The sequence below is a fragment of the Massilia sp. Leaf139 genome, from assembly GCF_001424165.1.
In the GTDB taxonomy this organism is placed as follows: Bacteria; Pseudomonadota; Gammaproteobacteria; order Burkholderiales; family Burkholderiaceae_D; genus Telluria.
In genome coordinates this window covers 340,366-454,226 of sequence record NZ_LMOJ01000022.1, presented here as the reverse complement: position 1 = coordinate 454,226, position 113,861 = coordinate 340,366, and the positions used below count along the sequence as shown (strand labels likewise).

The 113,861-nt window shown below is 63.5% G+C and carries 102 protein-coding genes, 3 tRNA genes and 1 pseudogene (2 of these 106 only partly in view); 45 read left to right on the top strand and 61 right to left on the bottom strand.

Annotated features, from left to right (window positions below; translation table 11 throughout):
- Window positions 1-11, top strand: the end of a protein-coding gene (locus ASF77_RS13425; RefSeq protein WP_082493759.1) for an ATP-dependent DNA helicase. 2,242 nt of this gene lie to the left of the window's left edge; the window shows 11 of its 2,253 coding nt (coding positions 2,243-2,253); its start codon lies beyond the left edge, outside the window; it ends in the stop codon at window positions 9-11.
- On the opposite strand, the gene ASF77_RS13420 is transcribed toward ASF77_RS13425, so the two are convergent.
- The 7 genes from ASF77_RS13420 to ASF77_RS13400 form a co-directional block, all read right to left on the bottom strand.
- A complete protein-coding gene (locus ASF77_RS13420; protein ID WP_056340451.1) occupies window positions 12-746 on the bottom strand; it encodes a LytTR family DNA-binding domain-containing protein in 735 nt (244 codons plus the stop codon).
- Between the two features lie 10 nt (window positions 747-756).
- Entirely contained in the window at window positions 757-1,836 is a 1,080-nt protein-coding gene (locus ASF77_RS13415; protein WP_056339995.1) for a sensor histidine kinase, read from the bottom strand.
- A 43-nt stretch (window positions 1,837-1,879) separates the two neighbouring features.
- Window positions 1,880-2,662: a LiaI-LiaF-like domain-containing protein gene (locus ASF77_RS13410; protein WP_229445436.1), complete on the bottom strand. Its 783-nt coding sequence runs from the start codon at window positions 2,660-2,662 to the stop codon at window positions 1,880-1,882.
- The gene (locus ASF77_RS13405) at window positions 2,655-3,038 is read right to left on the bottom strand and encodes a LiaI-LiaF-like domain-containing protein (RefSeq protein WP_056339992.1); all 384 of its coding nucleotides are present in this window, start codon (window positions 3,036-3,038) and stop codon (window positions 2,655-2,657) included. The genes ASF77_RS13410 and ASF77_RS13405 overlap by 8 nt, the downstream gene beginning before the upstream one ends.
- Before the next feature lie 226 nt (window positions 3,039-3,264).
- Complete coding sequence (locus tag ASF77_RS24680; protein WP_200934178.1) at window positions 3,265-3,441, bottom strand: hypothetical protein; 177 nt, start codon at window positions 3,439-3,441, stop codon at window positions 3,265-3,267.
- Window positions 3,442-3,477: 36 nt separating this feature from the next.
- Window positions 3,478-3,642 carry a hypothetical protein gene (locus ASF77_RS24675; protein ID WP_200934177.1) on the bottom strand — a complete coding sequence of 55 codons (165 nt, stop codon included), beginning with the start codon at window positions 3,640-3,642 and terminating at the stop codon, window positions 3,478-3,480.
- A gap of 307 nt (window positions 3,643-3,949) precedes the next feature.
- Window positions 3,950-6,910 (bottom strand): TonB-dependent receptor, encoded by a 2,961-nt coding sequence (locus tag ASF77_RS13400; protein WP_056339989.1) that lies wholly within the window; start codon window positions 6,908-6,910, stop codon window positions 3,950-3,952.
- 231 nt (window positions 6,911-7,141) lie between these two features.
- Between ASF77_RS13400 and ASF77_RS13395 the strand changes: the two genes are divergently transcribed.
- From ASF77_RS13395 to ASF77_RS13320, 16 genes are all read left to right on the top strand, one after another.
- Complete coding sequence (locus ASF77_RS13395) at window positions 7,142-8,077, top strand: N-acetylmuramoyl-L-alanine amidase-like domain-containing protein (protein WP_056339986.1); 936 nt, start codon at window positions 7,142-7,144, stop codon at window positions 8,075-8,077.
- Window positions 8,078-8,686: 609 nt separating this feature from the next.
- Window positions 8,687-10,537 (top strand): nucleoside-diphosphate sugar epimerase/dehydratase, encoded by a 1,851-nt coding sequence (locus ASF77_RS13390; protein ID WP_229445434.1) that lies wholly within the window; start codon window positions 8,687-8,689, stop codon window positions 10,535-10,537.
- 50 nt (window positions 10,538-10,587) lie between these two features.
- Window positions 10,588-11,916 (top strand): nucleotide sugar dehydrogenase, encoded by a 1,329-nt coding sequence (locus ASF77_RS13385; RefSeq protein WP_056339979.1) that lies wholly within the window; start codon window positions 10,588-10,590, stop codon window positions 11,914-11,916.
- A 20-nt stretch (window positions 11,917-11,936) separates the two neighbouring features.
- Complete coding sequence (locus tag ASF77_RS13380) at window positions 11,937-12,998, top strand: Gfo/Idh/MocA family protein (protein WP_056339976.1); 1,062 nt, start codon at window positions 11,937-11,939, stop codon at window positions 12,996-12,998.
- A gap of 1 nt (window position 12,999) precedes the next feature.
- Complete coding sequence (locus tag ASF77_RS13375) at window positions 13,000-13,608, top strand: acyltransferase (protein ID WP_056339973.1); 609 nt, start codon at window positions 13,000-13,002, stop codon at window positions 13,606-13,608.
- Window positions 13,609-13,616: 8 nt separating this feature from the next.
- Window positions 13,617-14,744 (top strand): DegT/DnrJ/EryC1/StrS aminotransferase family protein, encoded by a 1,128-nt coding sequence (locus tag ASF77_RS13370; protein WP_056339971.1) that lies wholly within the window; start codon window positions 13,617-13,619, stop codon window positions 14,742-14,744.
- Window positions 14,741-15,991 (top strand): lipopolysaccharide biosynthesis protein, encoded by a 1,251-nt coding sequence (locus ASF77_RS13365; protein ID WP_056339968.1) that lies wholly within the window; start codon window positions 14,741-14,743, stop codon window positions 15,989-15,991. Before ASF77_RS13370 ends, ASF77_RS13365 begins: the two co-directional genes overlap by 4 nt.
- Window positions 15,988-17,238, top strand: a complete 1,251-nt coding sequence (locus ASF77_RS13360) for a hypothetical protein (protein WP_056339967.1) — start codon at window positions 15,988-15,990, stop codon at window positions 17,236-17,238. The genes ASF77_RS13365 and ASF77_RS13360 overlap by 4 nt, the downstream gene beginning before the upstream one ends.
- A complete protein-coding gene (locus ASF77_RS13355; RefSeq protein WP_056339964.1) occupies window positions 17,165-18,265 on the top strand; it encodes a glycosyltransferase family 4 protein in 1,101 nt (366 codons plus the stop codon). Before ASF77_RS13360 ends, ASF77_RS13355 begins: the two co-directional genes overlap by 74 nt.
- 246 nt (window positions 18,266-18,511) lie before the next feature.
- Window positions 18,512-19,204: a hypothetical protein gene (locus ASF77_RS13350; protein ID WP_056339962.1), complete on the top strand. Its 693-nt coding sequence runs from the start codon at window positions 18,512-18,514 to the stop codon at window positions 19,202-19,204.
- On the top strand, window positions 19,201-19,986 hold the full coding sequence (locus ASF77_RS13345) for a hypothetical protein (protein WP_056339960.1): 786 nt from the start codon (window positions 19,201-19,203) through the stop codon (window positions 19,984-19,986). The genes ASF77_RS13350 and ASF77_RS13345 overlap by 4 nt, the downstream gene beginning before the upstream one ends.
- Complete coding sequence (locus ASF77_RS13340) at window positions 19,974-21,218, top strand: glycosyltransferase family 4 protein (protein WP_307181089.1); 1,245 nt, start codon at window positions 19,974-19,976, stop codon at window positions 21,216-21,218. Before ASF77_RS13345 ends, ASF77_RS13340 begins: the two co-directional genes overlap by 13 nt.
- A gap of 2 nt (window positions 21,219-21,220) precedes the next feature.
- The gene (locus tag ASF77_RS13335) at window positions 21,221-22,459 is read left to right on the top strand and encodes a DegT/DnrJ/EryC1/StrS aminotransferase family protein (RefSeq protein ID WP_082493758.1); all 1,239 of its coding nucleotides are present in this window, start codon (window positions 21,221-21,223) and stop codon (window positions 22,457-22,459) included.
- Window positions 22,453-23,043, top strand: coding sequence for a sugar transferase (locus ASF77_RS13330; RefSeq protein WP_056339958.1), 591 nt, complete (start codon window positions 22,453-22,455; stop codon window positions 23,041-23,043). Before ASF77_RS13335 ends, ASF77_RS13330 begins: the two co-directional genes overlap by 7 nt.
- 12 nt (window positions 23,044-23,055) lie before the next feature.
- The gene (locus ASF77_RS13325) at window positions 23,056-23,658 is read left to right on the top strand and encodes a hypothetical protein (RefSeq protein WP_056339955.1); all 603 of its coding nucleotides are present in this window, start codon (window positions 23,056-23,058) and stop codon (window positions 23,656-23,658) included.
- Window positions 23,659-23,695: 37 nt separating this feature from the next.
- Window positions 23,696-24,883, top strand: coding sequence for an acyltransferase (locus ASF77_RS13320; RefSeq protein ID WP_056339952.1), 1,188 nt, complete (start codon window positions 23,696-23,698; stop codon window positions 24,881-24,883).
- Between the two features lie 763 nt (window positions 24,884-25,646).
- Here ASF77_RS13320 and ASF77_RS13315 read toward each other — a convergent pair.
- The 3 genes from ASF77_RS13315 to ASF77_RS13305 form a co-directional block, all read right to left on the bottom strand.
- Window positions 25,647-27,929 carry a polysaccharide biosynthesis tyrosine autokinase gene (locus ASF77_RS13315; protein ID WP_056339949.1) on the bottom strand — a complete coding sequence of 761 codons (2,283 nt, stop codon included), beginning with the start codon at window positions 27,927-27,929 and terminating at the stop codon, window positions 25,647-25,649.
- Window positions 27,930-27,975: 46 nt separating this feature from the next.
- Window positions 27,976-29,064, bottom strand: coding sequence for a polysaccharide biosynthesis/export family protein (locus ASF77_RS13310; protein WP_229445432.1), 1,089 nt, complete (start codon window positions 29,062-29,064; stop codon window positions 27,976-27,978).
- Between the two features lie 212 nt (window positions 29,065-29,276).
- A complete protein-coding gene (locus ASF77_RS13305; protein WP_056339944.1) occupies window positions 29,277-30,974 on the bottom strand; it encodes a TonB family protein in 1,698 nt (565 codons plus the stop codon).
- Window positions 30,975-31,103: 129 nt separating this feature from the next.
- Between ASF77_RS13305 and ASF77_RS13300 the strand changes: the two genes are divergently transcribed.
- Window positions 31,104-32,384: a family 1 glycosylhydrolase gene (locus ASF77_RS13300; RefSeq protein ID WP_056339940.1), complete on the top strand. Its 1,281-nt coding sequence runs from the start codon at window positions 31,104-31,106 to the stop codon at window positions 32,382-32,384.
- 9 nt (window positions 32,385-32,393) lie between these two features.
- Here the strand turns inward: ASF77_RS13300 and ASF77_RS13295 are convergent, their stop codons facing one another.
- Window positions 32,394-33,389, bottom strand: a complete 996-nt coding sequence (locus tag ASF77_RS13295) for an MBL fold metallo-hydrolase (RefSeq protein WP_082493757.1) — start codon at window positions 33,387-33,389, stop codon at window positions 32,394-32,396.
- Window positions 33,390-33,619: 230 nt separating this feature from the next.
- On the opposite strand from ASF77_RS13295, the gene ASF77_RS13290 reads away from it, so the two are divergent.
- Window positions 33,620-34,711, top strand: coding sequence for a M28 family peptidase (locus tag ASF77_RS13290; RefSeq protein ID WP_082493779.1), 1,092 nt, complete (start codon window positions 33,620-33,622; stop codon window positions 34,709-34,711).
- A gap of 154 nt (window positions 34,712-34,865) precedes the next feature.
- A complete protein-coding gene (locus ASF77_RS13285; protein WP_056339933.1) occupies window positions 34,866-35,351 on the top strand; it encodes a hypothetical protein in 486 nt (161 codons plus the stop codon).
- Between the two features lie 80 nt (window positions 35,352-35,431).
- Here the strand turns inward: ASF77_RS13285 and ASF77_RS24330 are convergent.
- Window positions 35,432-35,522 (bottom strand) — tRNA-Ser (locus ASF77_RS24330).
- A 126-nt stretch (window positions 35,523-35,648) separates the two neighbouring features.
- Here ASF77_RS24330 and ASF77_RS13280 point away from each other — a divergent pair.
- Complete coding sequence (locus ASF77_RS13280) at window positions 35,649-36,962, top strand: integrase family protein (protein WP_056340435.1); 1,314 nt, start codon at window positions 35,649-35,651, stop codon at window positions 36,960-36,962.
- Window positions 36,963-37,468: 506 nt separating this feature from the next.
- Here the strand turns inward: ASF77_RS13280 and ASF77_RS13275 are convergent.
- A pseudogene (locus tag ASF77_RS13275) lies at window positions 37,469-37,738 on the bottom strand (type I restriction enzyme endonuclease domain-containing protein); the annotation flags it as partial.
- Between the two features lie 123 nt (window positions 37,739-37,861).
- On the opposite strand from ASF77_RS13275, the gene ASF77_RS13270 reads away from it, so the two are divergent.
- From ASF77_RS13270 to ASF77_RS13260, 3 genes are all read left to right on the top strand, one after another.
- A complete protein-coding gene (locus ASF77_RS13270) occupies window positions 37,862-39,949 on the top strand; it encodes an N-6 DNA methylase (protein WP_082493756.1) in 2,088 nt (695 codons plus the stop codon).
- On the top strand, window positions 39,946-42,318 hold the full coding sequence (gene hsdR, locus ASF77_RS13265; protein ID WP_056339927.1) for an EcoAI/FtnUII family type I restriction enzme subunit R: 2,373 nt from the start codon (window positions 39,946-39,948) through the stop codon (window positions 42,316-42,318). Before ASF77_RS13270 ends, hsdR begins: the two co-directional genes overlap by 4 nt.
- A gap of 121 nt (window positions 42,319-42,439) precedes the next feature.
- Entirely contained in the window at window positions 42,440-43,321 is an 882-nt protein-coding gene (locus ASF77_RS13260) for a hypothetical protein (protein WP_156648882.1), read from the top strand.
- Window positions 43,322-43,737: 416 nt separating this feature from the next.
- Here the strand turns inward: ASF77_RS13260 and ASF77_RS23685 are convergent, their stop codons facing one another.
- Window positions 43,738-43,980, bottom strand: a complete 243-nt coding sequence (locus tag ASF77_RS23685; protein ID WP_082493755.1) for a helix-turn-helix domain-containing protein — start codon at window positions 43,978-43,980, stop codon at window positions 43,738-43,740.
- 136 nt (window positions 43,981-44,116) lie between these two features.
- Between ASF77_RS23685 and ASF77_RS24670 the strand changes: the two genes are divergently transcribed.
- On the top strand, window positions 44,117-45,229 hold the full coding sequence (locus tag ASF77_RS24670; RefSeq protein ID WP_200934175.1) for a hypothetical protein: 1,113 nt from the start codon (window positions 44,117-44,119) through the stop codon (window positions 45,227-45,229).
- Between the two features lie 242 nt (window positions 45,230-45,471).
- Window positions 45,472-45,675 (top strand): hypothetical protein, encoded by a 204-nt coding sequence (locus ASF77_RS24325; RefSeq protein ID WP_156648881.1) that lies wholly within the window; start codon window positions 45,472-45,474, stop codon window positions 45,673-45,675.
- A gap of 382 nt (window positions 45,676-46,057) precedes the next feature.
- On the opposite strand, the gene ASF77_RS24320 is transcribed toward ASF77_RS24325, so the two are convergent.
- From ASF77_RS24320 to ASF77_RS13250, 3 genes are all read right to left on the bottom strand, one after another.
- On the bottom strand, window positions 46,058-46,600 hold the full coding sequence (locus ASF77_RS24320; RefSeq protein WP_156648880.1) for a hypothetical protein: 543 nt from the start codon (window positions 46,598-46,600) through the stop codon (window positions 46,058-46,060).
- A 220-nt stretch (window positions 46,601-46,820) separates the two neighbouring features.
- Window positions 46,821-47,072: a recombinase family protein gene (locus ASF77_RS13255; protein ID WP_056339921.1), complete on the bottom strand. Its 252-nt coding sequence runs from the start codon at window positions 47,070-47,072 to the stop codon at window positions 46,821-46,823.
- 132 nt (window positions 47,073-47,204) lie between these two features.
- On the bottom strand, window positions 47,205-47,801 hold the full coding sequence (locus ASF77_RS13250) for a recombinase family protein (RefSeq protein ID WP_056339918.1): 597 nt from the start codon (window positions 47,799-47,801) through the stop codon (window positions 47,205-47,207).
- Between the two features lie 237 nt (window positions 47,802-48,038).
- On the opposite strand from ASF77_RS13250, the gene ASF77_RS23675 reads away from it, so the two are divergent.
- Both ASF77_RS23675 and ASF77_RS24315 read left to right on the top strand, forming a co-directional pair.
- On the top strand, window positions 48,039-49,337 hold the full coding sequence (locus tag ASF77_RS23675; protein WP_162244853.1) for an AAA family ATPase: 1,299 nt from the start codon (window positions 48,039-48,041) through the stop codon (window positions 49,335-49,337).
- The gene (locus ASF77_RS24315) at window positions 49,327-49,845 is read left to right on the top strand and encodes a hypothetical protein (RefSeq protein WP_156648879.1); all 519 of its coding nucleotides are present in this window, start codon (window positions 49,327-49,329) and stop codon (window positions 49,843-49,845) included. Before ASF77_RS23675 ends, ASF77_RS24315 begins: the two co-directional genes overlap by 11 nt.
- Before the next feature lie 784 nt (window positions 49,846-50,629).
- Here ASF77_RS24315 and ASF77_RS13245 read toward each other — a convergent pair.
- The 11 genes from ASF77_RS13245 to ASF77_RS13195 form a co-directional block, all read right to left on the bottom strand.
- Window positions 50,630-51,166 carry a hypothetical protein gene (locus ASF77_RS13245; RefSeq protein WP_156648878.1) on the bottom strand — a complete coding sequence of 179 codons (537 nt, stop codon included), beginning with the start codon at window positions 51,164-51,166 and terminating at the stop codon, window positions 50,630-50,632.
- Window positions 51,167-51,234: 68 nt separating this feature from the next.
- Window positions 51,235-53,946: a hypothetical protein gene (locus ASF77_RS13240; RefSeq protein ID WP_056339911.1), complete on the bottom strand. Its 2,712-nt coding sequence runs from the start codon at window positions 53,944-53,946 to the stop codon at window positions 51,235-51,237.
- A gap of 6 nt (window positions 53,947-53,952) precedes the next feature.
- A complete protein-coding gene (locus ASF77_RS13235; RefSeq protein WP_056339908.1) occupies window positions 53,953-54,420 on the bottom strand; it encodes a hypothetical protein in 468 nt (155 codons plus the stop codon).
- A complete protein-coding gene (locus ASF77_RS13230) occupies window positions 54,417-54,629 on the bottom strand; it encodes a hypothetical protein (protein WP_056339906.1) in 213 nt (70 codons plus the stop codon). The genes ASF77_RS13235 and ASF77_RS13230 overlap by 4 nt, the downstream gene beginning before the upstream one ends.
- A gap of 135 nt (window positions 54,630-54,764) precedes the next feature.
- On the bottom strand, window positions 54,765-55,676 hold the full coding sequence (locus ASF77_RS13225; protein WP_056339903.1) for a hypothetical protein: 912 nt from the start codon (window positions 55,674-55,676) through the stop codon (window positions 54,765-54,767).
- 431 nt (window positions 55,677-56,107) lie between these two features.
- A tRNA-Arg gene (locus ASF77_RS13220) sits at window positions 56,108-56,184 on the bottom strand.
- Window positions 56,185-56,253: 69 nt separating this feature from the next.
- Window positions 56,254-56,330, bottom strand: a tRNA-Pro gene (locus ASF77_RS13215).
- 67 nt (window positions 56,331-56,397) lie between these two features.
- On the bottom strand, window positions 56,398-57,735 hold the full coding sequence (gene glmM / locus ASF77_RS13210; protein WP_056339900.1) for a phosphoglucosamine mutase: 1,338 nt from the start codon (window positions 57,733-57,735) through the stop codon (window positions 56,398-56,400).
- Between the two features lie 29 nt (window positions 57,736-57,764).
- A complete protein-coding gene (folP, locus tag ASF77_RS13205; protein WP_056339897.1) occupies window positions 57,765-58,598 on the bottom strand; it encodes a dihydropteroate synthase in 834 nt (277 codons plus the stop codon).
- Window positions 58,599-58,769: 171 nt separating this feature from the next.
- The gene (gene ftsH / locus ASF77_RS13200; RefSeq protein WP_056339894.1) at window positions 58,770-60,656 is read right to left on the bottom strand and encodes an ATP-dependent zinc metalloprotease FtsH; all 1,887 of its coding nucleotides are present in this window, start codon (window positions 60,654-60,656) and stop codon (window positions 58,770-58,772) included.
- A gap of 203 nt (window positions 60,657-60,859) precedes the next feature.
- Window positions 60,860-61,546, bottom strand: a complete 687-nt coding sequence (locus tag ASF77_RS13195) for an RlmE family RNA methyltransferase (protein WP_056339890.1) — start codon at window positions 61,544-61,546, stop codon at window positions 60,860-60,862.
- 42 nt (window positions 61,547-61,588) lie between these two features.
- Between ASF77_RS13195 and yhbY the strand changes: the two genes are divergently transcribed.
- Window positions 61,589-62,059: a ribosome assembly RNA-binding protein YhbY gene (yhbY, locus tag ASF77_RS13190; RefSeq protein WP_056339887.1), complete on the top strand. Its 471-nt coding sequence runs from the start codon at window positions 61,589-61,591 to the stop codon at window positions 62,057-62,059.
- A 62-nt stretch (window positions 62,060-62,121) separates the two neighbouring features.
- Here yhbY and ASF77_RS13185 read toward each other — a convergent pair whose 3' ends face one another.
- The 16 genes from ASF77_RS13185 to alr form a co-directional block, all read right to left on the bottom strand.
- On the bottom strand, window positions 62,122-62,580 hold the full coding sequence (locus ASF77_RS13185) for a DUF4149 domain-containing protein (RefSeq protein WP_056339884.1): 459 nt from the start codon (window positions 62,578-62,580) through the stop codon (window positions 62,122-62,124).
- Window positions 62,580-63,059: a transcription elongation factor GreA gene (greA, locus tag ASF77_RS13180; RefSeq protein WP_056339881.1), complete on the bottom strand. Its 480-nt coding sequence runs from the start codon at window positions 63,057-63,059 to the stop codon at window positions 62,580-62,582. Before greA ends, ASF77_RS13185 begins: the two co-directional genes overlap by 1 nt.
- Before the next feature lie 115 nt (window positions 63,060-63,174).
- Window positions 63,175-66,405: a carbamoyl-phosphate synthase large subunit gene (carB, locus tag ASF77_RS13175; protein WP_056339877.1), complete on the bottom strand. Its 3,231-nt coding sequence runs from the start codon at window positions 66,403-66,405 to the stop codon at window positions 63,175-63,177.
- Window positions 66,406-67,569: a glutamine-hydrolyzing carbamoyl-phosphate synthase small subunit gene (carA, locus tag ASF77_RS13170; RefSeq protein ID WP_082493753.1), complete on the bottom strand. Its 1,164-nt coding sequence runs from the start codon at window positions 67,567-67,569 to the stop codon at window positions 66,406-66,408.
- 340 nt (window positions 67,570-67,909) lie between these two features.
- Window positions 67,910-68,317: a heme-binding protein gene (locus ASF77_RS13165; RefSeq protein WP_056339874.1), complete on the bottom strand. Its 408-nt coding sequence runs from the start codon at window positions 68,315-68,317 to the stop codon at window positions 67,910-67,912.
- A 17-nt stretch (window positions 68,318-68,334) separates the two neighbouring features.
- A complete protein-coding gene (locus ASF77_RS13160; protein ID WP_056339871.1) occupies window positions 68,335-69,246 on the bottom strand; it encodes a patatin-like phospholipase family protein in 912 nt (303 codons plus the stop codon).
- A gap of 177 nt (window positions 69,247-69,423) precedes the next feature.
- Window positions 69,424-70,713: a phosphate regulon sensor histidine kinase PhoR gene (gene phoR / locus ASF77_RS13155; protein ID WP_056339867.1), complete on the bottom strand. Its 1,290-nt coding sequence runs from the start codon at window positions 70,711-70,713 to the stop codon at window positions 69,424-69,426.
- Between the two features lie 19 nt (window positions 70,714-70,732).
- Window positions 70,733-71,416 (bottom strand): response regulator, encoded by a 684-nt coding sequence (locus tag ASF77_RS13150; RefSeq protein ID WP_056339864.1) that lies wholly within the window; start codon window positions 71,414-71,416, stop codon window positions 70,733-70,735.
- A 5-nt stretch (window positions 71,417-71,421) separates the two neighbouring features.
- Window positions 71,422-72,117, bottom strand: coding sequence for a phosphate signaling complex protein PhoU (phoU, locus tag ASF77_RS13145; RefSeq protein WP_056339862.1), 696 nt, complete (start codon window positions 72,115-72,117; stop codon window positions 71,422-71,424).
- A gap of 45 nt (window positions 72,118-72,162) precedes the next feature.
- Window positions 72,163-72,951, bottom strand: coding sequence for a phosphate ABC transporter ATP-binding protein PstB (pstB, locus tag ASF77_RS13140; protein WP_229445431.1), 789 nt, complete (start codon window positions 72,949-72,951; stop codon window positions 72,163-72,165).
- Window positions 72,952-72,980: 29 nt separating this feature from the next.
- Window positions 72,981-73,835, bottom strand: coding sequence for a phosphate ABC transporter permease PstA (gene pstA / locus ASF77_RS13135; RefSeq protein ID WP_056339856.1), 855 nt, complete (start codon window positions 73,833-73,835; stop codon window positions 72,981-72,983).
- Window positions 73,835-74,767, bottom strand: coding sequence for a phosphate ABC transporter permease subunit PstC (pstC, locus tag ASF77_RS13130; RefSeq protein ID WP_373961874.1), 933 nt, complete (start codon window positions 74,765-74,767; stop codon window positions 73,835-73,837). The genes pstA and pstC overlap by 1 nt, the downstream gene beginning before the upstream one ends.
- Window positions 74,768-74,924: 157 nt before the next feature.
- Window positions 74,925-75,965 carry a phosphate ABC transporter substrate-binding protein PstS gene (pstS, locus tag ASF77_RS13125; protein ID WP_056339850.1) on the bottom strand — a complete coding sequence of 347 codons (1,041 nt, stop codon included), beginning with the start codon at window positions 75,963-75,965 and terminating at the stop codon, window positions 74,925-74,927.
- Window positions 75,966-76,741: 776 nt separating this feature from the next.
- Window positions 76,742-77,062: a PilZ domain-containing protein gene (locus ASF77_RS13120; RefSeq protein ID WP_156648877.1), complete on the bottom strand. Its 321-nt coding sequence runs from the start codon at window positions 77,060-77,062 to the stop codon at window positions 76,742-76,744.
- Between the two features lie 64 nt (window positions 77,063-77,126).
- Window positions 77,127-78,506, bottom strand: a complete 1,380-nt coding sequence (radA, locus tag ASF77_RS13115) for a DNA repair protein RadA (protein WP_056339848.1) — start codon at window positions 78,504-78,506, stop codon at window positions 77,127-77,129.
- On the bottom strand, window positions 78,499-79,608 hold the full coding sequence (gene alr, locus ASF77_RS13110) for an alanine racemase (protein ID WP_056339845.1): 1,110 nt from the start codon (window positions 79,606-79,608) through the stop codon (window positions 78,499-78,501). The genes radA and alr overlap by 8 nt, the downstream gene beginning before the upstream one ends.
- Before the next feature lie 139 nt (window positions 79,609-79,747).
- On the opposite strand from alr, the gene lplT reads away from it, so the two are divergent.
- Entirely contained in the window at window positions 79,748-81,010 is a 1,263-nt protein-coding gene (gene lplT, locus ASF77_RS13105; protein WP_056339842.1) for a lysophospholipid transporter LplT, read from the top strand.
- Between the two features lie 78 nt (window positions 81,011-81,088).
- On the opposite strand, the gene ASF77_RS13100 is transcribed toward lplT, so the two are convergent.
- The 4 genes from ASF77_RS13100 to tsaB are packed head-to-tail and all read right to left on the bottom strand — an operon-like array spanning window position 81,089 to window position 84,123.
- Window positions 81,089-82,057: a DUF1853 family protein gene (locus tag ASF77_RS13100; RefSeq protein ID WP_056339839.1), complete on the bottom strand. Its 969-nt coding sequence runs from the start codon at window positions 82,055-82,057 to the stop codon at window positions 81,089-81,091.
- Window positions 82,038-82,925 carry a uracil-DNA glycosylase gene (locus ASF77_RS13095; RefSeq protein ID WP_056340424.1) on the bottom strand — a complete coding sequence of 296 codons (888 nt, stop codon included), beginning with the start codon at window positions 82,923-82,925 and terminating at the stop codon, window positions 82,038-82,040. Before ASF77_RS13095 ends, ASF77_RS13100 begins: the two co-directional genes overlap by 20 nt.
- A 2-nt stretch (window positions 82,926-82,927) precedes the next feature.
- Window positions 82,928-83,407 (bottom strand): ribosomal protein S18-alanine N-acetyltransferase, encoded by a 480-nt coding sequence (gene rimI, locus ASF77_RS13090; protein WP_156648876.1) that lies wholly within the window; start codon window positions 83,405-83,407, stop codon window positions 82,928-82,930.
- On the bottom strand, window positions 83,407-84,123 hold the full coding sequence (gene tsaB / locus ASF77_RS13085) for a tRNA (adenosine(37)-N6)-threonylcarbamoyltransferase complex dimerization subunit type 1 TsaB (RefSeq protein ID WP_056339833.1): 717 nt from the start codon (window positions 84,121-84,123) through the stop codon (window positions 83,407-83,409). The genes rimI and tsaB overlap by 1 nt, the downstream gene beginning before the upstream one ends.
- A gap of 79 nt (window positions 84,124-84,202) precedes the next feature.
- Here tsaB and ASF77_RS13080 point away from each other — a divergent pair, with 79 nt between their 5' ends.
- Window positions 84,203-84,628 carry a thioredoxin family protein gene (locus ASF77_RS13080; RefSeq protein ID WP_056339830.1) on the top strand — a complete coding sequence of 142 codons (426 nt, stop codon included), beginning with the start codon at window positions 84,203-84,205 and terminating at the stop codon, window positions 84,626-84,628.
- A 269-nt stretch (window positions 84,629-84,897) separates the two neighbouring features.
- On the opposite strand, the gene ASF77_RS13075 is transcribed toward ASF77_RS13080, so the two are convergent.
- Window positions 84,898-85,722 carry a substrate-binding domain-containing protein gene (locus ASF77_RS13075; RefSeq protein ID WP_082493752.1) on the bottom strand — a complete coding sequence of 275 codons (825 nt, stop codon included), beginning with the start codon at window positions 85,720-85,722 and terminating at the stop codon, window positions 84,898-84,900.
- 111 nt (window positions 85,723-85,833) lie between these two features.
- Here ASF77_RS13075 and ASF77_RS13070 point away from each other — a divergent pair, with 111 nt between their 5' ends.
- Window positions 85,834-86,928, top strand: a complete 1,095-nt coding sequence (locus ASF77_RS13070) for a substrate-binding domain-containing protein (protein ID WP_056339827.1) — start codon at window positions 85,834-85,836, stop codon at window positions 86,926-86,928.
- Window positions 86,929-86,934: 6 nt separating this feature from the next.
- Here the strand turns inward: ASF77_RS13070 and ASF77_RS13065 are convergent, their stop codons facing one another.
- The 4 genes from ASF77_RS13065 to ASF77_RS13050 form a co-directional block, all read right to left on the bottom strand.
- Window positions 86,935-89,268, bottom strand: a complete 2,334-nt coding sequence (locus tag ASF77_RS13065; RefSeq protein ID WP_082493751.1) for a molybdopterin cofactor-binding domain-containing protein — start codon at window positions 89,266-89,268, stop codon at window positions 86,935-86,937.
- The gene (locus tag ASF77_RS13060; protein ID WP_082493750.1) at window positions 89,210-92,389 is read right to left on the bottom strand and encodes an EAL domain-containing protein; all 3,180 of its coding nucleotides are present in this window, start codon (window positions 92,387-92,389) and stop codon (window positions 89,210-89,212) included. The genes ASF77_RS13065 and ASF77_RS13060 overlap by 59 nt, the downstream gene beginning before the upstream one ends.
- A 210-nt stretch (window positions 92,390-92,599) precedes the next feature.
- Window positions 92,600-92,848, bottom strand: coding sequence for a DUF1289 domain-containing protein (locus ASF77_RS13055; protein ID WP_229445430.1), 249 nt, complete (start codon window positions 92,846-92,848; stop codon window positions 92,600-92,602).
- Entirely contained in the window at window positions 92,829-93,398 is a 570-nt protein-coding gene (locus ASF77_RS13050) for a DUF1415 domain-containing protein (protein WP_056339824.1), read from the bottom strand. The genes ASF77_RS13055 and ASF77_RS13050 overlap by 20 nt, the downstream gene beginning before the upstream one ends.
- Window positions 93,399-93,852: 454 nt before the next feature.
- Here ASF77_RS13050 and ASF77_RS13045 point away from each other — a divergent pair, with 454 nt between their 5' ends.
- From ASF77_RS13045 to ASF77_RS13025, 5 genes are all read left to right on the top strand, one after another.
- Window positions 93,853-95,175: a transglycosylase SLT domain-containing protein gene (locus ASF77_RS13045; RefSeq protein ID WP_373961866.1), complete on the top strand. Its 1,323-nt coding sequence runs from the start codon at window positions 93,853-93,855 to the stop codon at window positions 95,173-95,175.
- A gap of 423 nt (window positions 95,176-95,598) precedes the next feature.
- A complete protein-coding gene (locus ASF77_RS13040) occupies window positions 95,599-97,062 on the top strand; it encodes a DEAD/DEAH box helicase (RefSeq protein ID WP_056339816.1) in 1,464 nt (487 codons plus the stop codon).
- 158 nt (window positions 97,063-97,220) lie between these two features.
- Window positions 97,221-98,201, top strand: coding sequence for a selenoneine biosynthesis selenosugar synthase SenB (gene senB, locus ASF77_RS13035; RefSeq protein WP_056339813.1), 981 nt, complete (start codon window positions 97,221-97,223; stop codon window positions 98,199-98,201).
- 28 nt (window positions 98,202-98,229) lie between these two features.
- Complete coding sequence (selD, locus tag ASF77_RS13030; RefSeq protein WP_082493777.1) at window positions 98,230-99,285, top strand: selenide, water dikinase SelD; 1,056 nt, start codon at window positions 98,230-98,232, stop codon at window positions 99,283-99,285.
- 164 nt (window positions 99,286-99,449) lie between these two features.
- A complete protein-coding gene (locus ASF77_RS13025; RefSeq protein WP_082493749.1) occupies window positions 99,450-100,601 on the top strand; it encodes a GGDEF domain-containing protein in 1,152 nt (383 codons plus the stop codon).
- A 15-nt stretch (window positions 100,602-100,616) separates the two neighbouring features.
- Here ASF77_RS13025 and ASF77_RS24310 read toward each other — a convergent pair whose 3' ends face one another.
- The 4 genes from ASF77_RS24310 to egtD form a co-directional block, all read right to left on the bottom strand.
- On the bottom strand, window positions 100,617-100,811 hold the full coding sequence (locus ASF77_RS24310; RefSeq protein WP_156648875.1) for a hypothetical protein: 195 nt from the start codon (window positions 100,809-100,811) through the stop codon (window positions 100,617-100,619).
- Window positions 100,812-100,918: 107 nt separating this feature from the next.
- The gene (locus ASF77_RS13020; protein ID WP_056340414.1) at window positions 100,919-101,827 is read right to left on the bottom strand and encodes a YihY/virulence factor BrkB family protein; all 909 of its coding nucleotides are present in this window, start codon (window positions 101,825-101,827) and stop codon (window positions 100,919-100,921) included.
- A gap of 44 nt (window positions 101,828-101,871) precedes the next feature.
- Window positions 101,872-103,089 (bottom strand): ergothioneine biosynthesis protein EgtB, encoded by a 1,218-nt coding sequence (gene egtB / locus ASF77_RS13015; protein WP_056339807.1) that lies wholly within the window; start codon window positions 103,087-103,089, stop codon window positions 101,872-101,874.
- 13 nt (window positions 103,090-103,102) lie between these two features.
- Window positions 103,103-104,071 (bottom strand): L-histidine N(alpha)-methyltransferase, encoded by a 969-nt coding sequence (gene egtD / locus ASF77_RS13010; protein ID WP_229445428.1) that lies wholly within the window; start codon window positions 104,069-104,071, stop codon window positions 103,103-103,105.
- 158 nt (window positions 104,072-104,229) lie between these two features.
- Here egtD and ASF77_RS13005 point away from each other — a divergent pair, with 158 nt between their 5' ends.
- The 6 genes from ASF77_RS13005 (at window position 104,230) to ASF77_RS12980 (ending at window position 108,717) form a co-directional block, all read left to right on the top strand.
- Entirely contained in the window at window positions 104,230-105,108 is an 879-nt protein-coding gene (locus tag ASF77_RS13005) for a putative selenate ABC transporter substrate-binding protein (protein WP_056339804.1), read from the top strand.
- 16 nt (window positions 105,109-105,124) lie between these two features.
- Entirely contained in the window at window positions 105,125-105,937 is an 813-nt protein-coding gene (locus tag ASF77_RS13000) for a phosphonate ABC transporter ATP-binding protein (RefSeq protein ID WP_056339801.1), read from the top strand.
- Window positions 105,938-105,939: 2 nt separating this feature from the next.
- The gene (locus tag ASF77_RS12995) at window positions 105,940-106,779 is read left to right on the top strand and encodes an ABC transporter permease (protein ID WP_056339798.1); all 840 of its coding nucleotides are present in this window, start codon (window positions 105,940-105,942) and stop codon (window positions 106,777-106,779) included.
- On the top strand, window positions 106,776-107,579 hold the full coding sequence (gene phnE / locus ASF77_RS12990) for a phosphonate ABC transporter, permease protein PhnE (protein ID WP_056339795.1): 804 nt from the start codon (window positions 106,776-106,778) through the stop codon (window positions 107,577-107,579). Before ASF77_RS12995 ends, phnE begins: the two co-directional genes overlap by 4 nt.
- A gap of 15 nt (window positions 107,580-107,594) precedes the next feature.
- Window positions 107,595-108,239, top strand: coding sequence for an ABC transporter ATP-binding protein (locus ASF77_RS12985; RefSeq protein ID WP_056339792.1), 645 nt, complete (start codon window positions 107,595-107,597; stop codon window positions 108,237-108,239).
- A 190-nt stretch (window positions 108,240-108,429) separates the two neighbouring features.
- A complete protein-coding gene (locus ASF77_RS12980) occupies window positions 108,430-108,717 on the top strand; it encodes a hypothetical protein (protein WP_056339789.1) in 288 nt (95 codons plus the stop codon).
- A 54-nt stretch (window positions 108,718-108,771) separates the two neighbouring features.
- Here the strand turns inward: ASF77_RS12980 and ASF77_RS12975 are convergent, their stop codons facing one another.
- From ASF77_RS12975 to ASF77_RS12955, 4 genes are all read right to left on the bottom strand, one after another.
- Window positions 108,772-109,467: a hypothetical protein gene (locus ASF77_RS12975; RefSeq protein WP_229445426.1), complete on the bottom strand. Its 696-nt coding sequence runs from the start codon at window positions 109,465-109,467 to the stop codon at window positions 108,772-108,774.
- 40 nt (window positions 109,468-109,507) lie between these two features.
- The gene (locus ASF77_RS12965) at window positions 109,508-110,473 is read right to left on the bottom strand and encodes a hypothetical protein (RefSeq protein ID WP_082493747.1); all 966 of its coding nucleotides are present in this window, start codon (window positions 110,471-110,473) and stop codon (window positions 109,508-109,510) included.
- A gap of 81 nt (window positions 110,474-110,554) precedes the next feature.
- Complete coding sequence (locus tag ASF77_RS12960) at window positions 110,555-111,745, bottom strand: sensor domain-containing diguanylate cyclase (protein ID WP_229445424.1); 1,191 nt, start codon at window positions 111,743-111,745, stop codon at window positions 110,555-110,557.
- Complete coding sequence (locus ASF77_RS12955; RefSeq protein WP_056339779.1) at window positions 111,739-112,014, bottom strand: hypothetical protein; 276 nt, start codon at window positions 112,012-112,014, stop codon at window positions 111,739-111,741. Before ASF77_RS12955 ends, ASF77_RS12960 begins: the two co-directional genes overlap by 7 nt.
- A gap of 42 nt (window positions 112,015-112,056) precedes the next feature.
- On the opposite strand from ASF77_RS12955, the gene ASF77_RS12950 reads away from it, so the two are divergent.
- Window positions 112,057-112,902, top strand: a complete 846-nt coding sequence (locus ASF77_RS12950) for a fused MFS/spermidine synthase (RefSeq protein ID WP_229445422.1) — start codon at window positions 112,057-112,059, stop codon at window positions 112,900-112,902.
- Between the two features lie 119 nt (window positions 112,903-113,021).
- A protein-coding gene (locus ASF77_RS12945; RefSeq protein ID WP_056339776.1) for an EAL domain-containing protein crosses the window boundary here: on the top strand, window positions 113,022-113,861 show its beginning. The gene runs 2,010 nt beyond the window's last position; the window shows 840 of its 2,850 coding nt (coding positions 1-840); its start codon is at window positions 113,022-113,024; its stop codon lies off the right edge, out of view.

The window sequence follows — 113,861 nt, the reverse complement described above, 5'->3', positions numbered from 1 at the left end:
TCAGCGCCTGATCAGCCAAGCAGCTCGCGCACCTTCTGGTAGCCGCCGCGGCTGACCGGCACCCGCTTGCCGTCCTTGAGCACCGCGCACCAGCTGTCCTTGGTCGGCGCCTCGATGCGGTCGATGGCGCCGAGCTTGACGATGTAGGAGCGGTGCACGCGCACGAACAGCGCGGGGTCGAGCCCCTGCTCCAGCTCCGCCATCCGGCCGTTCTTCAGGTAGCTGCGCCCGCCGGCGCTGATCGCGACGTAATCGTCCTGGGCCTCGATCCAGTCGATGCTGCTGGTTGCCACCACATGCACGCGGGCGCCGTCGCGGATCAGGATCCGTTCCAGCGGCCCGTGGCGGCGCGCCGCTTCCAGCGCCACCGCTTCGACCTGCTCCGGCGGCGTCGTACGCGCGCGGGCGCTGTCCAGGGCCTGGGCCAGGCGCTCGCGGCTGAAGGGCTTGAGGAGGTAGTCGATCGCACGCACCTCGAAGGCCTTCAGCGCGAACTGGTCGTAGGCCGTCACGAACACGTACTGCGTGCGCGCGCCGGCCAGTTCCACCACTTCGAAACCGTCCAGCTTGGGCATCTGGATGTCGAGGAAGACCAGGTCGGGCTGCAGCTCGCCGATCGCCTTGACGGCCTCGAAACCGTTCGCGCATTCGGCGACGATTTCGATGTCGGCGAAGCTCGCCAGGTATTCGCGCAGCAGGACGCGCGCCAGGAATTCGTCGTCGACGATGATGACACGCCGCTTCATGGACATCGTTTCAGCTCTCCGTCAGGGGTTCTTGTTCGGCGGGCAGCGCGATGTCGACCCGGAAGCGCGCATCGAGCCGCGCCCAGTGCACGCTGGCCTCGTGGGCATAGGTGGCCAGCAGACGCTGGCGCACGTTGGCCAGGCCGATGCCGCAGCCGGCGGCGGGGCCGCGCCCGTCCTCGTCTTCGTCGGCGTCGTTCTCGACCCGGATGCGCAGCAGCGGGCCGGCCCGTTCGGCAAGGATGCGCACCGTGCCGCCATCGAGCCGGTTGCCGATGCCGTGCTTGACCGCGTTCTCGACTAGCGGCTGCAGCAGCAGCGGCGGCAGCAGGCAGCGCCCCGCTCCCTCACCGACGGCGTGCTCGAAGCGCAGGCGTGGCCCGAAGCGCACCTGTTCGATCGCCAGGAAGGCCTGGGCCAGCGCGATCTCCTCGTCGAGCGCGACCTTGCGCTGCGCGTCCATGCCCAGGCTGCGGCGCAGGAAGTCCGACAGCTGCAGGGTCATGCCGCGCGCGGCCACCGGGTCGATCGAGGTCAGCGCGCTGATGGAATTGAGGCTGTTGAACAGGAAGTGCGGGTCGATCTGGGTGCGCAGCATGCGCAGCTCGGCTTCCTGGGCGGCCAGCTTCATTTCCAGTTCGCGCCGCTCCAGGGTGCGCGCCCGCTCGAACTCGAGCGCCAGGTAATGCGCCACGGCCGTCAGGCCGTACAGGATCACGCCCAGGCCGAACATCAGGGCCGCGAACGCCCGCGACATCGAAGGCAAGCCCGTCGCCAGGCCACGCAGGACTTCGGCATACCCGCCACCGGCGGCCGTCCACAGCGCGCTGGCGCACACCGCCGTGCAGGTGAACACGCCCAGGACGGCAGGCAGCGCCCGGCTGGCCAATGGATAGGCGCGGCACAGGTAGTAGGAAGAGAAGCCGCTGGCGCAGCCGTAGACCAGGGACAGCGGCACGGTGAACAGCAGGCTGGTTCCCCAGGGCGCGTCGCCCGCCGCCACCGTCAGGCCGGCCAGCAGCACGCCGAGCAGCGCCCAGGCAGCCAGGTAGAGCGCGGTACCGCGCCGCGTGCCGAACGCGCCCATCATCAGGCGGACACCATTGGCCGCGCGGCCCTGGATGGCGTCCGCATCAGTTGCGTACCTCGACGCCGCCCATGATCGCGTAGCCGCGCACGACCAGGCGCTTGGTGCTGTCCGGCGGGGCCACCGTCTTCTCCTCGAAACCGCCCATGATCGGCGTCCCTTGCAGTACGACCGTCCAGTCGGGCGGCACCTTGAGCGTCACGCCGCCCCAGAAGGCGAACACGTGGAGCACCGCCTCGCCCGTCATCGAGGCGCCGCGCATGTCGAGCGAACAGCCGCCCATCACCGCAGTCACTTCGCCGCCGCGAAAGTCCTGGGTGTGCACGCGGCGCTCGAAGCCACCCAGCACCGCCGTCACGTCCACCGTCTGCACTTCCTTGGCGAGCGGATCCTGCGGCGCGTCCTTGTCGTCGACGGCCACCACGCCGAAGCGCGCCGTGCGCTGCCCCGTCATGGCGCGGTACACCACCATGGCGCCGACCGCGATCAGGATCAGCGGCCAGGCCGCGCGCCACGAAAAATAGATGATGCCGAGGCGGTGCAGGATCATGGTCACACCTATGCCGATGCCGGCCAGGCCCACCAGGTAGCCGTTTGGCGTGGTGGTGTCGAGCAGCTTGGCGACGCCGGCGAAGATGAAGATCAGCGGCCAGAAGACCAGTGCGTCATGGACGTCGATGAAATCGAGGTTATCGAGCAGGAACAGCAGGCCGACGGCGATGACCAGCACGCCCATCAGCACCTGGCTGGTGGCGCCGCGGTCGGCGCGGCGGGCTTCGCGGCGCGCATGGCGGGCGGCGCGGCGTTCGTCGATGGTGTCCTTATGCATGATCCTTCTCCTTCGAGATCCGGGCCGAATCCGGGAAGCGGCGCGCGATCACCGGCGCCAGCACGAGCTGGAGTCCGGCCATCAGCAGGAACAGCGGCCAGCTATTGCGGAAGGTCAGGCCGAACAGGTTCTCGAACACCGCGAACAGCCACAGGCCGATGAAGATCGTCCACAGTCCGCTCCTGAATTCGCGCGCGCTCGGATAGCCGATGGTCTGGTTGATGCCGACCACGACCAGCAGCAGCGGCCAATAATGCCATATCGACGAAGCGTCGGCGATGTCCATGCGGTCGAGCAGGAAGATGGTACCGACCGCAATCAGAACCAGGCCCCAAAGCATTTGTTTGCGTGTCGTGTAGCCGTTGTCAGAACTCATGTCGCCCTCCGTGTTGTGATGGAATGAGCTTAGCGGCGGTCGACGAGGAGGAAAAGCGGCTTTCGGCGAACGACGGAGCGGGATCGGCGAACGACGAAAGATTAGGTGAACGGCGCGGAACGAGGTACGGCGGGCGGGCTGCGACAATGTTGCGCAGGAAGGTAAAGGCGTGAAACGAAAAAAAGCCCGCCTTAATATCGGGCGGGCTCTTATGACCTGAAAAAGATCAGGCGGCCGGTGCGGACAGATCCATCTGGGACTGGCCCTTGACCTGGTTGCGGTATTTGGCGCGGGCGGTGGCCTGCTTGACGGCCTCGCGGGCGATGTTGGTGCGGCGGATGTCGAGACGCTCTTCGCGGCCGCGGTGCTGGGCTTCGTGTTTGTTACCGATACGCTTGGTCATGTGCTTCTCCTCTAATAAAACGGTATGCCGGAAAGCCTAGGAGCGGCCCTGCGCCAGTTTCAGATCCGCCGGCATCAGCATCTCCCACCCAAGCTGGCGCCGGATTTCCTCGGGCGTCGGTGGCGGTTGCGGATCGCGCTTCCGGCGGGCGAGATACTCGCGCACCAGGTGCTTCGGTGGATTCTTGGTCGTGGCAGACATGGGGCCTCCGCTTCCGGTTTTGTAGCGTCCGCCGCCACATGGCGCCGGCCTATGAATTCTGGTGCCGATCCTCGAGGCGACCGGCTAACCTGTTGAGGTATTTGGCAGGCCTGCAGAACGAATTCGCTGGCGCCTCACTCACACGGCTTCATCATAGTCCGGGGGCCGCGGATCGACCGTTAGGTGGCGCACATTCGGCATAAGGCTGAGCTGCCGAAGCGGCGCGTTGTGGTGTAGGACTACACATACACGGATAAAAAAAGGGGAGCCGCGGCTCCCCTTCCCACACTACCTCAGACTTGTTCGGTCAGAACTTGTACTTCAGGTTCAGGTAGAACTGGCGGCCGCTGACGTCCAGCTTCTGCTGCTCTTCTTCGCTGTAGCGATAGTAGGCGCGCTTGACGTTGGTCAGGTTGGTCGCGTCGAACGAGACGATCAGATTCGGCGAGATGTTGTAGCTGGCGTTGAAGGCCAGGGTCGTCACCGGCGCGGCCATCGTCGGCGCCGCGAACATCAGGATGCCGGCAACCGGCGCCTTGTTGTTCGTCGAGTTCGGCGTCGGCGCGGTCGTGGTGTTCACGTACTCGCTGCGGTAGTTCGCCACCAGGCGCGCCGACAGACGGTCGTTTTCGAAGTAGGCGCCAAGGTTGGCCGCGTACTCGGAAGCGCCGGTCATCGGACGGCCGTCGTCGACCTTGGTCTTGGCGCGGCTCACGTTCGACGTGAAGCCGAAGGGCGTGCTGCCGAAAGGCTGTTCGTACGACAGCTCGATGCCGGCGATGCGCGCGCCCTGCTGGGTCGAGCTGTTGACGGCAAAGGTGCGCAGGCTGCTGTCGAGCGGGTACACCAGTTCGACGGTGTCGGCGCCGGCCGAACCGGTCTTCGGATAGCCGTCGATCTTCGAATAGAACACGTTCACGGCCACCATCGAGCGGCGTGCGAAGTACCAGGCCCACGAGGCGTCGATGTTCTTCGCCGTCATCGGGCCCAGGTTCGGGTTCGGGCCATTGACGGTGCAGCCGCTCACCAGGCAGTTGGCGCCGGTGTAGCCCGCGCCCAGCAGGTTGTAGTTCTGGCGGCCCAGGGTCTTGCTCGCGCCGAAGCGGGCGATCATGTCCTTGGTCAGTTCATAGCGCAGGTTCAGGCTCGGCAGGAAGTCGTCGAAGGTCTGGTCGGTTGGACGCTTGTAGTACACGACGCCGGCCAGCGGATTGAAGACGGTGTCGTCGTAGAACTGCACGCCCTCGCCCACCGTGGTGAGCGCGGTCGGGTAAGCCGGGCACGGAATGGCCGGCTGGCCCGGGGCCGAGCGCGCGCAGGCGCCGGTCGGCAGCGGGATCGGCACCTGGGCGTTGACGCGGGTGCGCACGAAACGCAGGCCGACGTTGCCCGACCAGCGCTCGGCTTCCATGTTCGCCATCACATAGGCGGCGCTCTGGCGCTCGCGCATGTCGAGTTCGGTGGCGGCGCGGCGTTCCCAGTCGGGCGAAGTCGCCTTCGAGTTGGCGGCGAAATAGGCCTTCAGGGCTTCCGGGGTCAGCGTCCAGCTGGTGTTGTCCCAGCCGGCCGGGCCGTCCAGGCCGGCGCCGAAGTCCGACGGATAGGCGATGAAGCTGCCGGCACCGGTCGGCGCATTCACGGACAGGTTCGAGCTGCGCAGCTGCGGGAAGCGGCGCGCGCTCTCGCGGCGGTGGTCGGCGTAGCGCACGCCGGCTTCGAGCGACTGGAACACGCCCTTCTCGAGGCGGTATTCGGCGTCGAACTGCACGCTGTTTTCCTTGTCGGTCGTCTTCACGCCCGAAGCCGCGCGGCCGGTCAGGCGGTAGCCGCTGCCGTCGGCATTCATGCCGGGCACGTTCGGGCCGGTGCCGAAGTACTGGACGAAGGGCGCATCGCGCAGGCTGCCCAGCGCATACGAGACGCCGGTGCCGTAGCGGGTGTAGGTCAGGCCCTGGTCGAGGCCGGTCTTGCCGACGCCCTTGGTGGTCGAGAACAGGGTCTTGACGGTCAGATCCTGGTTGACGCGGTACTTGGCGTCGAAGTCGAGGAAGGCGCTGCTCGATTCGGCGCCGTCGCGGTAGGCGCCTTCGGTCTCGCCGATGTACTGCGGGGTGGTGCCCGGCGCATACATGATGTCGGCGCTCTTCAGCACGCGCAGCTGGTCGCCGTAAAGCGTGGTTTCGTTGACGATCACCGGATTCTTGATCTGCGCGTAGACGCGCTGGCCGTTCGACGAGGTCGGGGCGGTGCCGCCGGTCGGGCCGTTTTCGCCGCGCAGCATGCTGAACATGGCGCCGGCGTTCAGGCGGCCGAAATTGTTCGCCTTCATGCCCGAGTGGAAGCCCGTCATGGTCATGTCGAGGTCGTTGTTCGGCTTGAACTGGAGCGAGAACATGCCGCCCTTGCGGTCGCGCACGCTTTCGACGAATTCGGTACTCATCGAGCCTGGAATGCGCACGCCGTTCAGGTCAGCGGCCTTGTAGCCGGTGCCCGCCAGTGAGGCGTCGGTGATGCCCAGCATGCGCGAGGTGTCGATCACGTCCCAGCCGCTGCCGCCGGCATAGGCGAAGCGCGAGACGGAATCGCGGCGCACGTAGCGCTTCTCCGCGAAGCCCTGGACGATGAAGCCGAGGGTGCCCGCTTCGTTCTTCCAGTTCATGGTGGCGTTGAAGTCGGGCCCGGTCTTGCCCGGCAACTGGGCATAGCTCGCACCGGCGCTGACGAGGCCGGAGAAGCGCTCTTTCTGCGACAGCGGTTTGCGGGTCGTGACGTTGATGGTGCCGGCCAGGCCGCCGTCGACGATGTTCGCCTGCGAGGTTTTATAGACGAGCGCCTGGTTCAGCACATGCGAAGGCATCAGCGACAGGCTGGTCGAGCGGCTGCTGGAGAGCTGGTCGGCGACATACCAATCGCCGCCGGAGACGGTGTGGCCGTTGAAGATGATCAGGGTCATGTCGGCATTCGTACCGCGCATCGACACCTTTTCCGCTTCGTCGTAGTCGGTACGCACCGCCACCCCCGAGAGGCGCTGGAGCGAGTCGGCCAGGTTCTTGTCCGGCATCTTGCCCACGTCTTCGGCTGTGATGACCTCGACGTTGGCGGTCGCGTTCTTCTTGACGCTGAGCGACTTGGCCATCGAGGCGCGGATACCCGTCACTTCGACCGTCTGCATTCCGGTGTCTCCTCCGGTTTGTGCCAACGCCGGCAATGCGCTCAGGCCCAGTACGGCCAGCGACACGGCAGCGGCCAGCGGCTTCTGTTTGAACATGCTCTCTCTCCTGGATATAAGTATGGTGTGATGCAGCGGCAGGCGAACCCTGCCATATTGATAGTATTAGCTATAAGTTAATGACTGGAAAATTACTTGTGATCCCTCAGCCATAACTTGAAGGAATGTTTGAGTTACACAACACGCAGGTTATGGACGGGCGACAAATTTTCATTGTCAAAGTGCGCGCCGCCGCGTTAGCGTCTTGCAAACACAACACGGAGACCTTCCATGCGCCTCGTTCCCCTGCTGTTCGCAGCCGCCCTGGGCGGCTGCGCCAGCCAGTCCGCCCTGCCGCCGGCCGTCCCCGCCGCACCCGTTCCCCTGGAGGCAGTCCTGCAAAAGCAGATCTTCCAGATGAAGCCGGCCGAAGCCGGACGCTACATCGCCTGGGTGCACGCCCAGGAACCCGACCTGCGCAAGCGTATCGCCGCGATCGGACGCAAGAACCTGGGCCAGCCTTATCTGCTGAACCTGCTGGGCGAATTTCCCTTCGAAGTGCATGACGACTTGCCGCTGTTTAGCCTGGAGCGCAGCGATTGCGTCGTCTTTGCGGAACACACCTATGCGATGGCATTGTCGCGCTCCTGGGAAGAGTTCTTCTGGATGCTGCAGCGCATCCGCTACCGCGATGGCGTGATCGGCGTCGCCACACGCAACCACTACACCGAGACGGATTGGAACGTGGCCAACAACTGGCTGGTCACCGACGTCAGTGCGGCGCTGGCCGGCGCGAACGGCCCGAGCTACGAGCTGCGGATCGACCGCGCGCGCTTCCTCAAGACCCGCCACAACACGGAGCGCGATATCCCGGTCGAAACCAGCCGCCAGCATTACGTGCCGAGGGACCAGGTGGCGGCGCTCGCGGCCCAACTGCAGGAGGGGGACTTCGTCAACGTGATCTCCACCCGCGACGGCGCCCATTGGGCCTCGCATGTCGGCCTGGTGGTGCTCGGCCCGAACGGCGAGCGCCATTTCCTGCACTCGCAGGAACCGAAGGTGCGCGAGGAGACTTTTGAGTCCTTCATCGCCCGCGCCGCCGAGCGCGAGGCACGCAACGCGCGTGAAGGGAAGAACGGCCAGCACCTGGCCGGCTTCAAGTTCTTGCGTCTGAACGACAACATCGTGGTGCCGCCAATGGCACCGCAGCCGCGTCCCGGCACCTGACGGCTTCGGGCGCGACCACCCGGCCGCGCCCGCCACGATTCTGCTTTTCTAGGGTCGCTGCCAGGCAGCTTCCCGTCCCTCCGCCATCCGGCACGCCCTCCACCGTTCTGCTCTCCACACCACGGCGCGTATTCCGCCATTCGCATTTGCTTATTAGCCCAGTTTCCGCTGCTTATATTCCCAACGGAAATCTATTGTCACCAATCCCGCGATTTATTTCCTAATTACATTTCCTGGATTAAATAAACAGGTTATTTCGTTTTAATTCGGAATTGTCGGTTGAGCGGGGTCAAACTCAGCAATCTGAGTGAGGCAGATAATAAACTTACTCAGCAACAGTAAGTCTAAACATCGCCCAAAGCCTGCTTGCGCTTTATTTATTTCCGACAGCATCTTTCTTAATAAATTACCGCTCCTATTTCGCTGCGCATTCGCCCTTACCGCTGCCACCGCAACCCATCCCACCGAGTAACGCGCACCATGCCAACTTTTTCCGCCCGAGTATTAAACCAGTTTTGCGCTGGAATGGTATCGCTGCATCGGACTACCAAAATAGCCTTAATGGTTTGCATCGATCTGGTTGCATTGCCGCTTTGTTTTCTGATCGCGATGTTATTACGCGGCGGCGACCTGAAACTCGCTTCCCATTACGGGCCGGCCTCGTATTTGATCGTGGCGCTGGTGACCATCGCCGCATTCTCGATGTCCGATTTGTACCGCGCCGTCATTCGGTTTATCGATGGCCGTTTATTGAGCGCCACCGGCTTTGCGCTCGGTATTGCGGTGCTATGCGCTTATGTCGTGCTGTTTGCAATCAATGACGCCATGTTCCCGCGCAGTGCGCTGGCCATTTACTGGTTCATCGTGTTTTCTTATGTCGTCACATCGCGTATCGGCATGCGCAACTTCCTGCGTAATCACAGCACGCGCCGTCCTGCTTCCGATGCGGTCGCCATCTACGGCGCCGGCGAGGCCGGTGCGCGCCTGGCACAAACCATGCGCAACAGCGACGAATACCGCCCGGTGTGCTTTTTCGACGACAAACGCGCACTGAACGACCGCACCATCGCCGGGCTGCGCGTGTTCCACACCGACCGCCTGGCCGACCTGGTCGCCGCCCACTGCATCCGCACCGTCGTCATCGCCGTTCCCAACATGCCGGCCGAGCGCCTGCGCGACATCATGCAACGCCTGGCCGGCGCCGGCGTCACCACCAAGATCCTGAGCCGGCTGGTCGACCTGGCCGACGACCGGGCGCGCCCGCGCGACTCGATTCGCGAGCTGAAATTCGAAGACCTGCTCGGCCGGCCGCCGGTGCCGCCGCGGCTCGACCTGTTCGCCCGCTGCGTGCGCGGCAAGACCGTGCTCGTCACCGGCGCCGGCGGTTCCATCGGCAGCGAACTGTGCCGCCAGATCGTGACCCTGGCGCCCAGCCGGCTGCACCTGCTCGATCACTCCGAGTTCGCGCTGTATACCATTCGCCAGGAGCTGAGCACGCGCTTCCCCGACCTGCGCATCGATGCCCACCTCGGCTCGGTCTGCAATGCCGACCTGGTCGAGCGCATCCTCGCCGACAGTCACGTCGACACGGTCTACCATGCCGCCGCCTACAAGCACGTGCCGCTGGTCGAATCGAACATCGTCGAGGGCCTGCGTAACAACGTGCTCGGCGCCCAGGTCATCGCGGCGGCCTGCGCCAGCCACAAGGTCGAGACCTGCGTGCTCATTTCCAGCGACAAGGCGGTGCGCCCGACCAACATCATGGGCGCCAGCAAGCGTATCGCCGAGCTGATCTTCCAGGCGGCGGCCACCAAGCACGGCGGGCAGACCACCTTCTGCATGGTTCGCTTCGGTAACGTGCTCGGCTCGTCCGGCTCGGTGATCCCCCTGTTCCAGCGCCAGATCGCCCGCGGCGGGCCGCTGACCATTACCCACCCCGAGGTGTCGCGCTACTTCATGCTGATTCCGGAAGCGGCGCAGCTGGTCATCCAGGCCGGCGCCATGGCCAAGGGCGGCGACGTGTTCGTGCTCGATATGGGCGAACCAGTGCGCATCGTCGAGCTGGCCCGCACCCTGCTCGCCATGTCCGGCCTGACGGAAAAGACCCCGCAAAACCCGGACGGCGACATCGAGGTGAAGTTCGTCGGGCTGTTCCAGGGCGAAAAGCTGCACGAGGAGCTGCTGACCGACGGCACCGTCTTCCCGAGCGAGCACCCACGCATCATGCGCATGAAGGAAAACGCCCTGCGCCCAAGCGTGCTGGAAACCTGCATCACCTGCCTGATGATGGCTTGCGAAACCCACGAGCGCGGCATGATCGAATCGATGGTCAAGGCCATCGTCAGCGAATACACCCCCCAAATGCCGGTCACCGCGCCGGCGCCGATACCCGAACCGGAGCTGGAAGCCGGCAAGGCACGGCTAAGCCTCATCCATAAATTCGTGCCCTTCCGCATCTAGTACCGGCACCCCTCTTCACCCACCCACCATTAATAGTTGGCGAGGAACACATGCGCGACGAACAACAATCGGCCCACCTGCAGCAACTCACAGCGAAACTGCGCGACCGCACGGCAGTCATCGGCATCATCGGACTCGGCTATGTCGGTCTGCCCCTGACCCTGCGCTACGCGGCCTGCGGTTTTCGGGTGCTGGGGATCGACATCGACACGGCCAAGGTCGAGAAACTCAATCGCGGCGAAAGCTATATCGAGCACATTCCGGCCGCCGCGATCGAGTCCGCCCGTACCGTGGGTTTCGAGGCCACGACCGATTTCACCCGCGCCAACGAGCCCGACGCCCTGATCATCTGCGTGCCGACGCCGCTCAACGCCTATCGCGAACCGGATCTCTCGTTCGTGCTCGACACGACCGACGCGCTGCTGCCCTTCATCCGTCCGGGCCAGCTGATTTCGCTGGAAAGCACCACCTACCCCGGCACCACCGAGGAAGAACTGCGTCCGCGCCTGGAGTCGCGCGGCCTCGCCGTGGGCCGCGAAGTCTTCCTCGTGTTCTCGCCGGAACGCGAAGACCCGGGCAATCCGCATTTCGAAACGCGCACCATTCCCAAGGTGTGCGGCGGCAGCACCTCGGCCTGCCTGGAAGCGGGCGTGGCCCTGTACAGCGCCGCGATCGACCGCGTCGTGCCGGTCAGCTCGACCCGTGCCGCGGAGCTGACCAAGCTTCTGGAAAACATCCACCGCGCGGTCAACATCGGCCTGGTCAACGAGATGAAGATCATCGCCGACAAGATGGAAATCGACATCCACGAAGTGATCCGCGCGGCGGCCACCAAGCCCTTCGGTTTCACTCCTTATTATCCTGGCCCCGGCCTGGGCGGGCATTGCATCCCGATCGACCCCTTCTACCTCACCTGGAAGGCGCGCCAGTACGGCGTCCACACCCGCTTCATCGAACTGGCCGGCGAGATCAACAGCGACATGCCGCACTGGGTGATCGGCAAGGTGACCGACGCGCTGAACCAGCGCGGACGTTCGGTGATGGGCAGCCGGGTACTGGTGCTGGGCATCGCCTACAAGAAGGATGTCGAAGACATGCGCGAGTCGCCGTCGGTCGAACTGATGGAGATCCTGCGCGACAAGGGCGCCCATGTCGATTATTCCGACCCGCACGTCCCGGTCTTCCCGCGCATGCGCGAGCATCGCTTCGAGCTCTCGAGCGTGACGCTGACGCCCGATTCGCTCGCTTCCTACGACCTGGTGCTGCTGGCGACCAGCCACAGCGCGTTCGACTACGACATGATCCGCCGCTACGCCAACCTGATCGTCGACACCCGCGGCGTGTACCTCGAACGCCTGCCCCACGTCGTCAAGGCCTGAGTCGTCCACCGGAGAAGATCATGCGTAACTATCCCCCCGCCATCGTCGACCGCAAGATCCGCTTCGCCCTCGTGGGCTGCGGCCGTATCGCCAACAACCACTTCAACGCCATCCGCCAGCACCGCGACCGCTGCGAACTGGTCGGCGTGTGCGACATCGACCCGCGCGCGCTGGCGGAAGCCGCCGACAAGACCGGCGCCGAAGCCTATGCCAGCCTCGACCAGATGCTGGCCAGGTGCGAGGCCGATGCTTTCATCGTCACCACGCCGTCGGGGCTGCATCCCGAGCAGACCGTCCAGATCGCACGCGCCGGGCGCCACATCATCACTGAGAAGCCGATGGCCACGCGCTGGGAAGACGGCAAGCGCATGGTCGCCGCGGCCGATGCGGCCGGCGTGCGCCTGTTCGTCGTCAAGCAGAACCGCCGCAACGCCACGTTGCAGCTGCTCAAGAGCGCGGTCGAGAAAAAGCGCTTCGGCCGCATCTACATGGTCAACCTGAACGTGTTCTGGACGCGTCCCGACGAGTACTACAACAGCGCGAAATGGCGCGGCACCTGGGAATTCGACGGCGGCGCCTTCATGAACCAGGCCAGCCATTATGTCGACCTGATCGACTGGATCGTCGGCCCGGTCGAAAGCCTGCAAGCCTACACAGCCACGCTGGCGCGCAACATCGAGGTCGAGGATACCGGCGTCATCAGCTTGCGCTGGCGCAATGGCGCGCTTGGATCGATGAACGTCACCATGCTGACCTACCCGCGCAACATGGAAGGCTCGATCACGATCCTGGGCGAGCACGGCACCGTGCGCATCGGCGGCGTGGCCGTCAACGAAGTTCAGCAATGGGAATTCGCCCAGCCCGACCCGGACGACGCTCGGGTGCGCGACGCCAGCTACGAGACCACTTCGGTCTACGGCTTCGGCCACCCGCTCTATTACGACAACGTGATCAAGGTGCTGCGCGGCGAGGCCGAGCCCGAGACCGACGGACGCGAAGGCCTGAAATCCCTCGAGGTGCTGGTCGCGGCCTACATGTCCGCGCGCGACGGCAAGCGCGTCGCCCTGCCGCTGGAGTATTGAGATGGATCGGCCTGTCATCGAGCCGACCGTGCACGCAAGCGCGATCGTCGACCCCGGCGCGGCGCTGGGGCCTGGCACGCGGGTCTGGCATTTCGCTCATGTGTGTGGCGGGGCACGGATCGGCGCCGGCTGCTCCCTGGGGCAAAACGTCTTCGTCGGCAACGACGTGCTGATCGGCGACCACGTCAAGATCCAGAACAACGTCTCCGTCTACGACGCTGTCACACTCGAAGACGACGTTTTTTGCGGCCCCAGCATGGTCTTCACGAATGTCCATAACCCGCGCGCCGCCGTCGAACGCAAGAACGAATACCGGCGCACGCTGGTGCGGCGCGGCGCCACCGTCGGCGCCAACGCCACCGTCGTCTGCGGCGTGACGGTCGGCGAGTATGCCTTCATCGGCGCCGGGGCCGTGGTCACGCGCGACGTACCGGCTTTTGCGCTGATGGCCGGCGTACCGGCGCGCCAGATCGGCTGGATGAGCCGCTTCGGCGAGCGCCTCCCGCTGCGCCTCGGCGGCAATGGCGAAGCCCTGTGCGAGCACACCGGCGACCTTTACCTCTTACAGGACGGCGTCTGCATGCTCGTTCCTGCAGCTCAACATAGATAGCGGACACCATGGAATTCATCGACCTCAAATTCCAGTACCAGGCCTCGCGCGAACAGATCAATGCCCGAATCGCGACCGTGCTCGAACACGGCCAGTATATTCTCGGGCCCGAAGTGGCCGAACTCGAAGCCCGGCTGGCGGCTTATACCGGCGCGCGCCACTGCATCACGGTGGCGTCCGGCACCGAGGCGCTTCTGATCGCCCTGATGGCCCTCGGCGTACGCCCGGGCGACGAGATCATCACCACGCCGTTCTCGTTCATTGCCACCGCCGAGGTCATCGTGCTGCTGGGCGCTGTCCCGGTGTTCGTCGACATCGACCCGGCCACCTGCAACATCGCCCCCGGCCTGATCGAGGAAGCGATCACGCCGCGCACTCGCGCAATCATGCCGGTGTCGCTGTACGGCCAGCCGGCCGACATGGAGGAAATCAACGCCATCGCCACCCGCCACGGCCTGGCGGTGATCGAAGACGCGGCCCAGAGCTTCGGCGCCACCTACCGCGGCAAGAAGAGCTGCAACCTGTCGACGGTCGGCTGCACCAGCTTCTTCCCCAGCAAGCCGCTCGGCTGCTATGGCGACGGCGGCGCCCTGTTCACAAGCGACGATGCCATCGCCACGGCGGCGCGCGAAATCCGCGTGCATGGCCAGTCGCGCCGCTACGTGCACACTCGCGTCGGCGTGGGCGGGCGCATGGATACCCTGCAGTGCGCCATCGTGCTGGCCAAGCTGGAGCGCTTCGACTGGGAGCTGGCCCAGCGCCAGCGCGCCGCAGACAGCTATGAAGCCCTGCTCTCCGGGCGCGTTCAGCTCGTCGGCCAGGCGCGCGACCGCACCAATGTCTACGCCCAGTACACGGTCGTAGTGGAGGAGCGCGAACGCATCCAGGCCGAGCTGCATGCGGCCGGCATCCCGACGGCCGTTCACTACCCGGTGCCGATGCACCTGCAGCCAGCCTACGCCCACCTGAGCCGCGCCGACACCTGTCCGGTGGCGAGCAGCATGGCAGGCCGTGTGCTGAGCCTGCCGATGGGGCCTTACCTCGAGGATGCCGAGGCGCGCCTGGTTGCCCAGTCCCTGCTGCGCGCGCTGCGGGTTCCCATCCCAGCCACCGACCTCGCTGCCGAACCCGTATGAATCTGCGCTTGCCGACTTTCTGGAAGCACGTGATCACGGTGCTGGGCGGCGCCCTCGGCGCCCAGGCGCTGCCGTTGCTGGCCGCGCCGCTGATCACGCGCATGTGCACACCGGCGGAAATGGGTGCGTTCAGCCTGTGGGTGGCGATGGTGGCGGTGGCAGCCATCGGCGCCACCCTGCGTATGGAAACGGCAATGATCCTCGACCACGAGACCGAACAGCAGCGCACCTGTTTCGGTCTCGTCCTGTACACGGCCACCATCACCGCCTTCCTGGTCACCCTGGCGGCGACGCTGGCGCACATGTTCAAGGTACCCGGCATCGCCCAGCTGTCCTGGCCGGCGCTGCTGACGGTCGGCATCGGCACCTGGCTGACCGCCAACATGCAGACGACCCTGGCCTACGCCACCTCCCATAACGCGTTCGGCAAGGCCGCGCGCGCCAAGGTCGTCGGCGCCGGCACGATCGCGCTGGCGCAGCTGCTCCTGCTCGCTTCCGGCATCGGTGCCGAAGGCTTGCTGACGGGCCAGTTGATCGGACTGGCCATCGGCCTGCTCACGGCGCGCCGGCTGCTGCATCCGCCCTCGGCGCAACTCGGCCTCACGCTCGGCGCGGATGCCCGTGCCTATCTAGTTCGCCACCGCAAATTCTGGCGCTATGCCCTCCCCTCGAACCTCCTCAACAACATGGTGGGCCACTTGCCGCTGTTCCTGATCGGGGTGCGCCACGGCGCGCTCGCCGCAGGCTTGTACGCACTGACTCAGCGCGTGCTGGCGGCACCGATCTCGCTGCTGGCCGCCTCGGTGCTGGAAGTCTTCAAGCGCCAGTCGGTGCACGAATTCGAAGCGAACGGCAACTGCGCCCAGGCCTATCGCTACACCTTCAAGGTGCTGATGCTGCTCGGCCTGCTGCCTTCCCTCGTGCTCCTGCTGTTTTCGCCGACCCTGTTCGCCTGGGTCTTCGGGCCGGCCTGGCGCGAAGCCGGGGAGCTGGCGCAGATCCTGGCGCCGCTTTACTTCCTCAATTTCGTCGCCAGCCCGCTCAGCTATGTGTTCTTCGTAACCGGCAAACAAAACGTCGACCTGTGGTGGCAACTGACCCTGTGCGCGGTGACGATCGTCAGCTTTGTGATACCGGGCACCCTGCACCAGAACCTGCTCTGGTTCGCGATCGGCTACTCGACGTTGTACCTCATCTACCTGCACATGTCCTGGCAGTGCTCCCTGAACCGATTGGCGCCAGCATGACTTCCGCACGCTCGCTCAAAACCGAACGGCGCGAACAGCGGATCCTGCTCGCCGCGTTCTTCATGCTGTTTCCAGGATTTTTCTTCTATCACACGCTGCTGGGCACTGGCACGATGGGCGCTTTCCTGGGCGGCTATTTTGCTCCGATCTCCCTGCTCTTCGCGGTTCCACTTGCCCTGATCTACCTGAACCGCATGCAGCGCAACCCGCGCCGCTTCCACGCCGTCGACCTGCACCTGGGTCTGTTCCTGCTCTACTTCGTTGCCGTCATTGCGGTGAATGCCGCGGCCGGCGCCAACCGCACGATCGTTGGCAACCACATGCTCGGCATCCTGTTCATCTTCAACCTGTTCGTGATCGCGAGCTTCCTCGACTTCGATAGTCCGCGTTTCCGGGTCGTCGGTCTGCTCAGCCTGGCAGGAATGAGCGCGATCGCGGTCTCGTTTTCCGTTGAAGGCGTCTTCTACCTGGGCGCAATGGGCATTGCCAAAGACGCCGACGCGCTCGCCACCTACCAGGGCTTCGCCCGCTCCTACCTGGTCACCTTTCTGACCGTCATTGCCTTTACGCGCTCGATGCTGCTGCGGCTGCTGTTGTACGCGATGGGCGCGATGACGCTGTTCCTGAACACGGCCCGTAGCGAGTTCGCCGCCCTGATGTTCGCCATCCCCATCATCGAGTTTTATTACTCGCGGCACAAGCTGCATTTCCTGCTGTGCGGGATCATCGTGTTCTTCGTCGGCCACCTGTATTTCGACCAGATCCTCGCGGCCCTGCCGGCGAACCGCATCCTCGAACTACTCGACCTGTCGCAATCGACCTCAGCCAACAAGCGCCATCACCTGACGGTGCACGCGGTGCAGACCATCCTCGCGCATCCCTTGCTGGGCGACTATGCCAGCTACAAGCCGGGCTATTACTCGCACAATGTGCTCTCGGCCTGGGTCGACCTTGGCTTCTTCGGCATCGCCTACCTGTGCCTGGTGACCGTGGTGCCGATCGTTCCGATGTTCATCCGCGAGTATTTCGCGCCCCGTCACTGCGGCATCTTCCTGCTGGGCTTTTCGATGGCCTGCGTCACCGTCTTGCTGCTGCTGACCTCGCACTACTTCACCGATATGCTGATCGGCGCCACGCTCGGCGCCAGCTCCCGCTATTTTTATGAGAGGAAATATGCGAAAAATCGCACACCTGACCTCGGCGCATCCACGGCACGACACCAGGATCTTCGTCAAGCAATGCCGTAGCCTGGCGGAGCACGGTTTCGACGTGACGCTGGTCGTGGCCGACGGCGCGGGGGCGGCAGAGCGCGACGGCGTGCGCATCGTCGACGTCGGCCGCCTGGCGGGCCGGGTCAACCGCATGTTGCGTACGACACGCCGGGTGTTCGACGCCGCCGTCGCCGCCGACGCCGAGGTCTACCAGCTGCACGATCCCGAACTGATCCCGGTGGGGCTGAGCCTCAAGCGCATGGGACGCAAGGTCATTTTCGATTCGCACGAAGACGTGCCGACCCAGCTCTTGTCGAAGCCCTACCTCGGCAAGGCATCGGCGCGCTTGCTGTCGAATTCCTTCGGCGCCTACGAGCGTTTCGCCTGCCGCCGCTTCGATGGCGTCATCGCGGCCACGCCTACCATCCGGAATAAATTTGCACACATCAACGCGCGCTCGATCGACATCAATAATTACCCGGTTGTCGGTGAATTCGATGGCGAACCTGACTGGGCGGAAAAAGAAAACGAAGTCTGCTATGTCGGCAGCATCTCGGCGATCCGCGGCATTCGCGAGCTGGTGCATGCGTGCGCCATGCTGCGCTCGGACGCGCGCCTGACCCTGGCCGGCCAGTTCGCGGAGCCGGCGCTCGAATCCGAGGTGCGCGGCTATCAAGGCTGGGAGCGCGTGCTGCGCCAGGGCTACCTCGACCGCGCCGGTGTGAGCGGCGTCATGCGCCGCGCCGTGGCCGGACTGGTGACGCTGCACCCGGTGGCCAATTACCTCGACGCCCTGCCGGTCAAGATGTTCGAGTACATGGCGGCAGGCATCCCCGTCATCGCTTCGCGCTTCCCCCTCTGGCGCAACATCGTGGAACGCCATGGTTGCGGCGTTTGCGTCGATCCGGGCGATCCGTCCGCCATCGCCGCCGCCATCGATCACCTGGTCTTGCACCCGACACTTGCGGCGCGCATGGGCGAGAACGGCCGGCGCGCGGTCGAGCAGCAATACAACTGGCTGCGCGAGTCGAAAAAGCTGATCACGTTTTATGAAAGCGTCTAGCGCGCTAAACGCGACGTGTCGCACATCCGGCTTGGCAGCACTTCATAAGCCCTCGGATGGCGTGCACGAACGACCTACACGTCTCTAAGAATATTGATTAGAAGCTATAAATTTCAATTTGAAAAATTTCGGTTCAATTAGCCCAGATACAAATATCTTTCTTTTAACTCTGCCGCATTTAATCCGCTTCAACGTATAACCAGCCCTCCAGTCTTATCGTATATCTCATTCCATCGAGACTACACCATGAAACCACTTTTTCACCACTACAAGCTGCTTACCGAAATATTGCGTTTACCTGTGGCCGAGTTGCGTTTTCATGTGGCGATCGATCCGGCGGATATTCGCGCGACCTACCGCTATTACACCAAGCCCCATCCGCGCTATAAGCTCATCCGGCATAAAACGATCGGGGCGGCGCTGCTCGATTTGAACGGTTTTCATTGCGAAGAGAAGTATCTGGAACTAATCAAAGGCAAGAATGCCGGTGCTTATCATGCGAAACGCGCGCGTGGCCGCGGCTATCAATTACGCCATATCGACCGCAACGCGTATATCGACGATATCTATGCCATCAACACCTCGCTGGAAGAACGCCAGGGTCGGCCAATGGACGCGAAATACCGCGAAAAGCCCACACATTTCGACACCCTCAAGCATTTTCGCTACTACGGCGTGTTCAATCCCGAGGGCCGCATGGTCGCTTACGCCAACCTTGGCCATTATGGCAATTTCGCCTCCTTTTCCCAGCTGATGGGAATCCGGAACAACGACGGCATCATGCACATGATGGTGGTCGGCATCGTGTCCGAGCTGATCGGCGAACAGCGCGTGCGCTACCTGATGTACGACACCTTCTTTGGTGCCCAGCCCGGCATGCAGACCTTCAAGAAGATCCTCGGCTTCCGCCCCTACCGCGCGAAGTATGCCCTCCAATGAGCAGGCTCCTGCACCGGTTTTACGCCGACTACCTGATGCCCTCGCGTCTGGGCATCTACGCGAACCTACTGGAACGGGCGCGCGACGCCGGCTATGCCCAGCTCTCGGTGCGCGACTTCTACCGCGAGCCTGTGGCAGCCGGCCCGGGGACGCGCAAGGTGCTGGTGCATCGCCACGATATCGATAGCGACCTGCGTACGGCAAAAAAGATGTTCGCGCTTGAAACCAGGTACGGCGTCAAGGCCAGCTATTACTTCAGGCTGAGCACCCTCGATTTCGGCTTCATGCGCGACATCGAGGCAGCGGGTAGCGAAGCGAGCTACCACTACGAGGAAGTCGCCGATTACGCCAAGCGGAACCGGATTCGCTGCCCCGACGAGATCCGGCGCCGGCTTCCCGAAATTCGCGAACAGTTCATCCGCAACTTCGAAAGCATCGCCCAACGCCTCGGCATGCAAATGGTGACCGTGGCCAGCCACGGCGATTTCGCCAACCGCCGCCTGAGGGTGATCAACCACGAGCTGCTGACAGACACGGATCTGCGCCGCCGCTGCGGCATCGAGTGCGATTCCTACGACAAAGATCTGCTGCGTCATTTCGATATGTACATCAGCGACCGCGAGCACCCGCATTACTACACGCCGCTCTCGCCTTTCGATGCGCTCGGCCGCTACGACCGCATTTGCTTCCTGACCCATCCGCTGCAATGGGAGACCAATTGGGTGGAAACGACCCGCTGCAACCTGCGCCGCCTGGCCGAGGAGATCGCATGGCGCGCCTGAACATTTTATTGATTAACCATTACGCGGGCTCGGTGCGCCACGGCATGGAGTTCAGGCCCTACTACCTGGCGCGCGAGTGGGTACGCCAGGGGCACCGGGTGCGCATCGTCGCCTCCTCGCAGTCGCACATCCGCGCGCAGGCGCCGGATATGGCGGGCCGCGACCGGCTCGACCAGAATATCGACGGTGTCGATTACACCTGGTTCGCCACCCCCGCCTATCGTGGCAACGGCGTCAAGCGCATCAAGAACATGCTCAGCTTCGTCTGGCGCCTGGTACGCGAAGGACGCGCGCTGGCGTGCGGCGACCGGCCCGACGTCGTCATCGCCTCGAGCACCTATCCGCTCGACATCTGGCCCGCGCGCCGCATTGCGCGCCTGGCGAGCGCCCGCCTGCTGTTCGAAGTTCACGACCTGTGGCCGCTGTCGCCGATGGAGCTGGGCGGCTACTCGCGCTGGCATCCCTTCATCATGCTGCTGCAGGCGGCGGAGAACTACGCCTGCCGCCATGCCGACGCCATTGTCTCGATCCTGCCGAAAGTGCGCGAACACCTGGAAGCCCATGGCATGGAACCGCACAAGCTGCACATCGTGCCGAACGGCGCCGACCCGGCCGAATGGCTGGGCGCCGACACGGGCCTGCCGGCGCAGATCGAGAGCGTGCTTGCCAAAGCCAGTGCTACGGCCGACTGCATCGTCGGCTATGCCGGCACCCATGGTCTCGCAAATGCCCTCGACACCTTGCTCGATGCCGCCGTGTTGCTGCGCGGGCGCCGCATTGCCTTTGTGCTGGCCGGCGGCGGCCCGGAAAAACAGCGCTTGCAGCTGCGCGCCCGCGCCATGGGCCTGGACAATGTCCATTTCCTCGATCCGGTTCCGAAGCACCAGGTGCCGGCCCTGCTGCGCCGCTTCGACTTCGCCTACATCGGCTGGAAGCGCCAGCCCCTGTACCGCTTCGGCATCGCGCCGAACAAGCTGATCGACTACATGATGGCGGCCCGTCCGGTACTCCACGCCGTCGAGGCCGGCAATGACCCGGTCGCGGACGCCGGCTGCGGCATCACGCTCGCACCGGAAGACCCGCACGCGCTGGCGGCGGCGATCCTGCAACTGGCGGGACGCAGCGCTGCCGAACGCGATGCGATGGGGCAACGCGGCCAGCGCTACGCCCTGGACAACCTTACTTACCCGGTACTCGGGGAACGATTCTTGACTGCCTGCGCAGGAGACTGAACATGGATGACCACCAGCTTGCCGAACCAGCCGCCGCACCCGCAGCTCCAGCCGCAGCTGAACTTGCGTCCGCAGATGCGCCTGCCGCCGCTCCTTTCCTGCCCTTCGCCCTGCCCGACATCGGCGAGGAGGAAATCGCCGCCGTGGTCGAATGCCTGCGCTCCGGCTGGGTGACGACCGGCCCCACGGCCAGGCGCTTCGAAGCCGCCTTTCGTGACTACCTCGGCGCCGACCTGCAGGCCATTTCCGTCAACTCGGCCACGGCCGGCCTGCATCTCGCGCTCGAAAGCCTGGGCATCGGGCCGGGCGACGAGGTGATCGTCCCCACGTTGACCTTCACCGCCACCGCCGAGGTGGTGCGCTATCTCGGCGCGCAGCCGGTGCTGGTCGACGTCGACGCCGCCACGCTGAACATGGATCCGCAAGCCGTCGAGACGGCGATCACGCCGCGCACGCGCGCCATCGTGCCGGTGCATTACGCCGGCATGGCCTGCGAGATGGACGCCCTGCTCGCCCTCGCGCGGCGCCACGGCTTGCGCGTGGTCGAGGACGCGGCCCACGCCTTTCCGACGCGCTACCGCGGCCGCCTGGTGGGCACGCTCGAGAGCGACATCACCGTCTTCAGCTTCTATGCCAACAAAACCATGACCACCGGCGAAGGCGGCATGGTCGTGGTGCGCGATCCCGAGCTGGCGCGGCGCATCCGCCTGATGCGCCTGCACGGCATCAGCCAGGACGCCTTCGACCGCTACGTGTCGAAAACGCCCGCCTGGTTCTACGAAGTCGTAGCTGCCGGCTTCAAGTACAACCTGACCGACATCGCGGCTGCGATCGGCATCGAACAATTGCGCAAGATCGACCGCTTCCTCGAACAGCGCCGGCGCCTGGCGGCGCGCTACGACGAAGCGCTGGCGGGCCTGCCCCTGGTGCTGCCGCCCCGGCCCGAGGGCGACAGCACCCATGCCTGGCATTTGTATGTGGTGCGCCTGAAGGAGAACGCGCCTCTGCGCCGCGACCAGCTCATCGTGCGGCTGTCCGAGCTGGGCATCGGCACCAGCGTGCACTTCATTCCCTTGCACCGCCAGCCTTACTGGCGCGACAACTGCGTTTTCGACCCTGGCCGCTTCCCGGTCGCCGAAGCCGCCTTCGACGCGATGCTGACGCTGCCCCTGTACACCCGCATGCGCGACGCCGACCAGGAGCGCGTCATCCATGCCTTGCATGGCTTGCTGTCATGTTGAAACGCAGCTTCGATCTTTGCGTGGCCACGATCGGCGTGCTGGTGCTGGCGCCGCTGCTGGCCGCCATCGCGCTCTGGATCCGGCTCGATTCACCCGGGCCGGTGCTGTTTCGCCAGGTGCGGGTCGGGCGCCATGGTGTGCCATTTTCCATCCTCAAGTTCCGCACGATGGCGGCGCAGCCGGACACGCAACGCCAGTTGACGGTGGGGCGCGATCCGCGCATTACGCGCGCCGGCCATTTCCTGCGCAAGTACAAGCTCGACGAACTGCCGCAGCTGTTCAACGTCATCCACGGCACGATGAGTCTGGTTGGCCCGCGCCCCGAAGTGCCGCGCTATGTCGCCTGCTATCCGCCGCGCGAACGCGAGCTCGTGCTCTCGGTCACGCCGGGCGTGACGGATTGGGCCTCGATCCTGTACAAGGACGAGAACGCCATCCTCGGGCAGGCAGCCGACCCGGAGCAGGCCTATATCGACACCATCCTGCCCACCAAGCTCGAGTATTACGTGCGCTACGTCCGCGAACGTACGTTCTGGGTCGACGTGCGCATCATCCTGCACACCGTGCGTGCGCTTGCACGTTGACGCCCTCCTGCCATGTCCTCGACCGCCTTCCTCCACCTCGGCAACCTGGTGCTGACGCTGCCGCTTGCCAGCGCCATCGTCGCCTGGCTGCTGGCGGCGCGCGACTGGCGCGCCGCGGGCTATTGGGTGCTGCTGTTCGCGGGTGCGCTGGCGATCGTCGGCGCCAGCAAGGTCGCGTTTCTCGGTTGGGGCACGGGCATTCCGGCGCTGCGTTTCCAGGCCTTCAGTGGCCATGCGGCCGGCGCAACCACCGTCTTTCCCGTGCTGCTCTATCTGCTGTTACAGCGCTGTCCGCCGCCCCTGCCGCTGGCCGGAGCGGCCGCGGGCCTGGCCCTGGGCGCTGTCCTTGCCGTCGTGCTCGTCGTCACGGGCGAACACACGGCGGCTGAAGCCTGGGCCGGATGGCTGGTCGGCGCCACCGCCAGCGGCGCCATGATCAGGATCGCAGGCAGGGCACGCCAACCAGCCTTGCCGATAGGCTTGGCTGCAAGCCTGGCGGCCTTTATCGCGACGGCTTGGGCGATGCAACAGGCACAGGTTGGCTACTGGATGATCAAGGTTGCCCTGGCCCTGTCAGGTAACCGCGCGCCATTTCGCTGGGATAGCTGCGGCTGACCGGCGCCCACCTTTTCTAATTCGACAGGAGAACGACATGCGTGCCCTTTCCTTCCACTGGCAGCGACAGAGCCAGCTCAGCGAGGACTCGATGCAGTCACTGCTGATGAATCTGCTTCGGGGCATCGCCTCCCTGCAGGTAGCAGCGGCACACTTGCGCGCCGAAATCTATCCCGGTCTGCGCAACCTCGACGAACCCGGCCTCGCCTACGTGGCGCTGGCCTTCTTCACGGGCTTTGCCCACCAGGCCGTGATGGTCTTCTTCCTCATCAGCGGCTGGCTTGTCGGGGGCAGCCTGCTGAACAAGATCGGCCAGCCGCGCGCCCTGCGTTCGTATGCGATCGATCGCGCGACACGCCTGTGGACGGTGCTCGTCCCCACCTTCGTGATGATGATCGGCATCGGCCTGATCACCGGCGCCGCGACCACCGAGCCGGCCGGCTTCGGCTCGCCGGGCGAGTTCTCCGCCGGCACCTTCCTTGGTAACGTGCTGGGCCTGCAGACCATCGTCGTGGATCGCTTCGGCGGCAATTACCCGCTCTGGAGCCTGGCGAATGAAACCTGGTACTACATCCAGTTCCCGCTGCTGCTGATGATCTTCACCGGCCGCGGCCTGCTGCAGCAGGCTTCATGCGCGGCCCTGTTGGCGCTCACCTTTGCCTGGCTGCCCTATGTGATGAGCCTGTATTTCGGGATTTGGCTGCTGGGCGCCGTCTTCTCCCGCATCCGTGTCGAGAGCAGCTTCGGCGCACGCATCGTCGTGCTGGCTATTGCGCTGGGCGTATCGGTCTATTACCGGATCTACGGGGTGAACGACGACATCCTGCCGGAATCGTTCGGCCAGGATTTGATCTGCACGCTTCCGGTCGTCGTCTTCCTGGCGGCCATGTATCAGCCGATCGGGCCGTCGGTGTTCCTGCGCCGCGTCGGCGCGTTCGGCAAATGGCTGTCCGAATTTTCGTTCACGCTGTATGTGCTGCATGTGCCGGTGATCGACCTGATGCAGTACATCGGCCGCACCCAGTTCGGCCGGACGCTGCTCGATCCCGCACGCCCCACCGACTTCGCGATTTATTTTGCGATGCTGGGCATCCTGATGGGAACGAGCTACCTGTGCTACCTCGTCTTTGAACGTAACACTTACCGTGTGCGGCGCTTCGCCAAGCGCCTGCTGCTGCCGACGGCACGAAAGCCGGCGACTCCGATCATTTTCTCCGCGGACTGATTTTCCTTCTCCTTCCGGCACGCCAGCCTGAGCGGCTGCGCGTGCCGGCGTTTTTTCGAGTCAGCACGTCGAACCCTGCAGCGCTTCGCAGCGACGCCAAGTCAGGAATTCCGAAGCGGCTGGCAGACATGCTCCGTTTTTACGGGCGCACCGTCGTTGCCCCTTGTGCGGTCTGGTGACGCATCCCGGCCGCTTCTGTCTCCAGCAATACGGCGCACGTAATTGCGCGCACTCACGTTCCACTCGCCGACGCACCAAGGCGCTCTGGCGCGGGCTGACGCCTCTCACGCCGGCTTCGTGACGTGACAGTGAACCGCACGCGCCAGCCGGCCTTTCACACGACGTCCCGGCCAATATCGCTAGCGGATCTACGCTTTTTGGGTAGCACGGGAGAACCAGAATGCGGCAACCTTGTGAAGTGCGCCGTCGCTCTCGACAGGCGAGTGCCGTATTGCAGAAATTGGCGACTGCTTTGGTCGAGCGCGATGGCACCGAGGAGTTAGCGTCAGCACTGTCGATCGCTGGCCCGTGCACAAGTCAACCGTATGCAGGAGAGTGATAACACCGAGAGGACCGGCGCTTGCCTGGCCTCCTCGACCAGCTGGAAGACGTGCAGCGCCCTGGGCTGACATGAAGACGCAAGCCAGGCCGATCGCGTCCCGATCATCCTGGCCGGCGCAAACTGCCTGTCTCATCGGCACGCGTGCCAGGAAGCACTGACGCCCGCGTAGCAGCGGGCGCCGATCAGGACATCACAGGTGGATCAAGCGACGTAGCCGATCTGCGCCGCAGTGGCGCCATACTGCGCGGCGCTCGATCCGAGCCGCAGCGCCATGTCGTTGAAGAGTACGCCCTGCGGCGAGATGCCGGCGTGGTTCATGCGCTTGACCGTTTCGTTGATTTGGCCTTCGGTCGTCACCCCGGCCCGGGCGACGATGAAGACGGCGCCGGCATGCGCACCGATGATGAGAGCATCGGCCACCGACAGAACCGGCGGTGGATCGAGCAAGACCAGGTCGTAGCGGCTGCTGACCGACTCGAGCAAGGCGCCGAAGTTCAGGTGCAGCAGGAATTCGGAGCGGTTCGGCGGCAGCTCGCCGGTGGGGATGAAGTCGAGGTTGTCCATGACGTCGTGGTGGATGATGTCCTCTACCGGCATCGAACCGATGATCGAGCGCGACAGGCCGCGCTCGCGGCCGATGCCGAAATAGCGGTGCAGGTGGCCATTGCGCAGATCTGCGTCGATCAGCAGGACGCGCTTGCCGCTTGCTGCCATGACGGCTGCGAAATTGGCGGCGACGAAGGACTTGCCGAGGGCGCGCGTCGGGCCCGCGAACATGACGATGTTGTTCTTAAAATGCGGCATCGAGAACTGCAGCGCCGCGCGGAAACTGCGCAGGCTTTCGACGGCGGGATCTTCGGGCATGATCTGCGCCAGCAAGGGCAGCGGCGCCGTTTCGCCGCGCGCCTTGCGCAGCAACTTGTCCTGGTTGCCGCTGTGCGGGATGGAAGCATAGACGACGCGCGCATTGAGCAGACGTTCGATCTTCTGCGGGTCGTCGATGCCGCCCTGCAGGGCCTTGCGCGCGAACGCGAGCAACGTGCCCAGGAACAGCCCAGTGATCACCGCGAGCGCGACGATCAGCGGACGATTCGGTTTCAGCGGTTTCTCCGGCGCGATCGGGGCATCCACCAGGCGCACGTTGCTGACGCGGCCCACCGAGATCAGGCGCAGCTGCTGCGCCGTGTTCGACAGCGCCGTGTACAGGTCGGTATTGACCTTGATGTCCCGCGTCAGGCGTGCTTCGTCCTGTTCCAGCACGGGCAGGCTCTTGATGCGGGCCGCGATCTCCTCGATCTCGGCATCGACTTCCTTGCGCTGGCGGTTGATCGCGGCCACGATCGGATGGTCTTCGGTGAAGCGGGCCAACAGTTCGGTTTTCTTTTGCAGCAGCTCGATGCGGCGCGCACGGGCTGCCGTGGCCTGCGCCAGGCTGACGCGGGCTTCCTCGCGCAGGTCGACCGTGCCGTGCGAATTGCGGAACTGGTTGTAGCGATCCTCGGACTGTTCGAGCTGGCGCTTCAGGATCGGCAGCTGCTTGTTGAGGAAGGCGAGCGATTTTTCCGCCTCCTCGGTCTTGCGCGCCAGGTTCTGGCGCATGTATTCGCGGCCGATTTCGCTGAGCAAGGCATTGATGCGCTTGGCGTTCTCGCCTTGTAGCTTGACCTCGATCACGCCCGACTGCTTGCCCTGCTCGGTGATGACCATGGCCGTCTGGATGGCCTGGATGGTGCCCAGGCGCGACTTGCGCTTGAGGCGAAAGCGCGCGCCCGGATTGGCGTACAGCCGGTCGACCTTGATCTCCATGGTGCCTTCCGGCGTCGGCACGCGGTAGCGCTGGCCGACGGTGCCGTCGAAGGCGAGGCGCTGGCCGCCGCCCGAAAAGTGGTAGCGGTTGATGCCGCGCGCCGTGATCGTGAACTCGCGGTTGAGCCAGCTTTCGGGCACGTCGAAGACCGTGACTTCGGCCTTTTCGCCGCCCCATACATAGCCGCCGTAGCCGAACAGACCGGGATTCGAGAGCGCGCCGTTGTTCTGGTTGGCGAACCAGAAGCCGACCACCGGGAAATACTTGGGCTGGACTTCGATGTACAGCTGAAGGTTGTCGACCGCCTGGGAAACCACCATGCGCGAACGCAGCAGCTCCATCTCGGCGATAGCCGCCTTCTTCGTTTCGAACAGCGAGGATGCTTCGCTCAGGATGTTCTTCGATGCGTTCGGGCTTTCCTCCTCGACGTGAATCATGAGGTTGGCCTCGTAGACCGGTTTGGCCACGAGGGCATACAGCACGGCGATCAGGGTGATCAGCGCCGTGATGCCGCCGATCAGCCAGCGGTTGTCGTACAGGGTGTTGAAATGTCCCTTCAGATCGACTGTCGGCTCGTCGGCGGCCGTCAGCGGCGGCCGCGGGTCGAAGGGAACGCTCAGGATCGGCGGGCTGTGGGCGATATGGGTCAGCGGATGGTGGTCGGCAGGCTTGGTCATGGATGGTCTCCGGTGTTCACGGGCGCTCATGGACGCGCATGGACGCTCATGGGCGATTGGTAACGCCGACCGCGGAGGTGAGCGCACCTGGGAACAGCAGGCTGAGATGGCGGTTCCAGTTCGCCAGCGGCGAGGCGGCGACATAGACCACGTCCTTCGGCCGCAGTTCGAAGGACTCGGCCATGGCCAGGGAGCCGGCCAGGCGCGCGTCGAGCTGGAAAACGCGCGTGCGTTCCGGCGTCTTGCGCACCACGTAGATCTGGCGCGCGTCGCCGCTGAGCGGGCTGATGCCGCCCGTCTCGCCGAGCGCTTCGTTGAGCGTGAGCCGGCCATTGTGCATGGTCAGCGCCCTCGGCGTGACGACTTCGCCCGAGACGAAGACCTTGCTTTCGTCGCGCGAATGCACGCGCACGACGTCGCCCGGCGCCAGCATGACGTTGCCGGGATTGATGCCTTTCTGTACCAGGTCGCGCAGGTTGATGCGGTAGCGCGCGTCGCCCCGTTCGAGCGCGATACGGCTCTGGTCGGCCGAGGGCAGCAGGCCACCGGCGCGGTTCAGGGCTTCGACCAGGGTCATGGGAATGTCGTTGATCGCCTGCAGGCCCGGCTGCTTGACCTCGCCGTCGATGTAGACCCGCTTGCTGCGGTAGGACTGCACCCGCAGCGTAATGTTCGGGTTGGCGATGTAGCGCGCCAGCTTTTGCGTCAGGAGCGCGCGGGCCGCCTCCTCGGTGAGTCCCTCGACCGGCAGCAGGCCGGCAAAGGGGAACTGGATGCGTCCCTGGTGATCCACGACGAAGCCGGGCTGCGGTGCGTTCGCGCCGGCGCTGGCGTTCGTACCGCTGGCGTCGGCGGCGGCGGTGGCGGCCGTCATGCCGCCCCCGGCCAGCTCGGGATGATCCCAGACCACGATGGAGAGCACGTCGCCGCGTCCGATGGTGTAGGGCGGTGGATTCGGTACCAGCAGGCGCGACAGATCCTGGTTGCCCTGCTGTAGGTTCGCAGCCTTTTCGGCGGCGATCAACTGCTCGGTGATCATTTCGGTGGGTGGCGGGGGCTCGGCGCTGCCTTTGCTGTCCTCGGCCCGGAACTGCAAGCCGGTTGCACAGCCGGCGAGCAACAAGACGCTTGCCACGGCGACTAAGCGCCAACGCAAAATTTCAGTTGGAAAATTCATGAGCTTGCCTATGAAATGGACTGCCGTTCTATTGCTGACTAACTCAGCGTACGGCGTCCATCACAGGCGGCTTTGCTGCATATCAAACGCCAGGCTCAGGCGAGGCCGAGCCAGGCAGGTGGATCCCAGGCAGCCCTTCTCTTCATTTCCAAGGGTGAAAATGTGCCCCTTTAGCGTACTTCTTCGAGCAACTTCAGGGTCTCGGCAAAAATCCAGATGCGGCGTATCTCGATCACGTCGAAGCGCGCCGCCACGTTTGGAGGAAAGGCCGCGTAGCGCGCATTCAGGCGCACGATGCGGCGCACGGAGTCGTCCAGATCGGCGCGGCCGCTCGAGCGGACGATGGTCACGTCGTCGACGCTGCCGTCGCTGCGCACGGCGACGCTGACCAGGGGGTCGCTGCGCCCCGGCCCGCCGGCCACCTGCATGCCGATCTGGGCGGCGTTGCGTTCGATCTTCTGGCGGAAACTGTCCACATACATGCGCAGCGACACGTCGCGCTCGAGCGTGTCGACGACGCGCCGGCGTCCGGCCGCCATCTGCTGGGCGGGCCGCAGCGCCGCCGGCGCAGGCGCCGGAATATCCAGGCCGCGCATCATTTCACGCGCCCGGCTCGCCAGGAGGCCGCCATCGAGAGAGCCGCGCGGCTCGGCGTCACCCGCCCCAGGCGCGCTTCCCGGCAAGCCGCTGCCGGGTGGCGCCGCCCCTGCCCCTTGCGCCGCCTGGCGCGCCCGCTCCGCATCGGCGGCCTCGAGCGCCTGGCGGCGGGCCTGCTGGATCGCCTGCTGGCGCGCCAGTTCTTCCTGTACCGCCTGCGCAGCGAGCCCCTCGGCCCGCTCGCGGCGCGCACGCTCTTCCTCGGCCTGGCGGCGGGCCGCCAGTTCCGCGCGCTCAGCCAGCTCCGCCCGCTGTCGGGCCGCTTCGGCCTCGCGTTGACGGGCGGTTTCCTCGGCCAGCCGCTCGGCCTCGCGCGCGGCAGACAAACGCGCCCGCTCTTCATCGCGCGCCCGCTGTTCAGCCAGGGCACGGGCGCGCTCCTGCTCCTGTACCTGGCGCAGCTGTTCTTCCTGGACGCGCCGTGCCTCGGACGCACTTACCTCTGCCAGCAGGCGCTCCTGCTCGCGTGCCGCTTCGCGCCGCAGCGCTGCCTCGCGCTCTTCGACCACGCGTGCCTCCTGCGCGGCCGCCTGCTGCCGTGCAAGCTCGGCGACGCGCGCCTGTTCAGCTTCGCGCAACCGGCGCTGTTCCAGCTCCGCATCGGCCAAGCGTTGGCGCTCGGCTTCCTGTTCCCGCGCCAGACGCTGCGTTTCTTCCTCCGCTGCCGCGCCAGCCTCAGATTCCCCCGCTACCGGTTCAGCCTGCGCCAGCGTCTCGTCCGCGTCCAGCTGCGGAACAACTTCGGTGACAGGCGGCTCAGCCAGCGGCACCTTGAACGCAGCGTCGGGATTGTCTTGCTGCACGATCACCGGGGTGGCGGGCGGCGTGACGCGGCGCGCCGGCCGCCGGCGCTTGGCAGGCTTGGCCCTTGCCTGCGGCGGCGGCGGCGGTGGCGCCAGCGGCACCGGGTCGAGCAGGCGAAACCCGGAACCGGGCACCCCGGCCGCCGCGGGTACAGGCGCCGGCTGGGTCACCGCAGGCGAAGGCGCGGGTACAAGCGGCGGAGGCAGGGGCGCTTCGGGCTCCGGCAAGGGCGCCGGCGCCAGGCTCACCATGATCGGCCCGGGACTCCCCGCCAGCCTGCCCGGCAACCCGAACTGGATCGACAGGATCAGCGCATGCACGAGCGCCGACAGCAGCAGTCCGGCCAGCAGCCGGCGCTTGGCGAGGTCGGGCACGGGCGGCGGGACGGTCGGCAAGGCGGTTGGCATGCTGGCGGCGGTTCCGGTATGGATGAGCTGACAGCATAGCCCTTTCCGAACGGACGGGTGCGCACGCTAGCAATTGGCGCCATCGTAGACCATACTGGACGTTGCCCTGCTACCGATGGAGGCGTCCATATGCACCCAGGCTTCATCTTTGCAACTGGAATCGAGAACAGCAATCCGACCATCGACGGCGGCCGCGTCCGCATGGACGAGCTCGAAAAATGCGGTCACTACACCCACTGGCGGCGCGACTTCGACCTCGTGCAGGAACTCGGCCTGCGGGTCTTGCGCTACGGCCCTCCCCTGCACCGCACTTTCCTCGGCCCGAAGCGCTACGATTGGGAATTCGCCGACCTCGCCTTTGCCGACCTGCGCCGGCGTAACATCGCGCCCATCGTCGACCTCTGCCACTTCGGCTTGCCCGACTGGATCGGCAACTTCCAGAACCCGGATTTCCCGGCGCTGTTCGCCGACTACGCGTCGGCTTTTGCCCAGCGTTACCCCTGGGTGCAGATGTACACGCCCATCAACGAGATGTGGATCTGCGCGGTGTTCTCGACCCTGTACGGCTGGTGGAACGAGCAGCTGCGCACGGACGCTGCGTTCGTCACCGCGATCAAGCACCTGGTCAAGGCGAACATCCTGGCCATGCACGCGATCCTCAAGGTCCGGCCCGACGCCCTCTTCATCCAGAGCGAATCGACCGAATATTTTCACGCCGAGTCGCCCGACGCCATCGGCCCGGCGGAAATCAACAATGCGCGCCGCTTCCTGGCCCTCGACTTGAACTACGGCCGCCGCGTCGATTCCGACATGTACGAATACCTGCTCGATAACGGCATGCAGCGCGAGGAATACCATTTCTTCCTGCAGCACAACCTGAAGCATCACTGCATCATGGGCAACGATTACTACCAGACCAACGAGCACTACGTCTCGGCCGACGGCATGACGCGCGCGGCCGGCGAAATCTTCGGCTACGCAGTGATCACCCACCAGTACTACAATCGCTACCGCTTGCCCGTGATGCACACGGAGACGAACCTGTGCCAGGGGCCGGCCGGCGACGAGGCCGTCTACTGGCTGAAGAAGGAATGGGCGAACGTGCTACGGGTGCGCAACAATGGCGTGCCGCTGATCGGCTTCACCTGGTATTCGCTCACCGACCAGGTCGACTGGGACAGCGCGCTGCGGGTCAATAACGGCAACGTAAACGCGCTCGGCCTGTTCGACCTCGACCGCAAGATCCGTCCAGTCGGTGTCGCCTACCGGGAACTGGTGCGCGCCTGGGAGGCCGTGTTGCCGACCAAGAGCATCTGCCTGCAGGTGCCGGTCGTCATGCCGCACGAGTTCGGGGGCGAGATCACCTCGCTCGATCCCGAATCGCCGGCCAGCGGGGCGATGCAGGGCTAGACGCGCCGTTCAACGTTTGCGCGGCGTGAACGTATAAGTGTCACCGTGCGCGAGGTAGACCACGCTTTCCTCCAGCCCGGCCGCTTTCACCTCGCGGGCGAACTCGGCCAGCGGAGACTTGAAGACGTCGTAGTCGTTGTAATGGATCGGGATCGTTTTCTTCGGCTTGACGATCTGCATCATCTGCACGCCGTCCTTGCCGTCCATGGTTACCTTGAATACACCCAGGATGCGCGTGCCGCCCAGGTGCAGCAGGGCCAGGTCAATGCCGGGGAAGCGTTGTGGAATGCTGCGGATGTCGTCGTAGACAAGGGTGTCACCGCTGATGTACATGCGGTAGTCGGGCGTATCGGCATTCGCGCCGAAGTCGAGCACGCTGCCCATCACCTTCGGCAGCAGGATCGAGACGCCGGCCGCGCCATGCCGCCCCGGCACCGAGGTCACGCGCAGGCGCGCATCGCCCTTGCTGACCTCGAGCCGATCCCATTCGGACAGGGCGAAGCGCTGCTGGAAGCCGAGGCGCTTGAGCTTCTCGGTCGCCTCGCGCGTGGAGACGATCGGCGTGTTGCGGTTCAGGCGTTCCTGCACCAGCTTGTCGAAATGGTCGTCGTGCATGTGCGACAGGATCACGAGGTCGATCGGCGGCAGCTTGTCGAACTCGATGGCGGGATTGGTCTGGCGCTGCGAGGTCAGGCCGTAGCCGAGGTGGACGTGGTCGCCTTTGTGCAGGAAATTCGGATCGGTGAGGATGGTCAGGCCCTGGTAGCGGATCAGGACGGTCGCGGTGCCGATGAACTGGACGGTGCCCGTCTGCGCGCTGGCCGTCGCCGCGTCGCCCGCGGGCAGCTTGAGCGTGAAAGTATCGCCCTGCGGCATGGCCGCCTGGGGCTGGGTCGGCTGGCCCGGCTGGCTCTGCGGCTGGCTCTGCGCCTGCACCGAACCCGCAAACCACATTCCGCATGCGGCCAGCAAAGCCGCGATCCCCAGCAGACGTTGAATACGCATACACACTCCGTAAATGAACCGGCCCGCCAAATGCGGACAGATCGGTGGCAGGACGTTAACATAAAGACCACTTCGGCGGCGTTCGTTTGCAGACAGACAACATCAACCGTAGCAATCTTTCGCTGCCCCTGCCGAATCCCGCAACTCGGTTCCCGAGCGCAACGCAGAGCGATATACTTGAGCGGCTTTGCTACTTGATCAACTATTTGAGCGCTCACGCGATCCTGCCCATGTCCCTGTCCACCCGCCTGCTCCCCCGCGCCCTTGCCAGCCTGTTCGGCCTGTCGCTGGCCCTGCCGCTCGCTTCCCATGCAGCTCCCGTGCCTGCCGAGGCCGCGCCCGTGCTCGAACGCATCTCGGCGGCCGCCATGCGCGGCAACCTATCCTTCCTGGCCTCGGATGCGCTCGAAGGCCGCGGCACGCCATCGCGCGGACTCGACATCGCGGCCGAGTTCATCGCCTCGCAATTCCGCGCTGCCGGCCTGGAGCCACTCGGCGACGCCGGCTATTTCCAGACCGCCGACTGGAATTTGATCGACCCGAAGCGCGCCAAGAACCCGCCGGCCACCTCGGCTGCGCCGGTGAAGGTACGCAATGTGGTCGGCATCCTGCGCGGCTCCGACCCGGCGCTGAAGGACACCTATGTGCTGGTGACGGCCCACTACGACCACGTCGGCCTCAAGCCCGGCCAGGGCGACGGCATCTTCAACGGCGCCAACGACGACGGCAGCGGCACGGTCTCGGTAATCGAGCTGGCCAAGGCTTTCAGCGCGAACAAGGTGCGACCGAAGCGCAGCATCGTCTTCATGACCGTCTTCGGCGAGGAACACGGCCTGGTCGGCTCGCGCTACTACGGCGCCAACCCACTGGTGCCGATCGAGAAGACGATCGCCGGCATCAACCTAGAACAGCTCGGACGCACCGACGACAACGAGGGTGCGCAGGTACGCGCCTTTGGCGTGACCGGCTACGATTTCTCCGACGTCGGCAATATCCTGAAGGCGGCGGGCGACGACACCGGCATCCGCGTCTGGAAACATCCGGTCAACAGCGACAAGTATTTCGCGCACAGCGACAACCAGGCACTGGCCGACCAGGGCATTCCGTCGCACACGGTCAGCGTCGCATACGCCTTCCCCGACTACCACGGCGCCGGCGACCACTGGGACAAGATCGATTACGACAACATGGCGCTGGTGGATCGCACCGTTGCGTTGGCGATCTGGACGATCGCCAACGGCACCGATACGCCGAAGTGGAATGCGAAGAATCCGAAGGCGAGCAAGTACCTCGGCATCTGGCAGGGGCGCAACGCGAAATAAGTCCTCCGGTCGCTGCCGGCGCCCTTTGTCCCGGGTGCCGGCGGCGTGCTGCCATTTCGGATTGATTTGTAACAGTTTGTCTGAACTGCGAACTGGCTAACAAACCGGTGTCACATTTGCGCCGACAATCGGCCTCATGAACAGCGGAGGCATGATGGCAACGGTACGACACACATTCAACACGACAGTCCCTGCTTCCCCTGAGGAAGTCTGGGCCTGGTCGACCTCGATCAAGGGCATCAAGGCCGAGATGTGGCCTGTCCTGAAGATCACTTTCCCGAAGGGCATGACCCATATCGGCGAGGACACCACCCTCGACAAACCGCTATGCCGCTGCCAGTTCCTGCTGCTGGGCCTGTTCCCGGTCGACATGTCTAAGCTGACCTTCGCCGAACTCGAACCGGGCCGCCGTTTCGTCGAGCAATCTCCCCTGCTGTCGATGCGTTCCTGGCGTCATGAGCGTATCGTCACGCCGACTGTGGACGGCACCCTGGTCACGGACAACCTCACTTTCAAACCGCGCGTGGCGGGGCCGCTGGTGGGCTGGTTCGTGAAGAAGTTCTTCGAGCACCGGCATGCGGTGCTGGCGAAGTCGTTTGCGAGGAAGGCTGCCAGTGCGGCGCCAAAGACGGTGGCCTAAAAATATCCGCCAAACAATATTTGCAAATATAAGTTATTTGCAAAATATTCTTTGAATAGATTTGCTGAAGTTGTTAGATCTGGCCTGCCCAGCTGGGTTCGAACCAGCGACCCTCAGCTTAGAAGGCTGAACAAGCAGGTCTTTATGTATGTTGATTATCATTCACTTCAGGAGCATATCTTATTAAAATCATGGGGTTACACTAAAATCCAGCACCAGTTGTGTTGATGTATGTTGCTTGTTATACTGCTCGCCGGGGTACACACGGGGTACACGAAAACTAGCGGAGAGTATACGGTGGCAAAAATCAAGTTCACGGCGGGACGCATCGAGGACTTCCGTTGTGAATCAGCTAAGCTCCCCGCATTCCTTTGGGATTCAGCAGCGCCGGGCTTGGGTCTCCGAGCATCGCCAGGCGGTGCCAAGGCGTTTATTTTCCAGGCAAAGCTGAACGGGCAAGTCATCAGGATGACGATCGGCGATCCAAAAACTTGGCCCTTGCTTGCCGCTCAGAACGAAGCGCGAAGGCTCAAGGTTATCGTCGACGGGGGGCAGGACCCGCGCCAAGTCAAAGCCGACGAACTGGCAGAGGAACGGGCCAAACGAGACGCCAAGGCAGCGGCCGCTGAAACTGCACGGACGGAAGTCAGGCGGCAGAGTGTCACTCTTGGCGAGGTCTGGCCAATCTATATCGAGGCGCGGAAATCGAAGTGGAGCGCGGGGCATCTTCAGAATCACACCACGTTGGCCGCACCCGGCGGTGCGACGAAGAAGCGCGGCAAAGGCATGACTGTGGCCGGGCCGATGGCCCCCTTGATGCAGTTACCACTGGCCGAGCTTACTGGTCAGAAAATCTCCGTGTGGCTGGAACATGAGGCAGGCACACGGCCAACTAATGCAGCGCAGAGCTATCGACTCCTGCGCGCGTTTATCCGTTGGGCCGCTGATTTCCCGGCCTATCGCGAGATTGTGCCCGCCGATGCATACACCGCGCGCACGGTGCGGGATGCACTTCCGAAGGCACAGACGAAGGAAGGCGACAGCTTGCAGCGAGAGCAATTGCCTGCATGGTTCGCTGCCGTCCAGAAGATCGGAAATCCAGTTATCAGCGCATACCTTCAGGCCCTGCTTTTGACCGGCGCGCGCCGTGAGGAACTCGCCGGGTTACGCTGGAGTGATGTCGACTTCCAATGGCGAAGCCTTTGCATCAAAGACAAGATTGAAGGCGTGCGCACCATCCCGCTTACGCCGTTCGTTTCGCACCTTCTCGCATCCCTGCCCCGGCGCAACGACTGGGTTTTCAGCAGCATGACGGCAAAGGACGGCAGACTAGCTGAGCCACGTATTGCCCACACCAAGGCTTTGGCAGTGGCTGGCTTACCGCACGTTTCGTTGCACGGCCTGCGTCGCTCGTTCGGTACCTTGTGCGAGTGGGTCGAGATGCCAAGCGGCATCTCGGCGCAGATCATGGGCCACAAGCCGAGTGCTTTAGCAGAAAAGCACTACCGTCGACGCCCTCTCGATCTGCTGCGCAAATGGCACGATCAGATCGAGGCATGGGTCTTGGAGCAAGCCGCAGTAGAGTTCGTGGCACACCCTAAAGGATTGTGATTCCTGTTGTCGTAGGTTCGAACCCCATCAGCCACCCCAAGAATTCGTAGTAAAAACAAAGGTTACGCGCTTCGGCTCGTAACGCTTTTTTTGTTTTTCGATATCCCCTCCGACCATGTTACTTGTAACCTAGCTTGTCAACCAATGGCGGCCGCGGAGAGTTGTGGCGGCGCGGTTCCGCTGCCGTGTTAATGTTGAGGTGCAGTCAGAAGTGCAGATGAAGCTACTCTACTCAAAGAGAAATAGCATGGAAGAGCATCTTGCAGATGTAAACCCCACAGGTAGAGACATCACAGAACGACCGACCGATGGCGTAGCCACCAAAGCTCGTCAGGGCGCTACGTGCGTCGCAAGTCTTACCCCAATACCTAGACTTCGCTACATGGTCCCAGACTCCGACCCGCCCTGGCGCGGCAAATTTCTTCAGATGATTGTGGATCATCTTCATAGTCGTGGCGACTGATGCGCGAACACACAGTTGGACCATTCGATGCCGCGTAACTGCGTTACGTCCACTCCGTGCTCAACGTCTCGGCCTGCTCCAGCACCAATGCTACGGCAGCCTCCTCCTTCACCGACGGATACTTGTACTTCCGAAGTATCCGCTTCACCACCAGGCGCAGCTTTGCCCGCACACTGTCTCGCACTGCCCAGTCCACGCTTACGTTCTTGCGCAGGCTTTCGGCCAACTCGTGGGCGATCTTCTTCAGCGTTTCGTCTCCCAGCTCGCGTACTGACTCCATGCTGTTATCGAACGCATCATAACGAGCCAGCTCGGCGAACTGAGCCAGACATCCAAGCCATGTATTGCACCTGAAGCAACATCGGCTTGACAGGTGCTTACGGCGGCGCGCATCATCGCGTCAACTTTAGCTATTCCCCTTGGAAATAAAGAGCACATGTTTGAGCAAACGTTTAAGAATATTGATGACATCCTACACAAAGATGCGGGCTGTACAAGCGAGCTAGATTACACGGAACAATCGTCTTGGTTGCTGTTCCTGAAATATCTAGACGCACTAGAAGCCGACAGGGCGCTGGAAGCCGCGCTGGAAGGGAGAACGTACAGCTTCATCATCGACAAACCCTATCGCTGGGAGTCGTGGGCGGCCCCTAAAGGAGCCGACGGAAAGCTCGATCACAACACGGCCATGACCGGCGACGATTTGCTCGACTTCGTTAACAATGAGCTGTTCGCGTACCTCCACGGCTTCAAGCAGCGGGCGAGTGGGGCACAGACAGTTGAATACAAGATCGGCGAGGTGTTCGGCGAGATCAAAAATCGAATTCAGAGCGGCTACAACCTGCGGGACGTGATTGAGTTGGTTGATGAACTGCGTTTTCGGTCGCAGAGTGAGAAGCATGAACTCTCTCATCTCTACGAAGCTAAGATCAAAAACATGGGCAACGCCGGGCGCAACGGTGGCGAGTACTACACTCCCCGCCCATTGATTCGTGCCATGATTCAGGTGATTGCCCCAAAGATTGGCGAACGCATTTATGACGGTGCCTGCGGCTCTGCTGGCTTTCTATGCGAGGCATTTGACTATCTTCAAGCCAAACCGGGTCTAACCACGGCCGACCAAAAGACTTTACAGACACGTACATTTTACGGCAAAGAGAAAAAGAGCCTTGCCTACGTTATTGCGATCATGAACATGATCCTGCATGGGATCGAGGCACCGAACGTTGTCCACGCAAACACATTGGCAGCGAACATTGCTGACATTCAGGACCAGGATCGTTTTGACGTAATCCTAGCCAACCCCCCGTTCGGGGGCAAGGAGCGTAAAGAAGTTCAGCAAAACTTCCCAATCAAGACTGGCGAGACGGCATTTCTGTTCCTGCAACACTTCATCAAGTCGCTGAAAGCAGGTGGCAGGGCCGCTATTGTCATTAAGAACACTTTCCTTACGAACACCGATAATGCCTCCGTTAGCTTGCGGAAGCTACTTCTGGAGAGCTGCAATTTACATACTGTATTGGACTGTCCTGGCGGCACCTTCCAAGGGGCGGGTGTTAAGACTGTAGTTCTGTTTTTTGAGAAGGGCGCACCTACCCGAAAAGTCTGGTTTTATCGAGTCAATCCCGACCGTAACCTTGGGAAGACCAACCCATTGAATGACGATGACTTGGCAGAATTCATACTTTTCCAAAGGTCCAACGTTGAGTCGGCGAAAAGCTGGACTGTTGAGATGTCCAACATTGATGTTGCGACTTATGCTTTATCAAGTCAAAACCCCAATGGTGAAGCAGAGGGCGCGCGGAGCACACCTCTGTTTAACGTCCAAAACATAGACGAGCTAGGCGCAGAAAGCGCAAAAATTCTAAAAAAAATACATGATTTTGCTCTGACCTTCGACCAAGGAGAGGACGAATGGACCGATTCGACACTTGGAGAAGTTCTTTCGGTGCTCAGGAATGGCCTTAATTGCAAACAGGATAAGAGCGGAATTGGGACAAAGGTCTCCCGTATTGAGTCAATCTGGAATGCACAATTCGATCTTTCACGCGTCGGATATGCCGAAATCCAAGAGGAGCAGAGGAAGAAATTCTTGCTCCGAAAGGGTGACATTCTTTTTAGCCATATCAACAGCGCAGTCCATGTTGGAAAAACCGCGGTCTTTGATGTCGACGACGAGGTCGTCCATGGCGTAAATTTACTTTTAATGCGCCCAAAACCGATAGTCTTGCCCTCCTATCTCGACATTTATCTCAAATTTATTTTTTCAACGGGATACTGGCGGAATGTTTGCAAACAGTCGGTCAATCAAGCTAGTGTTAACCAACAGGATATTAATGAAGTGCCGATCAGGTTTCCGGGATTGAAACTTCAAGAGACGATCGTCAATCAGATGGTCGGCATTTCAATGGAAACGCAGCGCCTCGAAAATAACTTTCAACGACAGCTCGCTGCTCTCGATGAGTTGAAAAAAGCCCTGCTACATCATGCGGTAAATAGCGACCTGCGAGAATCCGCATTATGAACGAAGCTGAAACCCGTGCAGAACACATTGACCCTGCTCTGAAGGCCGCGGGCTGGGGCGTCGTCGAAGGCAGCCGCATCCTACGGGAGCACGGCATTACCACGGGCCGACTGCTTGGTGGCGGCAAACGGGCTAAAGCGGAGATTGCCGACTATGTGCTGGTGTACCGCAATACCAAGCTAGCCACTGTTGAGGCGAAGGCATGGGACAAACCGTACACTGAGGGCGTGGGACAGGCCAAGAGTTATGCTGCCAAGCTCGCCGTACGCTTTGCCTATGCCACCAATGGGCAAAAAATTTATGGTGTTGACATGGCCACCGGCGCCGAGGGGGACACGACGCAGTACCCTACTCCGGACGAGCTGTGGAATCTTACCTTTGCCGGGACCGACCAGACCACTATAACTTGGCGCGACAGATTCGCCGTGGTCCCGTTCGAGGACCAAGGTGGAACTTGGCAAGGGCGCTACTATCAAGACATCGCGATCGCGCGTGTGCTAGAGAGCATAACGGAGGGCCGCAATCGAATTTTGTTGACACTCGCGACTGGAACCGGCAAGACATTCATTGCGTTTCAGTTAGCGTGGAAATTGTTTCAAAGTAGGTGGAATGTTAAGGATTGGAACCTTGGTGCGTTGCCCGGTCGACGACCCCGGGTGTTGTTCCTCGCAGATAGAAACACCCTGGCAGATCAAGCGTTCAATGCTTTTTCAGCATTTGAGAACTCGTCGCCCGGTTCACTAGTGCGCATTGCACCCGACGAAATCAGGCGGACCGGACGTGTGCCGAAAAATGGGAACATCTTCTTCACAATCTTCCAGACCTTCATGAGCGGGCCGGGCGGTTCACCTTATTTTGGCGAGTATCCGCCGGACTTCTTCGACTTCATTGTAGTAGACGAATGCCATCGGGGCGGGGCCAACGACGAGGGAAGCTGGCGCGCCATCCTCGACTATTTCGCACCCGCGGTTCAATTAGGGCTGACCGCTACCCCAAAGCGCACAATCAATGCGAACACCTACTCCTACTTTGGCGACCCCGTTTTCGTTTACTCTCTTAAGGAGGGCATCAACGACGGCTTCCTGACCCCGTTCAAGGTAAAGCAGATTGCCACCACGATTGACGACTATACATATACACCGGATGACTCTGTGGTTGCGGGCGAGGTCGAGCAGGGTAGACGATATGTGGAGGGCGACTTCAACCGCATCATCGTGATTCCTGAGCGTGAAGCCTACCGTATTAAACTGTTGATGAGCATGATCGATCAGCGCGAGAAGACCATCGTTTTTTGTGCCACTCAGGCCCATGCTTTAATGGTCCGTGATCTGATTAACCAGATAAAAAGCAGCACCGATCCCATGTATTGTGCGCGGGTCACCGCCGACGATGGTGAGCGTGGTGAGCAGTCTTTGCGAGACTTTCAGGACAACGAAAAAACTATTCCCACTATTTTGACCACTTCGCAGAAGCTATCGACTGGCGTGGATGCACGGAACGTGCGCAACATCGTACTGATGCGTCCAATTAATTCGATGATCGAGTTTAAGCAGATCATTGGACGCGGCACGCGCCTCTTCGACGGAAAAGACCATTTCACCATTTATGACTTTGTGCGGGCGCATCACCACTTCGGCGACCCCGAGTGGGACGGCGAACCGGCAGAGCCAGAGCAACCTAGTGGTCATAGCGGTGCCGGTGACCGTGGTGGCGACGAGCCTCAGCTTCCCAGCCCCCCGGAGCAGCCGGACCCACCGCGGCCAGTAAAGATTGAAGTGAGGCTCGCAGACGGCAAAGCACGGCTGATCCAGAGCATGACTGCAACCACTTTCTGGAGCGCAGACGGTACTCCTACGTCGGCCGCTCAATTCCTAGAGGGCCTTTATGGGGTACTGCCTGAGTTCTTCAAGGACGAGGACGGGCTGCGCGCAATCTGGGGCGCACCCGACACACGCAAACAGTTTTTAGCGGGCTTAGCGGAAGTAGGTTTTAGTAGAGAACTACTCGCGGAGATACAGAAGGCCATCGAGGCGGAAAATAGTGATTTGTTTGATGTGCTGGCGTATGTGGCATTTGCAGTAACACCGGAAACGCGCCGGCATCGGGCTGACATGGCCAAGGCAGAGTCATACTCGCACCTTGATGATCGCCAACAGGAGTTCCTCGATTTTGTACTTGCGCATTATGTGACGCAAGGCGTTGATGAGCTTGACGCTGAGAAGCTGTCACCGCTTCTTCGACTTAAGTACAATAATGCGATTTCGGATGCCGTATCGGATTTGGGCGGCACTACGAAGATTCGGACCTTATTTACAGGTTTCCAGAAACACCTTTACGCGGCAGGCCAACGGGCTTATGCGTCAGACTGATAGATGCCTCGGCTGCTAGCGATGAACGGTGTCCTCAACCTGCAAGGATGGCACTCGTTTTACTTATTTGACCGTCGGGGGCAGAGTCGCCCGGCGGCCCACCGCCTTACCGACTATTTGAATGACTTCGACACTTACCTCCACCGACGGCAACTGCCCCTGCTGCAAAGGAACTAACTGGCAGACTTTGAAGGCGGTCGCGCTGACCCAGCGTGATCGCATTGCGACGACGACAACCGGCGTGCGTGCTTCCCAGCGGCGCGAGACCACTGGATCGCAGGAGACTGAAGCGGCGGCGCTTTACGCCGCCCCGCGCCGCCCAGACGACTACGACCAGCTCGTGCGCTACCGCCAGGGCTGCGATGAGGCCGTCGCAGCAGCGCAAGGCAAACTGGCGGAAATCGATGCTGCTTGGAGGGATCCGCTGCGGGCGCTCCCCAGTTTCTTCAAAGTCGGGCCTGAAGCAAAAGATATTTCATTCGAGCGCTACGCCCGTAAGCTGCGGCCACTCCTCCAATACCAAGTCGATCTCGCTCGGTGGGAGGCCACCAAGATCTGCATGCGCTGCGCAACCACTTTCGTCGACGCGGCCTTCAAACTGCCGAAATCCCCCCCAGTAAAGTTCAGCTTTGCCGGCCAAGAGCGCCGCTGCCCTCACTGCGCATCGTATTTCTGGAAAGATCCGAATGCTGTCGCCGTTCATCGCGAGCAGTTGGCGGTGCGCGACCTTACTTGGGCACAGAAGCAACTTCGCGATTCCGAGGTCGCCGAATTGGCCCAGGCAAGCAAGGGACCTCCAAGCGGGCTGTGGGGCAAGATTAGTTCTTTTCTTGGTTCGTCCGAGATGAGCGTGGCGCACGCAAGAACCGCCCTGACGAAAGCGGAGCACGCACATAAAAGGGAAATGTTAGCTGCTGCGGCGCTGCGCGAGAGCGTTGCCGGCAAGACCGGCATGCGCTGGTGTGTAAGCTGCGAACGCGTTTATCTCGGCGTCTCTTCCTAACGCCGGCCAGGTAACGCTCCCGACACGGGCGAAAGTACTCTCGTCCATTGCACCCAGCCATGCACCAGGACACTGCAGCAAGGGTGCCGCCCCTAGACACATTGAATTCGCTGACCTTTTCGTTGAGTCGCGATCCTCTAGCTCATCGGCGAGTATCGTGGAGAAAATAGTAGGTTGGGAGCGAGGTGGGCTGTCAGCTCATCGCGACGGGTCTGGACCGAGCCAAACATTTCGATGCAGAGAAAACCCAGCACGGTGTGCGTGTACTCAGCGGCCTCTTTGTTAGCGCGCAGCCTATCGACTGTGGCCCGATGGTTTTTCTGGGTTTCGTCAACTATATAAGGACGCGTGGTGTTTGGATTCCTGGCGACCACATTCTTATCCCATCTCATGCCGACCAAATTGCAATAGTTGGCTTACAACCCCGCCCTGGTCATCAAGTCACCAACTGTTGTCTCCAGAGCCGTGGCAATCCTTACAAGGTGAAGTAGGCCGGAGTTCTGCTCGCCTCGCTCGATCGCTCCCAAGTAGGAGCGATCAACGCCACAACGGTGAGCCAGTTCTTCCTGCGAGATGCCTTTTACTGTTCGCACAACACGAACAGCCGCACCGAATGAGACGAGTGCGGAATTCTTAGCATGAGGAGAACCAATTGGCATATTGCCAATCTTCGGGGTAAGATTGCCGGCGCACCACGGGTGATCTTCCCCATCGCCTTCACTTCTTTATGAGGTTGATTCGGAGTCAGGTGGAGAGATCAGCATAAGGCTGAACAACTTCTATAGGAATTGCCAAGTGAATACCGTACCTGATGCCACCTATCCTGCTTTAATCAAGCGCGATAAAGCAGCAGCACGTGGGCTTGTACGATATTTTTCCGGTGAACCTTGCTCTCGCGGCCACATTGCAGAGCGACGTGTTGTCGGCAATCGATGCGTGGAATGCCATCGCCTAGCGGCCCGGGCCAACCGAGCTGCAGGTTCAGGGGTCCGTGACACGGCAGGCAAAGCCGTACGACGCATTGCCCCTCATGTCGAAGGATGGCCATCTCTAAACGATCTGAAAGAGCTGTTCACGGTCGAGTCACTTCAGGCTGCGATGGCTGCGGGTCATAAACGGTACTTCACGGGAACCCCGTGCAGCGCTGGACATATTGATCAGCGAAGCACTGCTAATCAAAAGTGTATAGCGTGCGACCGCTACAAAAGCTCGAGCAGTAATCGAAGCCGTGTACTTGAATTGTGGAATATGATCCGTGCTCTACGTCCGCTTCAGGCTTCCCTGCCGGAATGGCCTCGCATCACGCAGGCTGAAGCAGCGAAAAAAGGGTTAAAGCGATTCTATGAAGGCACAATGTGTGCGATCGGCCATGTCGGTCTAAGGTACACAGGCAATGGCGAATGCGTCACCTGCTCACGGACGAGGAATCGCGATCGGTATGCTAACGACCCGCAGTTTCGTCAGCGACGAATAGAGGACGAAGTCGCTCGCAATAGAAGTGAAAAGGTGCGCGCGGTACGGCTCGTCAAGGCCAAAGAATACAACGCCAGGCCATCGGTGCGTTCACGACTTCTGCAGCGGCTGAAAACCGACGCGCCGTTCCGAGTACGTTGGAATATCAGCTCCTTGTTGCGTATGACGTTGAAAAAACACGGCCATAAGAAACGGTCTGGTTTACAAGACATATTAGGGTGTTCAATTGAGGACTTTCGGACGCATATAACCAAACAGTTCCTCGAGGGCATGACCTGGTCCAATTACGGCGAATGGGAGTTCGACCATATCGTTCCGCTGAGCAGCGCGAAAACAAGCGAAGATGTTGTCGCACTTTTTCATCATACGAATATACGCCCGTTGTACCGAGGCGCTAACCGTTCAAAACGCGACAAACGGATTTACTTGATCTAATACCGTTGCAATGCGCAGTCTTCTATATGCTACGCCTGTGCTGTCGCACTTGCGCTTGAATGTCTAGCTGGGCGCACGTTGTCTCGGCGACCGGCAGATTTCGATGCAGCAGACGGTACTACTCGCCGGCATTGTGATGGACTACTTAGGGGGCAAGTCGGCGCATGCCAAACGGTGCTCATGGTTTGCTGGCGGGTTAATGTACGATGGTAGAGACGACATAAGAAGGAATAACATTCCACATGGAAAATCACGAATGTAAACTTATTAGCCCACAAGCCAACGCAGATCAGGTAGATGCGATCATGCGTAGTCGCGCCGCTGGCCACGTCGGTACTCTTTGCGTGACCGGGGATGTCCGCAACCGTATCGACCACCTCGATGGGGATGTGCGTTTTAAATTGATCCGTAATCTTCTGCGCCGCCTTCGTGATCTCGGCGACTGACAGCCACTACGACTGGCGCAGCCTGCACTCGCTAACTTGCTGAGCACAATTTGTCGGCCTTTCGGGCGGATGAGTTGGCGGATGCGGATGAAGAAACCCGCCTGACCATCGTCTCTAGGACATCCTTCGGGTCAGCGGACAGTACCAAGAGGTATCTCCCTCGACGACCGATTCGGCTTACGACCCGCGCAAAAATAATTTTAGCGTTTTCTATGCTCCAAAATTTTTTGAGGGCTGGACCTGTCAAGACACGGGGGCCGGGGGTGGATCTCGGCCTCCCCCCCAGTGGGTGGGGGGCAAATGGACAAAACCTTCTGGTGAATTACCTTTGCAGCTGTTGCCGGCGATTTTCTAGAGACGCGCAAGCAGGAAGAGATCGAGCCTACGAAGAACACGGAGGAGCGGGTGGCAATGGAAAACGCCGCGCGCGCTCTGCTGGAACCCACAGATGACCTTCTGCTTCTATATTGCTGCCACTAGCATCCCAGATCGGCAGAAAAGGAATGTCTTCAGGCTCACCTTTCATATATTCCCATTCGGTGACAGGTAGCCAGTCACCTCCCTCCAGGTACCCTAGCAATTCGCTAAGCCAACCTGCGTAACACCAATCTCGCCCTAAGCCCCGGGCCGCTACTGATGGGAACCGTAGCACGAATTCTTCGGCTAATGCGCGGGCAGTGTCACTTCTGGCATCTTCCCAGAAGACCCCGCCACTACTTATCACCGGAGCCGCCGAAGACATATCCTTCGGAATGACCGCGCCGTTTCTCAGCGAGAAATGCTCGGCAGAGTCGATTGCGAGACGCCAGCCGAGTGGATAATAGTACGGCATGATGCGTAGCAATTGGTAGCCCATTCGATGTAGTTCAGCCACCATGCGGATTCCACGCTGGCCTTGCCGGACCCAAGCTAGGTCTGATTTCATTTCTATTAGTTCCTTATTTCACTGAGACTATAAATGAACTGGTTAGACTCAGTGGTTTTTGTATCGCATCCCCAATCGCGCTGCCTGGCAAACCGCTGGAAATATCGGCTCGACGGTGGGGGCCTCTATGCACATCGCTGCGTGTTCATGCGACATTTTGCTGCTGGCGAGGACGACGAATTCCCCCAATCGCTTTTAGAAGCGTTACCTCGTCATACCGTCACACCTTCGTGCCACTTGGTCTCACGACTGTAAAGAATGTAGCCCGAGAAACGCCGTGGAGCTTCGCCAGTTCGCTCACGCTCTGTTTGTTCGCATATCCGTGCACCTTCGCCTGGCGCTGCTCTAGAGTCGTTTTAGCCGGCGTGCCGAGCGTCTTGCCTTCTGCCTTGGCTCGGGTAAGCCCCGCCTGGATGCGCTCAACGTTCAGATCCCTCTCCATCTTCGCGACAGCGGCCAACATGGCCAGCATGAGCTTGCCAGCGGGCGTGACTGAGACTGTGAACCCTGCTCCAGCGAATGAATAATAAAATCGGTGATGTCGATCTGCTCGATCAGTTAGAAACGGTTAGCCAGGGGAGCGTGAGCACGACTTTTAGAAACGTCAGGCAGCAAAAGCGCCGGCGTCAGCAGGTTTCACGATCCTCAAGACGCTCGCCCTAGAGATGCCGAAGTTACGTGCTAGGGCGCTGATCGAGTCTCCCTTCCCGCCACGGAACTGGCTCACCATAGCCGCGCGCTGTTCCTCGGTTGTGCTGGTCGGACGCCCAAGGGTTTTCCCTTCTGCCCTCGCCCGCGCTAGGCCAGACTGGGTGCGTTCGACCAACAGGTCGCGCTCCATCTCGGCGACAGCGGCAAGCATAGTCAGCATCAACTTGCCGGCGGCACTTGTCAGGTCGAGCTTCCCTAGCTGCAGGACGATGACCTCGATGCGGCGGATTGCCAGTGCCTTGATGGTGGTGCCGACGTCATGGGCATCACGGCCAAGGCGGTCCAGTTTTGTCACCACTAGAGTTTCGCCATCACGGATCTGTCCGAGCATCTTGGCGAACTGCGGGCGCTGTGATGCGCTGACTTTCCCCGAAACACCTTCGTCAGCATGCCAGAATTCAATCGCATATCCGGCCGCTTCGATCTCGCGTCGCTGGTTCTCTGTTGTCTGTTCCTTTGTGCTGACCCGACCATAACCGAAAATTGCCATCGCCCGTCCTTTTGCTGTTCAAGAATGTCTAGAGGTGTTCAATAAGGATGAGCTTATATCTGAACATGTTCAAAAGTCAAATATATATTTTTTGAACATCCGATTTGTTCACTGTGAGCCGGTGTTCACATACGGTTGTATTTCAACAGTCGTACTAAGATAACGATGCGCGTCAACCGGTGGCGGCTTCCGCATTTCTTAAGTACAATAAATGAAAAACGCACACATGGGAAAAAGATGAAAATATCTGTCGAGGGCTACAAGTCGATTGGGAAGAAACGCAGCGTCGAGTTGAAGGGACTGACCATTTTGGCAGGAACCAATAGTTCCGGGAAGTCTAGCTTTATGCAGCCATTGTTGTTAATTAAGCAGACGTTGGATAGCGATTTCGATGGCGGATCGTTGTTGCTTGATGGACCTAATGTCAAATTGTCGGATTCAAGCGAGATTATTTCGAAGGTCCCAGAAATCGAACGGCAGGATTTTGCTATTACTCTTGACGATGATGACGGAGATGAAACTAAGGCTTACTACAAGTTTATTGAGAAGCGCGGAATCCATATTGACGGCATCTACCATAAAAGCGAACAGTTTCCACAGGGGATTCGGGTTCATTATGGATTGAAATCGGAAGACATTGAAAAAATGCTTCCGGACGGAGAATTTCCTTTTCGCGATATGTTCGGCGACGAAAAAAAATTAACGTGGAAAGTTGCAAGAAATCGGTGCTTTCTTGATATAAAGATGGTGAGAAATGGAAAATCTGTTCCGTTTGTCGCTGGCATATCTCCGGCAATTGGCTTGGCAACATTCGCTAGAAAGTTAATCCATGTGCCCGGACTTCGCGGAAACCCAGAGCGCTCATATAAAGCTGCCATCTCTGAAGCTGTTTATCCTGGCTCGTTTGAGAGGTATGTGGCAAGTATCATTCATAATTGGAAAGAGTCAAGAAGAGAGAAGTCGAAATTTATTGCTCTTAGTGAGCAGTTGCGTCATTTGGGCTTGGCATCGTCAGTTGATACGCGCAGTATTAATGACACGAGATTGGAACTTAGAATTTCACGACATGCTGGCTGCAATAACTTGGAGACTGATAATGTTAATATCGCAGATGTCGGTTTCGGTGTTTCTCAAACATTACCTGTTCTTGTTGCCCTACTTGCAGCTAGAAAGAATCAACTTGTTTATGTTGAGCAGCCAGAATTACACTTGCATCCGAGAGCGCAATACAACCTCGGGTCAATAATCGCGTCAGCAGTTTTGGAACGTGGCATTAGAGTGGTAATTGAAACGCATAGTTCGATCCTTATAAGAGCCATACAAATTGAAGTGGCAAAACAAAATCTGCCCGCGTCCTCAGTTTCCCTTAACTGGTTTACCCAGGATAATGAAACTGGGCAGACTGAGATCAACGCAGCAGAGGTTGATAAATATGGTGCATTTGGTGAGTGGCCAGCAGACTTTGATGACGTGACGTTGGCTGTAGAGCAGCTTTACTTGGATGTCGTCGAGAAGGCAATGCAAGATGAAATTTAATCCGTCTCATGCAGTTGTTGACGCTGACATCGCTAGGGCTTGTGGTGTATCCGAGCACCCAGTATCGAAAAGTGCTAGAGAAGTCCTTGTCGGGATCAGAGACTTTAATATTGGTGTCGCATTTTGCCCGGTCCTACTCGATGAATGGAAAAAGCATCGTTCTATGTTTGCAACTAAGTGGCTAGCTAGTATGGTGGCAAAGAAGAAATTTCATCTGATTGCTACAGCGGCGCTATGTGTGAATGAAGTAGAAATAGCTGGACTGACAGAGGCTCAAAAAGAAATAGCGCGGAAAGACGCCCATGTGGTTGATGCAGCGCTTTCTACAGGAAAATTTATTGCGTCAAATGATAAGACTGCCCGAGCAGTATTTGCGATTGTGGCTTCTGGATCTCCTCTCTTTAAAGAATTGACGTGGGTCGTGCCTCTAGAAGATGCAGATGAGCTGCTCTCGGTTTTCGGAAATGGTGGTTACACGCCTAAATCCTGGTTAATGAATGCGGCGTAAACTACTCGCAACTGGGAGCGACATACGTGCTAAGCGTTAGGCAAGCAGGTTGCTTTCCTGATGGCAATCGCGGAACTTTTTTCACTCTGCATGAGTTATTGGACCGCTTAAACTTTATCGTCATGATCTAGTCCGCATTTTTGATGCGGATGGTTCCACATTTTATTTGTTCAGTTGCGGCGAGCATTGAGCCAGGCACGAATATCTTGATAGTGAATACGGGACAGAAAGGCTGCATTTGCAACCATCTTTAGGTGCTTTTTGCGCCATGTGTATGGCTGACGTACCACATCAGCGCAACCTTGCGTGGCACCAATTAAGTGCAACAGCTTTGATCGTGCGATCCGCGCCCGCTCAGTTGCCGTCGCAGCAATATTGCTCCGATATCGTAACTTGTGACAATGCCGGCATGCTAGCTCGCCGGCCCGAAAGTACAACGATTGAAAATTCCCCTCGTGCGTGCGGGGGCACTTTAGGAGGGGCCGTACACGGTCCTGGAGGCACTGAACTGGTACGATATCCGCCACCCACTGCCGACCGCCCAAGAAGACCGCTAGGCGCGTCTCAGCAAGCACAACGACGGTCCGCACATCCCCATCGTCAAGAACAAGCCTAGAGGACCCCGTGGACTTCGCCGCCCGCATCAACTTCGGCAGGTTGACCTCGAAAGCGTTTTCAAGGATAGGCACTCTTGGTGCTTTTGCTTTTTTCATTTGGCCTACCTAAAAGAAAAGCGAACCGGGCACATGCATGCCGGGTTCGCGTTTACAGCAAACCGACCAGATTAATGCTTCGGCTTCTCGGCCGCGATTACGAAGCAACGGCCCTGCAGGCGGATTGCGATGTGCCCGGTCAACGGACCAAACTCATCCTCCAGACGTTCCTTGAACGCACGTGATTCAGTATCGCCCCAATTGTACCCATTGACCGTGTCAAACACGGCTTTGAGCGCTTCGTACAGGTCGAACACGTCGAGCCGGGTGGGCAGGATTGGCGCCATGAAGCGGAACGCGCCGCGCTCGCGCAAGTAGCCGAAACCGAAGTGGGTGACGAACTTCTCGACAATAGCCACTGCTTTTTCACGCGGCACGTCCAGGTAGTCCGCCTTGAGCGGCCAGCGGTGACGTGGCTTCTGCAAGAGCGCCATATTGTGGACCGGAGATTTAATAGGATTCATGTTGATGGGAACTGAAAGTTTGAGTTGATGTAGAGCTATTGTGGCGCCAAGCGATTTATTCGAGTCGTCGTTTTTTCCGCAGGGGTGCAGGTGTTGCAGGGAGCGCTGGGTCTGATCACCACCCTGTGCGTCGCAGATATTCAAGTCAACCTGATTTCACTTCAGGTCAAAACAACCCTGCAGATCCCTGCACTCCCTGCACCTGTGACTGCTTAGGCTTCGCTGATGCTCCACAGTGCCGTCTTCGTACGGTTCAAGCCGACGCGTTTCAGGCTCATGCAGTTGATGATGCGTCCCTCGCGCTTCAGCAACCACTTCCCGAGGCGTCGCGCATCGACACCACTGTAGTCACCGGCAATGTCTTTCAGCAGATCGCCCCACTCCTCGGTCGTGCTCGTGCGCTTGACCAGCTCGGCGACAGTGAACTTTGCGTTTGGTCCGAACGTCATTTTCGCCATCTCGAGCACGGCGACCAACGCCGCAGCTTCAGGGTCATTTGCACTATCGCGCAGCAAGGCGGCCTTGGGATCGACGAAACCAGGAGCGAGGCCCTGCTCGCTCAGCCAGACAATGGTCGAGCGAACCAACTTGTTCCAGTCGTCCATCGAGGCGAGTCCGTCGCACACCTTCGGGAAGCCAGCGGCGACATAGCCCTGGATCAGCGTCAGCGCAGCCGTAATCATCAGCAAACGGTTTTTGAGGCAGTAGCCGAGTGGTTCCAGGTCGAACTGACGTCCGGCGACCTTGGACGCCTCGACCTGTGCATCCAGGCGGCACGTCAAGAAACGGCGATTCAGGTCGCCAACCAGCTGCAGGCCATTCCCGGTCGCCAGCACCAACAAGCGGTGCTCAGCTTCGGCTTCGCGCGACTCGCCGAGGACGCGGCCCTTGATAGCTGGAGCAGTGGTGACAGCGCACAGGCTTGCCGATTCGATGGCGTGCTCCGCGTTGTCGAACAACAGGGTACCGGCGCCAGCCAACGCCGAGCTGAACAGACTCTTAGCCCACTCTTCTTCATGCGTGATCGGTGCGCTTACCGCCGGCGCGGTGCCGTCATACAGGACGCCGATACACTGGGCCAGCAACGTCTTCCCCGTGCCAGGTGCAGTTGCGCTGAATCCGAATCCTGGAGCGGTGCGCAAGCAGCAGCGAACTGCTGCAGTCAGCGCTGCTGCCAAGGCGACGGATTTATCCGCAGCCGAAACGTAAGGAAACTGCTCGAACGGCTTCCACAAGGTTTGCAGTGCATTTTTCAGATCGTGCCGCGAGGGTGCCAAGAGGACGACCGGCCAGGTAACGAATTTCTCGTTTCTGAGCAGCAGACCAGATGGTTCGTCGTAGCCGGGCATTGCGATCAGACGACCATTCGCGTCCATGGTCGGGACATCGCGCACAGCAGTTAGGCGTGGCATACGGGTGTGCGCTGCATTCGCCAGCAAGCCTTGGACTACACCTTGCGGGCATTCGGCAACGACCATTTCCTGCTTTTTGACGTTGTATTGCTCGAAGCGGCACAGGCGATGTACGAAGACTTTCATCCAGGTCGCCACAGCTTGCACGATTTTGCCTTCGTTGCTGACGTACACCATGACGCCCGCGCGTTCGTAGATTTGGCCCGACTTTCTCAGCAGCAGCGCCATCGAATCCACCATGCGCGGCAACTCGCCTGCAGACACTTCGATCAGTGCCGGTGCTCGGTCCAGGCGGTAGTACGTGCCGTGATGCAGATGCGAATACAAGTAAGGGTTACCACCGCTGCGCAAGTTGAGATAGGCGACTCGTTTATCGACCTCGGGCTCCAGCGGGTCCGCAAACCGAGCACCATGCCACTTTTCCGGGTTGTCCATTACGGTGCCTACGGTGACCGACTTGCCGTCGGCCGTTATCAATGGGAAGTCACCCATCAAGGTGCGTTGCATCGTCGCACGTTCGAGCATGAGGCTGATGACAGCTTGGTCAGTATCCAAGCTCAGCTTCTTCAGCCGCTCCGCAATGACTGGCGCGACTTCCGTGATGTATTGCGCTTTTGCGGCTTGTACTTGGGGCGCCATCGCAGCGCGGGCCGCCGATTTGATTTCCTTCAGCTCGTTGGTTTCGGCCTCAGTCAGCTCGTGTACCTCAGCCACATCCAGGATGCCCGCACCCGTGATCTTCCCCTCGTAGGAAGTGCGCACGATGCCATTGTTGAGCACCGGATGTGCTGCGAAGTCGAGACCTTCTGGCTTCCACACAGATGCGTCAACAGGTCCGCGCTCCAACAGCTGGCCGGATTTGCTGACTGCAAAGTAGCCGGAACCGGCGAGCCAGAGGCGCTCGAAGATCAGCTTGCCAATACGTGGGATTTCGCTGGCCTTGCTGACGATCAGGTAGATACGCTGCCCCGTGACGCCCGAGCCATTGATGCCAGACGACGCACTTGCGCGCCAGAGCATTTCCACCTCCAAGAGGGCTGGGCAGCAATTGCGGACGATATGCACCAGTTCCCCCGGCGAGAGCGCTGGCGCACCTTTCGGAGGGTCGTAATCCAGCATCAGAACGCCAGCGTTGTCTCCGAACTGGAAGTTTTGGCGAGTGCGCGTGATTGCCCCCGCTGCCGGATTCGTCACGCTTTGGGCAACGACGTCGCCTTGGTCAAGCATCGGGCGACCGTACGTCACGGCTTGGGTATGCGCCAACGTGTTGAGGATGCCGTCCAGCTCTGCCAGTTTGGGTACGTCGCGAACCTGGTAGCTGCCGTAGACGAGCTTGACAGCGGCCTGTTTGCGAACCATCCCGCTTTCATCGAGGAAAAACGTTTTCGTCAGGTTGCCGTTAGCATTGGTGATCACAGTGACCGCCGCGCCGCACGCGACTGCGGCCTGTACTTGATGCTGGCCGCTCGACATGCGACCCATCACCACAGAGGTTTCATTGTTAGTCAACATGTCGCCTCACTTCGCGGTTTCGGCTGGCGACAAGCGCTTCGGTTCCGCGGGGGCGATGTTGTGGTCGAGGTTGACTTCGAACACGTTCGACAGTTTGATACCGTCGAAGTGGTAGCGGCCGGTGACGGTCACGAACACCACATGGCCAACGAAATTTTCGATCGCAGCGGTCGAGGTAACTGGCATCCCGTCGACTTTAAACACATGGAGCGGCAGCTCGAACATGCCCTTGTAGGTCTTCGTCGAACCAGTGAAGAACCGGATTTCGATAGCAATAATGCTGCCGTGTGCACTTGCAGAGAGGACCACCCCGTACTCGTCGTCTTCGGGCTGAAAGCCGTAAACAGTGCGCAGATATGCCTTGTGCGCATTCCCGCAGGCAGCGGCGTGCTTAGCAACGGTTCGCGGGTTTTTTTCGCACAGGACGACCGGCGTTTCCGCGCCATTGCTGCCCGTATAGTTGAGCGCGATCATACGCGGCCACCTTTGAGCAACTCCTTGATCTGCGCGACGGGCCACGCGAGGCGGCCGTGGATGCGGATCGGACGAAGCGGACCGTCTTCGTAGCACGCCCATTTGCGGAGGGTTTGTGGGCGGCGGCCCAGATGGAAGGCTGCTTCGTTGGTGTTAATTGCGCTACGCATCTCTTCGGCGAGTGCGATGATTTTTGCTTCGGCGTTCATTGTCGTTCCTAAATGTTGATCGGATACTGCGACAACGAAAGCTACGCATGGCAACCAGTCTGGCTGGTTGCGGAAACCAACAAACCTAGCAACCATGCGGGTTACAGGCCGTTTTGTGCAACTGGGCAATGCTACCTATTTCTTGCGGCTCCTCGACCCGAGGGCGTCAAATGGGGATGGTTTGCGCGCGCCAAAGAGGCCCCTTGCCGTGGCGATCTGCTTGCCGATGAACTGGCGCGAAACGCCATATTTTTCTGCAAGGACCGCATGTGTATTCCCTTCAATCAGGCTCTCTTCAAGCAAGCGGCGAAGATCATGTTGATCCCAAGTGTTCGTTTTCTTTGCCTGCGGTGGCGAGGTGGCTTCACCGTTTGTTGGCGAGGCAAGGGGCGACGTGGCTTCAGCCACGATCGCCAAGGGAATGACCGACGACGCAGGATTCTTGGCTAGAATCCCCTGCATCGCTCCCTGTCCGCTTTCCGCCAGTACAAGCGAAGTAAGCGGGTCGGCGCTGTCCACGGTAGCCGTTTGCAAGGCAGCGACCGCTTCGTTTCGCACCAACTCCGCAATCGTATGGCGTGGCACGACCAACGTGGACTTCGCGGTGACCTGTACCGGCTTGGAGAAGAAATATTCGTCCGACTGCCCCATCCATTCCCCCTGATCGGTTTCCCAAAGACCGAGCACACGATGATCGCCTTGGCGGAATGCGACGATGTCATCCCAAGATTGGTACGGCTGGTCTTCCCAGAGCCAGGCCGGTCGATCCGTGACAACCTGAGGTCCAGGGCTATAGGCCAGTTCCTCAATCTCAGCTTGTAGCAGGGTCACGTATCGGGCAGTCATCGAAGGTTCGGCAGTAATGACCAAACGACCGTCAACATATCGCTTCGACACGATCGACGCGTTATATGGTGCGACCGCGTAGATCGGAAGGCGAAGGCGGATTACAGCACGGGTGAATTCCACCTCGGTCCAGGTACGCTTGGTCAGGGTGCTGAGGACTAGGACTGCTTCAACGACTGAACAAACTTCACCAATATGCATCTCGACCTCGCTCGTTTTGGCCCAGCACCCTAGCAGTGGAGACAGGCATCGTCAACTTCATCAAGTAGGGACCGCCCCTGTTCGCCAATTACTGCCCAGGATACGCAGTACGTGGTTTTTTCGACAGGTCACAGTGGTTGCGCCGGGAGCGACGCCCGCCCAGCATTGGCAGCAGCCGACGCTAGGACTGCCAGTGGGTTATATTCCGAACAACAGGCCGGACTGTCGGCGGGAAGCGCACTGGATTAAATCGTGAAGCTGCGCGCCTTTCGGTGACGGTAAACCAGTCAGGCGACTGCATCACATTGAAGCCGCATAACGTCAGACTAAGCCATGGTGGCGCTGGAGTACACAGGGGGTACACGAAACCTAGAACCGAGCAAATGCACGCCGATAATAATGGACATATATTTCTAAGTGCTTGATTTTATTGGCCTGCCCAGCTGGGCTCGAACCAGCGACCCTCAGCTTAGAAGGCTGATGCTCTATCCAACTGAGCTATGGGCAGAGAGAGGCGCCGGCGAATACCGGCGCAGAAATGAAAACGGGCCGTCAAGGACGGCCCGTCTTAATGCTTTGGTCGGAGTACAAGGATTCGAACCTTGGACCCCCTGGTCCCAAACCAGGTGCGCTACCGGGCTGCGCTACACTCCGAATGACTTCATTTTACTCGCCCCAAGCTGCGCCGTCAATGCGGGCTGCGCGGAGCATGGTAGCCATTTCAGGCAACGAGCTTGTCGGCAATGCGGCGCGCCATGCTATCGGCCATTTCCGCGTTCTTCGCTTCGACCATCACGCGGATCAGCGGTTCGGTGCCCGAGGCGCGGATCAGCACGCGGCCGTTGTCGCCCAGTTCGCGCTCGACGGCTTCCTTCTCCGCCACCATGGCCGCGTCCTTCGTCCAGTCGAAGCCGGGCGTGACGCGCTTGTTGATCAGGGTTTGCGGATAGAGCTGCAGTTCGCTGCAGCAGGCTTCCAGCGATTTGCCGCTTCGCTTCAGGGCCGACAGCACCTGCAATGCCGACACGATGCCGTCGCCGGTCGTGTGCTTGTCCAGGGCCAGCAGGTGGCCCGAGCCCTCGCCGCCCAGGATCCAGCCGCGCTCCTGCATGACTTCCAGCACGTAGCGGTCGCCGACCTTGGCGCGGGCAAAGCCGATGCCCAGTTCCTTGAAAGCCACTTCCAGCGCCATGTTGGTCATCAGGGTGCCGACGGCGCCCGCCACCGGGCCGGTGGCCATGCGGTCGCGCACCATCAGGTAGAGCAGTTCGTCGCCGTTGTAGACGCGGCCGTTGGCGTCGACCATGATCAGGCGGTCGGCGTCGCCGTCGAGCGCGATGCCGAGGTCGGCCTTGTTCTCGACGACAGCGGCGGACAGCGCTTTCGGCGCGGTGGCGCCAAAGCCGGCATTGATGTTGAAACCGTCCGGCGAGGCGCCGATCGAGACGACTTCCGCGCCCAGTTCATGGAAGACGTGCGGGGCGATGTTGTAGGCAGCGCCGTGGGCGCTGTCGACGACGATCTTCAGGCCGCGCAGGTCGAGCTCGTTCGGGAAGGTGCTCTTGCAGAATTCGATGTAGCGGCCTTGCGCGTCACGCAGACGGGTGGCGCGACCGAGCTTGTCCGACGGCACGCAATCCATCGGCTGGTCAAGTGCCTCTTCGATAGCCAGTTCGACGCTGTCGGGAAGCTTGGTGCCGTGCGCGGAAAAGAACTTGATGCCGTTGTCCTGGAAGGGATTGTGCGAGGCCGAGATCACGACGCCGGTCTGCAGGCGCAGCGCACGCGTCAGGTAGGCGATCGCCGGCGTCGGCATCGGGCCGGCCAGCATCACGTCCACGCCGGCGGCGGAAAAGCCCGCTTCCAGGGCCGCTTCGAGCATGTAGCCCGAGATGCGGGTGTCCTTGCCGATCAGGACGGTAGGACGGCTGCCGCTGGCGTAATCCTTGACCAGCACCTTGCCGGCGGCGTAGCCGAGACGCATCACGAAATCGGGGGTGATCGGCGCGACGCCGACCTGACCACGAACGCCATCCGTACCAAAATATTTGCGTGCCATGCTTCTTCTCTTTATTGTAAATTGATCAATTAAACAAGCGCCGCGCGCCAGACTTTCAACGCGTCGACCGTCTCTGCCACATCATGTACCCGCAGGATTTTAGCGCCATGCGCCACAGCAGCCAACGCGCCTGCGATGCTACCAGGCAAGCGCCCTTCGACCGGGCGTCCAGTGACGGCCCCGATCATCGATTTACGCGACAGTCCGATCAGCACCGGCAGGTCCAGTTCCTCTTCGATGCGGGCGGTCGCCCGCAGCAAGGCGTAGTTGTGCTCGACCGTCTTGCCGAAGCCCAGGCCGGGATCGAGGCAGATGCGTTCGCGTTCGATTCCCGCGGCAAGCAGCGCGTCGACACGTTCGCGCAGAAAGTCGATGACCTCGCGCACCACGTCCTGGTAGACGGGCTGGGCCTGCATGTCCTGCGGTGTTCCCTGCATGTGCATGATGCACAGGCCGCAGTCGCTGTCCTTGACGGCCTCGATTGCACCCGGCGCGCGGAAGCCGTTGATGTCGTTGATCATGTCGGCGCCGGCGATGATCGCCTCGCGCATCACCTGCGGCTTGCAGGTATCGACCGAGATCGCCCTGCCGATCTCCTGCAGCGCGTACACGGCCGGCATCACACGGCGCAGCTCCTCTTCGACCGGAACACTGGGCGAGCCGGGCCGGGTCGACTCGCCGCCGATGTCGATCAGGTCGACACCGTCGCGCACCATCTCTTCGGCTTTCGAGATGGCGAATTCGAGCGTGCCGTAGCGGCCGCCGTCGGAAAAGGAATCGGGCGTGACGTTGAGGATGCCCATGACGAGCGGTCGCCCTTCCAGCCTGAAGCTGAAGCGGCCGCATTGCAGCAGTTGACGCATAGAGGTTTGGTAAGGGAAGGTCGAGGAAACGCGATGATGGGAAGCAGTGCGTTATGGGAATTGAGCCCGGTATAAAACATAGCCAGGGACATTACCCGTTAACGAGCAAAAGACATCCCGGAGGATGCCTTTTGCTGGAGCATTGCTACACGATCAAGACGCGTTGACGAATCAGGCCGGTGCGGTGGCGTTGGTGGCAACGCCGCCCGAGCCGCTGTCGCCTGGCGGCGTGCGCTTGGTCAGGATGCCGGCCTTGGGCGGACGTGGTTCCTTGCCCGCCATGATGTCGTTGATCTGCTCGGAATCGATGGTTTCCCACTCGAGCAGGGCCTTCGTCATCATTTCGACCTTCTCGCGGTTTTCCTCGAGCAGGCGGCGCGACAGCGCGTACTGGGTGTCGAGGATGGCGCGGATTTCGGCGTCGACCTTTTGCTGGGTCGCTTCCGAGATGGTCTTGGTAGCGCCGCCGAAGAAGCCTTCGTTCTCGCTGTCCTCGTACACCATCACGCCCATGCTTTCCGACATGCCGAAGCGGGTCACCATCGAGCGCGCCAGCTTGGTGGCACGCGAGAAGTCGTTCGACGCGCCGGTCGACATCTGGCCGACGAAAATCTCCTCGGCGATGCGGCCGCCGAACAGGATCGAGATTTCTTCCAGCATCTTGTCCTTGTAGCCGGACAGGTTGTCGTGTTCAGGCAGCTGCCAGGTCAGGCCGAGGGCGAAGCCGCGCGGCATGATCGTGACCTTGTGCACCGGATCCGCCTTCGGCAGCAGTTTGGCGACGACCGCGTGGCCCGACTCGTGGTAAGCCGTGTTGCGGCGCTCTTCCTCGCGCATGACCATCGACTTGCGCTCCGGGCCCATGTAGATCTTGTCCTTGGCGTCCTCGAAGTCGCCCATCTCGACCAGGCGCTTGTTGCGACGCGCCGCGAACAAGGCCGCTTCGTTGACCAGGTTGGCCAGATCCGCACCCGAGAAGCCGGGGGTGCCGCGGGCCAGGATGTCGGCCTTGACGTCGGCGCCGATCGGCACCTTGCGCATGTGCACGTTCAAGATCTGTTCGCGTCCGCGGATGTCGGGCAGGCCCACCATCACCTGGCGGTCGAAACGGCCCGGACGCAGCAGCGCCTTGTCCAGCACGTCGGCGCGGTTGGTAGCGGCGATCACGATCACGCCCGAGGTGGCTTCGAAGCCGTCCATCTCGACCAGCAGCTGGTTCAGCGTCTGTTCGCGTTCGTCGTTGCCGCCGCCCATGCCGGCGCCGCGGTGACGGCCGACTGCATCGATCTCGTCGATGAAGATGATGCAAGGCGAGTGCTTCTTGGCGTTTTCGAACATGTCGCGCACGCGGGACGCGCCCACGCCGACGAACATCTCGACGAAGTCGGAACCGGAGATCGAGAAGAACGGCACCTTCGCTTCGCCGGCGATGGCACGCGCCAGCAGAGTCTTACCGGTACCTGGAGGGCCCACCATCAGCACGCCGCGCGGAATGCGGCCGCCGAGCTTCTGGAACTTGGTCGGGTCTTTCAGGAAGTCGACGATCTCGCTGACTTCTTCTTTCGCTTCGTCGCAACCGGCGACGTCGGCGAAGGTGACGCTGTTGTTCGTTTCATCGAGCATGCGCGCCTTCGACTTGCCGAAGGAGAACGCCCCGCCCTTGCCGCCGCCCTGCATCTGGCGCATGAAGAAGACCCAGACGCCGATCAGGAGCAGCATCGGGAACCAGGAAATGAAGACCTGCTGCAGGAACGATGGCTCTTCCGGCGGCTTCACGTCGAAGCGCACGCCGTTCTCGCGCAGGTCGCCGATCAGGCCGCGGTCGAGCATGGTGGCGGTGGCGCGTACCTTGGTGTCGTCGGTGCGGGTGGCGGTGATGTTCGCGCCTTCGATCACGACGTCCTTGACGCGGCGCGCTTTCACATCGTCGAGCAGCTCGGAATAAGCGATGGTTTTGCTGCCCCCGGCAGGGCTATGGTTGTCGAACTGCTTGAACAGCATGAACAACAGCAGTGCGACCACCACCCAGATGGCAGATTTGGAAAACATATTATTCACGAAAACTCCTCCGATGCGGATCGCACCAATACCGATTTGAGATTGCCGATTCTACTCGCGATTCTACTCGCAACGAGCGGGCCGTGCCACGCACAGGCCGACATGATGCCATATTGCCACCGTTTATACCTCGACAAGCGCGCGAACGGGCCTGGGAGGACGGTAGAGACGGGGCACCACGCGGTCAATGTGCGGCTGCGGCCTCAAATATCAAGGTCCGTATCGGCATTCGACGCCGATTTGGTTTCGACTGGATTCTTCAGACCGCGGCCGAGCAGGAAAATTTCCGATGATTTGTCGCGGCTTGCTTTTGGCTTGATTTGTTTGACGGTCTTGAACTCGGTACGGAACTTCTCGACGATCTGCGTAAAGCCCATGTCCTTAAAACACTTGACCAACAATGCGCCGGGGGGCTTCAAGTGCATTTGAGAAAACTCAATCGCGAGATCGATCAAATGTTCCATGCGCGCCGCGTCGGCCGTCGGAATCCCGGAGAGATTGGGCGCCATATCCGAGAGCACGAGATCGGCCTTGCGGCCTTCGAGCACCTCTGCGAGTTGGGTCAATACAACATCTTCACGGAAGTCGCCCTGGATGTAATGGACGTCCGCAATGGGCTCCATCGGCAGGATGTCGAGGCCGATGATGGTGCCCTTGATTCCCCCGCCCTCTTTCCCGGCGAGCTTACGGCGCGTGTACTGGGCCCAGCTGCCCGGCGTGCAGCCGAGGTCGACAATAACCTGCCCCGGCTTGATGAGTTTTTCCGCTTCGTCGATTTCTTTGAGCTTGTAGGCGGCGCGGGCGCGGAACCCGTCTTTCTGCGCCTGCTTCACGTAGGGGTCGTTAATATGGTCGTGTAACCAGTTTTGGTTGGATTTGTTCTTGGCCATTCGCGTAGAATACTGCTTTTATAGGTACATCAAAGAATTATTATGCTTACACTTACACCCGGCGAACGTAGCGCCTTGCGTGCGGAAGCCCATGGCCTGAAGCCTGTGGTCATGATCGGCGAATCGGGCCTGACCGAATCCGTCATGAAGGAAATCGCCGGCAGCCTCGATGCGCACGGCCTGATCAAGGTGCGCGTCTTCGGCGACGACCGCGAAGCGCGCGTCGCCATGTACGAACAGATCTGCGGCGAACTCGAGGCCGCCCCCGTCCAGCACATCGGCAAGCTTCTCGTCCTCTACCGTCCGAAAGTCGAAGCAGTCAAGGAACGCAGCAGCAAGGCCGGCAAAGGCATGCGCGAAGTCACCATCGTCAAGGCCAGCGCCAGCGGCACCAAGAAGCCGAGCGTCACCAAGGTCATGATCAAGGGGAACGAGCGCGTCACCGCCGGCGGCAACATCAAGCGCGCCAAACCGCGCCAGGCCAGCACCAAGAAGAATGCACTGAACAAGTGATCAAGAAACCGGAGCGATGTCTCCGGTTTTTTTTCGCCCGCATTTTTGCAGGGCCGCGCAGCTCAGCGGCTCTTCACCACCAGCACGGCCGCCAGCACGCCCTCGATCAGATGAAACAGCTGCGAGACGCCATGCATCACGGCGAACTGCGTCCACAGGGGCGAGGCGCGCACGCCCGCCGGGCCCGCCGCTTCGCGCAGCGCCGCCATGGCCGGCTGCAGGCCGACGAACATCACCAGCGCGCAAGCCAGCATCGCCAGCACCAGGCGGTTCAGGTAGCGCTTGCGCACCGGGTCGAGATCCGGCGAGAAGCGCACCAGCACCAGCATCAGCAGCGCGCAGGCGATGCTGATCCAGGCCAGGCGGCGCAGGAAGCTTCCCACGATGTCGCCTGCCAGTGGCCCGCTGACGATGCCGAACACCGCCGGTGCGGCGATATAGCCGAGCACCCACAAGGCGCCCGCCCACAGGGCGGCCAGCAGCATGCGGGCGGCCGGCAGGCGCCGGCTGAGCGCCGTCATCAGACGTAGCGGACTTCGAGGATTTCGTATTCGCGCGGGCCGGACGGCGCCTGCACTTCGACCACGTCGCCGGCGTACTTGCCGATCAGGGCGCGCGCGATCGGCGAGGTGACCGAGACCTTGTTGAGCTTGATGTCGGCTTCGTCGAGGCCGACGATCTGGTAGCTGACCTTCTGGCCCGATTCCAGGTCTTCCAGATCGACGGTGGACGCGAACACGACGCGACCTTCGGCGTCGAGGGTGGCCGGATCGATGATCTGGGCGGCACTCAGTTTGCCTTCGAGTTCGGCGATGCGGCCTTCGACGAAGGCCTGGCGCTCCTTGGCGGCATCGTATTCGGCGTTCTCCGACAGGTCGCCGTGCGAGCGCGCTTCGGCGATGGCGTCGATGACGATGCGGCGTTCCTTGGTCTTGAGCTGGTGCAGTTCGTCCTTCAGGAGCTGCGCGCCAAATTTCGTCAGTGGTACGGTAGTGTTCATAAATCTCTGCTGATTGAATTCGTGGACGTACCAAGTGAAAACCACAGAGGCGCGCGATTTACAACCGCGCGAGCTCTGTGGTTTGACGGGTACCCGCAGTACTACTTATCTGCGCTTAGTTTAGAGTGTTATGCAGGCCTTGTAAATCGTAGACCCGAATCTCGTCCAGGTGACGCATGCCCTGGATCGCCGCTTCGGCGCCGGCGATCGTCGTGTAGGTCACCACGCGCGCCAGCAGGGCCGAGGTACGGATCGTGCGCGAGTCGCTGATCGCGCTGCGCTTTTCCTCGACCGTGTTGATCACCATTTCGATCTCGTGGTTCTTGATCATGTCCACGACGTGCGGACGGCCTTCGATCACCTTGTTCACCGCCAGCACCGGCAGGCCGGCCGCGGCGATGACCGCCGCGGTGCCCTTGGTCGCGGCCAGCGTGAAGCCCATCGCGACCAGGTCGCGCGCCACCTGCACCGCGCGCGGCTTGTCCGAGGCCTTCACCGACAGAAAGACGCGGCCGCCCGTCGGCAGCTTGATACCGGCGCCGATCTGGGACTTCACGAAAGCTTCGCCGAAGGTCTCGCCCACGCCCATCACTTCGCCGGTCGATTTCATCTCGGGACCGAGGATGGTGTCGACGCCCGGGAATTTCACGAACGGGAACACGGCTTCCTTGACGCTGTAGAACGGCGGCGTCACCTCTTTCGTGATGCCCTGCTCGGCCAGCTTCTGGCCCACCATGCAGCGCGCCGCGACTTTCGCCAGCTGGATGCCGGTCGCCTTCGACACGAACGGCACCGTGCGCGAGGCACGCGGGTTCACTTCGAGCACGAACACGGTGTCGATGATCTTGCCCTCGACTTCCTGCTGCTGGATCGCGAACTGCACGTTCATCAGGCCGACCACGTTCAAGCCCTTTGCCATGAGCGCAGTCTGGCGCTTGAGTTCGTCGATGGTTTCGCTCGAGAGCGAATACGGCGGCAGCGAGCAGGCCGAGTCGCCCGAGTGCACGCCGGCCTGTTCGATGTGTTCCATCACGCCGCCGATGAAGGTCGTCTCGCCGTCCGAGATGCAGTCGACGTCGACTTCGATGGCGTCGTTCAGGAAGCGGTCGAGCAGCACCGGCGAATCGTTCGACACCTTCACCGCTTCGCGCATATAGCGTTCGAGGTCGCGCTGCTCGTGGACGATTTCCATTGCGCGGCCGCCCAGCACGTAGGAAGGACGCACGACCAGCGGGTAACCGATCTCCTGGGCCAGCGCCAGGGCTTCCGGTTCGGTGCGCGCGGTGCGGTTCGGCGGCTGGCGCAAACCCAGATCCTGCAGCAGCTTCTGGAAGCGCTCGCGGTCTTCAGCGGCGTCGATCATGTCGGGCGAGGTGCCCACGATCGGCACGCCGTTCGCTTCCAGATCCAGCGCGAGTTTCAGCGGGGTCTGGCCGCCGTACTGCACGATCACGCCGACCGGCTTTTCCAGGTCGACGATTTCGAGCACGTCTTCCAGGGTCAGCGATTCGAAGTAAAGGCGATCCGAAGTATCGTAGTCGGTCGACACGGTCTCCGGGTTGCAGTTGACCATGATGGTCTCGTAGCCGTCTTCGCGCATGGCGAGGGCCGCATGGACGCAGCAGTAGTCGAACTCGATGCCCTGGCCGATGCGGTTCGGACCGCCGCCCAGCACCATGATCTTCTTCTTGTCGGTCGGCGCGGCCTCGCATTCCTCGTCATAGGTCGAGTACATGTAGGCGGTATTCGTCGAGAACTCGGCGGCGCAGGTGTCGACACGCTTGTACACGGGACGGATGCCCAGCGCGTGACGGCGCTCGCGCACCGCGGCCTGCGTGGTGTGCATCAGGAAGGCCATGCGCGCGTCCGAGAAGCCCTTCTGCTTCAACTTGTACAGCGTCGGCTTGTCCAGGCTTTCCAGCTTCTGGTGATCGAGCCACAGCTCGATGTCGACGATTTCCTTGATCTGGATGAGGAACCAGGGATCGATCTTGGTGAGCTGGTGAACTTCTTCCAGCGTGAAGCCCTGGGCGAACGCGTCGCCCACGTACCAGATGCGTTCCGGGCCAGGCTCGCCCAGTTCTTCTTCGATGACTTCGCGGTCGCGCGTCATTTCGTTGAGGCCGTCCACGCCCACTTCCAGGCCGCGCAGCGCCTTCTGGAAGGACTCCTGGAAGGTGCGGCCCATGGCCATCACTTCGCCCACCGATTTCATCTGGGTGGTCAGGTGCTTGTCCGCCGCCGGGAATTTTTCGAAGGCGAAGCGCGGGATCTTGGTGACGACGTAGTCGATCGAAGGTTCGAACGAGGCCGGGGTCGCGCCGCCGGTGATCTCGTTGCGCAGCTCATCAAGAGTAAAACCAACAGCCAGCTTGGCCGCCACTTTCGCGATCGGGAAGCCGGTCGCTTTCGAGGCCAGCGCCGACGAACGCGACACGCGCGGGTTCATCTCGATGACGATCATGCGCCCGTCCTGCGGGTTGATCGCGAACTGCACGTTCGATCCGCCGGTGTCGACGCCGATCTCGCGCAGCACCGCGATCGAGGCGTTGCGCATGATCTGGTATTCCTTGTCCGTCAGCGTCTGCGCCGGCGCGACCGTGATCGAGTCGCCCGTGTGCACGCCCATCGGATCGAGGTTTTCGATCGAGCAGATGATGATGCAGTTGTCGGCCTTGTCGCGCACGACTTCCATCTCGTACTCTTTCCAGCCCAGCAGCGATTCTTCGATCAGCAGCTCGTTGGTCGGCGAAGCTTCCAGGCCGCGCTTGCAGATGGTCTCGAATTCTTCTTCGTTGTAGGCGATGCCGCCGCCGGTGCCGCCCATCGTGAAGGACGGACGGATGATGGTCGGGAAGCCCAGCTCGCGCTGCACGGCGCGCGCCTCGTCCATCGAGTGCGCCACGCCCGAGCGTGCCGAACCGAGGCCGATCTTGGTCATCGCATCCTTGAACTTGGAGCGGTCCTCGGCCTTGTCGATCGCTTCCGGCGAGGCGCCGATCAGCTCGACCTTGTACTTGTCGAGGATGCCGTGGCGGTGCAGGTCGAGCGCGCAGTTCAGCGCGGTCTGGCCGCCCATGGTCGGCAGGATCGCGTCCGGGCGCTCCTTGTCGATGATGCGCTCGACGACTTTCCAGGTGATCGGCTCGATATAGGTGACGTCCGCCATTTCCGGGTCGGTCATGATGGTCGCCGGATTGCTGTTGACGAGGATGACCTTGTAGCCTTCGTCGCGCAGGGCTTTACACGCCTGCGCACCGGAGTAATCGAATTCGGCCGCCTGGCCGATGATGATCGGGCCGGCGCCGATGATCAGGATGCTTTTGATATCACTACGCTTAGGCATTTATTTCTTCTCCTGGGCTTGCATCAGGCCGATGAAGCGGTCAAACAGATAGGCGACGTCGGTCGGGCCGGGCGAGGCTTCCGGGTGGCCCTGGAAGCAGAAGGCCGGCTTGTCGGTGCGGGCGAAGCCTTGCAGCGAACCGTCGAACAGCGAGACGTGGGTGACGCGGCAGTTCTCGGGCAGCGTCTCCGGGTCGACCGCGAAGCCGTGGTTCTGCGAGGTGATCAAGACCTTCTTCGAATCGAGATCCTGCACCGGGTGGTTGGCGCCGTGGTGGCCGAACTTCATCTTCAGCGTCTTCGCGCCCGAAGCCAATGCCATGATCTGGTGGCCGAGGCAGATGCCGAAGGTCGGGATGCCCTGCTCGATCAGCTCGGCCGTGGCCTTGATCGCGTAGTCGCACGGTTCCGGGTCGCCCGGGCCGTTGGCCAGGAAGATGCCGTCCGGGTTCAGCGCGAGCGCGTCCTGGGCCGTCGATTGGGCCGGCAGCACGGTGACCTTGCAGCCGCGTTCGGCCAGCATGCGCAGGATGTTGCGCTTGACGCCGTAGTCGAAGGCGACGACGTGGTACTGGGGATTGTCCTGCTTGCCGAAGCCCTGGCCGAGCTTCCACTCGGTCTCGGTGAAGACGTAGGGCTCCTTCACCGACACGACCTTGGCCAGATCCATGCCCGCCAGGCCCGGGAAGGAGCGCGCCAGCTCCAGCGCCTGCGCCTCCGATGGCTGGTTGCCTTGCGTACCGGTCAGGATGGCGCCGCCCTGGGCGCCCTTTTCGCGCAGCAGGCGGGTCAGCTTGCGGGTATCGATGCCGGAAATGGCGACGACGTTCTCGGCCTTGAGGTAGTCCGACAGCGATTGGGTGGAGCGGAAGTTCGATGCCAGCAGCGGCAGGTCGCGGATGATCAGGCCTGCGGCGTGGACTTTGGTCGCTTCGACGTCGGCGCCGTTGACGCCGTAGTTGCCGATGTGCGGGTACGTCAGGGTGACGATCTGACGCGAGTAGCTGGGGTCGGTCAGGATTTCCTGGTAGCCGGTAATGGCGGTGTTGAACACCACTTCACCGGTCGTGTGGCCGGCGGCACCAATGGAAACACCTCGAAAGATCGTTCCGTCTGCGAGGGCCAGGATGGCCGGGACGGCAGGGCCAGAAAAAAATGGCGGCAAGGGTAACTCCCAATAAAGTTACCGTAGCTGCGCCACGTCAGACCGGCATCCAAAACCTGCGGACGCGTTAAGCGTTCATAGGGTGGAAGTCGCTTTTGAATGAGGAATGGAGGGTAGGCGCTACGGCAAGTAAGTGAATGGCTAAACCTCTCAATTATAGCGCGGATTCAGCTATGCGGCAATGCACCATCGGGGCGATGCGGCCAATTTACCTTACCGATGAGCTGTATTGCCCGCACCTGGATCGCGGCGGCGCCGAACATCATACGACGGTTGAACGCGTGGACGGCGCACGCACCGGAGGCCTTCTGGCCGCCGGCGACGCCGTCCACCCGCCGCGCTACACGCCCAACGCGGCAATTCCCGCCTTGGCGATCTGCGCATCCTCGTTCGACTTCACGCCCGACACGCCGACCGCGCCGATCACGTGGCCGTCGACGATCACGGGCACGCCGCCCTCGAGCATGCCTTCGATCGTCGGCGCCGACAGGAAGGACACGCGCCCGCCGTTGATCACGTCTTCATACACCTTCGATTCGCGCCGGCCCAGCGCGGCGGTATGGGCCTTGGCCGGGGCGATGTGCGCCGACACCGGCGGCGCGCCGTCCAGGCGCTGCAGCCACAGCAGGTGGCCGCCGTCGTCGACGATGGCGAAGGTCACCGCCCAGTTGTTGGCGAGCGCTTCGGCTTCGGCGCCGGCGGCGATCTTCTTGACGTCTTTCAGGGTCAGCATCGGTTTGGTTTTCATGGAGTCTCCGTTGGTTGTTATGGTCGTTGCTTGGCCGCGAGCTTCGCTTTAATCTGCGGCATGACGGCGGCCGCGGCCTGCTCGCCGGCGAGGATCGCCAGGTTGCGGCCGTTGAAATCGGCGCTGCCCATCTTGCCCAGCGCAGGCGTGATGACGACGTCGGCTTCCTTCAGCTCGAAATGGTTCAGGCGCTGGCCCATGATGCTGAAGGTCTGCATCAGCACGTCGAGCGAGCTGACGGTGGCTTGGGTGTCGGCCTGGGTCGAGATATTGACCGCGATGACGAAGTCGGCGCCCATCTTCTCGCGCGTGAATTTCACCGGAACCGGCGCCACCAGGCCGCCGTCGACATAGGTCTTGTTGCCGATCTTGACCGGCTGGAAGACGCTCGGCACGGCCGACGAAGCGCGCACGGCCATGCCGGTATTGCCCTTGTCGAACATGACGGCTTCGCCCGTCTTGAGGTCGGTGACGACGGCGCCGAAGCGCTTCGGCAGCTTTTCCATCGGCCGGTTGCCGACCGCCTTGTTGACGTAGTTCTGCAGCGCCTCGCCTTTCAAGAGGCCCGGGCTGCTGGAAAACAGCGGCATGGCCCAGTCCGAGATCGTGGCTTCGTCCATGTCCATCGCGATCTTCTGCAGCGCGAAGCCGGTGTAGCCCGCCGCGTAGAGCGCGCCGACCACCGAGCCGGCGCTGGTGCCGACCACGATCTCGGCATGGATGCCTTGCGCCTCGAGCGCCTTGATCACGCCGATATGGGCGAAGCCGCGCGCGGCGCCGCCGCCGAGGGCAAGGCCGATCTTGATTTTCTTGGGCGGCGCGGGCGGGGCCTGCACCGCGACGGGAGCGGGCGGCGGCGGCGGAGTGCTGCCGCAGGCGGTCAGCAGCAAGGCGCCGAGGGCGATGAGGGAGGTACGTCGAGCGAGCATATGCGGGGGGGGGGCGAGAAGGACAATTCTCGATTGTACCGCGCAATGTCGGGCTTGTAGGGTGGGCATGCCCACGCGTTCATGCATGTGCATGCCGCACATCGTCCGTGAACCGCGGCCGCCGTAAACAGGTTTGGCACCGCGACAGCTCGTATGCATCACGCGGGCATGCCCGCCCTACGTCATCGAGGTATTCGGCAGCGATGCAATAAACGTACTCCCCTCCCCCGGCGTCGAACTGATCTTCAAGCGCCCGCCATGCCGCAGCAGCACGTGCTTGACGATCGCCAGCCCGAGCCCCGTGCCCTGCGTCTCGCGCGAGCGGCTCTTGTCGACGCGGTAGAAGCGTTCCGTCAGGCGCGAGATGTGCTGCGGGTCGATGCCGATGCCGCAGTCGGCCACGGCGAACTGCAGGTCGTCCGCGCCGCGCTTCCACGACAGCGCGATGCAGCCGCCCTGCGGCGAATAGCGCACCGCGTTCGAGGCCAGGTTGGCAAAGGCACTGCGCAGCTCTTCCATGCTGCCCATGATGTCCGGCCCGTCGATCTCGACCGTGATCTCGTGCCGTCCGCCCGAGAGCGCACGCGCTTCCAGCGCCACCGATTCCACCAGCGCCGCCACGTCGACGCGCTCGCGCCGCAGCGGGAATTCGTCGGACTCCAGACGCGACAGCGTCAGCATGTCCTCGATCAGGCGCTGCATGCGCTGGCCCTGCTCGGTCATCAGTTTCAGGTGCGCGGTGCGGGTGGCGGTGTCCAGGCCTGGATCGGACATGGCGATCTCGAGGAAGCCGACGATCACCGTCAGTGGCGTGCGCAGTTCGTGCGAGGCGTTGGCGATGAAGTCGCGCCGCATGGCCTCGATGCGCTCGGTGTCGGTGGCGTCGTGGGTGACGAGGATCTGGCGCCGGTTCTCGAAGGGGATGATGCGGCATTCGATCTTGCGGCCGCGGAAGCTCAGCGTCAGCGGCTGCTCGTAGCGACCGAGGATGATGTAGTCGATGAAGTCGGGATGGCGCACCAGGTTGGTCACGCGCAGGCCCTTGTCGCGTTCGATGGTCAGGCCCAGGTGGCGCTCGGCCGCCGGGTTGCACCATTCCAGGAACAAGACGTCGTCCATGATGGCCACGCCTTCGGGCAGCAGGTGCATGGCCTGGCGGAAGCGCGCCAGCCATTCGGCCAGTTCCTGCTGGTTGCGCTCGTCCTCGCGGCGCAGGCGGTACAGGCGCGCGAAGACGTCCGTCCAGGCGCCCCAGCCGTCGGGCAGGCGTCCGCTTTGCGGGTCGTTCAGCCATTCGCCCAGCTGGTGCAGGTAGGAGAGCTGAACAAACAGCGCGGCGACCGCGCCCGCCAGCGCGATGGCCAGGCCGGCGATCGGCCCGGCCATCCACCAGACGACGCCGCCAACAATGAACACGGTGCCCAGGCGCAGCAGCGCCGGTACCCAGAACAGCAGTTTGGGATTCATCTCGCCTTCGATGGTGTGATTATTTTTCGGAGAGCATGTAGCCGACGCTGCGTACCGTGCGGATCAGTCCTTCCGCGCCCTTCAGGGCCTTGCGCAGGCGCAGTACGTGGACGTCGACCGTTCGCTCCTCGATGACGGCGTGGTCGCCCCACACCTTGTCGAGCAGCTGGGCGCGCGAGAACACGCGCTCGCGGTGCGCCAGCAGGAATTTCAGCAGCTTGTATTCGGCATTGCCGATGTCGATGCCCTGCCCCTCGATCGTCACCGTGCAGCTGGCTGGGTCGAGCACCACGCTGCCGGCGCGCAGGGGCGCCTCGGCCAGGTGCGGGCTTTTCCGGCGCAGCAGCGCGCGCGAGCGGGCCAGCAGTTCGCGCGGCGAGAAGGGCTTGGTGACGTAATCGTCGGCGCCCGTGTTCAGGCCGGCGAGCTTGTCTTCTTCCATGCTCTTCGCGGTCAGCATGATGACCGGGATGTCCTGGAAATCGCGATCCGCGCGCAGCCGCGCCAGGAGGCGCAGGCCGCTCTGGTCGGGCAGCATCCAGTCGAGCAGCAGCAGGTCGGGCTTGCCGTGGCGGATGCTGTCCCAGGCGGCGGCGGTGGTGCCGACCGAGGCGATGTTCCAGCCGGCTTCGCGCAGCGAGTAGCTCACCAGTTCGACGATGGCCGGCTCGTCCTCGACCACCAGTACGCTCGTGTTGTGCATCGGGATCAGCCTTCCTGCGCCACGGGTTTGCCGCTGTGACGAATGTCGCGGCCCTCGACCACATAGATCACGTATTCCGCGATGTTCTTCGCGTGGTCGCCGATGCGCTCGATCGCCTTGGCCACCCACAGCGTGTCCAGCGCCGAGGAGATCGTACGCGGGTCTTCCATCATGAAGGTGATCAGGTTGCGCAGGATGGTGCGGAATTCGTGGTCGATCACTTCGTCGCCGGCGATGATCGCCAGCGCCTGCTTGCCGTCGAGGCGCGCAAAGGCGTCGAGCGCGTCGTGCAGCAGGTCGGCCGTACCCTTGCCGATGGAGCGGATGATGTCGTAGTGGGCGAAGCCCGTCACGCCGCGCTCGTGCAGGCTCTTGGCGGTACGCGCGATCTTGCTCGCTTCGTCGCCGATGCGTTCCAGGTCGGTGATGACCTTGATCGTCGCCATCACGGTGCGCAGGTCGTTCGCGGCCGGCTGGCGCTTGACGATCAGGTGGCTGCAGGCGTCGTCGAGCGACACCTCGAGCTGGTTGACCGCATGGTCGTCGGCCATCACCTTCTCGGCCTTGGCCGAGTCCCCGACGCGGAAGCAGTTCAGCGCCTCCTCGAACTGGGTTTCCACCATGCCGCCCATCAGCAGCACCTTGGAACGAATGCCTTCCAGCTCCTGGTCGTACTGCTTCGATGAATGCTCGCCGATCATAATGCTGCTCTCCTAATCTGGTTCTGTTTATCGAGGCTCGGCGCTTTAACCGAAACGGCCCGTGATGTAGTCCTGCGTCTCTTTGCGTGCCGGGTTCATGAACAGCTGGTCGGTCTCGCCGAACTCCACCAGTTCGCCCAGGTACATGTAGGCAGTGTAATCGGAGCAGCGCGCGGCCTGCTGCATGTTGTGGGTCACGATCGTGATCGTGTAGTCCTGTTTCAGTTCGCTGATCAGTTCCTCGATCTTGGCCGTCGAAATCGGATCGAGCGCGGAGGTCGGCTCGTCGAGCAGCAGCACGTCCGGCTTGACCGCCACGCCACGCGCGATGCACAGGCGCTGCTGCTGCCCGCCCGAGAGCGACAGGCCGCTCTTGTTCAGCTTGTCCTTGGCCTCTTCCCACAGCGCCGCCTTTTTCAAGGCCCACTCCACGCGCTCGTCCATCTCGCCTTTCGACAGGTTTTCGTAGAGGCGCACGCCGAAGGCGATGTTGTCGTAGATCGACATCGGAAACGGGGTCGGCTTCTGGAACACCATGCCGATCTTCGCACGCAGCATGTTGACGTCGACGCCGGGCTCGAGGATGTTGCGTCCGCGGTACTGGATCGAACCCTCGGCGCGCTGGCCCGGATACAGGTCGTACATGCGGTTCAGCGTGCGCAGCAGGGTCGACTTGCCGCAGCCGGAAGGGCCGATAAAGGCCGTCACCTGCTTCTCGTGGATGTCGAGCGTGACGTTCTTCAGGCTCTGCGTTTTACCGTAGTAGAAATCCAGGCCGGAGATCTCGATGGTCTTGTTCTTCGGTGCGGCCGCGGCCGGGGTCGGGGTTGCCATAGCTTGGTTCATGTTTATCATGGTCGGGATTAGCGCGGGGTCTTCTGCGTGAAGACGGTACGCGACAGGATGTTCAGGAACAGCACGGTGAGGGTCACCAGCAGGGCGCCGCCCCAGGCCAGCGAGCGCCAGTCGTCGTAGGGGCTCATCGCGAACTTGTAGATCACCGACGGCAGGTTGGCCAGCGGCGCATTCATGTCGGTGCTGAAGAACTGGTTGTCGAGCGCGGTGAACAGCAGTGGCGCGGTCTCGCCCGAGATGCGGGCCAGGGCCAGCAGCACGCCGGTGATGATGCCGGCCTTGACGGCGCGCAGGCGCACCAGCATCGCCACCTTCCAGCGCGGCGCACCCAGCGCGAATGCGGCTTCCAGCAGGCTGTTGGGCACCAGGCGCAGCATGTTGTCGGTGGTGCGCACGACCACCGGCACGGCGATCAGGGTCAGCGCGATAGTGCCGGCGTAACCCGAGAAGTGCTGCACCTTGGCCACATAGAGAGCGTAGACAAAGAGGCCGATCACGATCGACGGCGCCGACAGCATGATGTCGGTGACGAAGCGCGTGATCTGGCCGAAGCGGTTGCGGTCGCCGTATTCGGCGAGGTAGATGCCGGCCAGGATGCCGATCGGGGTGCTGACCAGGGTCGACAGGCCGACCATCATCAGGCTGCCGACGATGGCATTGCGCAGGCCGCCGCCCTCGCCGCCCGGCGCCGGGGTGTCGCCGGTGAAGAGCGAGGCCGACAGCGCGCCGAAGCCATTGACCAGCAGCGTCCACAGGATCCAGGCCAGGAAGGCCAGGCCAATGCCCATCGCGATGACGGACAGCACGATGCCAACGCGGTGCGCCAGCAGGCGCTTGCGGTAGACAGGATTCGCGGTATTCATTATTTCGTCCCTTCCTTGCGGGACATCCCCGCCAACATCAGTTTCGCGGCCGACAGCACGACGAATGTAATACCGAACAGGATCAGTGCCAGCGCGAACAGCGAGGACACGTGCAGCGGCGAGGCCGCTTCCGCGAATTCGTTGGCCAGGGTCGAGGAGATCGAATTGCCCGGATTGAAGAGCGAGGCCGAGAGCTTGTGGGCGTTACCGATGACGAAGGTCACCGCCATCGTTTCGCCCAGCGCGCGGCCCAGGCCCAGCATCACGCCGCCGACCACGCCGTTGCGGGTATATGGCAGCACCACCTTGCGCACCACTTCCCACTTGGTGCAGCCCAGGCCGTAAGCCGATTCCTTCAGCACCGCCGGCACGATCTCGAACACGTCGCGCATCACCGAGGAGATGAAAGGGATGATCATCACGGCCAGGATCAGGCCGGCCGTCAGGATGCCGATGCCCATGGTCGGGCCCTGGAACAGCTGGCCGATGACGGGCAGCTGGCCGACCGTCTCCTTGAGGAAGGGCTGGACGTGATCGGCGAACAGCGGCGCGAACACGAACAGGCCCCACATGCCGTAGATGATCGACGGTACGCCGGCCAGCAGCTCGACCGCCGTGCCCATCGGGCGCTTGAGCCAGGCCGGGCAGATCTCGGTCAGGAACAGGGCGATGCCGAAGCTGATCGGGAAGGCGACCAGCAGCGCGATCAGCGAGGTGGCGAGCGTGCCCCAGATCGCGATCATGGCGCCGAACTTGTCGTCGACCGGATCCCATTCGACGGTGGTGATGAAGGCGGGGCCGAATTCCTTGAACGCGGGCGCCGCGCCGATCGCCAGCGAGACGATGATGCCGACCAGGGCCAGCAGCACGCTGGCCGCGAACAGCAGAGTGATCTTATGGAAGAGGAAGTCCTGGATGCGCTGGTTGCGCATGGTCTTGCGCAGGGCGGCGTACTGGTGGTCGACGCTGCCGGAGTGCGTCTCGGCCGATTTGTCGATGGCGACGGGAGGATGTGCGCTCATGTAGTGTTCTTATGTGTGTGCTGCGAGAAAGCCGCCGCGAACGGATTAGCGGGCGGCTTCCGGTTTCTTACCAGATCGCCTTGCCGGCGGCGTCCTTCAGGTTCGCGCGCCAGGCGTCCTGCACCAGCTTGGTGACGGCGTCGGGCATCGGCACATAGTCCAGCTCGGCCGCGGCGGCGTCGCCGTTCTTGTAGGCCCAGTCGAAGAACTTCAGCACTTCCTGACCCTTGGCGGCATTCGCCTGCGACTTGTGCAGCAGGATGTAGGATGCGCCCGTGATGGGCCAGCTGGCCTTGCCCGGCTGGTTGGTCAGCACCACGGCGAAGCCGGGGGCCTTGGCCCAGTCGGCGCTGGCGGCGGCGGCCTTGAAGTGCTCGTCGTCCGGCTGCAGGTAGACGCCGTCGCGGTTCTGCAGCTGGGTGTGCGACATCTTGTTCTTCTTGGCGTAGGCCCATTCCACGTAGCCGATGCCGCCCTTGATGCGCTGCACGTTGGCGGCCACGCCCTCGTTGCCCTTGCCGCCCACGCCCGTCGCCCATTTCACCGCGGTGCCGGCGCCGACCTTCAGCTTCCAGTCGGGGTTGGTCTTCGACAGGTAATCGGTGAACAGGAAGGTGGTACCCGAGCTGTCGGCGCGGTGCACGACGGTGATCTCGTCGTCCGGCAGTTTCACGCCCGGGTTCAGCGCGGCGATCGGCTGGGCGTTCCACTTGGTGATCTTGCCGAGGAAGATATCGGCCAGCACGGCGCCCGTCAGCTTGACCTGGCCTGGTGTCACGCCCGGCAGGTTAATGACCGGCACCACGCCCCCCATCACGGCCGGGAACTGGAACAGGCCCGCTTCAGTCAGTTCGGTGGCGGCGAGCGGCATGTCGGACGCGCCGAAGTCGACCGTTTTCGCCTTGATCTGCTTGATGCCGGCGCCCGAACCGACCGACTGGTAGTTCAGCCCGTTGCCGCTGGCGGCCTTGTACATCTCCGCCCATTTGGCGTAGATCGGATACGGGAAGGTGGCGCCGGCGCCGGTGATGTTCACGGCCTGGGCGGCGGTGGCGGCGAAGGTGGCGGCGGCAAGCGTGATCGAGAGGAGCAAGGGCTTCATACGCATGTCAGTTTCCTTATCAGTGTGTCCGGTGCGTGCGGCGCGGGTTGCGCCTTTGTAATGCTGCGCAGTCTAGCGGTCGAATATGACAAGTTCATGACATCGCAAAGCCACCCCTGTCGTCGAGCTGCCGGGCACCCCATCCATACGAGGTGTCATCGAATTGATGACATGCCTGCGGCGGAGGTCATCGACTAGATGACACGCAAGTATTCCTGTCATATTTCCCGTGACATGGGCAGCTTGCACTGCGCGATTCCTGGTCATACCGGCGTAATAGTGCCGTGTCCCGATGCCGGCTGTCACACAATTGATACATATGTCAAGAAGGCGAGAACAGACGATGCCAGCAGCATCCCTGCCCGGGGCGCGCTAAACAGGGCCGGGCGCGGCGCCGAAAATATTCATACGGGCAGCTCTTGTAAATACACCGCAGACTGCTATGCTCAAGGTGTAGTCTTTGCATGGAGGGATGCTGAAGAGCGTTGGCAGCTATGTTTAATATGTTTGTGTTTGCTATTCTATCGGGCATGGTTGGCCTGATCGCCTATGAGATTTTCCAGGAGATCGGTGGCAGCTCGGAAGCCCTGCACGACCACTATCACGAATAGTGCCCAACCCGCTTGCGGGACAAGTGAAGAGCGGCGAGGCCCAGCGGGCGCTCGCCGCTTCGCTTTCATGGGCTGGCGTTACGCGCATCATGCGCCGTCCACGCCCGATGTGTCCGCAACCGAGGCCGTAGCGTGGACGGCTCCGCCGTCCACGCGCGCTGCGTCCGCCGCCTAGCGCAGGAAGCGCGACAGCGCCGTCATCGCGCCGAGATCCAGGTTCAGGAATTGCAGGCCGACCTTGAATTCGCCATTGCTGAGGATGCAGTACTGGGTGCGCGCCTTGGCGTGGATGGGCACGAGCTTGCCCTCGACCAGCAGGTCGAAGCGCAGTTGCACGCCCTGCCCGGCCGCCACCGGCTGCGCCAGGTTGACGCTGACGCCGTTGGCGCTGAGGTCGGTCGTGCGCCCCATGACCGGAGGCGTGCCCTCCAGCGCGAGCATGATGCGGGTTTTGAGGATCTTGCGCGGCGACTGCCTTTGTTCAGCTTGCACGGTGGGGCCAGGGTTGAAAAGTTCAGGCCGCAATTATATGCAAGATAGCTAAAGCTGGTGGCGCTCAGTCGAGCTCGCGCAGTTTGGTGAACGCCTGGTCGATCCGTTCGACCGCGATGATGTTCATCCCCTCGATCTTCCCCTTCGGCGTATTCCCCTTCGGGATCAGCGCGATCGAAAAGCCCAGCTTGGCCGCTTCCTTAAGACGTTCCTGGCCGCGCGGCGCCGGGCGGATCTCGCCGGCCAGGCCCACTTCCCCGAACACCACCAGCCCGCGCGGCAGCGCCTTGTTGCGCATCGAGGAATTGATCGCCAGGAGCACCGCGAGGTCGGCCGCCGGTTCGGCAATCTTGACGCCGCCGACCGCGTTGATGAACACGTCCTGGTCGAAGGCGGCAATGCCCGCGTGCCGGTGCAGCACAGCCAGCAGCATGGCCAAGCGGTTCTGCTCCAGGCCGACCGACAGGCGGCGCGCGTTCGGCAGGTGGCTGGCGTCGACCAGGGCCTGGATCTCGACCAGGAGCGGGCGCGTGCCTTCCTGGGTCACCATGACGCAGGAGCCGGGCACCTGGTTGTCGTGCTGGGACAGGAACAGCGCCGAGGGATTCGAGACGCCCTTTAGGCCCTTTTCCGTCATCGCGAACACGCCCAGTTCGTTCACCGCGCCGAAGCGGTTCTTGATGGCGCGCACCAGGCGGAAGCTCGACTGGGTATCGCCTTCGAAATACAGCACGGTGTCGACGATGTGCTCGAGCACGCGCGGGCCGGCCAGCGCGCCCTCTTTCGTCACGTGGCCGACCAGGATGATGGTCACGCCGGTCTGCTTGGCCACGCGCGTCAGTTGCGCCGCGCATTCCCGCACCTGCGACACCGAACCCGGCGCGGCCGTGAGCGCGTCCGAATACAGGGTCTGGATCGAGTCGATCACCGCCACTTCCGGCTTCAAATCCGCCAGCGTGCCGAGGATTTTCTCGAGCTGGATCTCGGCCTGCAGTTTGAGGTCTTTCGCTTCGACCTGCAGGCGGCGCGCGCGCAGCGCGATCTGGGCGCCGGACTCCTCGCCGCTCACATATAAAGTGCTGCGGGTGGCGGCGAGGTTCGCCAGCGCCTGCAGCAGCAGGGTCGACTTGCCGATGCCGGGATCGCCGCCGATCAGCACCACGCCCCCCGCGACCAGGCCGCCGCCCAGCACCCGGTCGAATTCCTCGATGCCGGTGCCGAAGCGCGGCACGTCGACGGCCTCGATGTCGGCCAGCGACAGCACCGGGGCCGTCTGCGCCAGCGCCTTGTGGTTGACCGTCTGCGACATGCGGTTGACGCCGCCCGTGTCGACGGTCTGCTCGACCATCGTGTTCCAGGCCTTGCAGTCGGCGCACTGGCCCGTCCAGCGGCTGGTGACGCTGCCGCATTCGCTGCAGACGAACTGGGTTTTAGCCTTAGCCATGGGTTCCTAACCGTCCTTCCGTAACGCGTACGCGCGGCGCGAGTGCGCACATCAATTCGTACCCGATGGTACCGGACATGGTGGCGACTTCGTCGATCGGCAAGCCGTCGCCCCACAAAGTCACCTTGCTGCCCACGCGCGCATTCGGGATCGGCGTCAGGTCGACCGTCATCATGTCCATCGAGACGCGCCCGATGACCGAGGTGCGCACGCCGTCGACGATCACCGGCGTGCCGTGCGGCGCGTGGCGCGGATAGCCGTCGGCATAGCCGCAGGCGACGACGCCGACCTGCATCGGCCCGGGCGCCTCGAAACGGCTGCCGTAGCCGACGGTGTCTCCGGCCGCCAGCTGCTGGATGGCGATGATCTCGGAGCTCAGGGTCATGGTCGGGCGCAGGCCGAAGTCGTGCGCGGTGCGGCCGCCGCCGGGCGTGCCGCCGTAGAGCATGATGCCGGGACGTACCCAGTCGTTCTGCAATTCGGCCTGCAGCACCGCCTGGTGCAGCACGCCGCCCGAATTGGACAGGCTGCGTTCGCCCTCGAGACCTTCGGCGCCCTGCTGGAAGCGCTCCACCTGCTCGGTCACGGCCAGGCGCGGATGCTCGAGTTCGTCGGCATTGGCGAAGTGGGTCATCAGGGTGATGTTGCGGATGCCGGGAATCGCGCGCAGGCGTTTGTAGGCGGCCGCGTATTCCTCGGGCTTGAAGCCGAGCCGGTTCATCCCCGTGTTCATTTTCAGGTGGACGTCGATCGGCCGGTAGAGCTGGGTGTATTCGAGAATCTTGATCTGCTCGAGGCAGTGCACGGTGCTGTTGATATTGTGCTCGGCCAGCAGGGCCACGTCGCCCGCGTCGAAGATCCCTTCGAGCAGCAGGATCGGCTTGATCCAGCCCAGTTCGCGCAGGCGCAGCGCGTTTTCCGTTTCGATCAGCGCCAGTCCGTCGGCCAGTGCGAAGCCTTTCATGCCGCGCTCGAGGCCGTGGCCATAGGCGTTGGCCTTGACGACGGCCCAGACTTTGGCCTCCGGCGCACAGCTGCGTGCGCGGGCAAGGTTATGCTGCATCGAATCGAGGTGGATGGTGGCGCAGAGCGGGCGTGGCATGGGGCGTGATCTGGAAAAAAGCGTTTAGGTGAAGGGTTCTATTTTACTGGATGGGCAGGCTTCCCGCCCGTCCGCTTCTTTGGCATGCCGTTCTTTCATGGTATAAAGCAACTCACTTACGTTTTCTGACCCACTCCGAATGAATCGTGGTTTCTACACCATTATGGCGGCGCAGTTTTTCTCGTCGCTGGCAGACAATGCGCTGCTCTTTGTCGCCATTGACATTCTGGTGTCGATGAACGCGCCGGCGTCGCTGACGCCGCTGCTCAAGCTTTCATTCGTCCTGTTCTACGTGCTGCTGGCCGCCTTTGTCGGCGCCTTCGCCGATTCGCTCCCGAAGGGGCGCGTCATGTTCATCGCCAACCTGATCAAGGTGTTCGGCTGCGGCCTGATGTTCCTGACCGTGCACCCGCTGCTGGCCTATGCCGTGGTCGGCTTCGGCGCAGCCGTGTATTCGCCGGCCAAGTACGGCATCCTGACCGAACTGCTGCCGCCGGAAAAGCTCGTCGCCGCCAATGGCTGGATCGAGGGCCTGACCGTGATGTCGATCATCTTCGGCACCGTGATGGGCGGCGCGCTGGTCAGCGCCAAGGGCTCGGCCCTGCTGCTCGGCGTCGACTTCCCCCTCATCGAGACGGGCATCGACACCACCAGCGAGGCGGCGATGGCCGTCGTGGCCGGCATCTACGTGCTGGCCACCCTGTTCAACCTGCGCATCCCGGACACCGGCGCCCGCTACGAGCACCAGGAACGCAATCCGGCCAAGCTGATCGCCGACTTCGCCAACTGCTCGGCCACGCTCTGGAAAGACAAGCTGGGCCAGATCTCGCTGGCCGTCACCACCCTGTTCTGGGGCGCCGGCGCGACCCTGCAGCTGATCGTGCTGAAATGGGCCGAGCGCTCGCTGAACATGCCGCTCGATAAAGCCACGAGCCTGATCGGCGTGGTTGCCATCGGCGTGGCGGTCGGCGCGGCGCTGGCGGCGAAAATCATCCCGCTGCGCAAATCGCTGACCGTCATCCCGATGGGCGTCTTCATGGGCCTGGTCGTCACCGTGATGGTATTCGTCCACGAGGTCATCATCGCCTACCCGCTCCTGGCGCTGATCGGCTTCCTGTCGGGCTTCTTCGTCGTGCCGATGAACGCGCTGCTGCAGCACCGCGGCCACGTCCTGATGAGCGCCGGCCACTCGATCGCGGTGCAGAACTTCAACGAGAACCTGTCGATCCTGACCATGCTGGCGCTGTACGCGATCATGATCACACTGAACCTGGATCTGAACATCATCATCGTGCTGTTCGGGCTGTCGATCGCGGGGATTACCTACCTCATCATGCGCAAGCACCAGCGCAATCAGGCGCAGCATGATTCGCTGGCCTTGATTGGCGAGCACAAACATTAATCCTGGGGTGGGCACGGGTGCCCAACCCAGCTTACACCACCACCCGCCATGCAAATAATGTTTGTAATTATTTAATAATTACCAAACAATATTTCGCATATTGTCCTTGGCGGCTCTCGCTTCGGCGCGAACGCGCCAATCGTTGGGTACGATGAAGCCGCGCTCGACCTCTTCCACCAGACCCGGCGTCGCACGCACCACGGCCACCAGCACCGGCGAGGCGTTTGTCTCGAACTGCGCTTCCAGCTCGGCATGCAGCGCGGCGCTGGTGAAGGTTGCGGTCTCCTGTGTGGTACGGAAAGGCGCCAGCCATTGCAGCTTGGGCAGAACGACGAAGGCGCCGGCGCCAAGGGTATCGAGTTCGCCCAGCGCGCACCAGAAGCCGCGGCAGTGGCCGGCGGTGATGCCGCTCATCGCCGGCCAGCTGCCGGCGGGATAGAACAGCCAGCCCTTGACCAGCGCGCGCGCCAGCGTTACCGGACGCGGCAGCAGGGGCTGGGCGGCAGGATGGGCGCCCAGTTCCAGCTGGCGTCCGAAGATCTTGCGCATCTTGGCGCCCAGGCTGTCGGCCAGGTTCGGCCCGACCAAGGCGTCGAATTCCTGGCCGGCCTCGCCCTGCAGCAGGTAGAACTTGGTGGCGAATTCGATGTGTTCGAGGGCTTCGGGGCCGGCCTCGAGCAGGAAGTCGAACTCGCCGACGGTGTCGTTGCGGTTGGCGCGGATCTGCAGGCCGTGCGCCACCAGCCGGCCCTGCTCTTGGAAATAAAAGGCCATCAGCTTTTCGGCATACAGGCCGAGGCGCGTGTAGACGCGCGGGCCGAGGGCGGCGTCGAGGCGCGCCGGGTCGTGGTCGAGCGCGCGCAGCCAGCGGTCGACGTCAAGCGTGACCGGGCCGGTGGAGGCGATGCGGCCCTGCCAGTGCGGCGCGCTCGCGTCGAGCAGGTCGGGCGAATCGAGCAGCCAGGCCAGGGCGCGCACCCGCGCGCGCCGCAGGTGGCCCCAGCGGCGGTGGAAGGCGAGCTGGTAACTAGCGCGCGCGTCCTGCATGGAGACTTCGCGCCCGGCACAGATCGGCCCAGGCCAGGGCCTTGTCGCCGCCGCGGCGCAGCAGCTCGCCAGGGTGCAGGGTCGCCACCAGGGGCACGCCGCCGACGGCATGCGCCGCGCCGCGCGAACCGGCCAGCGGCTCCTGCAGCGCCTTGCCGAGCAAGCCGTTGGCGGCGATCTGGCCCAGGGTCAGGACGACGCCGGCGCCGCTCAGCACCAGCTCGCGCTCGACGAAGGGACGGCAGGCCGCCGCTTCCTCGGCCGTGGGTGCGCGGTCGCCGCCGTTCGCGCTCAGCGGCCGGCATTTCACCAGATTGGTCACGTAGACGTCCTCGGCGCGCGAGCGGCCGACGGCAGCCAGCATGTTATCCAGGAGCTGGCCGGCCTCGCCCGCCAGCGGCGTCCCCGCCGCCTCGTCGGCCGCGCTGCTGGCGCCGGCCGCGACGAACCAGCGCGCTGTTCCGGGTCGGGCGCCGGCGCCGTACACGGGCTTGCGTCCCGCGCAGTCGCTGCAGCGCGTGCAGCGCGCGATCGCGGTGCGCAGCGCGTCCCAGTCCATGGCGGCGATGGCCTCGAGGCTGTCGCCTGCCTCCTCCTCGACGGGCGCCGGCGGTGGCGCCCAGGCGGCCGGCGCCGGCGCCGAGGTCATCGGGATCTCGCCCCAGGCCGGATCGCGCGGCGGCGGCGGCACGAAGGCCGGGGCCGCCGCACGGGTCGTCTCGGCCTTCGCTTCGGCCACCGGCTCCACGGCCAGCGCCTCCTCGGGCTGCACCTCGGCTTCCGGCTCGCGCCGCAAACGCCACAGCGGCGTGATGCCCATCTCGGCCAGGAATACTTCGTCGCGCTCGCTCGATTGGCTCGATCTCATGTTCATACCGCATGCCTCATCACGATGGCGTCCTCGCGCTTGCCCTCATGGGCTGGATAATAGCCCTTGCGCCGCCCGATCTCGGCGAAGCCGAAGCGGCGGTAGACGGCCAGGGCCCGTTCGTTCGAGGGCCGCACTTCCAGCAGCACCGATGCGGCGCCCCTCTCCTTGGCCCGCGCACACAGGGTGTCGAGCAGATAGCGTCCGAGACCGGTGCCCTGGCGGCTGCCGGCGACGGCGACGTCGAGCAGGTGGGCTTCGTCGAGCGCATACATCAGCAGGAAGTAGCCGGCCAGTTCGCCAGCGGAGTTGCGCAGCAGCCAGGCGTCGTAGCCGGCGCTGATCGAATCGCTGAAATTGGCGCGGCTCCACGGATGTGGAAACACGCTGCATTCGAGCGCGTACACTTCGTCGACGTCGTCCATGGTCATCGGCACCAGCACGAGGCCGGCCGCCGGATCGGCTAGGCTGCTCGCCCTCATCATGCGCTCTTGCCCTCCGCCTTGGCGGCGTTGATCACCTGGCGCTCGGCGCTGGTGTAGGCCACCTTGTTGCGCAGGTAGAGCGGCTGCGCCTGGGCGGCGGGCACGCCCTGTCCGGCGGCCAGCGCGGCCGCGCCGATGCGCGCCAGTTCGCGCGCATGCGGAACGATGCCGGCGTCCGCCCCAGCCGCGAAGTCCTTGCCGGCAAAGGCGTCCGGATAGGCGGCGAAGCCGTTGCCGCAGGCGGTAAGGCCATCAGCCGGCAGCGGCTGCACCGCCTCGGGACTGGAGAGGGCGGGCTCGGCCACGACTTGCCAGGCGCCGTCGAAGCGATACTGCGCCCAATACACTTCGTTCATGCGCGCATCCAGCACGGCCAGCACCTCGGTCGCACCGGTCTTGGCGCGGCAGGCCTCGGCCATCGCCTCGAGCGTCACCAGCGGCAGCACCGGCAGGCCGGCGCCGAAGGCGAGGCCCTGGGCCACGCCGCAGGCCGTCCGTACGCCGGTGAACGAGCCGGGGCCGGCGCCGAAAGCGATCCCCTCGACATCGGCCAGCGTCAGACGCGCTTCGGCCAGCAGTTCCTGCACCATCGGCAGCACGGATTGCGAATGGGTGCGCACGCCGCCGGACTCGCGCGCGAGGACATGGTCGCCGCACAGGAGTGCGCAGGAGGCGAGTTCGGACGAGGTTTCGATGGCAAGGATGATAGGCATGCGCTATTTTAACCCGACGCGCAGGGGCCCGGCCATGGCCGCCTTGGCCTTCCACGCCACCGCAAGGTAGAATCCGCCCATGCATAGCCTGACACTCGACACCAGCAACCGCGACCAGCTTGCCGCCTCCTTCGAAGATGGCCGCTGGATCGTCGCCTGCCTGTGCGCCGCCTGGTGCGGCACCTGCGGCGGCTACCGCGCCGCCTTCGACGCCCTGGCCGCGCGCCATCCGGACAAGACCTTCGTCTGGATCGACATCGAAGACCAGGCCGAGGTCGTCGGCGACCTCGACGTCGACAACTTTCCGACCCTGCTGCTCCAGCGCGACGACACCGTCGCCTTTTTCGGCCCCATGCTGCCCGACGCCCTGCTGGCCGAGCGCCTGGTGCAGGCCCAGGCCGAACTGGCGCCGGAAGAACTCGCGCGCCTGGCCCAGTCGACCGCCGAGCGGCGCGACTGGCAGCGCGACTGCAATCTCCAGACTTTGTTGCGCCAAGCCAGTTAATTCGCATAGCTCCGGCCGCAACATGGCGGGCGCCACCTCCCGTCGCCCACTTTCAAAGCTCGCCATGAAGACGTTTCTTGGCACCGCGCTCGGCACTGCCGTCGGCACCCTGCTCGATACGGGCTCTCTCGGCAGCGCGCAGGAATTCGACCAGTACCGCGCCGTTCTTGTGGGACTGGCAAGCGGCGCCCGGCGCCAGCCTTGGCCAGGAAGAAAAAGCCGCGCAGCCGGATCGATAACGGTGCTATTCCGCCACCCCGGTCCGCGCCTTACCTGGCCGTGCTGGCCGAAGGGAAGAACACCTGGCGGCCGTCCACCTTGAAGGCCGCGATCAGCTGCTGGCCTTCGCTCGAGGTGATCCATTCGATCAACTGCATCGCGCCCTTGTAATTCACGTCTTTCGATTTCTGCGGATTGACGGCGATGATGCCGTAGGGGTTGAACATCTTCGGGTCGCCCTCGACCGCGATCTGCAAGCCGGTCTTGGCGCGGTAGGCGATGTAGGTGGCGCGGTCGGTCAGTGTATACCCGCGCAGCTCGGCGGCCATGTTCAGCACCTCGCCCATGCCCAGGCCGGCCGAGACATAGGCGCCGCCCTGCGGCTGGCTGCCGACCTGCTTCCAGTAAGCCTTTTCCATCTGATCAGTGCCGGAATTGTCGCCGCGCGAGATGAATTTCGCCCCGCTGGCGGCGATCTTCTTCATCGCGGCCAGGACATCCTTACTCCCCTTGATCCCGGCCGGGTCGCTTTCCGGGCCGGCGATGATGAAGTCGTTGTACATCACGTCGCGGCGGTTCACGCCATGCCCCTCGGCGACGAACTGATCCTCGGACGCGCGGGCATGCACCAGCGTGACGTCGACGTCGCCGTTCTTGGCCAGCTCCAGCGCCTTGCCGGTGCCGACCGAGATCACCTTGACCTTGGCATTCGCTTTGGCTTCGAACTTCGGCAGCAGGTATTGCAGCAGGCCCGAGTTCTCGGTGCTGGTGGTGGTCGACAGGCGGATCGCCTGCTGCGCCAGCGCGGGCGCCGCGCTGGCGGCAGCGGCCAGCAGGAAGCCCAGCAGGGCAAGGTGCTTCTTCAGGTTCGTCATCTCGTTCCTTGTTATCGATGTGTTATGTGGTGTGCTATCGTAATCCGCCTTCGAAAACTTTCAATATGAACATGTTTGCATATGTTTTAAGACCTGGCTGTCAGTCTGGCGATGCTGCACGTTAAGCTCGCCTACACCTTCACCCGCGCCGGCGGCATGCGGATGCAGCTCGACAATCCGCTGTTCGAGATCCTCTCCGCGGTGCACGCCGCCGGCTCGGTGGGCCAGGCCGCCACGCGCCTGCAGCTGTCCTATCGCCACGTCTGGGGCGAACTCAAGAAATGGGAAGCGGCGCTCGACGCCGAACTGATCGTCTGGGAACGCGGCAAGCGCGCGCGTCTCTCTCCCTTCGGCGAAAAGCTGCTGTTCGCCGAGCAGCGCGCCAAGATGCGCGTGCATCCGCAGGTCGAGAACCTGGTCGCCGAGATGGAACGCGAGTTCGCGCTCGCCTTCGATCCCGACGTCCACGTGATTCCCATGTTCGCCAGCCACGACCTCGCGCTGACGCGCCTGAAGGAATTCCTGGCGCGCGACGCCGGGCTGCACCTCGACCTGCAGTTCGGCGGCAGCCTGGCCTGCATCGAGGCGCTCTCGCGCGGCGACTGCCTGCTCGCCGGCTTTCACGTCAGCGAAGACCGGGGGCAAGGCAGCATGGCGCACAAGGCCTTCAAGGCGCTGTTGAAACCGGGCCGCCACAAGCTGATCCAGTTCGTCGGACGCCAGCAAGGCCTGATGCTCGCGCCGGGCAATCCGAAAGGCGTCGCGGGGATCGAAGACCTGAAGCGTGCCGATCTGCGCTTCGTGAACCGCCAGCCCGGATCGGGCACCCGGCTCGAGATCGAACAGCTCCTGGCCCGGGCCGCGATCGCGCCCTCGAGCGTGAACGGCTTCGAGCGCGCCGAACCGACCCACCTGGCCGTGGCCGCCGCCGTGGCCTCGAACATGGCCGATGTCGGCTTCGGCATCCAGGCCGCGGCAGCCGCCTTCGGTCTCGAGTTCCTGCCGCTGCTGCGCGAACAGTATTATTTCGTCTGCCTGAAGGAAGCGGTCGACGGCGCGCCGATCCGCAAGCTGCGTGAGCTGCTGGCGCGCAGCGAGTGGCAGGGACTGGTCGCGGACCTGCCCGGCTACGACATCGAGGGCGCGGGCGAGGTCATCGCCTTGAGCCGCGCCCTGCCCTGGTATTCCTTCCGCAAGCCGAAGTAAACGCGTTTAGCCCAGCCTGAGCGGCAGGCTGCGCAGCCGCTTGCCCGTCAGCTTGAACACGGCCGCCGCCACGGCCGGCGCCACCGGCGGCACGCCGGGCTCGCCCACACCTTCGGGCGGCTCGGCGCTGGCGACGATGACGGTGTCGACCTGCGGCGCGCGATCCATGCGCAGAAGCGGATAGTCGCCGAAGTTCGACTGCTGCACGCGCCCCTTGTCGATCGTGATCTCGCCGCCCAGCGCCGCCGACAGGCCGAACACGACCGCCGATTCCATCTGCTGGGCCACGATGTTCGGATTGACGACGATGCCGCAGTCGATCGCGCAGACCACGCGGTGCACGCGGATGTCGGTGCCGTCGACCGAGACCTCGGCCACCTGGGCCACGATGCTGCCAAAGGACTGGTGCAGGGCGACGCCGTGGGCGCGTCCTGCCGCCGGCGCACCGGCCTTGCGCACGGCCGCTTCCAGCACCGCCAGGTGGCGCGGATGCTCTTTCAGCATGGCGCGCCGGTAGGCCACGCCGTCCTGCCCCGCCGCATGCGCGACCTCGTCGAGGAAGGCCTCCTTGAAGAAGGCGTTGTGCGAATGCCCGACCGAGCGCCAGTAGCCGAGCGGCACCGGGCTGTCGACGATGACGTGGGCGATGCGCTGGTTGGCGATCTCGTACTGCATGTCGTACTCGCCCTCGGCCGTGGTCTTGTCCGGCCCCAGGCCCGGCAGGCCCAGGTTGCGCGGAAAGTACTGGTGGCCGATCGCACCGCTGGCCGACTTGTTGTCCCAGGCCAGCAGGCGTCCATTGGCATCGAGCGCCGCCTTGAAGCGCGCCAGCGCGGCCGGGCGATACACGTCGTGGGTGGTGTCGTCCTCGCGCGTCCAGATCAGCTGCACCGGCTTGCCGTGCGTGGTCAGCGCCACGGCCACCGCCTGCGCCACCATGTCGCCCTCCAGGCGGCGCCCGAAGCCGCCGCCGAGCAGCATCACCTCGATGGCGACGTCCTCGCGCGCCACGCCGGCGACCTTGGCCGCGACGTCGACCGCGATGCTCGGCACCTGGGTCGAGGCCCACAGGCGCACCTTGCCGTCCGCGACCTGGGCCGTGCAGTTGACGGGTTCCATCGTCGCATGCGCCAGATAGGGCGCGCGGTATTCGGCAGTGACGGTCTTGGCGACGTTCGCCACGTCCTGGGTGCCGCTCTCGTAATAGGTGAAACCGGATTCCTCGTCGAGAGCCCGGGCGAAGCCCTGGAAAATCGATGCCGAAGACAGGCCGGCACCAGCGCCTTCGTTCCAGCGCACCGGCAGCGCCGCGGCCGCCGTCTTCGCCTGCCACCAGCTGCGCGCGACGACGGCCACGCCGGCGCCGGCGCCCGCGTAGGGCCCGAGCGAGGCCGAGACGTCGGCGACGCCGACCACGCCGGGCATGGCTTGCACTTTATCGGCATCGAAGGAAGCGACGGTGGCGCCGATCACGGGCGCCATCCGCACCGCCGCGTACAGCATGCCGGGCGGACGCGCATCGATGCCGAACAGAGCGGAACCATCGACCTTGCCAGGGGTGTCGCGGCGCGGCACCGGTTTGCCGATCAGGCGGAATTCACGCGGTTCCTTGAGCTTGACGTCGCCGGCGTCGATGCCGGCGCCGACCTGCGCCGCGCGCGCGGCCAGGCTGGCGTAGGAGGCGCGCCGGCCGTCGGTGTGGATCACGAAACCGTCCTCGGTGCGCAGGTCGCGCACGGAGGCTTTCCACGCTTGCGCGGCTGCTTTGACTAGCATCGCGCGCGCCACCGCGCCGGCTTCGCGCATCGGCTGCCAGGCATCCTTCACGCTGGTCGAGCCGCCGGTGAACATGATGCCGAGTTCGCGCCCGACTTTGCCGAGCACCCACTGCACGCCATCCTTGACGTTGCCGCGTTCGTCCGGGTGAAAGGGCAGGTTCTCACGCAGCACCGCCAGGTTGCCGAAGATCTTGTCGATCGGCGCCGGGGCGATGCGCACGCTGGCCAGCGCGGCGTCGAGTTCCTCGGCGACGAGCATCGGCAGCGCCGTGTGCACGCCCTGCCCCATCTCGCTGCGCGGCACCACCACCGACACCGTGCCGTCGGCGTTGATGGCGATCCAGCCGTTGAGGGCGACCGCGCCGTTTGCGACCGGCAGCGGTGCGCTCGTGTGCAGGCGCTGGCGCGGCGGGCGCGTGCCCCAGCCGACCAGCAGCGCGCCGCCGGCCACCAGGCCGCCGAGCAGGAAGCGCCGGCGCGAACGTCCCTTTCTGCGTGCGCCTTCAAGCGATGGTGTCGCGTCCTCCGTGCTGGTCGTTTTGCTCGTGTCCGTATCTCTCATTCTTCTTCGATCCCCAGTGTTCCAGCAGCTCGCCCGGCGCCACCGGGCGGCCGTACAGGTAACCCTGTGCGCGCGCGCAGCCGTGACGCAGCAGGAATGCCGCCTGTTCTACGTTTTCCACCCCCTCGGCGATCACCGAGAGGTTCATGCTCTTCCCTAACTGGATGATCGCGATCGCGATCGCCTCGTCGTTCGAATCGACCGCGATGTCCTTGATGAAGCTGCGGTCGATCTTCAGGACGTCGACCGGCAACTGCTTCAAATACGCCAGCGACGAATAGCCGGTGCCGAAATCGTCGATCGCCAGCCCTACCCCGATCGCGTGCAGCTCGTGCACGAAGGCGAGCGCGTCGCCGGTATTCATGATGACCGACTCCGTCACCTCCAGCTGCAGGCGGCGCGGCGCCAGGCGCGTCTCCGCCAGCGCCTGCGCCACCTGGGCCGCCATCGCGCCCCGTTCGACCTGGCGCACCGACAGGTTGACCGCCATCTTCGGCACCGCCAGTCCCGCCTCGTCCCAGCGCACCATCTGGCGGCAGGCCTCGAACAAGACCCATTCGCCGATCTGGTTGATGAAGCCGGTGTCCTCGGCCATCGGGATGAAACGCACCGGACTGACCGGCCCCAACTCGGGATTATGCCAGCGTACCAGCGCTTCGACCCCGATCAGGCGTCCACTGTCGATTTCGACCTGTGGCTGGTAGTGCAGATAAATCTCGTTGCGCTCGATCGCGCGCCGCAGCAGCGCCTCCATGCGCAGGCGCTCGACGCCCTCGCCGTCCATTTCGGGCGAGTAGAACTGGTAGCCGTTGCGCCCGCGCGACTTGGCCTGGTACATGGCCACGTCGGCATTCTTGACCAGCACGTTGCCATCCTGGCCGTCGCCCGGGAACAGGCTGATGCCGATCGAGCCGGTGACGAACAGCTCGTGGTTCGAGACCAGGAAGGGCTGCTCGAACAGGGCCATCATCTTGCAGGCCACCTGGCCCGCGCCATAGCTGCCGTCGACGTTCTCGAGCAGGACGATGAATTCGTCGCCGCCCAGGCGCGCCAGCGTATCGCCGTCGCGCAGGCGCTCGCCGAGCGCGGTCGCCACCTGTTTCAGCAGCTCGTCGCCGACGTGGTGGCCGAGCGTGTCGTTGACGTTCTTGAAGCGATCCAGGTCGATGAACATGACGGCCAGCTGCTGGTTCTCGCGCGTGGCGCGCCCGATCGCGTGCAGCAGGCGATCGTTGAACAGCAGCCGGTTCGGCAGGCTGGTGAGCGGATCGTGGTGCGCCAGGTAGTCGAGCTTTTCCTGCGACTCCTTCAGGCGCGTGATGTCGCTGAAGACGCCGACGTAGTGCGTCACGCGGCCCTCGTCGTTGCGCACCGTCGAGACGGTCAGCCATTCCAGGTAGGTTTCGCCGTCCTTGCGCGTGCTCCAAAGCTCGCCGCGCCAGAAGCCGCTCTCGCTCAACTGGCGCCACATGTTCCAGAACAGGTCGGGGTCGTGGCGGGTCGAACGCGTCACGCTCCAGGACTTGCCGACCACCTCGCTCGACGCGAAGCCGGTGATGTGGCTGAAGGCCGGATTCACGGTGACGATCATGCCGTAGACGTCCACCACCATCACGCCGTCGGCGATGTGTTCGAGCACGGTGCTCGACAGGCGCAGCTTCTCCTCGCTCTGCTTGCGCTCGGAGATGTCGGCGAAGACCCAGACGTTGCCCGCTTCCGGATGGGCCGGATCGATCGAGCTGCCGCTCACCATGCACCACAGCAGGCTGCCGTCGCGGCGCCGGAACTGGCGTTCGTGGCTGGTTTCCTCGCCGCGCGCCAGGCGCGGGAAGAATTCGCCCTCGGCGCGCGCATGGTCGCCCTCGCTCACGAACAGGATCGAGGCGGGCAGCCCGATCAGGCTGCCCTCGGGGTAGCCGAACAGCTGCTCGGTACGGCGGTTGACCGAGACGATGCGGCGCTCGCGCGTAAACACGACGCCGAACATGACGTTGTCGAGGATTGCCCCCTGCTCGGCCAGCAGCGCCCCGATACGCATCTCGTTGTGCTTGCGTTCGCTGATGTCGGAGATGATCCCGTCGACCCAGAAACTGTCCTCGCCCGGCACGCGCCGCGGCTGGCCGCTTTCGAGCACCCAGCGCTCCTGCCCGTGCGCGTCGACGATGCGGTATTCGACTTCGTAGCTGCGCCCGGACTGCAGGGCGTCGCGCGTCGTGCGGCGCCGCAGTTCCTGGTCGTCCGCGTGGATCAGGTTCGACCAGGCATTCGTGTCGCCGCGCATCAGCTGGGCGGCCGGGACGCCGGCGATGCCCTCGATCGCCTCGCTCACGAACTCGATCGGCCCGCGCGCACGGGCGCGGAACACGGCGCCAGGCACCTGGCTGACGATGGAACGGAATTGCTCCTCGCGCCGCGCGACGTCCATGAACAGGGTGCGGATGGCGACCCGCATGCGCTCCATCTGGGTGCCCAGGCGTCCCAGTTCGCCGGGCACGTCGAGCACCAGGGGCGTATCGAAGTCGCCGCGCGAAAGGCGGTCGGAAAAACCGGCGAGCGTGCGCAGGGGCGCCTGCAGGCGCCGCCGCAGGAAGGCCAGGATCAGGAGCAGCGAGACGGCCACCTGCACCGCCAGCACCAGCGCGTAGTTACGCTGCTTGCGCTGCAGCGCCTGGCTGCTGAGCAGGTCGTCCATCTCGATCGTCACCTGTCCGATGCGTTCGCCCTGCATCACGATCGGGCGCTCGGCGCGCAGCACTTTGCCCAGCGCGCGTTCGGGAGCGCGGGCATCGATCACCCCGGTATCCGACGCGCCGCGCACCTGAATGCGCACCACCGACGGATCGCGCATGACGGAATCGACCAACGAACGCCCGGCTTCGGGATTCATGTTCCAGAGCGCTTCGCGCATGCCCAGCGACAGAATCTCGGCATTGCGCTGCAGGGTGTCGTTGAGTTCGGCGACCGTGTTCTGCCGTTCCTGCACGACGAGCAGGAAATAGCTGGCCACCAGCGCGGGCACGACCAGGCCGCCGACGACGACCAGCAGGATGGCAGCGTATACCGACCGGGCATGGAGCCGGCTTATCCGCGACGCCAGTCCGCGCAGGTCAAGCCTCCGCATGGTCGCGGCCGCAAAGGTTGGCGCCGGCGGCGCCGGCCTGGGTCGGAGGAGTGCTCACGCTGCGGATCATGCCTGCAAATAGTGCCATCGCCATTAGATAGACAGATTCCAGCCGGGGAACCGCCGGTCGCAGGGGGCGCGAACCCGCCTGTTACAGCCTCATCATCGCACAGCCGCGCCGCTTCTCGTGCGCGGACCATCCAACCGTGCTCAGGTGTTACGGCGCGGGTAGCCCTGGGACAGGATGCGCTGCCAGACCAGTTCCTTCTGCTCGGCCGGCATCGACACCCAGTGCGCCACCTCGGCCACGGTACGGCCGCAGCCGCGGCAGACGTCGTCGAAGGTGGTCGAACAGACGGCGACGCAGGGCGTGTCGGGACGTTGCGGCAGGGGTTGCGGCAGGGGTTGCGGCAGGGGTTGCGGCGGCGCGGCCGCCGGATCAGCGGGCCGGTCCGACATCGAGCTTGTCCCAGCCTTCGTGACCGAGCTGTTCCATGGTCTCGATATTCTTTTCGAAGATCTCGGCGGCGTCGGGGAAGGCTTCCACGGCACGTTCGATGCTCTCCTCGCGCAGGATCTGCAGGATCGGATAAGGCGCGCGGTTGGTGAAATTTTCGATGTCGTTCTTGTCGGTATCGGCGAACTGGTATTCCGGGTGGAAGCTGGCCACCTGCAGCTCGCCGTCGAGGTGCATGTCCTCGACCGCGGCGTCGGCCACATCGAGAAACTCGTTGTAGTCAAGGAAATCGTCGAGCACGAAAGGATGGATCAGCAGCGTCGTGTCGACCTTCTCTGCCGGGGTGTCGGACAGGTGCTGCAGCTCGTCCATCAATTGTTCCAGCAGCGCCTCGGGCGTGCGCGCCGGCGAAACGACGTAGCGCACCTGCTCTTTTACATAAACGGCTTTGGCGAAGGGGCACAGGTTCAGGCCGATGACGGCCTTTTCCAGCCAGCGGCGGGTCGCGGCGACGATGGCGTCATCGTCGGCATTCAGGTTGGCAATACTCATAGGACTCTCAGTTGATATGCGGGCGTGCGGAACGGACGCGCAAACCGGATTGTACGCACAGTTTGCGTGCGCTCATAGGTCAAGCATTCGAGGCGGGTAAGTTGAAAACCGAGCGGACAGGATGGCGTAATCCGCTTTTCATTATTAACTCGACAATAAACCGAAATGGATGAGTTGTTTCCTACGGGAATATGTTAATAAGAAGATAGATCATATACACGGGGCCAGTATCCGCTTTTATAACCGCTTTTCTCCTATGGATATCTTGACGGCGAGGCGCATACCCCCTCCAAGTGTTATCAAAAATGTTTCAAGTTAGCAAAAAGAATAGGCAAGAAATTTTGTAAGCACGCGAGATTACTGCTTGACTGTCTTGTTGAGCCCTCCTTACACTGCCCCCTTATCGTCTGTCCTTTCGTTCCTGGACGCAACATACTGGAAAGCTATGTACGACATGACCCGCACTACCTCTATTGCTGCCGCGCTGGTGCTTTTGCTCTCGGCTCCCCTCGCCCATGCCATCGACAATGCCCCGGTCAACGCGCTGCCAGGCGCCGCCGTCACGCGTTCCGCCGCAGCCACTTTCCCGGCCGGCGCCGCATCGCTGAAAGTCGACGAATACAAGGAAACCGACGTCTGGGGCCGTATCCGCAGCGGCTACGCGATTCCCGACCTCAGCAACAACCTGGTCGAGCGCCATGCCAAATCGTATAGCCTGAAGCCGGAGTACATGGCACGCATCTCGGGCCGCGCCTCTCCTTACCTGTACCACGTGGTGCAGGAACTGGAAAAGCGCGGCATGCCGACCGAACTGGCGCTGCTGCCGATCATCGAATCGGCCTTTAACCCGCAAGCGCTGTCGACCGCGAACGCCGCCGGCATCTGGCAGTTCGTGCCCGGCACCGGCAAGGATTTCAACCTCAAGCAGAACACCTTCAAGGACGAGCGCCGCGGCGTGCTGGCCTCGACCGATGCCGCCCTGACCTACCTGCAGCGCCTGTACACCATGTTCGGCGACTGGCAGCTGGCCCTGGCTGCCTATAACTGGGGCGAAGGCAATGTCCAGAAGGCAATCAAGAAGAACCAGGCGCTTGGCAAGCCCACCGATTTCGAAAGCCTGGCCGACCTGATGCCGGCCGAAACGCGCAATTACGTGCCCAAGCTGCAGGCGGTCAAGAACATCGTCGGCAACCCGAGCCAGTACAACGTCGTGCTGCCGGTAATCGACAACCAGCCTTATTTCACCGCGGTCGACAAGACCAGCGACATCGACCTGGCCATTGCCGCCCAGTTGGCGGAAATGTCGGTCGACGAATTCAAGGCCCTGAACCCGCAGTTCAAGCGCCCGGTCATCACCGGCGACGACCGCACCAAGATCCTGCTGCCGCAAAAGAACGCCGAGAAATTCCACCTGAACCTGGCGCAATGGGGCCAGGCGCTGTCGACCTGGACGACGCACCGCATCACGGGCGCCAAGGAAAGCATCGCCTCGCTGGCATCGAAGTTCGGCACCACGCCGGAAGTCATCCGCCAGGCCAACAACATCCCGGCGCAAACCCGCCTGAAGGCCGGTTCGACCATCCTGGTGCCGAAGACCTCGGCCTCGATGCACTCGGACATCGCCGACAACATCGTCGACAGCGCCGTCATGGCGCTGGAAGCCGATCGCGGCGAGAAGCGCGGCAGCGCACGCACCCAGCGCTTCAAGGCCAAGTCCACGGCCGCTTCCAAATCGCGCGTTTCGCGTAACACGGACAGCCGCCGCAAGCACCGTTAAGCGCTACCCGGCCGGAACCTGTGCGTTCCGGCTGCGCTCCCTCTCTTCCTATCGACGCCCGATTTGCGCCGCGCGGCCCCTGCGTTTGCGCTAGCTCAAATCGGGCGGCCTGTGCAAGCATTCCCAAACTAGGGTATAGTGTCGTTTGTGCGCTGCAATAAAACGATCTCTCGTCCCTCCAGCGCACTAAAAAAGTAACAACAAGCAGCATCGCAGCCAGGCCAGCCGTTCCAGGCAGCCTCCCATAAAGCCCTCCCGCCCTGCGTGTCGATCGTTTGACACCGTCCCGGCGCAAAGCTTTTGTGCCGAAATTTCTTTCATTTCTGAGTCATTTCGTTCTGTTGGTTCGCGTTGCTCGTTCTCGTACATTCTGCGTTCGCTCATACCGACGAGCGCCGATCACTACCGAAAGAAAAGCACACAATGAGTTTTGAAGCACTAGGCCTTCACGCCACGATCGTCAAAGCAGTCACCGAAGCAGGCTATACCGTCCCAACCCCGGTGCAGGCGCAAGCCGTGCCGGCAGCCATCGGCGGGCGCGACCTGCTGGTATCCTCGCAAACCGGTTCGGGCAAGACCGCAGCCTTCATGCTGCCTGCCCTGCACAAGCTGGTGAGCGCCGAACCTGCGCCGGCCCCGGCACGCACCCCTGCGCAAGAAGCGCAGTCGGCCCGTGCACGCGGCGAGCGCGTCCGCTTCACCGCGGCCAAGCCGAAGATGCTGGTACTGACCCCGACCCGCGAACTGGCCCTGCAGGTCACCACCGCGACCGAAAAATACGGCAGCTACATGCGCCGCATCCGCGCCGTGTCGATCCTGGGCGGCATGCCTTACCCGAAGCAGATGCAACTGCTGTCGAAGAATCCTGAAATCCTGGTCGCGACTCCGGGCCGCCTGATCGACCACATGGAGTCGGGCAAGATCGACTTCTCGGAACTGCAGATCCTGGTGCTGGACGAAGCCGACCGCATGCTGGACATGGGCTTCATCGACGACATCGAAAAGATCGTCGCCGCGACGCCTGCCGACCGCCAGACGATGCTGTTCTCGGCCACGCTCGACGGCGTCGTCGGCAGCATGGCGCGCCGCATCACCAAGGATCCGATGGTGATCCAGATCGCCAGCAGCAGCAATCGCCACGAGAACATCGCGCAGCGCGTGCACTTCGTCGACGACCTGTCGCACAAGAACCGCCTGCTCGATCACCTGCTGCGCGACGAGTCGATGGATCAGGCCGTTGTGTTCACCGCTACCAAGCGTGACGCCGACACCATCGCCGACCGCCTGAACATCGCCGGCTTCGCAGCCGCCGCGCTGCACGGCGACATGCACCAGGGCGCGCGCAACCGCACCCTGGACAGCCTGCGCCGCGGCCAGGTGCGCGTGCTGGTGGCGACCGACGTCGCCGCCCGCGGCATCGACGTGCCGAACATCACCCACGTCGTGAACTACGACCTGCCGAAGTTCCCCGAGGACTACGTGCACCGTATCGGCCGTACGGGCCGCGCCGGCCGCAACGGTCTGGCGATCTCGCTGGTGAATCATGCCGAAAACATGAACATCAAGCGCATCGAGCGTTTCACCAAGCAGCTGATTCCAGCGACCGTGGTGGAAGGTTTCGAGCCGAAGCGTTCGGCGCCGGCCGCGCGTACCAGCACCCGTCCGGGCGGCTGGAAGCCGGGCGACGGCCGCAATGCCGCCAAGCCGGGCCAGCGCAGCTTCAGCAAGCCGGGTGCACCGCGCGAAGGCGGTTACAACCGTGATGCCGCGCCGCGCGGCCCAAGCAGCGGCGCACCGCGCCGCGAAGGCAGCGGCGGCGGTTACCGCGGCAGCAACCCGCACCCGCGCTCGTTCGACGGCGCACGCCGTACCTTCGGCGACAACTGATCTTTGGATCGGTGAATGAATGACGGCTGCTTCGGCAGCCGTTTTTTTTCGTCTGCCGCCGCGTATCGGGTTCACGCCGGCGCGAACGTCCGGCGCACCGCATCCGGATCGCTGGCCGACGTATAATCGCGCTCCCGTCCAGCTTCCTTCTATTACCGATGCACCGCCAGCGCATCCTCATCGTCAGCCCCGCCGCCGCCCGCGACAACAACGGCAACTGGCAGACCGCCAGCCGCTGGGCGCGCTTCCTGCGCGCCCGGCACGAGGTCGCGGTCGCGGGCGGCTGGACGGCGGGCGACCCCGTGCCCGACCTCCTGATCGCCCTGCACGCACGCCGCTCGGCGCCGGCGCTGGCCGCCTGGCAGGCGGCGCATCCGGAGCGCCCTTCCGTGCTGGTGCTGACCGGCACCGACCTGTATCGCGACATCGAGACATCGAGCAAGGCGCGTGCTTCGCTCGACACGGCGAGCGCCCTGGTCGTGCTGCAGGAGGCGGGACTGCAGCGCCTGGCGCCGCAGCTGCGGGCGAAAACGCGGATCATCCATCAGTCGGCGCCGGCGCTGCGCCAGGCGCCGCCCGCGCCAAACCCTCGCCACATCGACGTCTGCATGATCGGCCACCTGCGGCCCGAGAAGGATCCCCTCGCCTTCATGCGCGCCGCCGCGCTGGTGACCTACCCGCGCCTGCGCCTGCTGCACATCGGCGGCGCCCTCGATCCGGCGCTGCTGGAGGCCGCCCAGGCCACCGCTGCGGCAACGCCGCGCTACCGCTGGCTGGGGCCGCTGCCGCACGCGCGCACGCGCCAGCGCCTGAAACGCTGCCGCGCGATGGTGATCGCCTCGCACATGGAAGGCGGCGCCAACGTCATCATCGAGGCCGTCACCAGCGGCGTGCCGGTGCTGGCCTCGCGCATCGACGGCAACGTCGGCATGCTCGGCGCGGACTATGCCGGCTTCTTCCCGCCCGGCGACGCCGCCGCACTGGCAAGCCTCATCGACCGCTGCGCTGCCGACCCGGATTTTGACGCCCTGCTGCGCCGCCAGTGCGCCGCGCGCGCCCCGCTGTTCGCCCCGGCGGCCGAACGAGCGGCGCTGGCCGACTTGGTGGATAATCTGCTGCCCGCCACCCGGGCAGCCTGACCCCTTAAAGTAAAGAATGGAATCGAACATGACCGCGCCTGACCAGACCATCAAACTGACTTCCTTTTCGCACGGCGGCGGCTGCGGCTGCAAGATCGCGCCCGGCGTGCTGGCCGAAATCCTCAAGAAGTCGAGCGGCTTTCCGGTGCCGCCCCAGCTGATGGTCGGCATCGAGACCGCCGACGACGCCGCGGTCTACAAGCTCAACGACGAGCAGGCGCTGATCGCCACCACCGATTTCTTCATGCCCATCGTCGACGACCCTTTCGACTTCGGCCGCATCGCTGCCACCAACGCCATCTCCGACGTCTACGCCATGGGCGGCACGCCGATCATGGCGCTGGCCCTGGTCGGCATGCCGATCAATAAACTGCCGCTCGAGACCATCGGCGAGATCATCCGCGGCGGCGAGTCGGTTTGCGCGGAAGCCGGCATCCCGATCGCCGGCGGCCACACCATCGATTCGGTCGAGCCGATCTACGGCCTGGTGGTCATGGGCCTGGTGCACCCGGATCGCGTCAAGCGCAACGCCGACGCCAAAGCCGGCGACGTCCTCATCCTGGGTAAACCGCTGGGCGTGGGCGTGCTGTCGGCCGCACTCAAGAAAGACGTGCTTGGGCCGGAAGGCTACGCGGCCATGATCGCCAATACGACCAAGCTGAACAAGCCGGGCCAGGCGCTGGCGGCGATGGAAGGCGTACATGCGCTGACCGACGTCACCGGGTTCGGCCTGCTCGGCCACCTGCTGGAACTGGCGCGCGGCGCGCAGCTGAGCGCCGAACTCGACATGGCCGACATTCCCCTGCTGCCGGGCGTGCTGCAGCTGGCCCAGGACGGCTTCTTCACCGGCGCCTCCGGGCGTAACTGGGATGCCTACGGCAAGGATATCGTGCTGTCGGAGACGGTGACGCCAGCCCAGCAAGCCCTGCTGACCGACCCGCAAACCTCGGGCGGCCTGCTCGTGTCCTGCGACATCGCGGTGGCCGATGCCGTGCTGGCCCTGTTCGCGCGTGAAGGCTTCGGCGATGCCAAAGTCATCGGCCGCATGACGGAAGGCGCGCCGCGCGTCCTCGTCAAGGCCTGATAGCCTCTCCCAGAATAAATGCGACGCGGCAACAAAACGTTGCCATGTCAACACTTATATTTTTTATGGGAATGGCAACTCCTTGTTTTTTTGAGAATTGTCGGTTGTATAATCAGCGCGCCGGCGCAGACCGGCCTCGATTTTTATCATAACGCCCAGAGACAATGCCCACGCTACAAGCCGCTACGGTGGCGCTCGACCCTATTCCGCCGATTCGCTGGAACACCCGCCTCGCCAACGCCCTGCTCGGCAGTGACAGCCTGCAACGCCTGACCCTGGCGCTGCTCGGGCTTGCCGCCCTGGTCACGGCGACTGTCGTGGTCTTGCTGGGCTATGCCGCCAGTATCGGCGTGGCCGACGTGCGCCAGGTCGGCATCCTGACGCTCCTGTTCTTCGTCTTCATCAGCGGCTTCTATGGCGTCATCCGCAGCGGCCTGAACCAACGTTTCGCCGACCCGACGCTGGCCATGCCGCAAACCGTCATGGCCCAGACCCTGATCGCGGCGGCCTACGCCATGACGGGGCCGGTGCACGGCGCGACCGTAATCATGCTCTCGCTGGTGATGGTGTTCGGCATGTTCAGCCTGCGGCCGGCCGCGGTGCGCCTGGCCTGTATCTACACGGTCACGCTGATGGGCGTCGTCATGTACTGGTGCGCCACGCACCAGCCGGAACTCTATCCTGCGCGCCAGGAAGTCTTCAATTTCGCGCTGACGGCGATCGTGATGCTGGCCATATCCCAGCTCTCCGGCCAACTGTCGGACATGCGCACCCGCCTCAAGACGCAGAAGATCGCGCTGGAAGGGGCGCTCGCCCACATCAAGGAAATGGCCGCGCGCGACGAGCTGACCGGCCTGCCGAACCGGCGCCGCATGATGACCCTGCTGCAGGAACACGCGACGCGGCGCGCCAGAGGCGGCCCGCGCTTTTTCGTCTGCATCATCGACCTGGATCACTTCAAGAACATCAACGACACCTACGGCCATGCCGCGGGCGACGCCGTGCTGCGCGCCTTTGCCACGCAGGCCCAGGTCGTGCTGCGCACCACCGACATGATCGGACGCTGGGGCGGCGAGGAATTCCTGCTGCTGCTGCCGGAAAGCGCACCCGGCGACCCGACCCTGGGCGTGGCGCGCCTGCGCGAAAGCCTGGCCAAGATGCCGGCCAGTCCGGCGCTGCTCGAGCTGCGCATACGTTTCTCGGCCGGCTTCGCCCGCTATGAGGAAGGCGAACCGATCGACCAGGCGATCGAACGCGCCGACCGCGCCCTGTACGCGGCAAAATCCGCAGGGCGCAATCGCAGCGTCGTGCTCTGAACCAGATAGACCGGTTTAGCCCTGGTCGGGATGGGAGGATGCCCGCTCGGATTTGAAATGCGGGCCTGGTGGAGGATGGGCGCCGCGCCGGACGACCGCCGGCCTGCGCAACTGGTGCAACTGGCGCCCCAGCAGGATCAATCCTGCCAGTAGCGCGAAAAATGCCAGCATGACCGGCAACTGTAAACCCAGGAATACGCCACCTTCCATGACACCTCCCGTTCTCTCGTGAATTGCCCAGCGTCATGCCGGCGCAAGAGGGTACTGTGCCATGTGCCTGCTTGAAGGAAATTGTGCTATCTCAAAATGAGGCGGCCTCAGGCGGCGGTCGTCAGCGGCGTGTGTGCAGCCGGCTTGCCGCGCCCGACCCGTTCGTATTCGGCGATCACCTGGGCGCCGAAGAGCAGCAGCGTGGCCCCGATCTCGAGGCTGAACATGACGACGATGGCGGTCGTCATCGAACCGTAGACCACGTTCACCTGGGACAACGTGGAGAAATACCATACCAGCACGTGGCGTGCGATTTCCCACAGCAGCGCCGCCGTCACCCCGCCCACCAGCGCATGCGAGAGCGACAGGCGCCCCACCGGCATCACCAGGTAGATCGAGGTCAGCACCAGAATTTCGCCGCCCAGCCCCATCAGGTAAAGGAGCGCACCCGACACCCCGCCCAGCGACCAGTCGGCGCCGAACAGGTGCACGCTTTCCTTGCCCATCACCTGCAGCGTGCCGGCCACCAGGGTCACCAGCAGCACGCCCGCCCCCAGCGCCAGCATGTAGCAGTAAGGCAGCACCGCCGACACCAGGAAATGGCGCCGCCGCACCGCGACCCGGTGGATGAAGATCACGCTCATTGCATTTTCCAGCACCGTGAAGGCAAAGGAGCTGAAGAACAGCATCGTCACCCCCAGCACCCAGGTGATCAGGTCGCGGTTGTCGAGGAAGTTCGCCACCTCCGCCACGATCGAGGGCGACTGTCCCGGCACCAATAATTCCAGGTAGCGGCGCAGGGTTTCGAGCAGTTCGGCTTGGTCGATGAAGTGCGAAAGCACCACCACCACCAGCATCAGGAAGGGCACGATCGAGAGCAGTGCGTAATAGGCGACGGCACCGGCCAGCAGCAGGCCCTGGTTGGCGCGAAAGCCCTTCAGCACGCTCAGCGTGAAGGCGAGCGGGTGCGAAAAAATATAGGCGTTGGCGCGCCGGTTCAGGATCCGGACGCGCATGCTGCGCAGCCGCAGGCGGCGCAGGCGCAATGGGCCCGGCCGCGTCATCGCGCCAGCCTGATGCCGGTGAACTGCCAGCGGGCGCCGGACGGGAAGAAGTTGCGGTAGCTGGCGCGCGCGTGCCCGGCCGGTGTAGCGCAGGACGAGCCGCGCAGGACGTACTGGTTGACCATGAACTTGCCGTTGTATTCGCCGATCGCGCCGGGCGCCGGAGCGTAGCCCGGATAGGGCGCGTAGCTGCTGCTCGTCCATTGCCAGCAGGCGCCGAACATTTGCGCCAGGCCTGCATCACCAGGTGTCGCCACGGCGGCGCCCGGATGCAGGCGCCCTGTCTCGAGGCCGGCCAGGCGCGCGGCGAATTCCCATTCGGCCTCAGTCGGCAGGCGCGCCCCGGCCCAGCGCGCATAGGCGTCCGCCTCGTACAGCGACACGTGGGTGACCGGGCGCGCCGGATCGAGCGGCAATTCGCCGTGCAGGGTGAATTCGTGCCAGGCGCCGTCGTCCTGGCGGCGCCAGTAGAGGGGAGCCGCCAGCTCGCCCGATTGCACCTTGTCCCAGCCTTCGGCCAGCCAGAGCGCGGCATCGCGGTAGCCGCCGGCCTCGATGAAGGCAAGGTATTCGCCATTCGTCACCAGGCGCGAGGCCAGCGCGAAAGGCGCGACATAGCTGCGGTGGCGCGGCAGCTCGTTATCGAAACAAAAACCACGCCCGTCGTGCCCGATCTCGACCAGGCCGCCGTCGAAGTCCAGGAAGGCCAGCGGCCGCGGCGGCGCGTCGGGCGCCATGCCCGCGCCGTCGTAGGCGGGCGCGACCGGATTCTGGGCCAGCATGTGCTTGACGTCGGTGAGCATCAGTTCCTGGTGCTGCTGCTCGTGCTGCAGGCCCAGCAGTACGAGCTCGCTCAACGCCGCATCGCCTTCGCCCTCCAGCAGGCGCAGCATGCGCGCATCGACGTCTTCCCGGTAAGCGCGCACCTCGTCCAGCGCCGGCCGCGTCAGCAGGCCGCGCTGGGCGCGCGGGTGCTTGGCGCCGACGCCGTTGTAATAGGAATTGAAGAGCACCCGGAAGGCCTCGTGAAACGGGCGGAAGCCGGCCTCGCGCGCCTCCAGGATGAAGGTCTCGAAGAACCAGGTGGTATGCGCCAGGTGCCATTTGATGGGGCTGGCGTCCGGCATCGACTGGGCGCAGCAATCCTCGGGCGACAGGGGCGAGGCCAGCTGCAGCGATCGTTGACGCACTGCCAGGAAATGATCGCGCAGCATGATTCGCTACCTGTCAGGCGATCGCCTGCGCGTGGATGACGGCGAACGGGCAGCCCGCATCCGTCCACACGCGCGTGGCCTCGAAACCCGACTGCTCGAGCAGGCCGATGGCGTCGGCCTGGCGGTACTTGTAGCTATTCTCGGTATGGATGCGCTCGCCTGCGGCGAAATCGCGCCCACCGCCGGGCCAGCGTACACGCTGGGCGCTGGCCGCCTCCAGGTGCATCTCGACCCGCCCCGCTGCCTCGTTATAGAAGCCGACATGGCGCCACTGGCGCACGTCGAAATCGCTGCCGAGCAGGCGGTTCACGTGGCGCAGCACGTTCAGGTTGAAGGCGGCGGTGACGCCGAGGGCATCGTCGTAGGCGGCGTCGAGGGTGGCCTTGTCCTTGGCCAGGTCGATGCCGATCAGCAGGGCGCCGTCGTCGCCGCAGCTCTTGCGCAGGCGCGTGAGGAAGGCGCGCGCCTCGGGCGGCGTGAAATTGCCGAGCGAGGAGCCGGGATAGAAGAACAGACGTCCCTGCGTGCGCACGCTGTCGGGCAGCTCGAGGCCGCTTGAAAAATCGAGCCCCAGGGCCTGCATGTCGATGTAGGGAAAGCGCAGGCGCAGGCGGGCCAGCGACTCGCTGACGAATTCCGTGGAAATATCGACCGCGATATACTGCGTCGGACGCAGCAGGGGAAACAACGAGGCCGCCTTGGCGCAGTTACCGGCGCCCAGGTCGATCAGCGTGGCGCCGCTGCCGCAGGCATGTGCGATTTCGCGGCCGTGGCGTGCGAAGATGCCGGCTTCGGTGCGGGTCGGATAATACTCGGGCAGCTCGCAGATGGCCTCGAACAGCTTCGACCCCAGCGCGTCGTACAGGAACTTCGGCGAGATCGTCGCCTGGCGCGCTCCCAGGCCGTCGAACAGCTCGGCCGGCACCTGGGCGCCGGCGGCGAACGACTGCGCCGGCCTTTCGGTTGTACATGTCGTGGGCATAAGGTTTATCATTCGTGCCGCCGGAGCGCCCGATGCGCCCTGGCTAGGGAGGAAGTTGCTGTTTTTGCTATCATAGCGGAAGTCCCGATTCCTCTGCGTTTGCCTGCCGCTCAAGCGTGCTCGCCACCGTTCCCCATATTTAAAAGAAGAAAGCCGTCATGTCGCCCAACTCTGTCCTGAAGTCCTTGCTCGCCGCTTCCCTTTCCGCCACGCTGCTGTTCGCCGCCAACGGCGCCGCCGCCCAGAACACGCCGGGCGTGCTGCGTGTCTCGGCCATCCCCGACGAAGCGCCGACCGAACTGCAGCGCAAGTTCAAGCCGCTGGGCGACTACCTGGCCAAGGCGACCGGCCTGAAGGTCGAATTCACGCCCGTGACCGACTACGCCGCCTCGGTTGAAGGCCTGGTCAACCACAAGCTCGACATGGTCTGGTTCGGCGGCTTCACCTTCGTGCAAGCCAACGTGCGCAGCAAGGGCCAGGTGGTGCCGCTGGTGCAGCGCGCCGAAGACCAGAACTTCCAGTCGGTCTTCGTCACCACAGCGCCCGGCATCACCAAGCTGGCCGACCTGCGCGGCAAGACGCTCTCCTTCGGTTCCGAATCGTCGACCTCGGGCCACCTGATGCCGCGCTCGTTCATGCTGGGCGCCGGCCTCAACCCGGACACCGACCTCAAGCGCATCGCCTTCTCCGGCGCCCACGACGCCACGGTGGCGGCAGTTGCCGGCGGCAAGGTCGATGCCGGCGCGCTCAACATCTCGGTCTGGCAGAAGCTGGTCGAATCGGGCAAGGTCGACCCGAAGACGGTGCGCGTGTTCTACACCACGCCCGGCTATGTCGATTACAACTGGTCGGTGCACACGCGCATGGCCCCGGCGCTGCAGAAGAAGATCCGGGACGCCTTCCTGGCGCTGGACGCGTCGACCCCGCAGGGCCGCGAGATCCTGGAACTGCAGCGTGCGACCAAGTTCGTCCCGGCTTCGGCCGAGCACTACCGCGCCATCGAAACGGCGGCGCGCAGCGCCGGCCTGCTGAAGTAATCCGGACAGCGCGGCGATGACCTTCCGGCTCGACAAACTGACCGTGCGCCACCTGAGCGGCACCAGGGCGGCCGCGCTGCGCGAACTCGACCTGGTCGTCAAGCAGGGCGAGCAGCTCGCGCTGATCGGGCCGTCGGGCGCCGGCAAGACCACGCTGCTGGCGACGCTCGCTTGCGCGCACCGGCCGGCCGAGGGCGGTTTCAGCCTGTTCGGGCTCGATCCATGGGCGCTGCCGCAAAAGGACCGGCACGCACTGCGCGCGCGCCTGTTCCTGGCGCCCCAGACGCCGCCGCTGCCGCCGCGCCAGCGCGTGGTCACCAGCGTGCTGGCGGCGCGCCTGCCGGGCTGGAGTCTCGGCAAGGCGCTCGCCTCCCTCTTCAAGCCGGCCGATCCGGACGCAGCCTTCGAGGCGTTGTCGCGCTTCGGCCTGGGCGACAAGCTGTATGCGCGCGTCGACCGCCTTTCGGGCGGCGAACGCCAGCGCTGCAGCCTGGCGCGCCTGCTGTTATCGAGCGCCGAAGCCTTCCTGGTCGACGAGCCGATCTCCGCGCTCGACCCTGCCCTGGCCCGCATCACCCTGGCGACACTGCAAAGCGAAGCGGCCGCGCGCAACGCCACCCTGGTGTGCAGCCTGCACCAGGTCGAGATGGCGCGCGCCCATTTCAGCCGCATCGTCGGCCTGCGCGCCGGCCAGATCGTATTCGACCTGCCACGCGAACGGGTGAGCGACGCCATGATCGCGGCCCTCTACGAAAACGACAGCATCGCCCCGCAGCCGCAGCGGCCGCACGAGCCGCCCGAGCGCATTGCCGTGGGCGCCTGCTTCTGAGGATGGCGGTTCTGTCTTCCTCCCCTCCCCGCCATCCGGATCCGGCCTGGCGCGGCCGCCTGCTGGCGTGCGCGGCGGCGCTCCTCCTGCTCTGGCCGGCGCTCGTCTACAGCGAGTTCAAGCCCTGGCTCCTGTTCGACCTGCAAAGCCTGGCGGCTGCCGGCGGCTTCCTTGCCGATTTTCTCAAGCCCGCCCACTCGATGGAATTCCTGGCGATGGTGCTGCGCGAGACCTGGATCACGGTGGCGATCGCCACCGCCGGCCTGGCGCTGGCGCTGCTGGGCGCGATTCCCGCGACCCTGATCGTGAGCGAGCGCCTGTCGATCTCGCGCCTGGGCACGGGCCGCGTGCGCTGGCCGGCGGCGCTCCTGCGCCAGGGCGTGCGCTGGGTGCTGGTCCTGCTGCGCAGCGTGCCGGAACTGGTGTGGGCGCTGCTGTTCGTGCGCGTGGTCGGCCTCGGGCCCACCGCCGGCGTGCTGGCCATCGCCCTCACCTATTGCGGCATGCTGGCCAAGGTCTACGCCGAGATACTTGAATCGAGCGACGCCCACGCCACCGACGCCCTCATCGCCAACGGCAGCGCGCGCCTGCCGGCGCTGCTCTACGGTGCCCTGCCCGACGCCGCCGCCGAACTGGTCTCCTACACCATCTACCGCTGGGAATGCGCGATCCGCGGCTCCGCGATCATGGGTTTCGTGGGCGCCGGCGGTCTGGGCCAGCGCATGGACGAATCGACCAAGATGATGGCCGGCGGCGAAGTGGCGACCATGCTGCTGATGTTCGTGCTGCTGGTGGCCGCGGCCGACCTGGTCTCGAGCCTGCTGCGCCGGAGGCTCGGATGAACAAACCGCTGCCACAGCAGTTGCCACCCCCGCCGAAGCGCTCCTGGGGCACGCCCCTGTTGCTCCTTGCCCTACTTGCGCTGGTGGTCGCCAGCTTCGCCACGCTGCGCCTGGATCTGGCCGCTTTCTTCACGCGCGAAGCCGTGGCCACCAGCCTCGAATTCCTGGGCGGTTTCGCGCCGCCCGAGACGGCCACGCCCTTCCTCGGGAAAACGCTGAACGCGGCCCTGGAGACGCTGTCGATGTCGGCACTCGGCACCCTGCTGGCCGCCCTGGTCGGCCTGGCGCTGGCGCTGCCGGCGGCTGGCCGCTGGGGCGCGGCCGCGCGCGCCACGGTGCGCGTCGTGCTCAACGTACTGCGCTCGATTCCGGAACTGGTGTGGGCCGCGCTGCTGCTGGTGGCCGCGGGCCTGGGGCCGTTTGCCGGCACGCTGGCGCTGGCCGCGCACACCTCGGGCGTGCTGGGGCGCCTGTTCGCCGACGCGCTGGAAAACGCCGAGCCGGCGCCGGAAGCGGCGCTGCGCACCAACGGCGCACCGGCGCTGGCCGCCTTTTTCTATGCCACGCTGCCGCAGACCCTGCCGCAGATGCTGTCGTACACTCTTTACCGCTGGGAGAACAATATCCGCGCCGCGGCTGTGCTGGGCGTGGTCGGGGCCGGCGGCCTCGGGCAGATGCTGAAATACCACCTGTCGCTGTTCCAGATGCAGAGCGCCGCCACCGTGGTGCTGGCGATGCTGCTGCTGGTTGCCCTGGTCGACGCGATCAGTTTCGCGCTGCGGCGCCTACTTACCCGATGAAGGACTGAACCATCCATGCTCGAACTGGCCAGTCTCACCAAGACCTATGGCGGACGCACCGTCCTGTCGCAGCTGTCGCATACCTTCGAGGCCGGCCGTTTCGTCGCCATCATGGGCGAGTCGGGCGTCGGCAAATCCACGCTGCTGAACCTGATCGCCGGGCTGGATGCGCCCGACAGCGGTGAAGTCATCGTCGACGGCACGCACATGGCCGCGCTCGACGACGACGCGGCGACACGCCTGCGCCGCACGCGCATGGGCTTCATCTTCCAGGCCTTCCACGTGCTGCCGCACCTGACACTCAAGCAGAACGTCGCCTTGCCGCTGCTGCTCAATGCCGAGGGCGCGGCGCGCGCCGACGCCATGCTGGCGGCGGTGGGACTGGGCGGCCGCGGCGCCGACTTTCCGCGCCAGTTGTCGGGCGGCGAACTGCAGCGCGTCGCGATCGCGCGCGCCCTGGTGCACAAGCCGGCCCTGCTGCTGGCCGACGAGCCGACCGGCAACCTCGATCCGGAAACGGCGGGCGGCATCCTGCGCCTGCTGCGCGACGAGATCCGCGCCAACGGCGCCGGCGCCATCATGGTCACCCACTCGCATGCGGCGGCCGAGATGGCGGACGAAGTATTGCTGCTGACCCGTGAAGGCCTGCGCCCGGCCTGAAATTAACGACAATTCCGCGAGGAAATAAGCATATTGTCAGCAGCTTAACGACTGTTCGCGACGAACAGTGCGGCGCCTGCCGCGTAGGCGTAGTAATATCACAACGCCCCGCACGCATAACACATCGAATACCGGGCGTATCCAGAACGGTCCTGTCCCCTCAACCAAAGTACGCATTTTGGAGGAGTACATGAACGTACGCCAAAAAAAACAGGAAATGCTGGCTGCGATGCACCGCGCCCGCGCCCTCGAGCCATCGAGTTTCGTGCCGAACAAGCTGCTCGACACCTTGATCGAAAAAATGCATCTCAAGAATGACGCGGAGCTGTGCCGCGTGCTGGAGGTGCAGCCGCCGATCATCAGCAAGATCCGCCACCGCAAGCTGAACGTGGGCGCGACGATCCTGCTGCGCATGCACGAGAAATCGAATATCCCGATCCGCGAACTGAAGGAGCTGACCTCGGCCGCGCTGCACTAGCAGGGGTGGGCGAGGCCACTGGCCTCGCCCACCCCCACATCCGTCCGCTCGCGGCTATTGTTTGCCCGGCGGACGCCCGGTCTTCAGCTGCGGCAGGCTATCGAGCACCTGGCGCAGCGTCGCCATATCGAGGCGCCCGACCAGGGCCACGCCGATGCGCAGCAACTCGCTCTTCTTGATCTCGAAGCCGGCCTTCAGGCAGGCCTGCTTCACGTTCGCCAGCACCGCATATTCCCCGTCCGGCATGGTGAAGCTGTCGCGCACCAGGCTGGGGCGCGCCGCTTCCTGGGGCGCGGCGGGTGTGCGTGCACGGCCTGCCGGCGCCGCCTTGCCGGCCTGGACAAGGGCCTTGGCGGCATTCTTGACACCGGGCGCCGGCGCTTTCGCGGCCGGCTTGGGGGCGGCCCTGGCAGGCTTGGCCGCGGCTTTCGGCGCCGCCTTTTTCGCCGGTGCTTTCACAGGCGGCTTCGCAGCCGCTTTTACGGGCGCTTTTGCGGCGGTCCTGGCGGGCGCCTTGGCAGCCGCTTTCGGTACTGCCGCTTTCGGTGCCGCGGCTTTCGCAGCCGCACGCGTGCCGGCCTTGGCGGCGGGCGCCTTGGCGGCGACGGACTTGGTGGATTTGGCTGCACTGCCTGGCGTGGCGGCGGTGCTCGGGGTCTTTGAGGCTGCCCGGGCGGGCGCCGGGACTGCTTTCGCCCGCGCCGATGCGGCCGCGGCCGCACCCTTCGCGGGTACCGGTTTTCTGGTCATTGGGTATTCCACTACTTAACAAGGTAAACAATATAGTCGATCAGGCGCATTCCGGAAAGAGCCGATTCCCTACCGTGCGCCCGTGAAGCGCCCGGATCACCCCGGCGCGCAGGCCGGCGCGCACCGGAATCAGCTCGCCGATGCCGAGCTCCTCGACCAGCGCCAGCAGCAGCGCCAGGCCGCCGGCCATCTGGGCCGCGCGCAGCGGCTGCTGCGACAAGGCCGCGATGCGCATGAAGCCGCCCTCCTCGACCAGGCTGCGGCGCAGCGCCAGCAGGTCGGCAGCGCTCGCGCCGCGGCAGTTGTCAGAGCCGTCGCCGGCATCGCCGCCGGCCAGTTCGAACAGCGCACGCACCGTGCCCGAAGCGCCGTAGGCGCGGCGCCAACCATGGGCGCCGGCCAGCACACCCGCATCGGCGAAGCGGCTGCGCGCAGAGGCGAGCGCGGCCTCGAAAGCCGCCGCCGAAATGCCGTCCCTGAAAAACGCCAGGCCCTGGCGCAGCGCGCCGACGCCGAAGGATTGCACCAGCTCGACCTCGTCGCCACGCCCGACCACGATCTCGGTCGAGCCGCTGCCGACGTCCAGCACCAGGCGCCGTTCCAGGGCATCGGGGAGCGCGCCGGCCACGCCCAGATAGACCAGCCGCCCCTCCTCCTCGCCGCCCAGCACCTCCACCGGATAGCCGATCGCCGCCTGCGCCGCCGGCAGGAAGGCGGGCGCATCGCAGGCCACGCGCAGGGCGGCCGTGGCCACCACGCGCACGGCGCTTACCTCGTGGCGCGCCAGGGCCAGCCTGAAATCGCGCAGGCAGGCCAGCGCGCGCCGCACCGTGTCGGGATCGAGGCAGCCGTCCGCGCCGATCCCCGCGCCAAGGCGGATCGGTTCGCTCAGGGTGGCGGCGACGACCATGGCGCCGTTCTCCCAACTGGCGACGTGCAGGCGAAAGCTGTCGGAGCCGAGTTCGACGGCGGCAAAGAGAGGGGCACGATGATCGGCAGCTGGCATGGTTCGCCCTGGATGGAGGAACCGCCAGTCTGCGCCGCCATTGTGACGCCCCGATGACGGGGCGCCGGCGTGACGCCCGCCTTACACTTCAGGCAGGGTCTCGCGCGGCGCCAGGCGGATCGCGTTGCGTCCGCCCTCCTTGGCCGCGCGCATGGCGGCGCCGGCGCGGCCGAACAGGGTGACGTTGCTGTCGTCGGGCCGGATCGTGGTGACGCCGAAGCTGGCCGTCATCGAGATCATGGCGCGCTCGGTTTTCACCGGCGTGGTCTCGATCGCGGCGCGCATGCGCTCGGCCACCAGCATCGCCTCGTCCTGGCCGGTGCGCGGCAGCAGCAGCGCGAATTCGCCGCCCACCAGGCGTCCCAGCAGGTCGCTGTCGCGCAGCTGGCGCTTGCACAGGTCGGCCACGTGGCGCAGCACGACGTCGCCCACCGGGTGGCCGTAGCCGTCGTTGACGCGCTTGAAGCTGTCCAGGTCGAGCACCACCAGCGCGGTCGGCGAACCGGGCCGGCGCGCCAGCGCCATCCAGGGCGCGAGCGCATTGAAGAAGCCGCGCCGGTTCGGCGCCTCGGTCACCAGGTCGAGCGTTTCCAGGCGCGCCAGGTCGCCTTGCAGGCGCTCGCGCGCCAGCAGCAGGCAGCCGAAGCCGTTCACCAGCATCAGCAGGTAGAAAGCGATTGTCGAGAGCTGGCGCAGCAGATCGTGCGAGAGCCAGCGCCAGCCGTCGGGCATGACCAGCACCAGGATGCCGCGCGCGGCCACCACCAGCGCCAGGATGGCCGAGACGATCGCCAGCGCGCGCAGCAGCATCGAGGCATCCTTCCAGCCGCGTCCGAGCGCCGCCGCCCCGACCAGGTAGAAGGCGCCGAGGATGAGCGCCGCGGCCAGGGTGCGCAGGCCGAGCGGGTCGATCCAGTACGACATCAGGAAGACGAAGACGGCGCCCAGCGCCAGCGGCACCATGGCGCGCACCAGGCGGCGCCGGTGCGCCGTCTCCCACAGGGCGGCCGACTCGAGGGCGACGCCGGCGATCAGCAGGGCCCAGCCGCCGGGCAGCGCGAGCGGCTCGGGCACCACGCGCGCCCCGCCCAGCGCCAGCAGGATCCAGGCGGCCGCCTGCACCTGTTTCGACAGGCCCCAGCTGGCCAGCGCGGGCGCACGCGCGTTGCCGTAGTCGAAGAAAAACAGCAGGCTGCACAGCACCAGGTTGCCCAGCGCGAGCACCAGCACCATGGTGGTGGAATCCATCGTCAGCATCGCGCCGTTCAGCATTCGTGCTCCACGTTGGCGGTGCCGTCGCCGACCTTGCTGGCCCAGGCGCGCGCGAAGTAATCGCGCTCGGCCGCGTCGGGCGGCTCGTTCCAGAACACGATCAGGGTGCCCTTGTGGTCGTGCAGCTGGGTCAGCTTGTCGACGAAATGGGCGTTGCCGGCGCTGTCGGCCAGCGCCATCGCATAGCCATAGACACGGTTGAGGCGCTCGATGCGGTCGGCTTCGAGATCGCTGTTGGTGGCGGTGATCGAGGGATGATCGAGAAACATACGGAACTCCTGTGGCGGCAAGGGCCAGCTTAGCAGAGTTTCATGCCTGCGAACAAGACGGAGACGCCGCCGGACGGCGCGGCCCGACCTCCCCTGCCCGGCTATACTGCCGCCATGCCGCCGCGCTCCGACCATGATTCCGATCCGCCCTCATCGCCCCGGCCGCTGGTACGCACCCGCGGCAACCGGCGCACGCTCGAATTCGAGAACGGCGAGATCCAGAGCGAGATGCTGCTCTCGCAGCCGGACAAGCTGGTGCTGGCCTACGCGCGCGCCATGATGTGCTTTGCACTCTTCGTCCCGCAGCCGCGCCACATCCTGATGGTGGGCCTGGGCGGCGGCTCGCTGGTCAAGTTCTGCCACCGCCATTTTCCGCACACGCGCATCACGGTGCTCGAGATCAGCGCCGAGGTGATCGCCCTGCGCGAGGCCTTCCAGGTGCCGCCGGACGACGCCCGCCTGCGCATCGTGCACGGCGACGCCGCCGACTTCGTGTGCGCCGCGCCAGGCCGCTTCGACGTGATCCTGGTGGACGGCTTCGACGCCGCCGGCATGCCCGCCGCCCTCGGCAGCGCCGCCTTCTACCGCGACTGCCGACGCGCCCTGTTCGATGGCGGCGTGCTGGTGGCGAACGTCCTCAGCTACGATCCCTGCCACGATGCCATCGTGGCGCGCATCGAGCAGGCCTTCAGCGATCGGGTCTGCGACTTTCCCGGCATCGCCGGCAACAACCACCTGCTGTTCGCCCTGCGTGCACCGACGGGCGCCGCCAGCCGCGCGGCGCTTCGGCAGGAGGCTTTCGCGCGCCGCCGCGGCCTGGGGCTGCGTGTCCTGAACTGGCTGCTGCCGCGGGCACTTCTTGCCTGGCTGACACGGCGTCCTGTCTGATCGCGGCGACAGCTTCCGCCCCTATGCATGTGGCGTACGGATTTGTTTGCGAAAACGGGGCAACCTATGACACACTCCGAGGCTGTGGTGCTTTTGGGCAAATAATTTTGGGGTCAGTCATGTTGCGTCGCCTGCCGTTTTCTCTTACCCGCGCGGCGGCCTTGACACTGGGCGCCGGGCTGGCCGCCTCGACAGCCCTGTTCGTGGGCGTCAGCCAGCTTGAATACGACAACCTGGCCTTGTCCTTCAACCAGCGCGCCGAGCAGCGCGTGGCGACGGTGAGCCAGGGCCTGCATGACGCGGTCGAGGTGATCACCGTCACCAACCGCCTGTTCGCACTCGGCTCCCCCGTCACCCGTGCCCAGTTCCACGATTTCACGGCGCCGCTGCTGCTGCGCCACCCCTTCATCAAGGCCTTCAACCACCACCGCATCGTGCAGGACAGCGAGCGCGCCGCCGTCGAGGCCGAACTGCAGCGCGTGATCCCCGGCACCGTCATCAGCGACGACAGCAGCGGAACCCGCGCCCCGGCCCCGCGCCGCCCGAGCTACAGCATCGTCGACTACCTGGTGCCCATGAAGGGCAACGAGGCCGCCTTCGGCTTCGACGCCGGAACCCGGCCGCAGATCAACGCGGCCCTGGCCCGCGCCCACGCCGAACGGCGCGCCGCCGCCACCCCGCTGTTCCGGCTGGTGCAGGATCCGAATCCCCAGCCGAGCTTCCAGGTGCTGCTGCCAGTCTACGACGCCAAAGGCGCGCTGGCCGGCGACACCGCCGTCGTGGTGCGCGCCCAGGAACTGGTCAGCATGGCGCTGGCCGGCGCGGGTTTGCTGGACGATGGCCAGATCGTGATGTCGGTGTACGCCGGCGCCCGTCCCGAGGCGGCCGACCTGGTCTTCACCACCAAGGCCGCCGCCGCCCAGCCCCGGCCCGAGCTGCTGGGCAGCTGGATCGCCCCC

Excerpts from the sequence above, each read along its gene's own strand:
- ASF77_RS13340 (WP_307181089.1), top strand. The coding sequence starts at position 19,974 with ATGGCGCGCCTGAACATTTTATTGATTAACCATTACGCGGGCTCGGTG.
- hsdR (WP_056339927.1), top strand. The coding sequence starts at position 39,946 with ATGAACGAAGCTGAAACCCGTGCAGAACACATTGACCCTGCTCTGAAG.
- ASF77_RS13055 (WP_229445430.1), bottom strand. The coding sequence starts at position 92,848 with ATGTCGGACCGGCCCGCTGATCCGGCGGCCGCGCCGCCGCAACCCCTG.
- phoR (WP_056339867.1), bottom strand. The coding sequence starts at position 70,713 with ATGAATCCCAAACTGCTGTTCTGGGTACCGGCGCTGCTGCGCCTGGGC.
- ASF77_RS13420 (WP_056340451.1), bottom strand. The coding sequence starts at position 746 with ATGAAGCGGCGTGTCATCATCGTCGACGACGAATTCCTGGCGCGCGTC.
- ASF77_RS24310 (WP_156648875.1), bottom strand. The coding sequence starts at position 100,811 with ATGGAAGGTGGCGTATTCCTGGGTTTACAGTTGCCGGTCATGCTGGCA.
- pstB (WP_229445431.1), bottom strand. The coding sequence starts at position 72,951 with ATGGCAACCCCGACCCCGGCCGCGGCCGCACCGAAGAACAAGACCATC.
- phnE (WP_056339795.1), top strand. The coding sequence starts at position 106,776 with ATGAACAAACCGCTGCCACAGCAGTTGCCACCCCCGCCGAAGCGCTCC.
- tsaB (WP_056339833.1), bottom strand. The coding sequence starts at position 84,123 with ATGCCTATCATCCTTGCCATCGAAACCTCGTCCGAACTCGCCTCCTGC.
- ASF77_RS13060 (WP_082493750.1), bottom strand. The coding sequence starts at position 92,389 with ATGCGGAGGCTTGACCTGCGCGGACTGGCGTCGCGGATAAGCCGGCTC.
- ASF77_RS13345 (WP_056339960.1), top strand. The coding sequence starts at position 19,201 with ATGAGCAGGCTCCTGCACCGGTTTTACGCCGACTACCTGATGCCCTCG.
- folP (WP_056339897.1), bottom strand. The coding sequence starts at position 58,598 with ATGCGTCAACTGCTGCAATGCGGCCGCTTCAGCTTCAGGCTGGAAGGG.
- ASF77_RS13250 (WP_056339918.1), bottom strand. The coding sequence starts at position 47,801 with ATGGCAATTTTCGGTTATGGTCGGGTCAGCACAAAGGAACAGACAACA.
- ASF77_RS13320 (WP_056339952.1), top strand. The coding sequence starts at position 23,696 with ATGCGTGCCCTTTCCTTCCACTGGCAGCGACAGAGCCAGCTCAGCGAG.
- ASF77_RS13295 (WP_082493757.1), bottom strand. The coding sequence starts at position 33,389 with ATGCGTATTCAACGTCTGCTGGGGATCGCGGCTTTGCTGGCCGCATGC.
- ASF77_RS12975 (WP_229445426.1), bottom strand. The coding sequence starts at position 109,467 with ATGACCAGAAAACCGGTACCCGCGAAGGGTGCGGCCGCGGCCGCATCG.
- ASF77_RS24680 (WP_200934178.1), bottom strand. The coding sequence starts at position 3,441 with ATGACCAAGCGTATCGGTAACAAACACGAAGCCCAGCACCGCGGCCGC.
- pstC (WP_373961874.1), bottom strand. The coding sequence starts at position 74,767 with ATGCGCAACCAGCGCATCCAGGACTTCCTCTTCCATAAGATCACTCTG.
- ASF77_RS24675 (WP_200934177.1), bottom strand. The coding sequence starts at position 3,642 with ATGTCTGCCACGACCAAGAATCCACCGAAGCACCTGGTGCGCGAGTAT.
- ASF77_RS13410 (WP_229445436.1), bottom strand. The coding sequence starts at position 2,662 with ATGCATAAGGACACCATCGACGAACGCCGCGCCGCCCGCCATGCGCGC.
- ASF77_RS13305 (WP_056339944.1), bottom strand. The coding sequence starts at position 30,974 with ATGCCAACCGCCTTGCCGACCGTCCCGCCGCCCGTGCCCGACCTCGCC.
- ASF77_RS13240 (WP_056339911.1), bottom strand. The coding sequence starts at position 53,946 with ATGTTGACTAACAATGAAACCTCTGTGGTGATGGGTCGCATGTCGAGC.
- ASF77_RS12950 (WP_229445422.1), top strand. The coding sequence starts at position 112,057 with ATGCCTGCGAACAAGACGGAGACGCCGCCGGACGGCGCGGCCCGACCT.
- lplT (WP_056339842.1), top strand. The coding sequence starts at position 79,748 with ATGAATCGTGGTTTCTACACCATTATGGCGGCGCAGTTTTTCTCGTCG.
- ASF77_RS23685 (WP_082493755.1), bottom strand. The coding sequence starts at position 43,980 with ATGCCAATTGGTTCTCCTCATGCTAAGAATTCCGCACTCGTCTCATTC.
- ASF77_RS13045 (WP_373961866.1), top strand. The coding sequence starts at position 93,853 with ATGACCCGCACTACCTCTATTGCTGCCGCGCTGGTGCTTTTGCTCTCG.
- ASF77_RS24325 (WP_156648881.1), top strand. The coding sequence starts at position 45,472 with ATGGAAAATCACGAATGTAAACTTATTAGCCCACAAGCCAACGCAGAT.
- ASF77_RS13300 (WP_056339940.1), top strand. The coding sequence starts at position 31,104 with ATGCACCCAGGCTTCATCTTTGCAACTGGAATCGAGAACAGCAATCCG.
- ASF77_RS13380 (WP_056339976.1), top strand. The coding sequence starts at position 11,937 with ATGCGTAACTATCCCCCCGCCATCGTCGACCGCAAGATCCGCTTCGCC.
- ASF77_RS12980 (WP_056339789.1), top strand. The coding sequence starts at position 108,430 with ATGAACGTACGCCAAAAAAAACAGGAAATGCTGGCTGCGATGCACCGC.
- alr (WP_056339845.1), bottom strand. The coding sequence starts at position 79,608 with ATGCCACGCCCGCTCTGCGCCACCATCCACCTCGATTCGATGCAGCAT.
- radA (WP_056339848.1), bottom strand. The coding sequence starts at position 78,506 with ATGGCTAAGGCTAAAACCCAGTTCGTCTGCAGCGAATGCGGCAGCGTC.
- ASF77_RS12995 (WP_056339798.1), top strand. The coding sequence starts at position 105,940 with ATGGCGGTTCTGTCTTCCTCCCCTCCCCGCCATCCGGATCCGGCCTGG.
- ASF77_RS13065 (WP_082493751.1), bottom strand. The coding sequence starts at position 89,268 with ATGAGAGATACGGACACGAGCAAAACGACCAGCACGGAGGACGCGACA.
- ASF77_RS13385 (WP_056339979.1), top strand. The coding sequence starts at position 10,588 with ATGCGCGACGAACAACAATCGGCCCACCTGCAGCAACTCACAGCGAAA.
- ASF77_RS13025 (WP_082493749.1), top strand. The coding sequence starts at position 99,450 with ATGCCCACGCTACAAGCCGCTACGGTGGCGCTCGACCCTATTCCGCCG.
- ASF77_RS13350 (WP_056339962.1), top strand. The coding sequence starts at position 18,512 with ATGAAACCACTTTTTCACCACTACAAGCTGCTTACCGAAATATTGCGT.
- phoU (WP_056339862.1), bottom strand. The coding sequence starts at position 72,117 with ATGATCGGCGAGCATTCATCGAAGCAGTACGACCAGGAGCTGGAAGGC.
- senB (WP_056339813.1), top strand. The coding sequence starts at position 97,221 with ATGCACCGCCAGCGCATCCTCATCGTCAGCCCCGCCGCCGCCCGCGAC.
- ASF77_RS13225 (WP_056339903.1), bottom strand. The coding sequence starts at position 55,676 with ATGCATATTGGTGAAGTTTGTTCAGTCGTTGAAGCAGTCCTAGTCCTC.
- egtB (WP_056339807.1), bottom strand. The coding sequence starts at position 103,089 with ATGCTGCGCGATCATTTCCTGGCAGTGCGTCAACGATCGCTGCAGCTG.
- yhbY (WP_056339887.1), top strand. The coding sequence starts at position 61,589 with ATGCTTACACTTACACCCGGCGAACGTAGCGCCTTGCGTGCGGAAGCC.
- ASF77_RS13390 (WP_229445434.1), top strand. The coding sequence starts at position 8,687 with ATGTTATTACGCGGCGGCGACCTGAAACTCGCTTCCCATTACGGGCCG.
- pstS (WP_056339850.1), bottom strand. The coding sequence starts at position 75,965 with ATGCGTATGAAGCCCTTGCTCCTCTCGATCACGCTTGCCGCCGCCACC.
- ASF77_RS13285 (WP_056339933.1), top strand. The coding sequence starts at position 34,866 with ATGGCAACGGTACGACACACATTCAACACGACAGTCCCTGCTTCCCCT.
- ASF77_RS13100 (WP_056339839.1), bottom strand. The coding sequence starts at position 82,057 with ATGCAGGACGCGCGCGCTAGTTACCAGCTCGCCTTCCACCGCCGCTGG.
- ASF77_RS24315 (WP_156648879.1), top strand. The coding sequence starts at position 49,327 with ATGAAATTTAATCCGTCTCATGCAGTTGTTGACGCTGACATCGCTAGG.
- ASF77_RS13070 (WP_056339827.1), top strand. The coding sequence starts at position 85,834 with ATGCTGCACGTTAAGCTCGCCTACACCTTCACCCGCGCCGGCGGCATG.
- egtD (WP_229445428.1), bottom strand. The coding sequence starts at position 104,071 with ATGCCCACGACATGTACAACCGAAAGGCCGGCGCAGTCGTTCGCCGCC.
- ASF77_RS12955 (WP_056339779.1), bottom strand. The coding sequence starts at position 112,014 with ATGTTTCTCGATCATCCCTCGATCACCGCCACCAACAGCGATCTCGAA.
- ASF77_RS12985 (WP_056339792.1), top strand. The coding sequence starts at position 107,595 with ATGCTCGAACTGGCCAGTCTCACCAAGACCTATGGCGGACGCACCGTC.
- ASF77_RS13370 (WP_056339971.1), top strand. The coding sequence starts at position 13,617 with ATGGAATTCATCGACCTCAAATTCCAGTACCAGGCCTCGCGCGAACAG.
- rimI (WP_156648876.1), bottom strand. The coding sequence starts at position 83,407 with ATGAGGGCGAGCAGCCTAGCCGATCCGGCGGCCGGCCTCGTGCTGGTG.
- ASF77_RS13335 (WP_082493758.1), top strand. The coding sequence starts at position 21,221 with ATGGATGACCACCAGCTTGCCGAACCAGCCGCCGCACCCGCAGCTCCA.
- ASF77_RS13260 (WP_156648882.1), top strand. The coding sequence starts at position 42,440 with ATGACTTCGACACTTACCTCCACCGACGGCAACTGCCCCTGCTGCAAA.
- ASF77_RS13165 (WP_056339874.1), bottom strand. The coding sequence starts at position 68,317 with ATGAAAACCAAACCGATGCTGACCCTGAAAGACGTCAAGAAGATCGCC.
- ASF77_RS13195 (WP_056339890.1), bottom strand. The coding sequence starts at position 61,546 with ATGGCCAAGAACAAATCCAACCAAAACTGGTTACACGACCATATTAAC.
- ASF77_RS13415 (WP_056339995.1), bottom strand. The coding sequence starts at position 1,836 with ATGATGGGCGCGTTCGGCACGCGGCGCGGTACCGCGCTCTACCTGGCT.
- ASF77_RS13315 (WP_056339949.1), bottom strand. The coding sequence starts at position 27,929 with ATGACCAAGCCTGCCGACCACCATCCGCTGACCCATATCGCCCACAGC.
- ASF77_RS13020 (WP_056340414.1), bottom strand. The coding sequence starts at position 101,827 with ATGCGCGTCCGGATCCTGAACCGGCGCGCCAACGCCTATATTTTTTCG.
- ASF77_RS13185 (WP_056339884.1), bottom strand. The coding sequence starts at position 62,580 with ATGACGGCGCTCAGCCGGCGCCTGCCGGCCGCCCGCATGCTGCTGGCC.
- ASF77_RS13255 (WP_056339921.1), bottom strand. The coding sequence starts at position 47,072 with ATGCTGGCCATGTTGGCCGCTGTCGCGAAGATGGAGAGGGATCTGAAC.
- ASF77_RS13330 (WP_056339958.1), top strand. The coding sequence starts at position 22,453 with ATGTTGAAACGCAGCTTCGATCTTTGCGTGGCCACGATCGGCGTGCTG.
- selD (WP_082493777.1), top strand. The coding sequence starts at position 98,230 with ATGACCGCGCCTGACCAGACCATCAAACTGACTTCCTTTTCGCACGGC.
- ASF77_RS13375 (WP_056339973.1), top strand. The coding sequence starts at position 13,000 with ATGGATCGGCCTGTCATCGAGCCGACCGTGCACGCAAGCGCGATCGTC.
- ASF77_RS12960 (WP_229445424.1), bottom strand. The coding sequence starts at position 111,745 with ATGCTGAACGGCGCGATGCTGACGATGGATTCCACCACCATGGTGCTG.
- ASF77_RS12965 (WP_082493747.1), bottom strand. The coding sequence starts at position 110,473 with ATGCCAGCTGCCGATCATCGTGCCCCTCTCTTTGCCGCCGTCGAACTC.
- glmM (WP_056339900.1), bottom strand. The coding sequence starts at position 57,735 with ATGGCACGCAAATATTTTGGTACGGATGGCGTTCGTGGTCAGGTCGGC.
- pstA (WP_056339856.1), bottom strand. The coding sequence starts at position 73,835 with ATGAATACCGCGAATCCTGTCTACCGCAAGCGCCTGCTGGCGCACCGC.
- ASF77_RS13075 (WP_082493752.1), bottom strand. The coding sequence starts at position 85,722 with ATGACGAACCTGAAGAAGCACCTTGCCCTGCTGGGCTTCCTGCTGGCC.
- ASF77_RS13325 (WP_056339955.1), top strand. The coding sequence starts at position 23,056 with ATGTCCTCGACCGCCTTCCTCCACCTCGGCAACCTGGTGCTGACGCTG.
- ASF77_RS13400 (WP_056339989.1), bottom strand. The coding sequence starts at position 6,910 with ATGTTCAAACAGAAGCCGCTGGCCGCTGCCGTGTCGCTGGCCGTACTG.
- ASF77_RS24320 (WP_156648880.1), bottom strand. The coding sequence starts at position 46,600 with ATGAAATCAGACCTAGCTTGGGTCCGGCAAGGCCAGCGTGGAATCCGC.
- ASF77_RS13050 (WP_056339824.1), bottom strand. The coding sequence starts at position 93,398 with ATGAGTATTGCCAACCTGAATGCCGACGATGACGCCATCGTCGCCGCG.
- ASF77_RS13405 (WP_056339992.1), bottom strand. The coding sequence starts at position 3,038 with ATGAGTTCTGACAACGGCTACACGACACGCAAACAAATGCTTTGGGGC.
- ASF77_RS13040 (WP_056339816.1), top strand. The coding sequence starts at position 95,599 with ATGAGTTTTGAAGCACTAGGCCTTCACGCCACGATCGTCAAAGCAGTC.
- ASF77_RS13230 (WP_056339906.1), bottom strand. The coding sequence starts at position 54,629 with ATGAACGCCGAAGCAAAAATCATCGCACTCGCCGAAGAGATGCGTAGC.
- ASF77_RS13290 (WP_082493779.1), top strand. The coding sequence starts at position 33,620 with ATGTCCCTGTCCACCCGCCTGCTCCCCCGCGCCCTTGCCAGCCTGTTC.
- ASF77_RS13160 (WP_056339871.1), bottom strand. The coding sequence starts at position 69,246 with ATGCTCGCTCGACGTACCTCCCTCATCGCCCTCGGCGCCTTGCTGCTG.
- carB (WP_056339877.1), bottom strand. The coding sequence starts at position 66,405 with ATGCCTAAGCGTAGTGATATCAAAAGCATCCTGATCATCGGCGCCGGC.
- ASF77_RS13005 (WP_056339804.1), top strand. The coding sequence starts at position 104,230 with ATGTCGCCCAACTCTGTCCTGAAGTCCTTGCTCGCCGCTTCCCTTTCC.
- ASF77_RS13395 (WP_056339986.1), top strand. The coding sequence starts at position 7,142 with ATGCGCCTCGTTCCCCTGCTGTTCGCAGCCGCCCTGGGCGGCTGCGCC.
- greA (WP_056339881.1), bottom strand. The coding sequence starts at position 63,059 with ATGAACACTACCGTACCACTGACGAAATTTGGCGCGCAGCTCCTGAAG.
- ASF77_RS13150 (WP_056339864.1), bottom strand. The coding sequence starts at position 71,416 with ATGCACAACACGAGCGTACTGGTGGTCGAGGACGAGCCGGCCATCGTC.
- ASF77_RS23675 (WP_162244853.1), top strand. The coding sequence starts at position 48,039 with ATGAAAATATCTGTCGAGGGCTACAAGTCGATTGGGAAGAAACGCAGC.
- ASF77_RS13080 (WP_056339830.1), top strand. The coding sequence starts at position 84,203 with ATGCATAGCCTGACACTCGACACCAGCAACCGCGACCAGCTTGCCGCC.
- ASF77_RS13360 (WP_056339967.1), top strand. The coding sequence starts at position 15,988 with ATGACTTCCGCACGCTCGCTCAAAACCGAACGGCGCGAACAGCGGATC.
- ASF77_RS13095 (WP_056340424.1), bottom strand. The coding sequence starts at position 82,925 with ATGAGATCGAGCCAATCGAGCGAGCGCGACGAAGTATTCCTGGCCGAG.
- ASF77_RS13365 (WP_056339968.1), top strand. The coding sequence starts at position 14,741 with ATGAATCTGCGCTTGCCGACTTTCTGGAAGCACGTGATCACGGTGCTG.
- ASF77_RS13000 (WP_056339801.1), top strand. The coding sequence starts at position 105,125 with ATGACCTTCCGGCTCGACAAACTGACCGTGCGCCACCTGAGCGGCACC.
- ASF77_RS13235 (WP_056339908.1), bottom strand. The coding sequence starts at position 54,420 with ATGATCGCGCTCAACTATACGGGCAGCAATGGCGCGGAAACGCCGGTC.
- ASF77_RS13355 (WP_056339964.1), top strand. The coding sequence starts at position 17,165 with ATGCGAAAAATCGCACACCTGACCTCGGCGCATCCACGGCACGACACC.
- ASF77_RS13270 (WP_082493756.1), top strand. The coding sequence starts at position 37,862 with ATGTTTGAGCAAACGTTTAAGAATATTGATGACATCCTACACAAAGAT.